The sequence below is a fragment of the Sphingomonas zeicaulis genome, assembly GCF_050433225.1.
Classification (GTDB): Bacteria; Pseudomonadota; Alphaproteobacteria; order Sphingomonadales; family Sphingomonadaceae; genus Sphingomonas_D; species Sphingomonas_D zeicaulis.
In genome coordinates, this window is the sequence record NZ_JBNPXQ010000003.1 from 171,778 (window position 1) to 287,120 (window position 115,343).

The following is a 115,343-nucleotide window of genomic DNA, read 5'->3' on the forward strand; positions in this document are numbered from 1 at the left end:
ACGGATGCAGCGCCAGGTGCGCGTGCAGCCGGACGGCACCTTCGCCTTCCCGCTGGCGGGCACGATCAAGGCGGTCGGCCGCAACGTGACCGACATCGCCGCCGACATCCGCGAGCGGATCGCGGTCAATTACCGCTCGACCGCCCCCGACGTGACGGTTTCGGTGCGCGACGCCACCGGCATGCGCTTCTTCGTGGTTGGCAAGGTTCGCACCCCGGGCAGCTTCACCAGCGGCTCGTCGGTCAACATCCTGCAGGCACTCAGCATGGCGGGCGGCGCCGCCGAATTCGCCGACATCAGCAACGCGGTGATCCTGCGCCAGACGCCGTCTGGCCAGATCGTGGAGCCGGTGAAACTCAATACCGTCCTGAAAGGAGGCCGGGCACTCAAGGCCGGCAGCCTCAACCGGCCCCTGCCGATGCTGATGAGCGGTGATGTCCTTGTCATTCCGTGATCGCCCGCCCGTCAGCCGGCTACTCTTCGGAGCGATCGCCGCACCTGCGGCGATCTTCGCGCCCAAATGCCTGGCGCAGACCGAAGTCCGGCTCGAGGCGGACGCCAATGTCCTCTATTCGGACAACCCTTTTCTGAGCACCGAAAAGAATACGGACACCGCCGCCGCCGAGATCGTCGCGCGGCCGGAGGTGGAGGTGCAACTGGGGCCGGGCACGACCATCGAGGTCGGCGGCCGCGCCGGTTTTCGCCAATATTCCAGGCGCTACGGCAATTTCGTGACCGGGCGCGGCGATGCGACCTTCCGGCATCGCGACAGCGAATATCTGACCTTGATGACCAATATCGGCTATTCGCGCGAGCTCGCCGCGGACGTTCTCACCGACAGTATCGATGCCGCGGTCGACACCCGGCAGATCCGCGAAGCCTATGGCGCGCGTACGTCGGTAGAATATAACCCCAATGCGCGCTGGCAGTTCGTGACCGACGGGGGCTGGCAGAAGACCCGTTATCCCGGATCAACCCTGCTCCAGGCGACCAACGCCTATGATGTCGGCCTCACAGCCAGCCGGCGGGTGAGCGAGTTGATGACCGTCGGCTTACGCGGCGAATTCACATCCAGCCGGATCGCCAATGGCGGCAAGACCGAAGCCAAGTCGATCGGCGTGACGGTCGCCCGCCGGCTGAACGCCAACTGGCGCGCGGACGCGACTGCGGGCATCGAATGGGCGAGCCTGGGCGGCCTGCCGGGCATTCCGAACAACAACCAGAACGACCGCTCCCGCTTCAGCGGCAGCGTGAACCTCTGCTACGATCCGCGCCGCATGACCTTGTGCCTGACCGGCGCGATCCGCAGCGAGGTGAGCGGCCTCGGTGGCCTCCAGCGCGAAACCGCGGTGGGTGCGACACTGGCGGTGCCGACCAGCACGCGCGGCCGGGTGACCGCCAGCGCCGATTATCGCCGCGCGCAACTGCCGGGCTTCGGCGATACCGACGTGCTGCGCGGTTCCGCGGCTTACGAACATCGTGTGACCGAGACGCTCTCCGTCCGCGCCGGGGCCGACTACCTGCAGCGCACGCGCGCGGATGGCGACCGGGTGGGCGCGGTGGTGCTGCAGATCGGCGTGACTTACCGGGGACGAGACAGATGAGCGCACAACCGAACGCCGACGGCTTTGGCATCTATCCGCGCGAGATTCTCGCCATCCTGTTCCGCCGCCGTTACTGGCTGGTGCTGCCGGTGGTGGTCGGCCTGCTCGGCGCGATCGGCGCGATCCTGATGCAGAAGCCGATGTACAAGTCGCAGGCGACGCTGCTGATCGATTCGGCGCAGATCGTGCTGGGGCCGGGCACCACCCCGCTCAGCAGCATCGCCAACGAACGCATCGCCAAGATCCGCCAGCAGGTCGTCAGCCGCGACAGCCTGAGCGCGCTGATCCGCGAAAACGGGCTCTATCCCAAGGAGCGCGGCGCGATGGAGTTCGAGAATGTGCTGGCGATCGCGCGCAACGCGATAGGCGTCGAACTCGTCGGCGCGAACCAGAACAACAATAATGGCAGCACGATCGCCTTCACCCTCTCCTTCACCTATTCGGACGCCGGGAAGGCCCGCGCGGTGACCGAGCGGCTGACCAAGCAGTTCCTGGTGGAAGACAAGCGCTTCCGCACGCAGCAGGCCGAAGGCACCGCGACCTTCCTCGGCCGCCGCGCGGAGGAGTTGCGGCGCCAACTGGGCGAGCTGGAGGAAAAGCGCCGCGGCGTCGAGGCGCGCTATGCCGGCGCGCTGCCCAGCCATATCGCGCTCAGCGCGCAATCCGGTGCCGCGCTGCGCGCCGAGGTTTCGCGCATCGACGCGGAATCGCAGGGGCTGGTGCAGCAGAACAGCATGCTGGCCGCCACGGTCGAAAGCAATCGGCAAGCGCCGCTTCCCGGCCAGGAAGCGGTGCGCCGCGCCGAGGAGCGGCTGAACCAGCTGGAATCGGTCTATTCGGACGACTATCCGGAAGTGATCGCCGCACGCGCCGCGCTGGCGCGCGAACAGGCCGCGGCGCGCCGGGCGCAATCCGACACGCGCGGCAGCGTGCTCGAGGCGGAAATCGCCGCCGGCCGCTCGCGCATCGGCATGCTCGCCAATCGGCGCAGCGAACTGGTCGCCGCGATCGCCGACCTCGACCACCGCTCCGCACAAGCGCCGCAGGCCGCCTACGAACTGAACATGATCGAGCGCGAATATGACAACATCAAGCGCCAGTACGAGGCGCTGCGCGAGAAGCAGCTCGATGCGCAGGTCGCCGCCAATCTCCAGTCGGAGGACAAGGGCGAGCGCTTCTCGGTCGTGGACGAGCCCAGCATGCCGCACGAGTCGATGGGCACCAAGCCGATGATCCTGCTGTTGATGGGCGTGTTCGCGGGCGGCGGTGCCGGCGTGGCGCTGGTGCTCGGCTTCGAACTGCTGCGCGGCACAATCCATGGCGAGGAGACGCTGACCAAGCTCCTCAAGGCACCGCCGCTGGGGGTGGTGCCGGTTACACGGCAGCCGAGCGTGCTGCCCTGGTTCTTCGGGCGCAACAAGACCGGACGGGCAACAGTGCTTGCCGGCATGATGGGAGGAAAACGCTATGCAGGCTGAGATCGACGCCGCTGCGGTCGTACGGCTCAACCGGGCAAACGAGGACGCACCCGTTATGCCGGATTACAGCCCCGACCGGGAGCTTCTGGCCGCCAACCTCGTCGTCGGCTTCGAACCGATGAACGAACGGGTCCATCCCTTCTTCAACATGCGCTCGCAGCTGCTGCGCGCGGTCCATTCGTCCGGCAAGCGGGTGTTCGGCGTCACCTCGGTGCAGCCGGGCAATGGCAAGACGCATATCTCGATCAACCTCGCCGCGGCGCTGAGCCGCATCTATCCGACGATCCTGATCGAGCTCGACCTGCGCCGCCCCTCGGTGGGCAACCGGCTGGGCCTGCCGCAACTGCAGCCGGGCATGGACGATTATCTGATGGGCAATGTGCCGTGGCGCGAGACCTGCCTGCGCATCCACGGCTTCGACCTTACCGTGTCACGCGTGCGCGATCCGCGCGACAATGCCGAGGAATTGCTGGCATCGCAGCGCCTGCCCGATCTGATCGAGTCTCTGCGTGGCATCGAGGGCAGCCCGGTGATCATCGTCGATACCCCGCCCGCGCTGGTGAACGACGATCTCATGCTGATCTCCCGGGTGGTCGACGGCGTGCTGATGGTCGTCCAGGAAGCGCGCACACCCAAGCGCGCGCTGCTCGACGCGATCAATTCGCTCAACGCGACGCCGATCATCGGATCGGTGCTCAACATGTCGATCTCCAGCCCACAACAGCGTCACGACTATGGCTATTATTATATGCCGCCCGAGCGCAGCGGCACCCGCTGATCTTCACTCCGGAACAGCGCTGGCCGGCCTAGCCGGCCACGCGGATTGGACGACGATGACCGACATTGATCCCCGTTCCTGCTCCGCCGTGAAGCACGGTTCGATCCTTGCGCCTTCGATCAAGGGGGAAAAACCATGAAGACGCCCTCGGAACGATCCATCTGGCTCAGGAACCTACCGGCGCGCACCATGCTCAAACTGCTCAACCAGCCCCGTGTCCGCACCTCGCTCGGCGATCGTTACGAGCGTGCGCTCGAACAGCATCGCAGCGTGTTGCCGCGCCTTAGCGGCATCGATGCGGAGATCGTCGCCGCGCTCGACCGCGACGGCGTGTTCATCACCACGGTCGATGCGCTCGGCCTGACGGACAGCGGCACGATCGTGGGGACCGCGGCGATGCTTGCCGAACAATTCGCCCCCGAGGCGCGATCCCGCGCGGCGGGCGGCGAGGTGTTCACCATCGTGCCGCCCGAGCGGATCGTGAACAACCCTGCGATCTATTTCTGGGGGCTGCACGACCGGCTGCTCGACATCGCCGAATCCTATATCGGGCTGCCGCCCGCCTATGACGGCGTGGCGATCAACTATACCGTCGCCGACGGGCGCGAGATCTCGACGCGCAAATGGCATCGCGACTGGGAAGACCGGCGGATGCTGAAGGTCGCTGTCTATGTCCATGACGTCGACGAGGGCGGCGGCCCGTTCCAGATGATCCGCCGGCACGATACGCTGCAGAACGACACTGACGGCTTCGATTATGGCCTGGCCGACGATGCCGAGCTCGAGCGGCGGCTGGGCGCCGGCTTCACGCGCGATATCGTGAGCTGCACGGGGAAGGCCGGCACGGTGATCTTCACCGACACCGCGCGCTTCTTCCATCGCGGCAAGCCCGCGATCGAGCGCGACCGTGCGGCGATCTTCTACAGCTATTTCGCCAGCCGACCGCGCCACCCCTTCCTGTGCGAGCGCACCGGGATGACACGGGGCGACATCGCCCGGCTGGCCCATGCCCTGCCCCACCGCCAGCGCGACGCCGCGCTGTGGCGGCGGCGGCTGTCGACCGCGCTGCGGATCATCCCGCCGGCGACGCTGTAGGGGCAGGAACCGCGGCGCGGCTCGGGGGGTCGCGCCGCGGCTGTTCGTCAGGTGCGGCCCTAATATGTTCTCCCCGGCGCGCAGCGTCTGGGAGGGGCGAGATGGTGACGATCGTGCCCCCGGCACGATCTTGGTTGCCGGGGGCAATCCAACCCCACTCGCCATTTGCACAGCAAATGGTGGAGGGGTCGGCGCCGAATTTTCTGATTATACTATGTCGGGCGGTGGGCTCCGAGCCCGCCCCTCCGCCACCGGCTTCACCGGCGGTCCTCCGACCCGAGCGAAGCTCGAGGAGGAAATTATGCCCTATCCCCTCAAACGAACGGCCGGAACAGCTCCGCCAGATGCTCGGCGTTGTGATCGGGATCGTGCATCTCGCGCACGCGGGCGCGGCCGATCTCACCCATCTTGCGCAGTTGCGCAGGGGTAGCGTCCAGCGCGGCGCCAAGCGCGTCGGCCAGCGCCTCGATCGAGCCCGAGGGTATCAGCCAGCCATTCTGCGCGTCGACCAATTCCGGCACGCCCGCGATCGCGGTGGCGATCACCGGACGGCCGACCGCCAGCGCTTCCATCAGCACCACCGGCAGCCCTTCGGCGAAGCTCGGCAGCACGAAGGCGCGGGCGTTGAGCACCTCGCGCCGGACATCCTCCGAACCGCGCCAGCCGAGCAGGCGCACGCGCTGCTGCAACCCCAGGCGCACGATCTGCGCCTCGATGTCGCTGCGGCCCTCGCCATCGCCGATCACGTCTATGGTGAAATCGCGCCGCTCCGCCAGCCGTGCCGCGGCCTCGATCAGCAGCGGCAGCCCCTTCTGCGCGCTCAGCCGCGCGACACAGACCAGCCGCGAACCGGCGAAGGCGGCGCCATCATCGACCTCGGTATTCAAAAAATGCGGCGCCACCGCGCAGCGCACGACCTCGATCCGTTCCCAGTGCCGAGGGTGCGACCAGCGCATGAGCTGCCCGCGGCCGAAGCTCGAAACGCCGGCGACGAACGCGGCGTCGGCGATCTTGCCCGGCAGGTCGAGCGAGACCGGCGAATCGAACTCGTCGGGCCCGTGAGCGGTGAAGCTGTAGGTGATCGGCGTCATCCGCGCCGCCAGCCGCGCGACGGCCACCGGGTTGGTGCCGAAATGGGCGTGAACGTGGCGCACGCGGTTGCGCTCCAGCCAGTCGGCGAGCAGCGCCGCTTCAGCAAAATAAGCGAGCGAACGGATCATGCCGCGGCTCCGATCGACGCCGAGCGCGTTGCGCAGCGCCGCAAAGGTCGCCCCCGGCCGCGCGAAAAAGCGTGCCATCACCGCAGATGCGAGCTGGCGGCCATTGCCCTCCAGCAGCACGGTGGTGCGCCGTTCCTCCGCGCGATCCTCGGCATCGCTGAACCGGTCCGGCGACTTGCGGATCGTGAAGCGATCCACCGTCAGCCCCTGCCGTTCCAGCGCCGCGATCTCGGTGCGGATGAAGCTGTGGCTGACCTTGGGATAGACGTTGACCAGATAGGCCACGCGCTCCGTCTGCCGGTCGAATCCGCGCGCGATGTTCGGCCCCGCGCCACGGCTTTCGGGGTTGCCCGAAAGCGGCTCACCGGCCGCGCCGACATAGCTGAAGACTTTTGGCTTCATCTTTCCCCCGCCTCTCGCCACCGATTATGGCGGAGCGCGGGCGATCGAGGCATTCCAACTTTTCCCAAGCCAAACTTCCTTGCCAACTTACCGGTCTACATCAGCCGGATGCGCCCCGCCCTTCGCACATGCGATGGTGCAGCATCTTTGGAGGGGGCGGATGAACCTTGTTCTTGTCGTGCTGCTGCTGTGGCTTCTGCCATCGCTGATGTTCATCGTCGCAGCACTGGTTGCGGTGCCGTGCAAGCGCGCCGCCCGGTCGCTGTCGCGGCTGGCCCGGCGACGGACGAATGGTCTCGCGCATGCCGCCGGGAACTGACCATGCCGATGCCCTTCCGGTCGCCGGGCGCGACGCACTGTTCGGTGCGTGGCCGCCCCAAAAATGGGTGCAGCCGTTGATCAGTTTCCAGCCAGGTATGGACAGGCTGCGCCGGCTGTTGGGCCGGCCGGTGCAGGATATCGCCGCGAAGGCAGTCGACCAGTGGACCGTTGCGCGTGGCAGCCGCGTCGAGATCAAGCCCGCCAAGGTGCTGCCGGGCCAGCTCGACCGCATCCGCGGCACCGAATTCGGCTCGATCGACGAAGTGATCCGCGACTTTTCAGGCGGGTTCGATTCGATCCAGGGCGCGACCACGGCCTATCGCCTCGAAAACATCATGCTGATGGATGGCGTGCTCTATTCGGGTGATGCGGCGCGGCATCTGCGCAAGCGCAACAGCCGGCTGCCCTTCCGCCGCAAGCCGAAGGACGAGATCCGCGCGACCATGTATGAAAGCTGGACCGGCAATCGCTGGTTCGGCAACTGGCTGGCCGAGGATACACTGACCTATCGGCTCGCGGAATCCGAAGGCCTGCCCTTCACTACCAACCGCACCATCGGCCACATGACCGCCTATGAGCAGCGGCTCGACATGACGCCGACGCGGATGCTGGAGGTGCGTTTCGCCGACCTCATCATCTTCGAGGATTTTGCCCACAACGAGCATAAGCGCCAGCGCGCGATCGATTTCCGCCGCCGCATGGTCGGCCAGAATGTGAGACGCCATCCCGGCGTTTTCCTGCTTCGCGGCAATGCCGGCGACCGCCGCGTGCTGACCAATGAGCGCGAGATCGCCGAGACGCTGGAGGCGAAGCGCGGCTTCACCGTCCTCGATCCGCTGCGCGTTGACGTCGAGGAGATCGTACGCGTCTGCGGCGGCGCCGATGTGGTGGTGGGCACCGAGGGCAGCCATCTCGTCCACGGGCTGATGCTGATGCCGCAGGATGCCATGGCGCTGGTGATCCAGCCGCCGGCGCGCGCGGTATCGGTCCTCAAGATGTTCACGGACCGTCAGGGTCAGGATTTTTCGCTGGTCGTCGGAGAGGGAAGCAATGAAGCCTTCAGCGCAGATGTCGGAGAGATCGAGCGTACCCTCGATCTCGCCTGAGGCGCCGCGCGCGCACTCGGGCATCGGCGCGGCATGGGCGACCATGCGCGACGACTATCGGCGGCACGGATCCTCGATCACCAACGGCGCCTTCGTGTCGCTGTGCGTCTACCGGTTCGGCCACTGGGGCATCCAGCGGCGCAATCCGGTGGCGCGCGGCCTGGCGCGCAAGGCTTACGGCTTTGCCAACCTGTTCGTCGCCAACCTCACGAAGATCTGGATCCCGCCGAAGGTGACGATCGGCGAGGATTTCCACATCGTGAACAACGAAGGATCGCTCTCGATCCATCCGGACACGGTTATCGGCGACCGGCTGGGCGTGATGCACAACGTCACGATCGGCACCAACATGCGCGACGGCGCGCCGGTGATCGGCGACGATGTGTTCATCGGGGTCAATTCGACGGTGCTGGGCAAGATCCGCATCGGCGATCGCGTGAAGATCGCGGCCAACACCGCGGTCACCTCCAACGTGCCGTCCGACTCGATCGTCGTCGGCTCACCCGCCAAGATCTATCCGCGACTGGGGCCCCTTAGATGAACCCGCTTGCCACCACGCTTCACGAACTGTTCGCCGACAACCTTCAGCACCGCGCGGACAAGATCTTCCTGATCGATGCCGATCGCGAGGCGAGCTATGCCGAGGTCGCGACCGAGGTCGACCGCGTCGCCGCACATCTCGCCGCGATCGGCCTCCAGCCCGGGGACCGCGTCGTCGTGCAGGTGCGCAAGGGCGTGCGCGAGGTGGCGGCGATGCTGGGCGTCGCGAAGATCGGCGCGGTGGTCGTCAACATCAACACGGTGTGGACGATCGACCAGATCCAGTTCGTCGCGGAAGATTGCGGCGCCCGCGCGCTGATCGTGGAACCCGCGATGGCGCGCGCGCTAACCGCCGCCGCGATCGACAGCGCCACCCCGCTGCCGCCGCTGCTCGTGACCGGCAATGGCGGCGACGTGGCGGGTGCGCAGGCGTGGGATACCCTCTTACACCCCCTTAACACCCCCGTAACACCCCGCCTGGACACCGATCTGGCGGCCATCATCTATACATCGGGGTCGACCGGCAAACCCAAGGGGGTGATGCTCAGCCATCGCAACATCCTGGCCGGCGCGCGCTCGGTCGCCCGCTATCTGCAGCTGGGCGAGAGCGATCGGCTGCTGAGCGTGCTGCCCTACAGCTTCGACTATGGCTTCAACCAGCTCACCACGATGATGCTGGTCGGCGGCACCGTCGTCCACCAGCCAGTGACGCTCGCCACCGAGGTCGCGCGGGCGCTGCAGAAGCATCGCATCACCGGCTTCGCCGCTGTGCCGCCGCTGTGGATCCAGCTCGCGCGGCTGCTCGAAGCGTCGCCGATGGACTTCCCGGACCTGCGCTACGTGACCAATTCGGGCGGCAAGATCCCGCAGAGCGTGCTGGAGCGGATGCCGGAGCTGTTCCCCGGCACCGAGATCGTGCTGATGTATGGCCTCACCGAAGCGTTCCGCTCGACCTATCTGGAGCCGCACCGCTTCCGCGCCAAGATGGGCTCGATCGGCCGCGCCATTCCGGGTTCGGAGATCTATGTGATCAAGGCCGGCGTCGGCATCGCCGGCCCCGGCGAACAGGGCGAGCTGGTCCATCGCGGCCCGCTGGTCAGCCTCGGCTATTGGAACCGGCCCGAGGCGACCGCCGAGAAGATCCGCCCCTGCCCCGAACTCGCCGCGCTGATCGGTGACGAGCCGGTGGTCTACAGCGGCGATGTCGTCCGCGTCGACGCGGATGGCGACCTGTGGTTCGTCAGCCGCAACGATGCGCTGATCAAGGCGAGCGGCTTCCGCATCAGCCCGGAAGAGGTGGAGGATCTCGTCCACCGCAGCGCGCTCGCCGCCGATGTCGTCGCGTTCGGCGTGGCCGACGATGTGTTGGGCCAGTGCGTCCACATCGCCGTCACCCTGCTGCCCGGCGCCACCAGCGAGGCGCTGATGGCGCACTGCCGCCAGATGATGCCGGCCTATATGATCCCCCGCCAGATCCACGTCTGGGGCGACGCGATGCCGCGCACCGCGAGCGGCAAGCTCGCCCGGCCCGACGTCGTCCGCCGCTGCGCCTCCGCGCCGGCCGCCATCCAACTCTGATCCTCATTTCCAAGGAGCAATTCCATGGCACTCACCGAAGCCCTGCTGATCCAGAACATCCGCGAATTTTCCGGTTTCGACGGCGAACCGACGATCGACACCCCGCTCTTTTCCTCCGGTGCGCTCGACTCGGTGGCGATGCTCGACCTGATTGCGTTCATCGAAAAGGCGACGGGCATCGAGATCCGCGCCGACGAGGTGACGCTCGACAATTTCGACACCGCCGAGCGCATCCTGCGCTTCGCGGGGGAGCGGGTGGCGTGATTTCCGCCTGGACGGACCAGTGGCTGCACGTTGCGGCTGACCGCTTCGGCACGCCCGCGTTCGTCTATTTCACGGACCTGATCGCCGAGCGCATCAACCAGATCGACGCCGCGTTCGGCGGCCGCTTCGCACTGAGCTTCGCGGTCAAGAGCAACCCCAATCCAGCGCTGCTCGCATGGCTGCACGGCCGCATCGACCATCTCGACATCTCCTCGGTCGGCGAGATGCGGCTGGGTATGCAGGCCGGCTGGGACGCCGCGCAGATGAGCTTCACCGGCCCCGGCAAGCGCGAATTCGAGATCGAGGAGGCCGTCCGCGCCGGCGTCGGCAACCTCGTGGTCGAATCGGTGCGCGAGGCGAGGCTGGCGGATGCGCTCGCGCGCCGCGAGGGCCGCGTCCAGCCGATCGTCGTGCGCATCGCGCCGGCGAGCGTGCCCAAGGGCTTCGGCGACCAGATGGCCGGGCGCCCGAGCGCGTTCGGCATCGACATCGAGGATGCCGAACCCGCGCTTGCCGAGATGCTCGCGCTGCCCGGCCTGCGGCTGACCGGACTGCACATCTATTCGGGCACGCAATGCCTGCGCTCGGACCCGATCGTGGAGAATTACCGCGGTTTCCTGACGATCTTCCGTGACCTGTGCGGCCGGTTCGACATCACCCCCGAGACCTTGATCTTCGGATCGGGGCTGGGCGTGCCCTATCATGACCAGGACGTGCCGCTGGACCTCAGCGCGATCGCCAACGGCATCATCCCCGAGCTCGACGGCTTCCGCGGCGAGACGCGCTTCGGCGAGGCGGTGTTGATGCTGGAACTGGGCCGCTATCTGGTCGCCGAGGCCGGCTATTTCCTGACCCGCGTCATTTCGATCAAGGAGTCGCGCGGCAGCCGCATCGCGATCTGCGACGGCGGCATGAACAATCATCTGCCCGCGTCCGGCCATTTCGGCATGGTGATCCGCCGCAACTATTCGATGCACAAGCTGGGCGGCGGCGAGCCGGCGGGCAAGGTCGACCTCGTCGGCCCGTTGTGCACCTCGATCGATCGCCTCGCCTCCGGCATCGAACTGCCCGAGATCGCGGAGGGCGACATCATCGCCGTCCACAACAGCGGCGCCTATGGCCTTACCGCCAGCCCGATTCATTTCATCAGCCATGCGCCGCCGGTGGAGCTGATGGTCTCCGGCAACGCGATCAACGACATCTCGCGTGATCTCAACGCCCTGCCGCCGCCGGCCGACGAGGCGGGCACGATACGGCGCCGGGCCTGATCGCGCAGACCGGCACACGGGGAGACCCGCCATGCTCGATCCGATGTCCACATTGGCCCATGCGCCCAGAGCGGACGGTACCGGCACCGCGCGCGGGCGCCCGCTGAGCAAGGCGCATCGCCGCGTGCAGCTCTATCTGCTGCTCGCGGCGATCGACCTGCTTGCGCTGCTGATCGGCTATGCCGCCGCCGCCGATGTCCGGCTGGCGCCGCACAAGGCGACGCAGCTCGCCTCGGTGCTGGTCGTGCTGGCGCCGATGTATCTCGCGATCAGCTTCCAGCTTGGCGGCTACAGCATCCGCGCGCTGGGTCGCTGGACGCGCGGCGTGCGTTCGGCGCTGACCGCGCTCGCGCTCGCCGCGCTGGCGATCGTCGCGATCGCCTTCGCCTGGAAGGTCGGCGCGGATTATTCGCGCCTGTTCTTCGGCCTGGGCACCGGCATCGCCGGCGTGCTGATCGTCGGAGGCCGCTACATGGTCGCGTGCTACGGCCATCGCACGCTGCCGCATGGACCGCTGGAGGTGGTGGTGCTCAGCGACCGGCCGGATGCGGCCACCGACCGGCGCCATCGCCGCATCGACCTGCGCGCGTTCAAGGTCGCCGCCGACCTCAACTGCCCCGACTCGCTCGACCGGCTGGGTCGCGCGATCAGCCATGCCGACCGTGTCGTCATCGATTGCGCGCCGGCCGCACGGCAACGCTGGGTGACCGCGCTCAAGGGCTCGGGCATCGACATCGAAATCCTGATGCCCGAGTTCGAGGCGCTGGGCGTGCTCGACATCGGCGAGCAGGACGGGCGGATGACCGCCTGCGTGGCGCGCGGCCAGCTTTCGTTGCGCGCGCGGACGGTTAAGCGCGCGTTCGACGTGGCGGCGGTGGTGTGGCTCGCGCCGCTGCTGATCGCGGCGCTCCTGATCGTCTCGCTGCTGATCAAGCTGGACGATGGCGGCCCGATCTTCTTCGTCCAGCGCCGCATCGGCCGCGGCAACCGCTTCTTCGACGTCTACAAGTTCCGCACAATGCGCGTTGCGACGTTGGACGCGGCCGGCGCGCAGTCCGCCAGCCGCGACGACGCCCGCGTCACCCGCATCGGCGCGTTCCTGCGCCGCACCAGCATCGACGAGCTGCCACAATTGCTCAACGTGCTGATGGGCAGCATGAGCATCGTCGGTCCGCGCCCGCACGCGCTGGGATCGACCGCGGAGGATGCGCTGTTCTGGGCGGTCGACCCGCGCTACTGGCTGCGCCACGCCACCAAGCCCGGCCTCACCGGCCTCGCACAGGTCCGCGGGTTTCGCGGCGCCACCGACAGCCGCGCCGCCTTGATCGGCCGCATCCAGGCCGACCTAGAATATCTTTCCGGCTGGACGCTGTGGCGCGACATGCGGATCCTGCTGGCGACAGTGAAGGTGGTGGCGCACCCGAACGCGTATTGAGGGAATCAAACGCCCCTCCCCTGAAGGGGCGGGGCTGAAATCCTCTACCGCCCCCGCAACGCCGCCACCGCGGCACGCGTCGGCGTGGTCAGGCGCTCCGGCAGTGCGTCGAGCGCGAACCAGTCCATGCCGTCATGCTTGGTCGGCTCCAGGTTGACGGGCTCGCCGATGAAGTTTGTTACCAGATAGACCGGCGCCACCCAGTGGGTACCCGCCGCCTCATCGATCTGGTCGACGAAGCAGAGCAGGTCGACGGGCGCGATCGCGATGCCGAGTTCCTCGGCGATCTCGCGGCGGGTGGCCGCCGCTGCGGACTCGAACAGGTCGATCTTGCCGCCGGGCAGACCCCATGCGCCCGCTTCTGGCTCCTTCATGCGGCGAACGAGCAGGATGCGGCCGTCGACGACGATCGCGGCGCCGCATCCGGCGCGGGGTTCGGATTGTATCATCGGCGCTCCTGACGATTGAAGGCGTGCGGCGCCTGCCATGATCGGCGGCCCTTTGTCGACCATCAGGATGGTCGCCCATCCGCATAGCCCCCTCGCTCGTTTGGGCTCCGGAAAATTCCCCCACGAATTCCCGTCTGTTTTCCGACGATACCAACGCCCCTGCCTCTCGCGCACGGTTCGCAGCCTGAGAGGGAGCGCATCATGATCTGCCCGGCCTGCCGACAGTTGCATGTGCCGCCGCCGGATATGCCGGCAGCGGGTGCCGCGCCCATGCGCGCGTGACCGAAGCCGCCCTGCCGATCGCCGTCGAGGCCGATGGACCGTTGCCCGTGGCCCTGCCGTTGTGGCGGCGCTGGGCGCGGGCGCGGCTGACGCGGCTGGCCTGTTCGGTGCTGGCGGTTGCCGGCGCCTTCCTGTTCGCGATGGGCGCCACCCGGCTCGATCCAACCGCGCCGCCACCGCCGATCCCGGCGCGGATGCTGCGCGCGCTGCCGCAGCCCGGCCTGCCGCCGATGTCCGACACGGGCCCCGAAATCCCCTATGACGCGGCATCCAACACCGCGCGCAAGATAAACGCGCAGACCGCGTTCGTGCCGGGTGCGCTGGTGCTTGCGCCGCCCTTCGTGTTCGCGGGCAACACGCTCGATCGCCAGCGTGCGATCGACTGCCTCGCGGTCGCGGCCTTCTATGAGGCCGGCACCGGGGTGTCGGACCAGCGCGCCGTGATGCAGGTGGTACTCAACCGCGCCCGCCATCCGATCTACCCGGCAAGCGTCTGCGGCGTCGTCTTCCAGGGCTCCGAACGCAACACCGGGTGCCAGTTCACCTTCACCTGCGACGGCGCGATGTATCGCCGCCGCCCCTCCCCGCTTGCCTGGGCGCAGGCGCAGCAGGTGGCGACGCAGATGCTTTCCGGATCGACCGATCCGGTGGTCGGCATGGCCACGCACTATCACACCGACTGGGTGCATCCTGCGTGGAGCGCGCAGCTCGACAAGGTCGCCGCGGTCCGCACGCATCTGTTCTTCCGGATGCGTGGCGCCGCGGGAGAATTGCGATCATTCCGCGCGAGTTCGAGCGGCGTCGAGCCAAGGATCACACGGCTTGAACTGCTGTCAGCGGCTCACCGCCCCGATGCACCCGCGGGCGTGCCGCAACTGGTCGCCGCTCCCCTGGAAGACCGGGAGACGCCGGCGCCCACCATCGCGCGCCCGCAGCCCGACCGCATTCTCGCCGGCGCGATCGAGCGGATCCCCGATCGGGCGAGCGCGCCCGATCCGGACATCTTCCTGGTCGCGCTCGATCCCGGCGCCAGTGCGGACAGCTTCATGGCGATGGCGGAGGCGCGCTGCGGCCGCCGCAGCCATTGCCGCTTCCTCGGCTGGACCGATGCGGGGCGCAAACCCAGCCAGTTCCCCATACCCGGCGCGTCGATCGACGCGATGTCGTTCAGTTTCATCCGCCAGGGCAAAGGCGAGCCCTCCCGCGCACGATGGAACTGCGCCCAATTCCCGAGAAAGGACGAGAGCCAATGCCTCAGCCGCGGCTCCTGACCCGCTGCGCCGCACGTGCGCGCCCCGCAACCCCGTTCGACAGGATGGATGACTGACATGCTCGTTCCGATCCAACGCGACCGCCGTTCCGCCGTGCTGGTCACCGGCGGCGCCGGCTATATCGGCAGCCACGCGGTGCTTGCCCTGATCGATGCCGGCCATGAGGTCGTCATCGTCGACAATCTCAGCAGCGGTTTTCGCTGGGCGGTGCATCCCGACGCGACGTTCTATCAGGGTGACGTCGCGGACAGCGAACTGCTCGGGCGGATCTTCCGCGATCATCGCATCGCCGCGGTGCTGCACTTCGCGGGATCGCTGATCGTCTCGGAATCGGTCGGAAATCCGCTCAAGTATTATCACAACAATTCGGAGACGAGCCGGCTGCTGCTCTCCGCAATGATCGACGGCGGCGTGCGCAACATTGTCTTCTCGTCGACCGCGGCGGTCTATGGCGACGGGCAGCACGGACTGGTCGAGGAGACCTCCCCCGCCCAGCCCATCAACCCCTATGGCATGTCCAAGCTGCTGACCGAGGCGATGATCCGCGACACCGCGCGCGCGCACGGCATGGATTATTGCATATTGCGCTATTTCAACGTCGCCGGTGCCGACCCTGACATGCGCTCCGGCCAGTCGACGGTGGGCGCGACGCACCTGATCAAGGTTGCGGTGGAAGCGGCGCTCGGCCACCGATCGCACGTCGCGGTGTTCGGCAGCGATTTCCCGACGCGCGACGGCACCGGCATCCGCGACTATATCCATGTTTCGGATCTGGCCGATGCGCATGTGCTGGCGCTCGACCATCTGCTCAACCATGACGGCGCCGCGCTGACGCTCAACTGCGGCTATGGCACCGGCTATTCGGTGAGCGAGGTGCTCGACGCGGTCGACCGCGTTTCCGGCATCCGCGTGCCCCGCCGCATGGAGCCGCGCCGCAGCGGCGATCCCGCATCACTGGTCGCCTCCAACTTCCGCATCCGCGAGGCGCTGGGTTGGCTGCCGCGCCATGATTGTCTCGATGCGATCGTGCAGCACGCGCTGGCATGGGAGCATGCGATGGAGGCGCGCAAGGTGGGGTGAAGGTTGCGGTGAGGATCGGCCTCTAGAAGCTCACCGTCTTGATCCGCGCGGTAACATCTTCGACGCCGCTCCACGACCACACTTCATCCCTGAGCATGAAGCGCCAGCTTTTCGTCCAATCCTGATAGGTCGCTTTCTCCAGCACCAATGCGTGCGGAATGATGGCCGCGCGAGAAATGGAATAGTCTTCAGCAAACAGTATCGCCGCGAGATAATCGAAGCCGCCACTGGGCAAATCGCGAAGCGCGCCAAGCTGGCGAGACTGATTATACTGCGTGCTGCGACGCCCCTTGATCTGGTAGAGCTTGCCATTCGAACAGGCCGCATCCGCGCTGCGCGCATTCTTTCCGGCAGGCGACCAGTCGAAGGCGCGACAGAAAAGATACTCGGCCAGATCACCCACAGGGTTGTTTGCACTGCGAACGATCCCTCGTGCCCGCAACTCCTCACTGATGCCGGCGTGGAGGCGTAGCAACTCCGATGCCGAAAGTGTCGCGAAGTCCATCCCCAGTTCCTGCTCCGTCCGTGCCTTGGACCAAATTCTGCAATCTGCGGCCACGCTCCCCCTCCCCGTTCGTCCCGAGTGTAGTCGAGGGACGGGGAGACCCGCGCGACATCTTCAAACGGCCTTCGTGTGACTGGTCCCTCGACTACGCTCGGGACGAACGGTGGACAAAGAACATGTCCTCCCGCAGCGCGCAAGCGGCGCCAGATCGTGCCCCAAAAACGCGAACAAAGGGTGGACAAGCCGTCGCGCTTCGCGTTTATTCGTTTCGGCAAGCGCTGACCAGGCGCGGTGGGAGTCGATGCGATGGGTCTGTTTCCGAAGATTCAACGTCCGTGCCCCTATAAGGGACCGCTTTCCGATATTCTGGCCGCCGACGACATCTGCCGGCTGTGCGATCGCGAAGTGCATGACCTGACCGCGATGACCGATGGCGAGCGCAAGGCGTTTCTCGGCGCGTGCGCGGGTGAAGTCTGCGTGCGCTATTCCATTCCGAGCCGTGCGGCGCTTGCGGCGCTCGCCGCGGGTGCCGCGATGTTGGCGACGCCGGCGATGGCGCAGGAGGCGCCGGCCGAGCCCGACCTGATGCTGATGGATTTCGCCGTCGGCGGCATGCGCGCGCCGCAGCAGGCGGAATGGGTGGACGAAACCGGGATCGCGGGCCCCGAACTGCCCGTCGTCTATGAGGATGATGCGGCGCCGGCAGTGACGGCCGCAGCAGTGACGAGCGCGGCAGCGACGACCGCCGCGGTCAGCGCGAAGCCCGCGACCTGACTTCCGCCATCGACTGCCACAGCAGCACGCCGGCAAGCTGATTGGCGGCAGTCACCGAGCGCGCATCGCCTTCCCCGACGGTGAGCGCAATGTGGCTTGCGTCGAAGCCGCCCACCGACATGTCAAAGCTGCGCCACGCGCCATCCGCATAGGCCAGGGTCCAACTGTGCGGTACGAAGGCGTTGGTCACGCCGTGATAGCGTTGCGGAGTGTAGACCAGCCCATTGGCTACCAACGCGGGAATTCCCGCGGCGCGCGCCAATGTCGCCAGCACGGCGGCATCCTCGGTGCAGTCGCCCGAGCGCCGCTGCCACGCTTCCAGCGCCGACACGTGGCCGGCGAAATCCTCGACCGCGAGCCGGGCGCGGGCACGCACTGCAAGTGCGGCGATCTTGTTTCGATCATTCATCCGCCGGCCGGCGATGTCGCGCGCGGCAGCGCGGAACACCGCGTCATCCGCCTGCAGCCATGCCGAGGGGCGCGTCCAGCGCGCCAGATCATCGGGTGCGGTCGACAGGCCGGGGCCGCAATCGGCGCAAATGTCGACCTGGACGCCGTCGGTCGCCGCCGCGGTTCGCTGGTCACCGGTCTGCGGCAGATCGAAGCGCAGCGCGTCCCCGAAGCCGAAGCGATAGCGGATGCGGCCGGCGAGCGCCGCGCGGCCGAGGCGATAGGGGGCGGCGATGCTCTCATGCGGGATCGTGCGTTTCGGCGACAGCGCGGCATCGGGCACGGGCGTGGCGACGCGCCGGATCGTCACCCGGCTGCCGAACATCGGCTGCGTCACCGCCTGCAACTGTCCGGCGGCATCGAGATCGATCAGCGCGATCGACCGCAATGACTCACCATCGAACCCCTTGCGGACGACCTGCCGGGCATCGGCGCCCCCGGCGGGGGAGAAAGTAACGCGTTCCACCACGAGCGCCACCGGATCGAATCGCTCGAACGCGCGCCCTTCGCCAGCGATCGGGCCATCCTCGAAACGGATGCCGGACGGCAGATTGATCACGAAATGCTGGCGGCTGCGCGCGCCGGTGCGCGTCACCACCGCCTTGACCATCGTCGCGCCGGGCTCGATTTGGATCGACGTGGAGACGCCGCCCTGTTCGATGCGGTAGGATCGCGTCTGCCCGTCCGCATCCTCATCCCGCTCGATCCGCGTCGTCATCCGCGTCGGCGGATGCCCGTCCACGGTGAAGGCCAGTTCGCGCGCAACGATGTGACGAACGCCGCGCGCGAGCGTGACGTCATAATCATGTTGCCGGCCGATGAGCTGGCCATCCGCGGCGTGAATCGCGAACCAGGCGGTCGTGTGCTCGGGCTCGGCCGCGACACCGACCGGCACAGATAGGGCGAGTGCGGCCGCCGACCGTCCGATCCCGTCGATCCGCATGCGTGTCGCTCAGCCCAGCAAGGCCGTGACGCGCGACGCCAGCGTGTCCATCGCGAAGGGCTTGGTGATCAGCGCCATGTCCGTGCCCAGTTGCTGGCCGGTGATGACGGCGCTTTCGGCATAGCCGGTGATGAACACCACCTTCAGCCCGGGCAGCAGCACGCGCGCGCGGTCGGCGAGCTGGCGGCCGTTCATGCCGCCGGGGAGGCCGACATCGGTGACGAGCAGGTCGATGCGTGCGCCGCCTTCGAGGATCGCCAGCGCCGAACTGCCGTCGCCCGCCTCGAGCACCGCGTGGCCCAGTTCACCGACCACCTCAGCCGCGAGCATCCGGACCGTCGGTTCATCATCGACGACGAGGATCGTCCGCCCGCTCGCGCCGTGCGGCTCGACGATGCCGGCGGTGCTCGGCAGCGTCGCATCCTCGGGCGCGCCGAGATGGCGGGGCAGATAGATGCACATCGTCGTGCCCTGACCGAGCTCGGTATAGATCCGCACCTGCCCGCCGGACTGGCGCGCGAAACCGTAGATCATCGAGAGGCCGAGCCCGGTGCCCTCCCCGATCGGCTTGGTGGTGAAGAAGGGATCAAAGGCGCGTTCCGCCACCTCCTCGGTCATGCCGGTGCCGGTATCGGTGACGCACAGCGAGACATATTGGCCCGCCACCAGCCCGCGTTCGCGCCCGGCGCGGTCGTCCAGCCATTTGTTGGCGGTCTCGATGGTGATGCGGCCGCCATCGGGCATCGCGTCGCGGGCGTTGATGCACAGGTTGAGCAGCGCGTTTTCGAGCTGGTTGGGATCGACCATCGTCGTCCACAGCCCCGCCTGCCCCACCGTTTCCACGATGATGCCGGGGCCGGCGGTGCGGCGGATGAGTTCCTCGATGCCGGCGACCAGCCGGTTGACGTCGGTCGGCCGCGGATCGAGCGTCTGGCGGCGTGAGAAGGCGAGCAGCCGGTGGGTCAGCGCCGCCGCGCGCCGCACCGCGCCCTGCGCCGCGGTGGCATAGCGTTCGAGATCGCCGACCCGGCCTTGGCCGATGCGCAACTGCATCATTTCGAGCGCGCCCGAAATTCCAGCGAGGAGATTGTTGAAATCATGCGCGAGGCCGCCGGTGAGCTGGCCGACCGCCTCCATCTTCTGCGCCTGGCGCAACGCATCCTCTACGCGGCCGAGATCGGCGGCGGTCGTCGCGACCTCTGCCTCCAACCCGACATTCTGTTCGCGCAATTGCCGTTCGAGCGACTTCTGCACCGACATGTCGAGCATCGCGCCAACCATCCGCGTGGCAGCACCCGCCGCGTCGCGGATCACATAGCCGCGGTCCAGCACATCGGCGTAGCGGCCATCGGCGCAGCGGAAACGATATTCGTCGGTCCACACCGTTTCCCTGCCGTCGATCACGCCATGGATGCTTTCATAGACGCGGTCGCGATCGTCGGGGTGGATGTGATCGAGCCACCATCTGCCGGTCGGCTCCACCAGTTCCGGGCGATGGCCATAAGCGCGTTCGAGTGCCGCGTTCCAAAGAACGATGCCGCTGCGGAAATCCCAATCCCACACGGCATCATTGGTGGCCTTGCCGGCCATGCGCAGCCGTTCCTCGGTCTCCGCCAGCAGCGCATCGGCGCGGCGCCGTTCGCTGACATCCTGCACGGTGCCGATCAGCCGGGTGGGAAGCGCGCCTTCAAAGAAGGCCAGGCCGTGCGCCTCAATATGGCGCTCGACCCCGTCCTCGATCCCGATCGTGCGATATTCGATGTCGTAACGGTGATTGCCGCGGGGATCGAGCGATTCGGTCACTGCGCGATCGGCGCGATCGCGATCTTCGGGATGAAGCCCGGCGAGGAAAGAGCCCTGATAGCTGATCCGCGCATCGGGGCTGAGCCCGAACAGCGCCTTGCAGCGCGTATCCCAGCGCAGCGTGCCTTCCTGCGGGCGATAATCGAACCGGCCGAGCTGCGCAGCGCGCGCCGCAAGCTCCAGTTCCTCACGGCTTTCCTCCAGCGCACGCTCGGTCTTTCGGCGCTGGGTGAGATCGGTGAACAGGATCGCGACGTGGTTGAGCGCGGGATCGTCGACGCGATAGGCGTGGACCATGTACCAGCGATCGCCGAGCGCGTGCGCCGGCAGTTCGAAACGTGCCGGCACGCCACTTTTCGCCACCGCGCCATAGGCATCGAACCAGTGCTGTTCATGGTCGGGCGCAATCTCGCGCATCCAGCGGCCGGCGGCGTTCTGGATGCCGGTGTAGGTCGGGAAGGCGTCGTTGACCTCCAGGAAGCGATAGTCGAGCGGCTCGCCGCGTTCACCGAACGCCACCTCGACCACGCAGAAGCCGGCATCGAGCGAATTGAACAAGGTGCGGTAACGCAGTTCGCTGGCCTTGAGCGCGGCTTCCGCGCGGGCGCGATCGACCGCCTCCGCGGTGCGCAGCGCGACATCCTCCGTGCGGGCGATCTCCGCCTCGGTCCAGTGGCGCGCATCGGCGTGGACGAACAGCACCGACGACAGTTTCTCTTCGCGCAGGAAGGGGCAGACGATCAGCGCGCCCGCGCCGATCGATGCCCAGGCCTTGATGAAGGGCGCGGTGCGCGGATCGGCGGCGCAATCATCGACCACGCTGGTGTTGCCGGCGCGCAATTCCTGCATCAGCGCGGTGCCGAACTGCTCGATCTTCAGCACCACGCCTGCCATGCTCGGCGCGCCGAGCGCCGCCCAATCTCGCTCGATACAGACGGTTTGGCCGTCCGGTGCGATCTCAGCATAGCCGCAGCGGGTGACCCCGGTCGATTCGCCCAGCATGCGCGATGCCATGGCCATGATCGCCTGGGGATCGTCCAGCCCGCGCAGCCGCTCCACCAGATCGAGCTGAAAGCTCTGGCGGGCGAGCAGCTCGTCTCGGTCAAGGGCATGCGAACGGGGCATGGCACGACCATCGGCGAAGCGCCCGGGCTTGTCGAGCGCCGCATGCGCCAACGCTGAATCGGGCTGACCGGGATTTGCCCGCTTCATTCGCCGCGCGGGGTGGCGGGCTCTGGTGGCTCCGCGGGCCAGTCATCGGCTGCGATCGTCGGTAGCGCCTCAAAACGATTATGGGCGATGTCGAGGGTCAGCTCCGCCTTGCCCAGGCGAGCCGCGCTCGCATCCAAGGCGCGAAACTCCTGGTCGATACCGGCAACACCGCCCGTTGCTACGACGAAGTAGCGAACACGGCCGTCCTCGCAGGCGATCATCGCGTCAACCACGTTGCCGATCTTCTGCCCCTCGTCGGTCATCAGCGGAAGGCCGGCGAGCCCGGCGGCATTGTACAGGCCGGATTGCGGGGAGGTCTCGCTCTTTTCCGCCGCCGCCTCGGCCCCCTCCTCATACGCGCGCTGGCGGCCCAGCCAGCGCCAGATGCCGACCATGTTGACCAGGGTCAGGAAGATGTTGGTCGCAAGCAGATTGGTCTGGCCCGACGTGAGCCCCACCGTCGACCAGCCGATAGACCCGACCGTGAAGACGACGAATCCCCACCCCGTGACCCGTGCGCCGAGATTGGCCGCAGTCATCATCGCGGCGATCATCGTCGCGGCCGGCGCGATCCAGCCGGCTATTGTTGCGATCATGCGAACGCTTCCTCCCTGTTGGTTGAGAGGCAACGTCCGATATGCGGGGAAGTGCCCGTTATTTCTCCGCGGGCGCCTCGTTGGAGAACCAGCGTTCGGGCGCCGCGCGACCGTCCGTCGCCAGGGTCAGCGGATCGTAGAGCCGGCCGCCTTTCATCACCGCGCTGATGCGCTGGGTGTTGGCGATGTCGGCGCGGGGGTCCGCATCGAGGACGACCATGTCGGCGAATTTTCCGGGCACGATGCTGCCGACATCGTCGGCATGGCCGACGATCGTGGCGCCGTCGATCGTCGCGGCGCGCAGCACCTCCATCGGGGTGGCGCCGCCGCTGGCGAAGGCCTGCATCTCCCAATGCATGCCGAGCCCCGGCATCTCGCCATGGCTGCCCATGCCGACGAGACCGCCGGCGCGCTGCAGCGTCGCAGCGTCGGCGGCAAACTGGGCGTAGGACTGGGATTCGCGCGGCAGCCAGCGCCGGTTGCGCAGTTTTTCGGTCATCACCGCGGGCGGCATCCATCGCCTGAGCTTCGGATCGTCCTGCGGGCGCTTCTCGATGATGTAATCGAACAGAGCCGGGCCGCCGCCATAGAGCACCGACAAGGTCGGCGTGTAGGCGATGCGGCTTTCCGCCATCAGCCGGATCACGTCGCTGCGCAGCGGGGTGATCGGCAGGTTATGCTCATTGCCGGCGAAACCGTCGATCGCGTGGGTGAGGCCGAGGACGAGGTCGCTCGCGCCCTCGGTGGTGGGCATCATCCCCAGTTCCTGCGCCGCCTGGATGGTGAACTGCCGCTGGGCGCGATCGCCGACCATATAGGCCTTGATGTTGCGCGTGCGATAATGGTCGCGATAGCGGCTGAGCACGTCCAGCGCATCCGCCTTGCCGTGGATCTCGCTGTTGACGAACACGCCCGGCCCTGTCGACCAAGCGCGCGGCCCCGGCATCACGCCGGCATCGATCATGTCCTGATAGGTGAAGATATCGGTGGTGAAGGGCTGCACCTCGAGCGCGGAGGTGACGCCGAAGGCGAGGTCGGCCGCGAATTCCCAATAGCTGCGGTCATGAATGCCGCGGCGAATACCGAAGAAATGCGCGTGGGTGTCGATGAAGCCCGGCACGATGAAGCGGCCGCGGACATCCTGCACTTTCGCGCCGGCGGGCACCGGCACCGCGCCGGCGCGTCCGACCGCGACGATGCGATCACCGCTGACCACGACATCGGCGTCGGCGATCGCCTCCTCGCCTTCCATCGGCAGCACCGTCGCGCCGCGCAGCACGATGCTGCCCTCAGGCACGTCGCGCGGCACGGAAACGGTGAGCGCGGTGGTGGCGGCTCCCGCCTCCGCACCGGCAGCCGCGCGGGCGGCGGCGACGCGGCGGAAACTGTCCCCCACCGACCAGGTGATGCCGGCGCCATCGGGCGACCAGTTGAAGAAGTCGGCACCGACTCGCGTCAGCTTCGCGCGGGCGACGCCCGGCACGCTGAGGTTGAGCGTCGCCGGCTTGCCCGCAGTCCGCGCGGGCATGTCGAGCAGATAGAGTTGCGACGCCGCCCTAGCGAGAATGCGACGCCCGTCCGGACTGACCCGCGCATCCTCCACCGACAGCGGCACGCCGACATATTGACCCATCGCGCGGGAGACGATGCCGACCTCGTCAGTGATCGCGCCGCCCTCGGCCGCGACCGACTTCAGCACGCCCTGCCCGTAAAACCAGATGCGGCCATCCCGCGTCAGATGCGGCGAGCGCATCCCCACCGCGTGCGCGACCGGCATCGGCACACCGCCGGCGACGGGCAGCGCGAGCAGATCGGTGACGCGCTCATTGGCGATCTCGGCGAGCGCACGGAGCCGGTCATGATGCGCGGAGCGCAGCACATAGAGGCGCTTGCCGTCCGCCGCGAACAGCGGCTCGCTGTAGAAGCCCGGCGCGCTGGTCAGCCGGCGGGGCGTGCCGCCGGCAGCGGGCATGGTCCACAGCGCACCGCCATCCTTCGCTGTCCAGCTCACGAAGGCGATGCTGCGGCCATCGGGCGACCAGGTGGGCTGGAACGCGTCCGCCGCGACCAGCCGGCGCGGCGTGCCGCCGCCCGCCGCCTGCACATAGAGGCCGCCGAGCGCGGTGAAGGCGATCTGCCGGCCATCGGGCGAGAGGCGCGGCGCCTGCGCGACGCGGACCCTGACCGGGCCGGTCTCCTCGCGCTGGCGCACGCGGGTGTTGGCGGCGAGCGGCAGGCTGACCGGCGCGGTGAACGGCACCTTGGTGCGCCGGCCGCTGGCAACGTCGATGCGGACGATGCCGCCATCGACGCCGGCGATGATCGCCTTGTCATCCGGCGTGAAGACGAAGCGCGGCAGCAGATCGTCATAATAGCCGCTTTCCTGCCCGTCGCGGTCGACCGGCCAGGCGAGCCAGCGATCCTCGCCAGTTTCCAGATCGCGCAGGCGCAGCCCGGCGCGCTTGCCGTTGCGGCTGCCATAAGCGAGCCAGCGCCCGTCATGCGACAGCGCCGGGCGGAACGCGCCGCCGCCGCCCACCGGCACCACCGTTTCCTCGACATCTGTGGCGAGATCCCGCCGCGCGATGCGCCAATTGGGCGCGTCGTTAGGCGACCAGGTGGTGCCGAACTTGGTGGCGTAATAGGCGTAGCGGCCATCGCGCGAGATCAGTGCGCCCATCGCGTTGATGCGATGGTCCCAATCCTCATTGCCGCTGGGCTGCGCCTTGACGACGGTGACGCCGGCACCGCCGGCCACCGGGAACTTCATCAGCTCGAACGCGAGCACCGAATGCACTGCGCGCGAGACGTAAAGGCTTTCGCCATCGGGCGACCAGGCGGGCGCGGCGTAGAGCGCCAGCGACTGATCCTGCGAGACCTGGTGCAATCCGGTGCCGTCGATATTGGCGACCCAGAGGTTGGTGACGCCCGAACGATCGGAGATGAACGCGAAGCTTTTGCCATCCGGCGAGATCACCGGATTGCGTTCGAACGCCATGCCGGTGAGCAGCGGCCGCGCGGTGCCGCCCGTCGCGTCGAGCGCGTAGATATCGCCTAGCAGGTCGAACAGGATCGTGCGCCCGTCGGGCGAAAGATCCAGCATCATCCACGTCGCCTCTTCGGCGTTGAACGCCAAGGTGCGGGCGGGGGCGAGCGGCAGCGCTGCCCCGTCTTCCGCATGGGCGATACCGACGAGCGCGAATGCGGGCAGCATCGCGCCGAGCAACCGGCGGAACGGCGTGTTCATCAACATCCCCAACAGGCAGACAAGGGCGCCCGCGCACCATCGGCGCGCGGGCGAAGGCCGCTCAGAGCGACCAGTCGAGCCGGAGACCGATCGTGCGCGGACGAACGATCGAGCCAGCCGGCGTCACCTGCGACGTGAACGGCGCGTTGAGAATGCCATACTCGTCGAAGATGTTGTTGGCGAACGCGAGGATGCGGAACTTCTCCATCAGCGTGACCGAGGCGCGCAGATCGAAGATGTTGAAATTGCCACGCGTCGCATCATTGCCGAATGCGACCGGCGCCGACGACAGGTAACGATGCGCGATCTCGATCGTGGGCTTGCCGGAAACATCGGCAAGATCGAGCTTCACATTGTTGGCGATCGACCATTTGGACGTGCCCGGCAGGCGCGTGCCCGAGGCGTAGCCGCCACCCACCGCGAACGTATCGGGGAGGAAATCGGTCAGCTGCGCGTCCTGATAGGTCAGGTTGGTCGAGACCGACAGATAGGGCAGCGGCTCGACCGTGGTCGAGAATTCGACGCCCGACACATTGGCGCTGCCGGCGTTGGAGACATAGGAATAAAAGCTCGGTGCTGGGCCGAACAGGCGGGCCTGGATATCCTTCCAGTCGATCGTGAACACCGTCGCATCGACATACATGCGGTTCTCGAACAGCGAGAATTTCACGCCGGCTTCGTAATTGTCGACCGTGTCGCTGTCATAGGCGGCGGGAATGGTCGGCAGCAGCCCGGCATTGGGGTTGATGCCGCCCACGCGATAGCCGCGCGAATAAGTCATATACGCCATCAACGTGTCGGTGGGCCGCGCGGTGATCGTCACCTTCGGGGTGAAGCCATCCTCGCTCTCGCTGACGGTGCCGCCGCTATCGGTGGGCGTGTAGCCGCCCGGATAGCCGCCGAGCGCGCCGGCCTGGTTGAGCACCGCGCCCTTGTAGCTGTTCCAGAAATAGCGCCCGCCGAAGCTGATCTCGAATTCGTCGACCGGGCGGACGGCGAGTTCGCCGAAGATGCCGAAATCCTCGTTCACCGTATCCGAAAGATAGCCGTAGAGCCGATCGCCCGGGGTGAGCTGCGCGCCGGTATAGCCGCCGAACAGGCCCGGATTGGCATCGATGAAATCGGCGGCGCCGGCCTGGAAGATCTGATCATAGCTGGTCTTCTTGGCGCGCATGTAGCTGGTGCCGATCAGCCAGCGGAATATGCCGGTATCGTTCGATGCCAGCCGCGCCTCGGCACTCTTGATGTTGGCGTGCGCATCACCCAGCGAATAGGCCGCCTCGTCGCCCGTCGTCACGCCGGTGACATAGGCATAAGGATAGGAGAAGATGGTGGTGTTGTTCTTCTCGACAATCGAGCCAAGCGCAGTGAGCGTGGCGAAGCCGAGATCCTGATCGACGCGCAGCGAATTGAGCCAGAAATCGGTTTCCTGCGGCTCGGCGCGCGGCGTGTTGCGAATATAGGGATTGTCGAGATCGAGATAGGTCTGATCGTCGAGCTTCGTTTCCTGATAGGTCGAGATATAGGTGATCTTCGAGCCTTCGGCCGGCGTGAACACCACCGACCCGCGCAGCCCGCGCGTGCGGAAATCGTTGGCACCGTCGATGCCGGTGCCGGGATTGTCGAGATAGCCGGCATCGACGCGCTGCAGAGCCATCACGCGGACCGCCAGCTTGTCCGCGATGATCGGCACGTTGATCATCGCCTTGGCGGCATAGTTGACCTCGCCGTCGGCATTCTTGGTGTAGCCGACGAGGCCCTGCGCCGCCGCGTCGAACTTCGTCGGATCGGCCGTCTTGACGATATAGTTGACGAGGCCGCCGAGCGTGGAGGAGCCGAACAGCGTGCCCTGCGGGCCGCGCAGCACCTCGACGCGTTCGATGTCGAAGGTATCGACATCGGGAATACCGATCGGGAAGCCGGGCTCCACCAGCGGGATATCGTTCAGATAATAGCCGACCGTGGTCTGGCCCTGTTCGTGATAGGTGGTCGCGGCGATGCCGCGGATGACGACTTCCGAAATACCCGGCTGATAATCGTTGAACACCACACCCGGCAGGCGGACGATATAGTCCGAGAGGCTGTTGGCGTTGGCGGCGGCGAGATCCTCGCCGGTCACCGCGCTCATCGCGAGCGGGGTCTGGCGGATGCTTTCCTCACGCTTGGTCGCGGTGACGATGATGTCACCGTCGCCTTCAGCCGGTGCCTGCGCATAGGCGGTGCCGGCAATGCCCCCGATGGCGAGCGCGAGCACGGATGCGCGCGCCGCCTTCATCATGCTGGTCCTGATCATCTGTATTTCCCTTTCCACCCTGAAAGCCGCCGCGTTTTTCGCGTGCTGACCCGAAAAAGTCCGTTTCCTGCGGTTTATTCCTGTCAGCCGGTCGCGCCGTGCCGCTCCTTGCCGTCCACCACGGTGCGCAGCACCTTCGCCCCGGCGATCCCGGCCGGATCGTCGCGGAGCAGATCGCGGTCGAGCACCGCAAAGTCGGCGATGTTGCCGGGCCTGAGCGTGCCCAGCCGATCGTCCTGGAAGCCGGCATAGGCATTTTCGGCGGTATAAGCGTGAAGCGCCTGGGCCGCGGTGACCCGCTGTTCGGGCAACCAGCCGCCGGGGTTGGCGCCGTCGATCGTCTGGCGCAGCACCGCCGCCGCCACGCCGCTCAGCGGATCGATCGGCGCCACCGGCCAGTCCGACCCGAAGGTCACGTGCGCGCCGCTGTCGATCAGCGACTTGAACGCATAGGTGCCGTTGAGGCGCTTCTCGCCGATCCGCTTCACCGCCCAGCGGCCGTCGTCGATCGCATGATAGGGCTGGACGGAGGCGATCACGCCCTGCCGCTTGAAGCGCGGGATATCGGCCGGATCGAGATGCTGGGCATGTTCGATGCGGAAACGGCGGTCGCGCGCGCCGTTGGCGGCGGCGACGCGCTGGTAGATGTCGAGCAGGTCGGCATTGGCGGCGTCACCGATCGCATGGGTCGTCACGTGCAGGTCGGCGGCGTCGGCACCCTTGATCCATGCCTCGATCTTGTCGAGCGGATCGAGCGCGATGCCGTGACTGTCCGGCGCGTCCGTATAGGGCTGGCGGAACAGGGCGGTGCGGGATCCAAGCGAGCCATCGACCAGCCCCTTCATTGCGCCCCAACGCACCCAGTCGTCGCCTCGGCCCTCGGCCTTGACGAGTGCCGCCATGCGTTCCCAATCCTTGAGGGGCACGAAGGAATAGAACCGCATCGGAAGCTGTTTGGACGTGCCGCGCAGACGGCGCAGCGCATCCTGCGTGGTCCAGTCGAGTTCGGTGATGTGCACCTGGGTCACGCCGCGCGACAACGCATAGGCGGTACCGGCAGCGAGCGTCTTTTCGATCTCCGCCGCGGTCGGCGCGGTGATGACGCGCTCGACCAGTTCCTTGGCGGTATCCTTGACGATGCCGGTCGGCTCACCCTTGGCATCGCGAACGATGACGCCGCCTGCCGGATCGGGCGTGTCCCGCGTGATGCCGGCCAGCTTCAGCGCCATGCTGTTGCAGAGATACATGTGGAGATCGAGACGCGCGACGGCGACCGGCGTATTCGGCGTAACCGCATCGATCCAGTCGCGCCGCGGCAATTCGCCGCCCCACAATTGCTCATCCCAATGGCCGCCTTCCAGCCATTTGCCCGGCGGCATCTTCGCTGCCGCCTCGGCGATGCGGCGGGTGAATTCGGCCGGGGTGGCGGCATCGCGCAGGCTGGGCTGCGCGAGCATCGCCGAGCCGCGCAGGAAATGGGTGTGATTGTCGATGAAGCCCGGCATCACAAAGGCGCCGCCGAGATCGACGACGCGGGTCTTGCGGCCGATGCCGGCGCGCACCGCGGCATCGCCCAGCGCGGCGATGCGGTTGCCGCTGATCGCGATCGCATCGCTCGGCGGCGTCGCGGCGCCGGTCCACACCCGCGCATTGACATAGACGGTGTCGAATTTCGCATCCGCCGCCCAGCCGGCGCGAGCAACCAGCAATGCGGTGCCGGCACCCAGCAGCGAGCGGCGGGAAAGCATCGTCATCGTCATGCCAGCGACTCCTGCGTGGTGGTCGGCACAGGCAGTCGATCTGCATTCATCCGGCGCATCCAATCCGATAATTCAGTGCCGTCCGTGCCGGCGATCAGTTCGGCCGCGACCTCGGCGGTTTCGTCCTGTCCCAGCTTGAACCGTGCGTCGATCGCACGCACGTGCGCACGGAAAGCGATGATCCGCGGCAGCAATTGCGCCATTCGCTCACCGGCATCGGCAATCGTCCAGGGGTTCGGCTGAGAGGCTTCCATCGTATCGGTGAGTTGTTCGACCGAAGACAGCGTTTCATCCTCGATGAACTCGACCTCGACGGCGATCATCGCCACTGCGAAATTCCAGGTCGGCACCCACCGCGGCTTCGATACCAGCGCGGGCGAGATATAGGCATGGGGGCCCGAGAAGAGCAGCACGGCATTAGGGTTGGCCTGCAACGCGGCCACCTGCGCATTACGCCGGGAGCAGTGGCCGAGCAGCGAGACGAGACGCCCCTCCGCATCGGTTTCGGCGAGCATCGGCAGCGGCGTGGCATCGAAGCCGGCGCTGCCATGGTTGACCAGCCAGGCGAGCGGATGCTCGGCGATCAGCTTGAGAAGGTCGGCGGTGGATCCGGAGGAAAATTGCATTTCGCGAAGGTTTCGCAACGCTGACCCCATCGAAACATCCAGAATCGCAAAACCGATGGGTCCAGCAAAGTCAGGGCGCGGCCGTGTCGCGCAGGCCACAGATCGCGGCGGCGAGATCGACCTCGTCGAGGCTGGCAAAACCAAGCCGCAATCCGCGCTCCGCCTCGGGCCGGACCATATAGCTGTGCGAGGGGGCGAAGCTGAGGCCGAGCGCGGGGGCGCGGCGCTCGATCCGGTCGAGCGCGGCATGGTCGCGAAAGGCCAGCCACAGCGCGACGCCGCCTTGTGGCAATGCCATGTCTACCATGTCCCCGAACGCGTCGCTTACCGCCTGCGCGGCGGCATCGCGACGGCCGGCGTAGATCTGTGTCGCCTTGCGCGCGTGGCGGCGCACCTCGCCGCTGTCGATCAGTTCGGCGGCGGCATCCTCCGTCAAGGTATTCCCCATGCCGTCGATCAGCGACACCTCATAGGCGAGCGCGTCGATCACCCGCGCGGGCGCCGCGACATAGCCGATGCGCAGCGCCGGCAGCAGCAGCTTGGAAAGCGAGCCGACGTAAAGGACATGTTCGGGCGCATAGCTGGCCATCGGCAGCAGCGGTTGCGATCCGAAGCGGAATTCATGGTCATAATCATCCTCGATGATCGCGAAGCCGAACTGGCGTGCGAGTTCGAGGAGGCGCAGCCGCCGCTCGGGCCGGAGCGAGACGGTGGTGGGGAACTGGTGGTGTGGGGTGAGGAAGATAGCGGCGACGCGGTGCTGGCGGCACTGGCGCTCGACATCCTCGACATCGAGTCCCTCTGCATCGAGCCGCACCGGCACCACCTGGGACCCGCAGGCGCGGAAGGCGGCGACCGCCGGCTCGTAGGTCAGTTCCTCGACCAGCGCGACCGCGCCCGGTCGGGTGAGGATACGCGCAGCTAGGAAGATGCCCTGCTGGCTGCCGCGGGTGATCAGGATGTTCTCGGGCCCCACCATCAGCCCGCGCTGCCCCTGTAGCATCGTCGCGACGCTCTGGCGCAGCAGCGGCGATCCACGCGGATCGCGATAAAGCAGCCGGTTCTCGCGCGAGGCCTTGAGCGCCGCCGAGCGATAGGCGCGCGCGACGAGTTCGGCGGGAAAGATCGATCCGTCCGGCGCGCCTTCGTCCAGCTTCAGCCAGCGCCCGGCCGGGACAGCGATCGGCCGATCGGGCGCACGCCGGAAAGGATAGGCGATCAGCCGCTCGGGCGCGAACGCGGTGGGCAGGCCGGAGCCCTGCTCGGGCTCCGCCTCGGGCAGCGAGGCCGAGACGATCGTGCCGCGGCGGCCGAGCGATTCCAGCCAGCCTTGCGCCACCAGTTCGTCATAGGCGGTGACGATGGTCTTGCGGTTGACCCCAAGCGCGGTAGCCAGCTCGCGGGTACCGGGAAGATAGGTGCCGGGCGGGAGACGGCCGCGCTGGATCTCGTGGATCAGCGCGTGGACGATCTGCATGTAGAGCGGAGTATCGCCGTCAGGCTGAAGACGTTGGGCGAGAACGGTTTTCCAGGGGCGGAGCATGGGGGGTCTTTCTGTCCTCGTCTCGCCCCCTTCCCGCTTTTCCCGGGCAAGGGGGGCTCGGGCGAGGCCGAGAGCCGAGACCGGCTCGGCGCGGGGCCCGAAGCCTCCGTCTCGGCTCCGCTCGATAGCCTCCTCGACTTCGCTTGGGCGACAGCAGGGTGGGGTGGGCAAGACGGAGCGTCCTGGCCCCGTCTACCACTCTTTAGCTATACGACAAGGGAGCCAGTTGCACTTTCACCCAGCTTGCTCCCTCGCCGATCGCCCGCATCGCGATCGGCGCGGTCGCCATCGCTTCCAGGAAGCTGTGCGTCGCCCCCGGATAGACGCTCATCCGGTGTTCCACGCCTGCCACCGTGAGCCGCTCGGCGAGCGCAAAGCTTTGTTCCGCGAGTAGATCTCGCCCGGCCACGATCAGCAGCGCTGGCGGTACATCCTTCATGTCGGCGAGCAATGGGCACACATAAGGATCGCTGCGATCGGCATCGTCGCGCAGATAATTAGTGTAGAACCAATCCATCTCGGCGCGGTTGAGCACCGCATTCGGCCCGCCCAGTTCCGCCTCGGCCGCGTCGGACGAGCGATCCGAATAGGTGCCGTAGTTGAGCAGCATCGCCCGCGGCTTTGGCCCGTCGGCGCCATCGCGCAGCCGCAGGCTGGCGGCGAGCGCGAGGTTGGCACCGGCGGAATCGCCACCGATCGCCAGTCGGGTGGCGTCGATCCCCAGCGCCCCCGCCTTCGCCGCCAGCCAGCGCAGCACCATCAGCACCGCGTCCAGCGCGACCGGATAGCGCGCCTCTGGCGACAGTGGATAATCGACGCCGACCACCGCGAAGCCGCCCGCTGCAGCATATTCGCGCATCAACCGGTCATGCGTGTCGATGCTGAACAATGTGAAGCCGCCGCCATGGAGATAGACCAAGGCCGGCAGCACGGCGTCTTCGGTAGGACGATGGATGCGCACACGGAAGCGATGATCGCCAATTTCCAGCCGATGTTCGTCAGTGCGCGCCATGGCAGGTCCGCCGGCGCGCAGCGGCGCACGAACGATCTCGGCTACCGCGCGGGCGCGGGCGATGCTGAGTCCGTCGAGCGGCGGATGCTCGCGCCAGCGATTGGTCAGCCGGCGGTTGAAGGCGGCGAGATCGGGGTCGATGGGATCGCTCATCAGGCGTGCGGCCAGGTCCAAATCAGGATGTTTGCGAACAGCACCAGCGCTGCGCCGAGCATCAGCAGCGGCTGCTTGCGATCGCCACCCCGACGGAACAGCGCAATCGCGCCGATGACGAGCGCGAGGACCGCGAGCATGGCGATGGCGGTGACGATATTGAAGAGGTCACGACTGGGCATATCCTGCTTAGACGCGTGTTCGTCCCCTCACTGCAAGTCCTTAAGGGGCGGCATCACCCCTGCAACACCCGTGCATATGCTGTCGCGTCCACATTTCCGCCGGACAGGATCACCAAGGTCCGCGCGCCCAGCTTTACCTTGCCCGCGAGCACCGCCGCGAGCGCCACCGCGCCGCCGGGTTCGACCACGACGCGCAGGTGGCGGAAGGTGTGGCGCTGGGCGGCGGCGACTTCGGCCTCGCTCACCGCCACGCCGCGCGCGCCGCGGGCCTTGAGCACATCGAAGGTCAGCGGCGAGACGCGCGTCGTCTGCAGCGCATCGCAGGCGGTGGTTGGCGGGTTGGGGCCGACCGGGACGATCTCCCCCAGTTCCAGCGAGCGGCCCATATCGTCCCATCCTTCGGGTTCGGCGACGATGATCTCCGCTTCCGGCACCGCGAGCGCGATGCCGGCGGAAAGGCCGCCGCCGCCGCAGGGGATGATGATGCGGTCGGGCGGCGCCAGCCCCAGCGCCGCCATCTGGCGCACCGCGTCCAGCCCGGCACTGCCCTGCCCCTCGATCACCCAGGGATCGTCGAAGCTCGGCACCAGCACCGCGCCGCGCTCCGCGGCGAGCGCCGCCGCGATCGCCTCACGGCTTTCGGTGGCGCGATCATAGCGAATCACCTCCGCCCCCAGCGCCAGCGTCGATTCGAGTTTCGCCGCCGGCGCGTCCGCCGGCATGACGATGGTGGCGGCGATGCCCAGCCGACGCGCCGCCCAGGCGACGCCCTGCGCGTGATTTCCCGACGAAAAGGCGACGACGCCCGCCGCCTTTTCCGCATCGGTCATGTCACTCAGCCGATGCCATGCACCACGCAGCTTGAAAGCCCCCATCGGCTGGAGCGATTCGGCCTTGCAGAGCAGCCGTTCATCGAAAAAAGGCAGCGACAGAAGCGGTGTGGACGGCACGACTTTATCAAGATTTTCCAGAGCCTTGACCACCCCTTCAAGCTGCGGCCGACGTGACTTATCCACAGGCATGTCTCCGAATTGAAACATCTCAACGAGCAGCCGCTTTACATGGGGGGGCGTGCTGAATATATCGCCCCCTCCCGCTGCCCCATGGGACTTCCACCGCAAGGCAGCACGTTTCGTGAACTACCCACTGGAGGTCCCTTGAGTTGCACAAGCATCATAGCGCGCTGGGGCTAGCTGCAGCCCTTCGTCCGGTCCAGCCGGTCACGCTCGTTCGCCCGCACGCCGCTCGCCGTGCCGCCCGTTTCTTCGCGGAGAAGTTCCCGGGTACGGCCATGTATGCGGTGAAGGCGAACCCCTCGCCCGAACTGATCACGCTCCTTTGGGAAAGCGGGATCACGCATTTCGACGTCGCGTCGATCGCCGAGGTCCGCCTCGCCGCGAAGGCCGCGCCGGGTGCCACCCTGTGCTTCATGCACCCGGTGAAGGCCGAGGAAGCGATTGCGGAAGCCTATTTCGAACATGGCGTTCGCACCTTCTCGCTCGACACGATCGAGGAGTTGGAGAAGATCGTCCGTGCGACCCGCGGAGCGGAAGACCTCACGCTGTGCGTGCGGCTGCGGGTGTCGTCGGAGCATTCGAAGCTCAGCCTCGCCTCGAAGTTCGGCGCTGCGCCGGGTGAGACCAAGGATCTGCTGATCGCCGTCCGCCAGGTCGCCGATGCGCTGGGCATCTGCTTCCATGTCGGCAGCCAGGCGATGACGCCGGACGCCTATGCCCAGGCGATGGAGCGGGTGCGCGCCGCGATCGTCGAGGCCGGCGTCACCGTCGACGTTGTCGATGTCGGTGGCGGCTTCCCGTCGAGCTATCCGGGCATGGAGCCCCCGCCGCTGGAGCGTTATTTCGAGACGATCCATCGCGCGTTCGAGAGCCTGCCGGTCAGCTATTCGGCCGAACTGTGGTGTGAGCCGGGCCGTGCGCTGTGCGCCGAGTACAGCTCCCTCGTGGTGCGCGTCGAGCGTCGCCGCGGCGATGAGCTGTACATCAACGACGGCGCCTATGGCGCGCTGTTCGATGCGGCGCATGTCGGCTGGCGTTTCCCGGTGGTGCTGCTGCGCGAGCCGGAATCGAACGCCAAGATGGTGCCGTTCAGCTTCTACGGCCCCACCTGCGACGATCTCGATCACATGACGGGCCCGTTCCTGCTGCCCGCCGACGTTCGCGCCGGCGACTATATCGAGATCGGCATGCTCGGCGCCTATGGCTGCGCGATGCGCACCGGCTTCAACGGCTTCGGCGAGGCGCCGGCCCATGAAGTCACCGACGAGCCGATGGTCTCGCTCTATGTCGAGCTGGACGAGCCGGCGGCCCGCCCGTCGAACGTCGTCACGCTGTAACCTTCGTCCTACAGACCGCTCTCTTCCTCCCCTCCCGCCTTGCGGGAGGGGTTGGGGGAGGGCATGTTTTTCCGCCTGACCTACTGGCCCCAACGGGCCCTCCCCTAGCCCCTCCCGCCCGAGCGGAAGGGGAACATTGCTGCTGGAGATCCGAATGACCGAAGCCATCAACGACACGCGCAAGGCCGAGCTACTCTCGACCGTCGTCGAGCATGTCGACATCACCAAGTTCGACGCACGCCCGATCATCGATGCCATGGGCAAGATGAGCTTCACCAGCCGCGACCTCGCGCGTGCGACCGGCATCTACAACCAGATGCTGAACGATCCGGACTGCTCGATCTTCCTCGTCATCGCCGGTTCGACCTCGGCGGGCGGCTGCATGGATCTCTATGCGGAGCTGCTGCGCTCCAACATGATCGACGGCGTGGTCGCCACCGGCGCGTCGATCGTCGACATGGATTTCTTCGAGGGCCTCGGCCACAAGCATTATCAGGCGCTCGAAGTGCCCGACGACAACACGCTGCGCTCGCTCTACATCGACCGCATCTACGACACCTATATCGACGAAGAGCAGCTTCAGGACTGCGACCACACGATCGGCAAGATCGCCGACTCGCTGGAGCCCAAGGCCTATTCGAGCCGCGCCTTCATCCGCGAGATGGGCAAGTATCTCGCCGAGCATGGCAAGAAGGAGAACAGCCTCGTCAAGCTCGCCTATGAGCATGACGTGCCGATCTTCTGCCCGGCATTCGTCGACAGCTCGGCGGGTTTCGGTCTCGTCAAGCATCAGGTCGAGCGCGCCAAGGAAGGCAAGCCCTACATGGTGCTCGACGCCATCGCCGACTTCCGCGAACTGACCGACATCAAGATCAAGGCGGGCACCACCGGCCTGCTGATGATCGGTGGCGGCGTGCCTAAGAACTTCATCCAGGACACCGTGGTGTGCGCCGAGATTCTCGGCCACGAGGATGTCGAGATGCACAAATATGCGGTGCAGATCACGGTCGCCGATGTGCGCGACGGCGCCTGCTCCTCCTCGACGCTGAAGGAAGCGGCGAGCTGGGGCAAGGTCGACACCACGCTGGAGCAGATGGTGTTCGCCGAAGCCGGTTCGGTGATGCCGCTGCTGGCGTCGGACGCCTATCACCGCGGCGCTTGGAAGAACCGCACCAAGCGTGCGTGGGGTGCGATCTTCGACTGATCCAACGGCCCGTTTCGATGTACGGCCCTCTCCTGCCAAGCAGGAGAGGGCTTTTTTGTGCGCGGCTCGCTTGGCCGCTCTATTTGTCGGAGTATAAGTGCCCCCCTCACCAGGAGGGGGTACCTATGCCGCAGATCGACCGTCGCAGCCTTCTCGTCGCCGGTTCGGCCGGTCTCGTTGCCGCCGCGGCGCCGGCATACGCGGCGACCAGGACCAGCGCGACGCCCCTCGCCCCGCGGCCGCCGATGGGCTGGAACAGCTGGAACAGCTTCGCGACCACCATCACCGAGGATCAGGCGCGCGAGACCGCGCGGATCATGGCGGCGAAGCTGCTGCCGGCGGGCTATGACATCTTCACCGTGGACATCCAGTGGTACGAGCCCGAAGCGCGAGGTTACGACTATAATCGGGAGCCGCAGCCGGCGATGGACGCCAATGGCCGGCTGATCCCCGCGCCCAAACGCTTCCCGTCATCCCTGGGCGGCAAGGGCTTCGCGCCGCTCGCCGCCGAGGTCCATGCGCTCGGGCTGAAGTTCGGCATCCATGTGATGCGCGGCATCCCGCGCGCGGCGGTGAAGCGCAACCTGCCGATCCTCGGCACGCCGTATCGCGCCGCCGACGTCGCCGACACGTCCAGCATCTGTTCGTGGAACCCGGACATGTATGGCGTCGACATGGCGAAGCCCGGCGCGCAGGCCTATTATGACAGCCTGTTCCGGCTTTATGCGTCGTGGGGCGTCGATTTCGTCAAGATGGACGATATGAGCCGCCCCTATGATGCCCATGCCGCCGAGATCGAGGCGGCGGCGCAGGCGATCGCCGCCAGCGGCCGACCGATGATGCTCAGCCTCTCGCCCGGCGAGACGCCGGTGGTGCGCGCCGATCATGTTGCGCACCATGCCCAGATGTGGCGGATCAGCGACGATTTCTGGGACGATTGGGCGATGCTGGAGGCGCAGTTCACCCGGCTGGAGAATTGGAACCCGCACCGCGCGCCCGGCCGCTGGCCCGACGCCGACATGTTGCCGCTCGGCCGTCTGCGCATGGGCGAGAGCGACACCCGCTTCACGCCCGACGAGCAGCGCACGCTTATGACGTTGTGGTCGATCGCGCGGTCACCGCTGATCATGGGCGGCGATCTGCGCCATCTCGACTCGCCGACATTGGCGCTGCTGACCAACCGCGAGGTGCTGGCGGTGAACCAGGCGAGCATGGGCAACCAGCCGCATTTCGTGGAGGACGGCACGCGGGTCTGGTCGGCGCGGCCGGAGAGCGGCGGCGGCCTCTATGTCGCTTTGTTCAACACGGGCAAGAGCGCGAAGCCGGTCGGTGTGCCGCTGGCGATGCTGGGGCTGTCGGGGACGGTGAAGGTGCGGGATCTGTGGGCCGGCGCCGCGGATGGCGATGCAACGGGCCGGCTGGTGCGGACGCTGCCGGCGCATGGCGCGGGGTTGTATAGGCTGGGTTGAGACCAGCGCTTTTTTCTCCCCGACGTTTCGCGCCGGGGAAGATATCAAGCCTGCCCCAGCCGGGCCTCCACCAGATCAAGCGGCATCGCGCCGCCGCCCAGCACCACGCCGTGGAACCGTTTCAGGCTGAAACCACGCTTGGCCTTCGCCTTTTCGCGAAGGTCCAGCAATCGCAACTGGCCGAGCTTGTAGCCCAGCGCCTGCCCCGGCCAGGCCATGTAGCGCTCGATCTCGGCGGTCACTTCGCTGTCGGCGGAACCGGTGGTGTCGCGCATGTAATCGATCGCCTGCAACCGGCTCCAGCGCTTGTGGTGCATGCCGGTATCGACCACCAGCCGCACCGCGCGGAACAGTTCGTCCTGCAGGCGGCCGAGATCGCCCAGCGGATCCTTCGCATAGGCGCCCAGTTCCGCCATCAGCCGCTCGCAATAGAGCGCCCAGCCTTCCTGATAGGCGTTGAAGCTGGCGATACGGATCATCAGCGGCGCCTCGGGCAGCGCGGTGGCGATCGAGCCCTGGGTGTGGTGGCCGGGCACGCCTTCATGATAGCTGAGCGTCGGCAGGCTGAAGCGCGGCACCGCGCGCATGTCCCGCAGGTTGATCCAGTAGGTGCCGGGGCGTGAGCCATCGAGCGACGGCCCGTCATAATAGCCGCCCGGCGCGCCTTCCTGCGAGGCGACCGGCACCCGCTTCACCACCAGATGCTGGGCCGGGATCAGGTCCGCCGGCAGCAGATCCGGATAGCGCGCCTCCGCGGCGGAAACGAGCCCGCGGACATAGTCGAGCAGTTCGTCACGCCCGGCGTCGCTGTCGGCGAACTGGTTGGCGGGATCGTTGGCGAGCGCATCCATCCGCGCGCCGACGCTGCCCTTGGTCAGCCCGCGGGCGCGCAGCAGCGCCTCCATCTCGGCGGAGATGCGCGCGACCTCGTCGAGCCCGAGCCTGTGGACCTCCTCGGGCGGCAGCGGCGTATCGCCGAGCGCGCGGACATTGGCGGCGTAGAGCGCGGCGCCTTCGGGCTGCGCCCACAGCCCGTCCTCCTCGCGCGCCGTCACCAGCATCGCCGAGATCTGGGCGCGCAGCTTGGCGATCGCCGGCCGTGCGCGGCGGCGCAGCGCGGTGGTCGCGCGGCGGATCGCGGTGCGGCGCATTTCCATGGACAGGCCGGCCTCACCGATGCGCTGCGTGAAGCTGCGGATCAGCACATGGTCCTCCGCCTTGCCCGCAAGGAAGGCATCGAGCACCGGCAAGGTCCGCGTCAGCAGCGCGCGCGGCGGCCGGCAGCCCGCCGCCTCGTCCGCCTTCAACTTCTCGACGACGCCGGCGAAGCCGCCCTCGAACCCGTCGAGCTTGGTGATCCACGCATCGACCGCGCGCGGCGTCGCGACCGACTGCTGCGAGGCGAGCATGTTGACCGTGTCGATATGCGGCCCCGCCACCTGCGTGACGAGATAGGGCACATGGCCGGAAAAATTGAACGGGTTGGTGCGGCCATAGGCAATGCCCGCGCTGCGCACGCCATTTTCCAGGATCGCGCCAGCCACCGCCAGCCGCGTCGCGGTGAGCGGGTCGGCGGCGACGCGGATCGTCGCGAGCCGGTTGGCGCCGTTGCGCAGCGCATTGCGCCATGCCGCCTCGCCCGCGGGCGAATAATCGTCCATCCGCCGCGCCGCCGGGCCACCGTCCATCGCCGTCGGTGTGCCGTTGTAGGTCGCGGTCTCGGGGATGTGCGCGAGCAACTCATCGGTCAGCGGGTCGAGCGGACCGACCGTGGGTGGAGGCAAGGTGCGGGGAGGCTTCGGCTTGGATTTTGGCCGCGTCGCCGCCAGGCCGGGGGCGGATGTCGCCGCAACAGCGAGGCCGGCTATAGTCTGGCGGCGGGTAAACAGGCGCATCGCGTCCCTTTCGATTGTCGGCTCCTTCGTGACATCCGGCGACTTTGCGGGCAACAGGCTGTGCCATGATCGAACTCGATTATGAGGGCGCCGTCGCCCGCCTCACCCTGGACCGCGCTGGCAGCCGCAACGCGCTTGGCCTCGCCGACTGGGCTGCGCTGGCGGAGGCAGCCGCCGGGCTGGCGACCGCGCCGGCGCGCGTGCTCCTGATCCGATCGGCGGTGCCCGGCACCTTCTGCGCGGGATCGGACCTCAAGCAGCTCGCCACATTGCATGACGACGAAGCCGCCCGTGCGCCCTTCCGCCGGGCGATGCGCGCCGCGCTGGACGGCATCGCCGACCTGCCGATGCCGACGATCGCGCTGGTTGAGGGCGGGGCGTTTGGTGCGGGCGTCGCGCTGGCGATGGCGTGCGACATGCGCATCGCCTCCCCCACCGCGCGCTTTGCGATCCCGCCCGCGCGGTTCGGCATCCTCTATCCGGCCATCGACGTGAACCGGTTGACCGAACTGGTCGGCGCGGCGCAGGCGATGCTGCTGCTGACCAGCGGCAGCGCGATCGGCGCCGAGGAGGCGGCACGGATCGGGCTGGTCGAGCGCGTCGCGGCGGATGCCGCGACCGCCGCCGACCAACTCGCGCAGGCGATCGCCGCCAATGCGCCCTCCAGCGTGAAGCTGCTCAAGCGCATGGTGACCGACTTCTACCCGTTCATCGAAGCGGATGGCGATGTGTCGCTGGGCGACCGGCTGTTCGACAACGCCTTCGGCAGCCCCGAGTGCGGCGAGGGCATGGCGGCGCTGGCGGAGAAGCGCTCGCCGGAGTTCCCGGGATGAGCCCGCGCATCGTCGAGGGCGACGCCGGCATCCTGATCATCGGCGATCATGCCTCGGCGCATGTCCCGGAGGATGTGGTGCTTGGCATCGATTCGGCGCTGCTGAATCAGCATGTCGCGATCGACATCGGCGTCGCACCGGTCGCCGAGGCGCTGTGCGCGACACTGGGCTGCGCGGCGGTGCTCGCGACGGTCTCCCGCCTCGTCATCGACCTCAACCGCGAGGAAGATGCGCCGGGGCTGATCCCGATCACGAGCGATGGTCACGCCATCCCCGGCAATGCGCTGGATCATGACGGCCGCGAGAGCCGGGTGGCGCGCTTCTGGCGGCCCTATCATGACGCGGTGGCGGAGCGGATCGCGACGACGCGCCCTGCCCTGCTCGTCTCGCTGCACAGCTTCACGCCGCAACTCGCCAGCCGACCCGAGGAGGCGCGGCCGTGGCATGTCGGGATCCTCTACAACGAGGATGACCGCGCCGCGCGGATCGCGATCCCGGTGCTGGAGGCGGCTGGCCTCACCATCGGCGACCAGCTTCCCTATTCGGGTAAATTGCTCAACGCGACGATGAACCGGCACGGCGAAGGCAGCGGCACGCCCTATCTGGGCATCGAGATGCGGCAGGATCTGGTGGGCGATGCCGCCGGCGTGGCGCGCATGGCCGGACTGCTCGCGCCGGCGATCCTCGCAGCGCGGGACGCTCTGGCGTGAGCGCATGGGACGCCGGGCGCCCGATCCTGACGGCGGGTGAGACGCGCGCGGCAGAACAGGTGCTGTTCGATGGCGGCATGAGCGTGGAGGCGCTGATGGCGCGCGCCGGCGCCGCGCTCGCCGAACTGGTCTGGCGCCATGCCGGCCCGGTCGACACGCTGATCGTTTGCGGCCCCGGCAACAATGGCGGTGACGGCTATGTCGCCGCCGCGCTGCTCCGCCAGTTGGGCATGAACGTCCGCGTCGCCACGCTCGCCGAACCGCGCACCGATGCCGCGCGCCAAGCCCGTGACGGCTGGGGCGGCGCGCTCGAGGCATTTGCCGATGCCGCGCCGGCGACGGTGCTGGTCGACGCGCTGTTCGGCACCGGCCTTACCCGCGGGCTCGATGCGGCGGTCGCGGCGAAGCTTGCGGCGCTGGCGGCTGCGGCTACGGTAACCATCGCGGTCGACCTGCCCAGCGGTGTCGCCACCGATGATGGCGCGGTGCTGACCGATGGGTTGCCCCGGTTCGACCTCACATTGGCGCTGGGCGCGCTCAAGCCCGCGCATCGCCTGCGCCCGGCGGCGGACCATATCGGCCGCGTCGTCGTCGGCGAGATCGGCATCCCGACCGACGCCGCGCGCCTGCGCGAACTTGCGCGGCCGCGGCTGGCGGCGCCGACCGCCGGCGACCATAAATATAGCCGCGGCATGGTCGCGGTCGCGGGTGGCGCGATGCCGGGCGCGGCGCTGCTCGCCGCCACCGCCGCGCAGCGCGCCGGTGCCGGCTATGTCTCGCTATCCAACGGCGCCGGCGGCGGGCCGATGGCGCTGGTGCATCGTCCGCTCGACGCGTTGATCGAGGACAGGCGGGTCGGTGCGCTGGTGGTCGGGCCGGGGCTTGGCCGCGATGGCGCCGCCCGCGAGATCGTCGCGGCGGCGCTGGGCAGCGGGCGACCGCTGATCGTCGATGCCGATGCGCTGGTGCTGCTCGGCCAGCCGGGGTTGAAGCGCCTCGCCGCGCTCGATGCGCCCGCGATCCTCACCCCGCATGAGGGCGAGTTCGCCAGACTCTTCCCCGGCATCGCCGGCGACCGGCTCAGCCGCGCGCGCGCCGGCGCCGCGGCGTCGGGCGCGGTGCTGCTGCTGAAGGGCAGCGACAGCATCGTCGCGCATCCCGATGGCCGCGCGGTGATCGCGCCCGCCGCGCCGGCATGGCTTGCCAGCGCGGGTACGGGTGACGTACTGGCCGGCACGATCGCGGCGATGCGCGCGCGCGGGCTCGATGCGTTCGATGCCGCCTGCGCCGGGCTATGGCTGCATGGTGAAGCGGCGCGGATCGCCGGACCCGCGCTGATCGCCGACGATCTCGCCGCGGCGCTGCCGCGCGCATTGGAGCAATGTTTGTGAGTGTGATTCTTCGCGTCGCCGCCCGCGGCGATGGCGTTACCGCCGATGGCCGTTTCTTCGCGCTCGCCGCCCCCGGCGACAGCATCGGCGACGATGGCAGCATCATCCCCGGCCCGCACCATGCCGAGCCGCCCTGCCGCCACTTCCCCACCTGCGGCGGCTGCCAGCTCCAGCATCTCGACGATGCCAGCTATGCCGAGTTCCTGACCGACCGGGTGGCCGTGGCGCTTTCCGGCCAGCAACTCGAGTCGCCGATCCTGCCGCCGCACATCTCGCCGCCGTTCAGCCGCCGCCGCGCTTCGCTGCGCGCGGAACGGCGCGGACGCAGCGTGCTGCTGGGCTTCAACGAGGGGCGCAGCCACCGCATCGTCGACGTCGCCGAATGCCATGTGTTGCGGCCCGAACTGTTCGCGCTGGTCGCGCCGCTGCGCAAGCTGCTCGCCGGCCTGCTGCCCGACCGGCGCGGCGGCGAGGTGCGGATGACAATGGCGGATCAGGGAGTCGACCTGCTGATCGAGGGCATCGAAGCCGCGACGCTGGACACGACCGAGGCGCTGACCGCATTCGCTAGCGCGCATGAGCTCGCCCGCCTCGCGATCGACGACGGCTATGGCCCGCAGACGCGGTGGGAACCAGAGCCCGTGACGACAACCTTGGGTGGCGTGCCCGTGCCGCTGCCCCCCGCTGCCTTCCTGCAGGCGACCGAGGATGGCGAGGCCGCGTTGGCCGCCGCCGTTCGCGCAGGCATCGGTGACGCGACGGTCGTCGCCGACCTGTTCGCCGGGCTCGGCACCTTTGCGCTTGCGCTGGCCGAAGGCCGTCGCGTCTACGCCGCGGAGGCGGCGCGGGATGCGGTGCTCTCGCTCAAGGCTGCCGGTGCGCGGGCGCAGCTTCAGCTCTTTGCCGACCACCGCGACCTCTACCGCCGCCCGCTCGACGAAAAGGAATGCGCACGCTTCGAGGCGGTGGTGCTCGATCCGCCGCGCAGCGGCGCGGAGGCGCAGATGCCTGCGCTCGCCAAGGCGGGCCCGCCGCGCATCGCTTATGCATCCTGCAACCCCGCCACCTTCGCGCGCGACGCGAAGGTGCTGGTCACCGGCGGATATCGGTTGGAGCAGGTGATGCCGGTCGGCCAGTTCCGCTGGTCGACGCATGCGGAACTGGTGGGACATTTTGTAAGGTGAAAATGTCGTGGCGAGCGCTGCGTGAGCGGATCCCCGGTGATGGACTGGATACCGCTCGCCGCCGGATCGCCACTCTGATCGGGGCGGTGCTGCTCGCGCTTGCCGCCTTGCTGTTCGCCAAGGCGGGCGACGGCGCACAGCGGCTGTTCGCATCGCTCGTCGGCCGCTTCCCCTATGCGCCGCTGCTGGTGACGCCGCTGGTGTTCGCCGGCGTCGTCTGGATCACCCGCCGGTTCGCGCCCGAAGCAAAGGGATCGGGGATCCCGCAGGTGATCGCCGCGGGGCGCGCGCCGGGCACGGGCTGGTCCAACGCCCTCGTCTCGGTCCGCGTCGCGATCGCGAAGTTCCTGCTGACCGTGGCGATGCTCGCGTCGGGGGCGTCGGTCGGCCGCGAGGGGCCGACCGTGCAGATCAGCGCCGCGCTGATGGTGGGCGTCCATCGCCTGCTGCGCGTGCCGATCGGCGCGGGCGTGCTGATCGCGGGCGGCGCGGCGGGCGTCGCGGCGGCGTTCAACACGCCGCTCGCGGGCGTCGCCTTCGCGATCGAGGAGCTTGCCGCCGCCTATGAGCAGAAAGTGGCGGTGCTGGTGATGGGCGCTGTGATGATCGCCGGCCTCACCAGCCTGGGGATCGCCGGCGACTATATCTATTTCGGCGCGATGCGCGACACGATGAAGCTGCACAACCTGCTGCTCGCGGCGCCGCTTGCGGGTATCGTCGGCGGGTTGCTCGGCGGATTGTTCACCCGCGCAGTGCTGGCGTTCGGGCAGAGCGCCGCGCCCGCGATCGCGGCAATTCGCGCGCGACCGATCGCGTTCGCCGCGGGCTGTGGCCTCGTCGTCGCAGTGCTGGGCGTGGTCACCGGCGGCGCGACCTGGGGCACCGGCTACGAGACCACGCGCCATCTGGTCGAGGGCCATGGCGGCCTCGCCTGGTTCGCCCCGGCGAAGCTGGTCGCGGCGCTGGCGACGACGTTGAGCGGCGCGCCGGGCGGCATCTTCGCGCCGTCGCTGGCGGTGGGCGCGGGTGTGGGCGAGGTTCTGACGGAATTCTTCCCCCAGTCCCCCACCGGCGCACTCGTGCTGCTCGGCATGGTCGGCTATTTCACCGGCGTCGTCCGCGCGCCCTTCACCGCGATCATCATCGTCAGCGAGACGACCGCGAGCCGCGGCATGATCATGCCCTTCTTCCTGACCGCCCTGATCGCCGACGCGGTCAGCGGCCTCGTCTGCCGCGAGCGGCTGTACCACGGCCTCTCGCGGGCATTTCTGGCGACGGCGCCGGCGGATCTGAGAAAAGAATGATATGCAGTCAGATGCATCGACTGCGCATCTCGATCCGGTTTAACAGCCAGCAGAATGACAACTGGGTACAACGAACATGTCGCCCCGCCGCGCGCTCGCAGTGTCCGCCTACTCGACTTCGACCATCGTGGATCGATCGACATATGCAGCGAACTGCGTGCCGTCGGCGATTTCGGCGCTTCGGCCGGTAAAGCCGGGGCTCAGCAAGGCCATACCTACTACTGCACCCGCAGTAACACTGCCCTTGTCCGCCGATTGCCCGATAAGTCGAACGGTACGGCCGCGCACACGCACATAAAGCGGCGCGAGCGTGAGCCGGCCCGACATACCCATCGCACCTTTCGCGCGCGCATCGACGACTTGCCCCATGGCTTCGGTTCCCCGAGGTATGAGGATTCGATCGCCGAGTTTGACGTCTTCAACCGTACGGAGGGCAACCATGTCGCCTTTCACGTTGGTCTTGCTCGACAAGGGCTTCGTCGTTTCGAGACGGATCAATGTACCGGATGAGACCATGACCTCTTCCGCAAGCGCGGGCGCACAGGTCATTGTAAACATGATCGAGAGGCCAATTCGTAGCGACATCGGCATGCTCAGCGGCTGCCGCTGACCGGTACCGCCGCCACGGGCTGTGGCGAGGGTGCAAGTGCAGGCGCGCTCACGCGAACGATTGGCGCCGCGACAGTATCGAGCCAAACATCTTCGGCTACGAAGCCGCTCAGCAATTCACCTGCCTTGATCTTCGCATTGTTGCCCCGGTGGAACAGGCCGGCGACGCCTGTAAACAATACGGCCATGCCGGCCGAACCTGCGCCGGTCCCCTTCGCGCTCATTTCGCCTTCAAGGGGAATCTCGGCATTGCCCAACTGTATGTGCAACAGTTTAGCTGACATCCGACCCGACTTGCCCAACCCGCCAGAATCGGTTGCCGACATGACGACACCAAATGCCGGCGTTCCTACCGGCACAACCGTCTTGCCGTCGATCACGATCGGTTCGTTGACTCGCAGGCGAAAACGGGCACCCGGCTTAGCGTCCGCCGTGCTGACCTCGCTGACGGCCATCAGGACTACAGGCGTGTCGCGCCGCATAAGCAGCGCCGGAGCAGGTATCGGCGCGATAGCGGACGCCTCGACGGGCGGCGTGGGAACGACCGCAGTCGCGACATCCTGCGCAACGAGTGCACACGGCGCCGCGCTGACCGAAGAAGCGGCAACGATGGCTGCCATCAACCTGATTTTCATAAGCCCCCCAATCACACCCCGCCCTCTTCTTGCCAGATTAGATTAAGAAAGCAATAATCGCCGTCGAAGATTAGGCCCCATTGACACGTCTGGAATTTTTGGCAGAAGGCGCGAGGGATATTTGGGGGAATATGCATCATGAAGCTTCTTAAATACGTGGTTGCCGGTGCGCTGCTGGCTACGCTTCCGACTCAGTTCGTCGCTGCAAAAAAAGAAGAAAAGAAGTATGTCGTCGTCAATGAAGACGTCGGCGTGCCCGTTTTTCCCTATGATATTACGGATCGCCCCTACACCGTGGTCGGCGAAGTGAAGGCAGGCGTTCGCAAGGCGACTGTATTCAGCAAGGAAGCATCGCAGGGCAAGGTCTATCGCGAACTGTGGGAGCGCGCAGAAAAGCTGGGCGCTGATGCGGTGATCAACGCGAAATATGGCGACTCCCACGTCAGCGCTTTCAGCTGGGGAAAGACGAACGCCACGGGAACCGCGATCAAGTTCACAACTGCGCCCGCCGCTACGGCGCAGCGGTAAGCTCAACTTCGACGCTCGAATCGTTCACGACATTGGCCATGCTGTCATCGGACGTCCTATGACAGCATGGCCGCGCTCTGCGTCGGCGAGCTCGGCCATATCGCAGCATTGGAACGCCCGTAGCGTTTAGCCCTTTACCTGGCGAAGTGCTTCAGCGACGGCACGAGCAATGGCCTTTAAACGCTAACGCCACTCGGCGGAACTGAGGCATGGCCCCTCCCTTGAGGGCGCCATGCCTTCCGCCGTTCAGAACTTTGCGCGCACGCCGGCGTAGATGCGGCGGCCATAGGTTTCGATGATGTTGCGCCGGTAGATGCTGTTGGCGTTTTCCACGCGCTGTGCGTGGAACAGGTTCACGCCTTCCAGGAACAGCGCGATGCGATCGGTGAGGTTGACGCTCGACGACGCATCCCACTGGCCGAAAGCCTCGCCGATCGCAGGGTTGTTGCCGCGATCGAGCGCGGCGATCAGGTAGCGGGACCGCCAGTTGTAGGAGAGGCGGACAGAGAAGGTGTCGTCCTCATAATAGCCCGAGACGTTGACGCTGTGGCGCGACAGGCCGGGGAAGCTCAGCGCCTCACCGGTGAAATAATCCTTCTGATCGTAGCCCTTGTCCTTCGAATAGGTGTAGTTCGCGAGCATGCCGAAATTCTTAAGCAGGCCGGGCAGGAAGGTGAAGGCGAACTGGCTGCCGAGTTCGAGACCGTTGATCTGCACCTTCGAGGTGCCGTTGATCGGCCGGCTGACGGTGTAGACCACGCCGTTGATCGTCTCCGGCGCGGTCGTCCGGTCGACGAAGGAGCTTATGTCCTTGCGGAAGAAGGTCGCGGACACATAGTTGGTGCTGCTGATGTACCACTCCGCGCCGATGTCATATTGCGCCGCGCGATAGGGTTCGAGTTCGGGGTTGCCGCGCGATCCCGAGAAGCCGACATTGTCGAGCGTGAAGCGGGGTGCGAGATCAGCGGGCGAGGGCCGCGCGATCACCTCGGTCGCGGTGCCGCGCAGGATCACCTTGTCCGGCACGATCGCGGCGCGCAGGTTCAGGCTCGGCAGGAACTCGGTATATTCGCCCTTCGAGGAGAAGGGATCGATCCGGCCCGGTGCGGCGGGCGACGTCGGCGTCGCGGCGGTCGGCCCCACGACGATGAAGCCGCGGGTGCTCGTGCGCGTGTTCACCACGCGCGCGCCGACCACGCCGGTGATCTCGATCCCGGCCGGCTTGAGCGCGAAATTGGCCGAGGCGTAACCGGCGAGATTCTTCTCGTCGACGCCCCATGTGTCCGCCGGGTTCACATTGACGAAGGGATCGGGAATGCCGGCGGCGTCGGCCACGGCATTGCCGAGGTTCAGCCAGCGCGAGATCCCGTCGAAACCGAGATTGCCGGTGTGGAAGAAGTTGTGATCGCCAAGGTCGGCGCGGCCGACGATATCCTGGATCTGCTGGAGGATCGCCGCGTTCGACGCGGTCGACTGCACGACCGCCACGCTCGCCCCCGGCCGGTCCGCCGTATTGTAGTTGGCGTTGGTGATGTTGCCGAGACCTGGCGTCGCGGCGACATAGCCATTGTAGGTGCGGGTGCCGTCGAACAAGCGACTGGTGACCTTCAGATCGCGCTTCTGCGCCCCGAACTTCACCGAATCCAGCCAGCTTCCGACATCCCATTCGGCGTTGAGCGTGTAATTCTTCTCGACCTGGATGTTGTAGCGCGGGCGGCGCAGGATCGAGAATTGGGTGATCCCGGCGGTTTCGGTGACGTCGAGGCCGGGCGTGATGATGTTGGGCGCATGTTGCGAACCCGAATAGTCGACAATGACCGCCGACAGCGTCTGCGCGGTCGCTGACGTGTTGATCTCATTGTTGTAGGCGCGGGCACGCGTATAGGCGGCGCGGCCCAGCAGCTTGAACCGCTCGGTGACGTTCCAGTCCAGCCCGGCCTGCAGGCTGTATTGCTGGCGGTCGATCGATCCCAGGATATTGCGATAATTGACGTTGAGACCGCCCGGCCGCGCGACGCCATTGTCGAACTCGACATAGCTGACGGTCTGATCCTCACCCAATTCGGTGTTGGCGATATCGACGCCGCCATTGGTGATCGCCTGGACGGTGCCGAGCGCGAGGAATTGCGAATTCAGCGTCTGCTTGCCGCGCGTGTAGGTGCCTTCGACGAAGGCGCGTATGCTGTCGGACGGGCGCCATTCGACGATCGCGTTGGCGGCATAGCGCTCGGTGAGGTCGCGGTTGATCACGTAGCGCGGGATATCAGGGAAAAAGTCGCCGAAGCCATTCCCATCGAGATCGACGCAGCGCGCCTGGTTGCGGCCGTTCAGACAGTTTTGCGCGGTCGGCGTGGCGGGCTGCACCGCCTCGATTTGGCGCCAGCCGGTGGTGCGCGCCTGATCGTACCACAGGCTGCGCTTCTCATAGGTGGCGGAGAGCAGCACGCCGATCGTGTCGTCGGCGAACAATTTGCTGCCGATCAGCGCGAACTTCGGATCGAAGCGATGCGCGACATCGGTGTAGACAACCTGCGCCGACCCGGCGAGATAGCCATTCTCCGCGCCGCGATCGAACGGCCGGCGGGTAATGATGCGCACGGTGCCGCCGAGACCGCCCTCGGTCATGTCGGCAGTAGCCGATTTCACGACCTCCAGCCGGCTGACGAACTCGGCGGGGATGTCCCGGAACTCGACGGAGCGGCTGGCGACGCCGGCGCCGGTGCCCAGTGCCGTCTGGCCGTTGATCTCGACCCGGTTCAGCGCGGGATCCGCGCCGCGGATCGAGACGCCCGATCCCTCGCCGCCCGCACGGGTAATCTGCACACCGGTGACGCGCTGGAGCGCCTCGCCGACATTCTTGTCGGGAAACTTGCCGATATCCTCCGCAGAGATCGCATCGAGCACCTGGGCGGAATCGCGCTTGGCGTTCAGCGCGTCGGCGAGGCTTTGCCGGATGCCGGTGACGACGATGTCATCGACTTTCTCGTTGGAGACCTCGGACGAGGTACCGCTGCCAGGTTGCTGGGCCGGCGCAGGCGCATCGCTCTGCGGCGCCTGCGCGGATGCGGCGGATGCCCACAGCAGCGCCACGCTAAGCGCTGCAGGGGATGCGCCATGGCGCGTGATCGCCAACTTCGCGAAATTCATTGCCTTATCCTCCCTTTGGCATGTCGATCGTTCGGCGCGACGCTCGAGCAGCCGCGCCGAGCAGCCCGACAGGGCAAAGGCATGGCTCATCGCCCGGCGCTGCCCAGTCAAAGCGGCAACCGAAGCTGAAACGGCAAATGATCGGCGCAGCGTGTCAGCCAGACAGACAGGATCGGCGCGGCGCTTTATTGCCACGTGGCCAAGTCAGCCTGCGATTTCACCTTGTCTCGCGCGCCTGTTCCGGCCGCTCATCCTCCTCACATCCCCACGCCATCATGGGCGCATTATCTTATGCCTTGATCTAGGCATGACAGCGGAGGATTCGCAATAGTTGATTTGCCAATCCATGATGTGGGACAAAACGAGCCGAACGCCGGTGCGCCGCAGCGCATGCGACCCTGCCGCCCGCGGCGGCTGAGCACTGGCCCAAGAATATTTGCGGGTGGCTGTCGATTTCGCCCTGCCCCGTTCGTCGTTTCCCTGTCAGGCCGGTACGGCCGGCTCAACCAAGGAGACAGTCCATGCGTGTGATGGTGTTCGTGAAAGCGACCGAAGACAGCGAGAAGGGTTTCGAGCGCACACCCGAGACCGACGCCATGATGGAGGCGATGGGCCGGTTCAACGACGAACTGCGCGCGGCCGGCGTGCTGCTGATGGCGGACGGCCTAAAGCCTACGTCCGATGCCAAGCGCGTCGCCTTCGATGGCCCCGGCCGCTCAGTGATCGACGGCCCGTTTGCCGAGGCGCGCGAGCAGGTCGCCGGCTTCTGGCTGTGGGAGGTCAAGGATATGGACGAGGCGGTGGCCTGGGTGAAACGCTGCCCCAATCCGATGGCGGGGCCCAGCGAGATCGAAATCCGGCCGATCTACGAACTGGCCGACCTGCCGTGACCGCAGTGAAAAAGGGGGCGGCCGCACAGCGCAGCCGCCCCCTCGATCATCGTCGGTCCGCGATCAGAAGCGGAAGCCGACACCAGCCGCGACGTGGCGACGCTGCAGGTTGATGCCATAGAACTTGCCATAATCGGCATAGTTGATCTCGGCGAAGCCGTAGAACTTCTCACCGAAGTTCACGTCGGTGCCGATCGCACCCTGCACGCCGCCCTTGCTGGCGCTCGCGCTGAGGGAGCCGGCGTTCACCTTGAACCTGATGCTGGCATAGCCGAGCTTGCCATAGACCAGGACGTTCGGCGAAACGGCATAGCCGACGCGCAGGCCGGTACCGAGATTACCCTCTTCCTTCAGGCAGTCGCGGCCGTCGCACAGTTCGACGCTGGAGAATTCATAGGTGGCATACGGGCCGGCGACGACACGGTCGCCAAGCTTGAAATCGACGCCGGCTTCGCCGCCATAGGAAACCGCGCTGCCGATCTTGTAGACGTCGCCATCCTCGCTGACGGTCGGCGTTTCATAACCGAGGCGCGCTTCGATCCGGATGCCGTCGAAATTGTCCGCGCTGACTTCCTGCGCGCACGCGACACCGGGGACGCTCGCCAAAGCGGCGGCGCCAAGCAGATAGATCTTCATGTAATCCCCCAAATAGAACCTGATGTTCAGGTGTCCGGCCAAGACAGACCCCAATTGAGGCCGAACGAGCGCGCCGATAAGGGAGAGACCGGACGTCGTCCAGCCCCTTTTCACATGAAATTCAATCCGATATGCGGCATGTTGGCAAGGCATGGAATGCGTCGCATTTGTGCTTACCGCCCATAGATCGTCGGAAGATGATCAAAGTGCCGCCGCCCGGTGTCACGTGCCCCGCTGGAGCGCCGCCGCGAATTGCGCCGGACTCGGCGTTTCCGCGAAGCTGGGCGCATCGCCGATGTCCAGCCAGAGCTGCTTGCGACGCGTCCAGATATGGGCGACCGGTATGATCTCATCGCTCCGGTCGAGCGTGCCGGAGCGGAGGATCAGCATGCCGGGCACCGCATCGTTGCGGTTGGCGATCCGCGTCATGCAGGCAGGACACGCGATTTGGGTGGAAACCATCGCTTCGTCTGAGTCGATCCCAAAATCTACGGTCGTGCCCGACAGGATCACCAGGGATTCGGGCAGCAGCGCATGCAGGGCGAACGCGCTGCCGCTCCACGTCTGACAGTCGAGGCAATGGCAGGCATAGCTGGGCGGCAGCGCTTCCAACTCAACGGTGTAGCGCAGCTTGCCGCAACGGCATCCTCCGACAACAGGCATGACATCCTTCCAGAAACCAGGTGTCCGATCCATAGACGCCGCAGGCGGCGGCGCAAAGCGCGCCAGGACTGCGTCAGCAGCCGCAAGGCTCGGTGAACAGACCGGCCGTCTCTCTGCAGGAGCCGCCATTACCCCTCAGCCGAGGGTGACGTAGATCTCCGCCAGAAGCATCCAGTCGGCACCGATGCAACGCCATTTCGCAGAATAGATGCCGCAGGCCAGCCGCTCTCCATTGCCGGCACTTACCCCCTCCCATCGGCCCTGTTCGAGGGCGATCGGCTCGATCGGCGAGGCGGTGATTGTTTCCGGCGTGCGGACATAGATGGTGCGCGCAACGGCTGCGAATTCGCGTTTCCATGCCAGGAGCTGCGCCTTGCGGCCGGCGAGCACCGCACTGTCGGTGCCGGTGACGAGGATCGCATGCGGCGCGAGCAGCGGACCGATAGCGGCAAGGTCTGCGTCGAGAAGGGCGCGGTTGAATGCGGCGCGACGCAGACGAATGGCGATGTCGGGCGAAGAGGCGGTCATTCCACAGCCTTGGCGGGTGGGGCCGCTTTGCGCAATGGCGCGCGACACGCGCGGAACGGCAATGGCGCAGGTACGTTGGGCGATCGCAAACCGTGGGGTCATCGATGAAGCCGCTCCTTGCTGCCCTTGTTTCGCTCACGCTGATCCCCGCCCCGGCGCTTGCGCAGGAGGCTGCACAGAAACCGACGCGCGACCTGTGCAGTGACCGTCCGGGGCTCAACACCTCCCCCTGCACCGTCGACCCTGGCCGGCTGCAGGCGGAAATCGGCCTTGCCAGCTGGACCCTCGTCCGCCAGCCCGACGAACGCAGCGACGAGATCGAGGCGGGCGATATCCTGCTGCGCTACGGTCTCGGCGCGACCACCGAACTCAGGCTCGGCTGGACCGCCTTCGGCCATATGCGGACGCAAGACCGCTCGAGCGGTGCGATCGAGCGATCATCCGGGACCGGCGACGTGACGATCGGCCTCAAGCAGAACCTGCGTCATCCCGCAGAGACGACGCCGGGGCTTGCCATCGCGCTGCTGCCGTTCGTCACGTTGCCAACAGGGAGCGACGGCGTCGGCGCGGGCACGTGGGGCGCAGGGCTGGTCGTGCCGGCCAGTTTCACGCTCAACGATACGCTCTCCGTCGAACTTTCTCCCGAAGTCGACGCCGCTGCTGACGAGGACGGTTCCGGACGCCATCTCGCCTATGGGACCGCCGTCGGCCTCGGCGTGAGCCTGACCGACGCGATAACTCTGACGCCGGAGGTCCAGATCCTTGCCGATCGCGATCCGTCCGCGCATGCGACGATGGCGAGCGCCGCCCTCTCCCTCGCCGCTCAGCCCGCCGACATGACGCAGATCGACGTCCAGGCGGTGGCGGGAATCGACCATGACGCGCCGGACATCGCGCTGTCGTTCGGGTTCACCCGCAAATTCTAGCTCGCGCCTTGATCTGCTGACGTTTTCGTAGCCCGGCGTCGTCATCGTAGGTCAGATATGCTCAAGGCGTCCTTACCGGCTTGACGCCGCGGCCGCACGCCGCGCCATGATTGCGGTGCGGTACACGGGCACCCATATTGCCATTATGGCGATTCAGATCCGCACCACGCTCGAAGAGCCCGATACCGGGCAGAGCTTCATTCCCCACCGCCCGCCGCGCCCCGAAAAAACCGAGGGCGGCAAGCCGTTCAAGCTGGTGTCGGACTATGAGCCATCCGGTGACCAGCCGACAGCGATCGCCGAATTGGTCGGACAGGCGCAGCAGGGCGAGCGCGACCAGGTGCTACTGGGCGTCACCGGATCGGGCAAGACCTTCACCATGGCGAAGGTGATCCAGACGTTGCAGCGCCCAGCGCTGGTGCTGGCGCCCAACAAGATCCTCGCGGCGCAGCTCTATGGCGAGTTCAAGAGCTTCTTCCCCGAGAATGCGGTCGAATATTTCGTCAGCTATTATGATTATTACCAGCCCGAGGCCTATGTGCCGCGGTCCGACACCTACATCGAGAAGGAAAGCTCGGTGAACGAGGCGATCGACCGCATGCGCCACTCGGCGACGCGCTCACTGCTGGAGCGGGACGACGTGCTGATCGTCGCCTCGGTCTCCTGCCTCTACGGCATCGGATCGGTCGAGACCTATTCGGCGATGATCTTCGACCTCAAGAAGGGCCAGACCGTCGACCAGCGCGAGATCGTCCGAAAGCTGGTGGCGCTGCAATACAAGCGCAACGACGCCGCCTTCACCCGCGGCACCTTCCGCGTGCGCGGCGACAGCCTCGAGATCTTCCCGTCGCACTATGAGGATACGGCGTGGCGCGTCGCCTTCTTCGGCGACGATATCGAGGAGATCGTCGAGTTCGATCCGCTGACCGGCAAGAAGGTCGCGAGCCTCGACTATGTCCGCGTGTTCGCCAACAGCCACTATGTGACGCCGGGACCGACGCTGAAGCAGGCGATGGAGGCGATCCGCTTCGAGCTGACCGAGCGGCTGAAGGAGCTGCATGCGGAAGGGCGGCTGCTGGAGGCGCAGCGGCTGGAGCAGCGTACCAATTTCGACCTGGAGATGATCGCGGCAACGGGCAGTTGCGCGGGCATCGAGAATTACAGCCGCTTCCTCACCGGCCGGCTTCCGGGGGAGCCGCCCCCTACCCTGTTCGAATATCTGCCGGAAAACGCGCTGCTGTTCGTCGACGAGAGTCACCAGACGATCGGGCAGGTCAACGGCATGGCGCGGGGCGACCATCGCCGCAAGATCACGCTGGCCGAATATGGATTCCGTCTGCCGAGCTGCATCGACAACCGCCCGCTGCGCTTCAACGAGTGGGACGCGATGCGCCCGCAGACCGTCTATGTCTCGGCGACGCCGGGCGATTGGGAGATGGAACAGACCGGCGGCGTCTTCGCCGAGCAGGTGATCCGCCCGACCGGCCTGATCGACCCGCCGGTGGAGATCCGCCCGGTTGAGAGCCAGGTCGACGACCTGATCCACGAGGCGCGCGAGACCGCCGCCAAAGGTTATCGCACCTTGGTGACGACGCTCACCAAGCGGATGGCGGAGGATCTGACCGAATATCTGCACGAGGCCGGCCTCAAGGTCCGCTACATGCACTCGGACACCGAGACGCTGGAGCGCATCGAGCTGATCCGCGACCTGCGCATGGGCGTTTACGACATCCTCGTTGGCATCAACCTGCTGCGCGAGGGGCTCGACATCCCGGAATGCGGGCTGGTCGCGATCCTCGACGCCGACAAGGAAGGCTTCCTGCGTTCGGAGACGTCACTGATCCAGACGATCGGTCGCGCCGCGCGCAACGTCGACGGACGGGTGATCCTCTATGCCGATCGCATCACCGGCAGCATGGAACGCGCGATGCGCGAGACCGAGCGGCGGCGCGAGAAGCAGGAAGCGTATAACGCCGAACATGGCATTACCCCGCAGACGATCAAGCGCAACATCGCCGACGTGATCAGCCATTTGTCGTCGCGCGACCAGGTGACGGTGGAGATCGACGAGGAACGCCCGCACATGGTGGGCCACAATCTGCGCAGCTATATCGAGGAACTCGAGAAGAAGATGCGCAAGGCTGCGGCCGACCTGGAGTTCGAAGAAGCCGGTCGCTTGCGCGATGAAATCCGTTCGCTGGAAGCGGAGGAACTCGGGTTGCCCGAGGCCGAGCGCAAGGCGCCGATCATGGGCCGCAGCAACGAGGGCAAGCCGGGCACACGCAAGACGCGGTTCGGCAAGACGCAGCGCAAGTTCGGGGGCGGCAGCCGAAGATAGGCTATGCCGCCTTGCCGGCCATCAGCCTGCCCCGCGCAGCACCGCGCGATCCTCGTCGTCCAGTTCCACCGGTTCGCCCGCACGGATCAGTTCGGCGAAGCCTTCGTTCGGCGTCATCACCGTCAAGGTGTAGAGCTTGGTGCTGCCGGTATTCTCCACGACATGCTCGGCGCCCGGCCGCAGCAGCAGCGCATCGCCCTTGGCGAGCGGCAACGCCTTGCCCTGGCAGTGGGCGATGCCCTCGCCGTGGAGCACATAGAAGAATTCATGCGCCACGCTGTGGCTGTTGGGCGGGGTCTTGCCGCCGACGGTGAAGATCTCGACCACGCAGATATTGGCGAAACCCTCGGTCTCGGGATCGAACAGCAGCGCGAAATAATTGGTGTCGGCGGGCGCGATGCGGAAGGCGGAAACCTCGGTCGCACGCGCGAGCAGGGCGGCGGGCAGCGTCATGGCGTACTCCTGATCGCATCGAGCGGATAGGCACTGATCTCGGCGAGCAAGGTGGCCAGACGTTGCGCGGCGAACGCGACCGCCACCGCGCCCTTGTCGGCGGTGGCAGGGCGCGGATCGCCGACCGCGCCGGATGGGTTCACATCCTGCGTCATCCAGCCCATGCCGACGCCCCCTTCCAGCCGCAGCACCTGATGATCGCGCTCGATCACGACGCCGACCGAGGGGAAATTCTCCATCTTCCCCGCCTTCACCACCTCGGGTCGGAGGTGCATCATCATCGAGGTTTCGATGTCGCCGGCATGGATGCCGTAAATCTCCTCGTCACGATCGAACAGACCTTCGGGCAACCCCAGCGCATAGCTGCTCGCCGCGACCGCGAGGATCGCGTGGCGCACGCGCAGGTCACGCACCACGACATCAACGAGCTGCGGCTGGCCGCCATGCGAGTTGAAGAGCAGCAGCTTGCGAAAGCCGGTGCGGACGACGCTGTCCGCCACGTCGGTCCACATCGCGATCAGGGTCGCTGCCCCGATGGAGAGCGTCCCGGGATAGGCGCCATGTTCGTTGCTCTTGCCGACGGGGAGCTGCGGCAGCAGATAGACGGGCACATCGTCGGCCACCAGCGGCGCCGCCGCGGCGATGATGCCGGCGTTGAGATCGGAGTCCACGGAAACCGGCAGATGCGGCCCATGTTGCTCGATCGCAGCCACCGGCATCACCGCGACCGCTCGGGCGGTATCGATGTCGCGGAAATCCTGCCAGCCAAGGTCTCGCCAATGATGCAGCATCAGCCCGCCCCGATCGCTGCCGTCAGCGCCGCGCCGGTGGTGACCAGCCCGAAGCATTGACGGATGTTGTAGAGCGTCGCCTGCGTGCAGAAGTCCGGCGAGGTGGTCGCCGCGCAATCTTCCAGCAGCACGCAATCATAGCCGAGAAAATTCGCGTCCTGCAGCGTGCACATCACGCACTGGTCGAGGTTGACGCCGGCGAACAGCAATGTCGTGACGCCGAGGTTGCGCAAGATGCTGTCCAGCGGCGTGTCCCAAAAGCCGGACATGCGATATTTGTCGACGCGGATGTCGCCCGCGACCGGCGCCAGTTCGTCGACCACCGCCGCCGCCCAGCTTCCCGCCTGCAGCACCTGTGCGCCATTGGAGGGCAAGGGCGCGCCGAGGCCGACGCCTTCCCCGTTCGGATCATAGACGCCGAGCAAGGCCGGGCTGATGTTGAGCAGGTCCGGCCGGTTGCCCCAGTTGAGCCACAGCACCGGCACGTCGGCGCCGCGCAGCGCGGGCAAGGTGGCGAGAAGTGGCGCGATCGGTGCGCGTGCAGGCGAGACATCGACACCGATCGAGGCCAGCCAGCCGTCCGGGTGGCAAAAGTCGTTCTGCATGTCGATCACGAGGATCGCGGTGCGCGCGAGATCGATGGTCAGCGCGCGAGGCTCGGCTGGGATATCGACGATGCGCGGCGCGATCATCGGGCGGACGAGGTCGACGCGTTCGGGCGAGACCTGCCAGCGATTGTGGCGCGTGGCGCCAAGCGGTTTCATGATTGTGCTTCCTTCCGCCGCGGCCGCGGCGTGACCAGAGTCGCCAGGAACACCAGCGCCGGCACGCAGCCGAAGAGCTGGAAGGCGAGCGCGAAGGATCCGGTCGCATCCCGGATGGCGCCACCGGCGAGCGAATTGAACGAGGAGATCGCGACCAAGGTGCAGATGATCGAGAACAGTTCGAGATTATGCTTCTTGCCGAAATATTCGAGCAGCAGCAGCGTTGAAGAGAGCGCGGTCAGCCCCACGCCGACGCCGGTCAGCACGGCATAGATCAGCAGCAGCGCCGGCGTCGTCGCGATCGACAGCGTCCAGACGCCGATCGTCGTGCAGGCCAGGCCGAACAGCAGCAGCAGCTTGCGGTTGACCACCTCGCCGATCGCGCCGCCCAGCAGCCGCGCCCCCACCTGCACCGCGGCTTCGAGGCTGAGCATGCCCGCCGCCACCGCCGGGGTGATGGCAAGCTGGGTAAGATGCGCCACCGACATGCTGGCGACGCAGCTCAGCACCAGCAACTGCGCCAGATAGGCGCCGAAGATCAGCCAGAATTGCGGTGCGCGCAGCGCCTCTCGGACCTCCCAGCCCTCTTCGGCGGCCGTCGCGGGCTTGGCGGCGGCGGCCTGAGCATGGGTATCGCTGCCCCGGCCCACGATCAAAGTGCAGAGCAGCCCGACAACCACGATGCAGGCGGCGAGCACCATCCACACCATCCGCCAATTGCCGTCGAAGCCGGACATGATGCTGAGCACGATCCACGGCCCCGCGACGCCGCCCAGCGAGCCTGAGGTGAAATAAATGCCGAACACCAGCGAGCGCCGGCTGAACATCGCCGAGAGCACATGCGTGCCCGGGATCAGCGCGAGCATCTGATAGCCGATGCCGCACAGGATCGTGCCGGCGAAGAAGGGCGCCAGCCCCTGCGCGCGGCTGAGGCAGAGCAGCCCGCCCGCCAGCACCACCGTACCGAGCAGCAGCGGCGCGCGCACGCCGAAGCGGCGGATCAGCCGCGCCGGCACGAAGGAGGATGCCGCGCAGGAAACGCCGAGCAAGGTGAAGCCCAGCCCCGCCTGCGTCCAGCTCCAGCCCAGTTCGGTGACCATCGACGGCAAGGTGACGCCGAGCGCCGAGAAGGTCGCGGCGAAGCCGAAGAAGAACAGCGCGCTGAACGAGAAGAGAACCGCGATCGCCCAGCGCCCGAGATGCGTCGTCCCCGCGGCATCGGGTGCCGCGGTCAGCCGGGCGGCCCAGCCGCCGGCGCTGCGCGTCGCGATACTCATGCCGCGAGCCCGCCCTGCCCGCTGATCCACAGCCGGTAGACGAGGCGCTCATAGCGTTTGTCGTCATATTCAGTGGCGCGGTGCATCGTGTAGCGGTTGTTCCAGACGAGGATGTCGCCCGCTTCCCATTTGTGGCGGTAGACGAAGCGATCCTGCGTGGCATGCGCGATTAGATCCCGCACGCGCTGGCGGCCGGCCTCGGGCTCTTCGCCGAGGATTTCCTTGGTCGATCCGCTGCTGAGATAGAAATTGCGGCTGCCGTCCGGCCGGGTCAGCACCAACGGGTGGACGACGTCCGGCGCGCGCTCGGCCTGTTCCGCGGTCACCACCGATCGCGCCTGCGGATCGAGCTGGCCGATCAGATAGACGAAGCTGTGCAGCACCTGCTTGTCCGCGATCGCCGCACGCTCCGCCTCGGGTAGCGCCTCAAAGGCGGCGCGCATGTCGGCCAGCAAGGTGTCGGCGCCTTCGGGCGGGGTTTCCAGCGCGTAGAGCACGGTCGTGTCGAGCGGCTCGCGCAGATAGGAGCCGTCGGTGTGCCAGCCCATGCCGTCGCGATGGACGCCGATACGCTTGCCATCCACTTCCTTGTTGGAAAGGATGTAGATCGTTGGATAGCCGGGCAAGGTGAACTGCTCGCGGGTATGATCCTCGAGCGGACCGAGCGCGGCGCCGAAGCGGGTGAGCTGGTCCGGCGTGAGGGACTGGCCGCGGATCACCATCACGCTGCCTGCGCGATAGAGCGCCGCGATCTCGTCCAGTTCGGCGTCACTCGCGGTCGCGAGGTCGAGGCCGGAAACCTCGGCGCCGAAGCCGTCGCCGATCGGCGTGACCTTGAAGCGCGTCTCGGTGGCTGTGTCGGACATGGTTCAACCCTTGCTGGCGGAGGTGATCGGCGTGACGGTGGCGCCGGCGCGCGTGCGGCGCAACGCGGGCGGCTTGGGGCCATCGCCGCGGACTTCGGTTTCGCCATGCTCGCGCAGCAGCTTGAGCAGGCGGCGGCGGACGATCAGGCCGGGATGGTCGGAGATCATCGATCCTTCCTCGCCCGTGCTCGCGTCGAGCGGCGCATCGAAATCGGTCGATTCCAGAATCTCGCGATCCTCCTCGATCACCGCCGCATCCCACGCCACCAGCTCGGCGGTGGAGCAATCCTCCTCGCGGTCGTTGCGGTAGAGGATCTGCGCGATGTGGATGCTCTTGTCGTCGATCGGCGTCGCGCAATTGAAGATGATGTGGCGCATGCCGGTGGGATATTCGATGTCGAGCCGCCGGCAGAAGGGCAGGTACCAGCGGTTGCGCAGGCGGCGCTCCACCATCGGCGCGTCGGTGCCGGTCACCCGGTGCGATTCCGGCGGGTTGCGGATTTCCACCGTCGCATCCGCCTCGAACCCGAAATCGGTTTCGTTGAGCTGGTATTTCTTGGGAACCGGCTGCTCCACCTGCCCGAACGTGCCCTTGTGAACGAACGAGAAATGGGCGTTGTCGAAAGAGTTTTCCATGAACCGCAGCGGCGCGGTCTGCCAGCTCTCGTTGAACTGGTGGATGCGGCGATACTCCGGCAGATCATCCTCGACGATCGTCGGAATGTCGGAGATCGGCTCACCCAGGCAGACCCACGCATAGCCGTAGCGGGCGACGCAGCGATAGGCGTCGACGCCGAATTCGGGCAGCGGCTTGTCCGCCGCGAATTGCGGGATGCGGGTCAGCTTGCCGCCGCGATCATAGGTCCAGCCATGATAGCCGCAGACGATATTGCCCTTGTCGCACCAACCCTTGGAGAGCTTCGCGGTGCGATGGCAGCAGCGGTCGCGCAGCGCGGCGGGCTCGCCCTCGGCATCGAGGAACAACACGATATCCTCGCCCATCAGCCGGAACGGCCGCGGGCCATCGGCGAGAGCGCTCAGCGGGTGCGTCGCATACCAGAAATTGCGCAGCACCGGCTGCTTGGTCGTCAACATTCACTTTTCCCCTGTTGGGCCGGCTCTGCCCCTAAGCGGGACTGGCAGAGCCGGCCCGAGCAAGTCTTCAGAAGCGGTAGGAAACGGTGCCGAACACCTGACGCGGATTGACATATTCGACGCTGGTGGTGAGCGCCCCGTACGGATCGGTGAACAGCGAGTTCACGCCATTCCTGTCGAACAGGTTCTGCGCCGAGACCGAGAAGGTGAAGGCGCTGTCGTGCGGGGCATATTGCACCGACGCGTTGAACAGCGTGTAGGCCGGTACCTTGTCGAGCGGACCGCCATCGAAGATGCGCGAGTTGAAGCTGCCGCGATAGACCACCTCGCCCCGCAAGGTGAGCTGCCCGGCCCCGACATCGGCATCATAGGTGGTCGAGAAATTGCCCTGCACGCCGGGCAGCTTCGCGACCTTGTTGCCGTTGGTGTTCTGCAGATTGTTCTGCACCGCCGCGATGATCGACGGGTTATAGCCATAGCCCGTCACATAGGGCTGCGGCAGGCCGAGCGCGATCGCCTGGGCGCGGCGGATGGCCAACGCGCCCTGGCTGTCCATCGTGAAGAAGTCGCCCTTGAACTCGCCCTTGGCGAGCGACAGCATGCCGTCGAACCGCAGGCCGTCCATCGGCAGTATCGAGGCTTCGAACTCGGCGCCGTAAATCTCCGCGTGCGGGATGTTCCAGCTACCGCCCGAATTCACCCGCGGGTCCTCCGCGGTGAACTGATAATCGTCATACCAGTAATAGAAGCCCGAGGCGTTCAGCCGCACCTTGCGATCGAAGAACTCGTTCTTGGTGCCGATCTCGATCGCGTCGACCATTTCCTTCTTGTAGGATTGCGGCACCTGCACCGAACCCTGGTTGAAGTTGACGCCGCTCGGCTTGTAGCCGCGCGAGAGCGTCGCATAGACCATGTTGGAGGGCGTGATCTGATAGTCGATGCCGAGCTTGCCGGTGAAGGCGTCGCTGGTCACCCGGCGCGGCGCGGCCGGGCCGAACTGGTTGAAGAAGTTGACCGGCTGGCCGGTCGTCTTGTCCCAGCTATAGCGCAGGCCCGCGGTGAGCGAGAGCGCGTCGGTGGCGTGGTAGGTCGCCTGGCCATAGCCGGCCACGGAGGTGTGCTGATAGGGGCTGTAGGTCGCGAAGACAATCGGCATGCCCTGATAGGTCAGCGCCGGACCGCTGCCGAGCGACAGATAATCCTTCAGCGCGCGCTGGCGCAGGAAGAAGCCGCCGACCGTCCAATCGAGCGGGCCGCCGGCCTGCGAGGCGAGCGACACTTCCTGGGTGAACGCCTTGCTGCGATCGTTCCAGCGCACGGTGTGGACGTAGAAGCTGCCGGCGAGGCGATCGGTGTCGGCGGTCTGCTCCTTCAGCATATATTGATAGGCGGTGACCGACTTCAGCGTCGCGAAATCGCCGATGTCATAGGACAGCGACAGATCGACCATCCGCGTCTTCAGTTCGAAGGTGCTCGGATAATCCTGGTTGACGGTGCGCGCGCCCGGCGTGGTATCGAGCACATTCTTCTGCAGCGCGCCGTTGCGATCGGTGTCGAAGGTCTGCGCGGAGAGGATCGCGGTGAAATCGCTGCTCGGCTGCCACAGCAGCGAGCCGCGCAGGCCGAGATTGTTGGCATCGTCCAGATCATATCCGGAGCGATTGGCCACGCCGATCGACTTGCCGTAGCCGTCATGGCGCAGATATTGCGCGCTGACCCGTGCCGCCATCGTATCCGAGATCGGGATGTTCAGCCCGGCGCGCGCCTTGGCATAATTATAATTTCCATAGCTCAGCGCAACGTCGCCGCTCGTTTCGCCGATCACCGGCTTCTTCGTGATCACGTTGATCGCGCCGCCGGTCGAGGTCTGGCCGAACACGGTGCCCTGCGGCCCGCGCAGCACCTCGACACGCTCGACGTCGAGCAGATCCTGCGCCAGCGCCATGACGTGCGCGACGTAGACGCCGTTGATGTGGAAGGCGACGCCCGGCTGCGAATTCGGGTTGGCGGAGGTCTCATAGCCGATGCCGCGGATCGAGATGATGCGCGCGCTGCCTTCGCTCTTGGAGATGCTGAGGCCGGGCACGATGCCGTTGAGATCGTTGAGTTCGTTGGCGTTGCGGCGCTGCAGTTCGTCATTGCCGACGACGGTGATCGACAGCGGCGCGCGTTGCAGCGTGGTTTCACGCTTTTCACCGACGACGACGATGTCGTTGAGCCCCTCATCGCCTTCAGCGGCGGGTGCGCGCGCCGCGGCGTCTGCCCCGGCGGACTGCGCCGATGCCACCCCCGGCATGAGCGCGATCAAGGACGCGCCGCCGAACAGCAGCGCGGATTTGTATATGTTTTTGACCATCATAAAGTGACCCCAATGTGAATTGCGGTTCACTCCCCCAGCACGTGCCGACTTGTTTCTTCGGCTCTTTTTCGTCGTCGCCAAGCCCACAGAATGACTGGCCCGATGGCTGATCGTGACCTGTCGCTCGACTCCGACAGCGCTGACTAGACCATAGGACACCGGTGCCCCAAAGAACTGTTTTGCTCTCACACCGATGCCTTTAAGGCCTCACTCGACGCGGTGTCGATCCGACGCCGCAAATGAGGATCGACGCATGCTGCACGCGCGCCTGCTGCGCTATATCGACGAGGTCGCCCGCAGGGGCTCGATCCGCAAGGCGGCGACGCATCTCAACATCGCCTCCACCGCGATCAACCGCCAGATCATCGCCTATGAGGAGGAACTGGGCACCCAGATCTTCGAGCGGCTGCCGCGCAGCGTGCGGCCGACCGCTGCGGGCGAGGTGCTGCTCCAGCATATCCGCAACACGCTGAAGGAACATGATCGCGCGCAGGCGGAGATCGCCGCGCTGCAAGGGCTGCGCGGCGGCAGCGTGGCGATCGCCACCTTCGAAAATCTCGCGGCAAACCTGATGCCGCAGGTGTCGCAGGCGTTCCGGCGCAGCCATCCGCGCATCCAGGTCAATGTGTTCAGCGTGTTCCGCCAGCAGCTTCCGCAGGGGCTGGCGAGCGGCGAATATGATCTTGCGCTCGGCTACAACATTTCCTCGACGCCGGGCTCCTCGGTGCTGCACGAGTTCGAGACGCGGCTGGGCGCGGTGGTCTCCCCCGATCACCCCCTTGCCGCCGAGCCCGCCGTGCGGCTGAGCGATTGCACCACCTATCCGATCATCGTCGGCAACGAGACGATGAGCATCTATGGCATCATCCATGACGCCTTCGCGCAGGCCAATCTGATCTTCCGCCCCCAGATCGTCTCCAACTCGGTGAGCTTCATGAAGCATCTCGCGCGGCGGCAGGAGGGCGTGACCTTCATGACCCCGGTCGACATCGCCGAAGAGGCGGCGCGCGGCGAGCTGGTCTATGTGCCGATCCGCGACCGCGTGGTGCGGCCGCAGCCGCTGAGCCTGATCTACCGCAAGAACGGTACGCTCAATTCCGCGGTCAGCCGGCTGGCGGAAGAGATACGCGTCGAGCTGCGGGCGCAGCTCGCATGAACGGCGATGCCGCCCCCGCAACGCGCAAGCGCGACGCCGAACGCACCCGTGCCGCACTGTTCAGGGTGGCGACGCGCGAGTTCGGGACGCACGGCTTCGCTGGTGCCCGGATCGAACGGATCGTCGCCGGCGCTGGTTGCAACATCCGGATGATCTACCATCATTTCGGCAGCAAGGCGGCGCTCTACCAGGCGGTCGTCGAGGGCGCCTATGCCGACCTCCGCGCGGAGGAGGCGAAGCTCGACCTCGACCTCGACGATCCCTTCGGCTGCCTCGACACGCTGCTGCGCTTCACCATGCGCTATTTCGCCAGCCACCCGCATCTCGAAGGGCTGATCCGATCCGAAAACGACACGCGCGCCCGCGTCGTCGGCACCTCCCACGCGATCCGCGCGTCGAGCGATCGGCTGAAAGAGCGGCTGGAAACGATCGTCGCCGCCGGCGAGGCGAAGGGACTGTTTCGCCCGGGCATCGATCCGCTGCAGCTCTATGTCACCATCACCGCGCTCAGCCGCTTCCACCTCGCCAACGGCTATTCGCTGTCGGCGGTGCTGGACGTCGACCTACGCAGCACCGAATGGCGGCGCGGCTGGGCCGATTATGCGGCGGAACTCGTGCGGCGCTATGTCGCGGTTACGGGATAGGTGCGACCGTTCGGCGTCACCCGATCCTCGCCGCAATCACTCCCTTCGCCTCAAGTTCTGCCGCAAGCGCCATCAGCATCCGGTCCCTGCCCGGCGCCGCGATCAGTTGCACGCCCAAGGGCATTCCCGGCACGTCGGCGAGCGGCGCCGCCACCACGGGCAGGCCGATATAGCTGATCGGCTGGGTGTAGAGCCCCAGATTGGCGCGCGCCGGGGCGGGCTTGCCGTCGATCGGGATTACTGGATCGTCGATCAGCGGCGCAGGGCCATAGACCACCGGCGCGATCAGCACGTCGTGCTGCGCGAAGGCGGCGGCGGCGTGGCCGCGGAAGATGGCGCGGAACGCCTTCGCATCGTCATAGGCGGCGCGGGGCAGCGCGGCGCCGGCGATCAGCCGGTCACGCGTCGCCGCGTCGAATTCCAGCGCGCGGGTGCGCAGTTCGGGCAGATGGAACTGGCCGCCCTCATAGCCTGTCATCAGGAACGCCGCCGAGCGCGCCTGCGCGACCTGCGGCAGTTCCACCGTCTCCAGACCGCCCAGCGCCGCCGCCAAGCGATCGAGCGCCGCGCTCATCTCAGGCGCGAGGTTGCGCCGGAACCAGCCGCCCAGCATCGCGATCCGTGCGGGCGCCGCGGGCAGTTCGCCATCGCCGCGCAGCACCGCGTCCACCACGGCGAGATCCGCCGCCGACGCCGCGAATGGGCCGATATCGTCGAGGCTGTCGACGAACGGATAGGCGCCCGCCATCGGCAGCGAGCCATGGCTGGGTTTCAGGCCATAGATGCCGCACAGGCTGGCCGGGATGCGGATCGAGCCGTTGGTGTCCGACCCCAAGGTGAACGGCAGCATGCCCGACGCCACCGCCGCCGCCGAACCGCCAGACGAGCCGCCGGCGAAGCGCGCGGGATCGTGCGGGTTGCGGGTGATGCCCCAATGCGCATTGTCCGTGACGAAGCCATAGGCATATTCGTCCATGTTGAGCGTGGCGACGAGCACCGCGCCGGCCGCCGACAGCCGTCGGATCGCCTCCGCATCCTCGGTCGCGGGCGGCGCATCCCGCCGCATCCCGGCACCGGCGGTGGTCGGCAGGCCGATCACGTCGAACAGGTCCTTCACGCCATAAGGCACGCCGGCGAGCGGCCCCGGATCGATGCCGGCTGCGACCTTCTCGTCCACCCCGCGCGCTTCCACGATCGCACGCTCGGCGAGCAGCCGCGTCGCGGCGTTGATGCCGTCATTGCGCGCCTCGATGCGCTTGAGCGCCTCACCCGCGATATCGACTGCGCGCATCTGCCGGCCGCGGACGGCGGCGGCAATCTTCAGAACCCCGGTCACGCGCCGCGCGCCTCGCGCAGCACCGCCCAATGATTGGCCAGCAGTCGCGCATTCATCGCCACGCCGGGCACGCAGTCGGCCGGCATCTCCATCGCGAGCGTTTCGGCGACCGTAGCCGCCACCGCTTCATCGGTCTCCGGCAGCGCGGGCGGGTCGGAAGGCGGAGAAGCGGTCATGATGGCCTCGATCAATAGGTAATAATTTTCTTAATAACGCGAAGATTTCGCTCGGCCAAGCGCGCTTGTTCGCCTTCCGCCGCGCGCGTAGGGCAAGCGTAGTTCTTCCATGCCAAAACGGGTGAAACGACGATGTACATGGGTCTGGTTCAGGGTGTGGCGCGCGTCGCGAGGGCTGAAACGCTGCCGGGCAGAATCGCGCTGACCCTGGAGTTCCCCGATCCGCTGACCGACAATCTCGTGCTGGGTGCCAGCGTGTCGATCGAGGGCGTCTGCCTGTCAGTGACCAGCATCGACGGCAACCGCATCGGCTTCGACGCGACCAAGGGCACGCTGGAGAAGACCAATCTCGGCACGCTGAGCCGCGACCGCGTCAACATCGAACGCTCGGCGAAGATGGGCGACGAGATCGGGGGCCACATCGTCGCCGGCCATGTTTCCGGCACCGCCGAGATCGTCGGCATCGACACGACCTCGGACGAGCATATGTGGATCAAGTTCCGCGTGCCGATGCCCTGGGCGAAATATGTGTTCGTCCACGGCTTCCTCGCGGTGAACGGCTGCAGCCTGACCGTGGCGGAGCAGGAGGGCGACGTGTTCACCGTCAACCTGATCCCCGAGACGATCCGCCAGACTACCTTCGGCCTCTATCGCGTGGGCGACCAGGTGAATTTCGAGGTGGAACACCAGACGGTGGTGCTGGTGGAAACGATCGAACGGACGATGACCGCGGCGGCGGAGCGGCTGTTTCCGAAGGTTGGCTGACCTCAGGCCTTCGCCCGCGCCGTCCGGCTGCGTATCAACACCGCAAGCATCGACACCGCCGTCACCGTCGCCACCGCACGGAAGGCGCCGTGGCGGCCGAGCAGTTCGCTGATCGGCTCGATCACCAGCGGGTTGAGGAAGTCGCCAAGGAAGATCGCCGAATAGAACATCGCGATCGCGCGATCGCGAACCGAAGGAGCCGCCACAGCGGTCAATGTCGTGATCATGTGCGGCAGGAACAGCCCGGCGGCGAGCCCGGCAATCAGGCAGCCAAGCGACGCGACGGCGACACCCTGCGAGAAGCCCAACGTCGCCAAGCCAACGGTCCAAAGCGCGAAGACCAGCGCGAAGCAGGCGCGCGAGTTCAGCCGGCGGCGAACCGTGCCATAGCTGAACCCGCCGATCGCCGCGCCGACCGGTGCGAGCACCGCCACGCGGGCCACGCGCGAGGGCGCGGAAATGCCGATCTCGCCGAGCAGGAACGACAATTGCGTGTTGGTCATCATCAGCACGATGCCGAAGCCGACGATTGCGGCATAGAAGGGCCACAGCGCGGCGAGCCCCTGCCCGGCTACGCGTTCGGCCGATACGACTGGCGCCATCACCGGACGTCGCCCGGCGAGTGCCATGACCAGCAGCAGCCATCCGATCAGATAGACCGCGAAGGGCAGTCGCCAGCCCCCCAACATGCCCAGTTCGCCACCGATCAATATGCCGAGAATCCCCCCGATGGACCCCAGCGCGCCCTTGATGCCGATCAGCCGCGCGCGCGGTTCGGGCGGATAGAGCGCGGCGATCAGCGCGGTCGAGGCGATACCGATGAACGAGGCGGCGATGCCGAGCAGGAAGCGTGCCGCGAGCATCAACGTGGAGCCATCGCTCCACAGCCCCGCGGAGCCGGTGAGGCCGTAGAGCGCGAAGCCGGCGACCAGCAGCCGCCACGCGCCGACCAGACGGATCGCCGCGGCGCTGAGGAAGCCGCCGGCGATGAGGCCGAGCGCGGGCGCGGTCATCACCGCCTGCGACAGCGCGGCGCCGCCGCTCCCGAAGTGCGCGGCGAGCAGCGGCAGCACCGGGATCAGCACGACGAGGGTCAGCGCGGTCGTCGCCGATCCGCTCATCAGCGCGAACAGCAGCAGCCGGTCCCGCAGCATCAGGCGCTTCCCAGGATCAGCCCGCTGGTCGGCACGCCGGTACCGGCGGTGACCAGCACCGGCCCATTGCCCGGCACCTGGTTGACCGAGGTGCCGCGCACCTGCCGCACCCCCTCGGCAATGCCGTTCATGCCGTGGATATAGGCCTCGCCCAGCTGCCCGCCATTGGTGTTGACCGGCAGCCGCCCGCCGATCTCGATCCCCTCATCCTTGATGAAATGGCGCGCGCGGCCGGGCGGCGCGAAACCGAACGCCTCGATCTGCGGCAGCACGAACGGCGAGAAATGATCGTAGAGCGTGGCGGTGCGGATATCACCCGGCCCGACCCCAGCCTGCGCATAGAGCTGCGCCGCGACCAGATCCATTTCGGGCAGGCGCGAGATATCGGCGCGGTAATAGCTGGTCATCATCTGCTGGTCATCGGCGGCGCCCTGCGCGGCGGCCCGGATGATCGCAGGCGGCTGGCGCAGCTTCGCCGCGCGGGCGGCGCTCGTCACCACCAGCGCGACGGCACCATCGGATTCCTGGCAGCAATCGAGCAGATGCAGCGGCTCGACGATCCAGCGTGAGGCCTGATGCTCGTCGAGCGTGATCGGCTGGCCGTGGAACCAGGCCGCCGGGTTGGTCGCCGCGTGGCGCCGGCAGGCGACCGAGACCCGCCCGAAATCCTCCGATGTGGCGCCCGTCTCGTGCATGTAGCGCTGCGCCGCCATCGCCACCCAGGATGCGGGCGACACCAGCCCGAAAGGCACATAATAGCCGTAATGCGCGGACTCCGCATTGGGCACGGGCGGCGGCGTGTAGCCGCTGCCGAAGCGATATTGCGACCGCTCGTTCATCGCGCGGTAGCAGACGACCACCTCGGCGACACCCGTCGCCACCGCCATCGCCGCCTGCATCACCGGCGCGCAGGCGCCGCCGCCGCCATAATGGATGCGGCTGAAGAATTTGAGTTGGCGGCCACCGATGTTGCGGAAGACCTCGATCTCCGGGTTGTTGTCCATCGTGTAGGTCGAAAGGCCGTCGACCTCCTCGCGGTCTATGCCCGCGTCCGCCAACGCCGCGGCGATCGCCTCGACCGCCAGACGCAGTTCGGACCGGCCGCTGTTCTTGGAAAATTCGGTGGCGCCGATGCCGACGATCGCGGCCTGCCCGGAAAGCGGACCCGTCATGCCGTCTCTCCCCGATCGAGTGTGATTGTGGCGGTGACATGCTCGCCAATCGCGTTGCGGCCGCTGACCGCGACCTCGACCCGGCTGCCCTCGACGCGCGCGACATTGCCGTTCAGCCGCATCGTGTCGCCGACGAAGTTCGGCGCGCCCAGCCGGATCTCGACCGCCGCAATTCGAGCGTTCGTGCCGCACCAGTCGGAGACGTAGCGCTGGACGAAACCGTTGGTGGTCAGGATGTTCATGAAGATGTCCGGCACGCCGGTCGCCTGCGCGGCGGCCTTGTCATGATGGACATTCTCGAAATCATTGGTGGCGATGGCACCGGCGACGATCGCCGAGGCGGTGATCGGCACCACCAGTTCGGGCAGCGCCTGCCCCACGGTCACGTCCTTCATGCGAGCGGCTCCGTCTGTCCGGTGGCGACTGCGGCGCCGATGGCGGCAAGCATCGGGCCGGCGCCGCCCAGCGCCTCGCCGATCTGCGTGGCGGTCAGGAAATAGCGATGGATGGGATAAGTGATGTCGGCTCCAATACCGCCGTGCAGATGCTGCGCAGCATGGGTGACGCGGTGTCCGCCGAGCGCCGCCCAATATTTGGCGGTGGCGATATCGGCGGGGCGGGCATCGCCCTGATCGATCTGCCACGCCGCGAGCAGCGCGGTCGATCGCATCGCCTCGACATCGATGAAGGCGTCGGCGGCGCGCTGCTGCACCGCCTGCATCGACCCCAGCGGCTTGCCGAACTGGATGCGGTTGCTGGAATAATCCGCTGTCCGCCGCAATGCTTCGGCGGCGACACCCACCTGCCGCAGCGCCAGCGCAACCTGCGCGCGCTGGACCAGTTCGGAGACGACCGCCCCCTCCCCCACCCGCGCATCGCCGGCCACCACCGCGCGATCGAGCGTGACCAGCGCCTGCGGCTCGCCACTGGTCGAACGCTGCGGCGCGATGGTGATGCCGGGGCCAGACGGATCGACGAGGAACAAGCCCGGCCCGTCCGCCGTGGTCGCGGTGACCAACAATGCCTCGGCCTCCGCACCATAGGGCACTGCATATTTGACACCGGACAGCCGCCAGCCATTGCCGTCCGCTTCGGCGAGCGTGGTGGGCCGTGCCGGATCGACACCGCCGGCTTCCTCGATCGCCACGGCGACGAGCGTCTCACCGGCAAGGATGCGCGGCAGCCAGCCGGATTGCGTGGCGCCACCGTGCGCGTCCAGCGCCCAGGCGGCCAGCGCGACCGTCGCGGTCAAGGGTACCGGCGCCAATGTCCGCCCCTGTTCCTCCAGCAGCAGACCAAGCTCGATCATGCCGAGCCCGAGCCCCCCGCCCGCTTCGGACAGGGCAATGCCGAGCAGCCCGGCCTCGGCCAAGGTCTGCCACAGCGCCTTGTCATAGGGCTGGCCGCTGTCGGCGAAGGCGCGGATCGCGTCGTCGCTGCAGGCGTCGTCGAAGATGCGCGCGGCCAGATCGCGCAAGCTGCGCTGGTCGTCATTCAGGTTGAAATCCATCGGGCGCCTCCTTCAGGCCAGCCGGAAGGCGGGGAGGACATAGCCGGGCTCGACCTCGACGAAGTCCGCGACCACGGCGCGCCCGATCGCGACATCCTCCGGCGGGGCATCGAGCATGTTGGCGACAATGCGCACACCCTCCTCAAGCTCGACGAGCACGATCGGCAGCGGATAATCGAACCCCGGCAGGCGCGGCTGGTGCATGATGACGAAGCTGTGGATCGTACCGCGCCCGCTCGCCTCGACGATGTCGAAGTCGAGGCTGCCGGTCTTCGGATCCATCGGCCCCGGCGGATGGCGCAGGCGGCCATTCCACGACTGGAACAGCAGTTTGCGTTCGTTCAGGCCATTCCAGAAGAAGGCGTTGTCATGCGTGATCGCCGGGCGCGGATGTGGGAAGGCCGGCGCCTGATCGGCGGGCGCCGGCGCTTTCGGCTGCGCGAGATTGGGTTTGAACTTCAGCACCCGGAAGGTCATCCGCCCTACCGGCTCGTCACCCACCGAGAAGGCGAATTCGAGCGTGACGAAATGACCGATGCCGAGGCCGGTGCGCTTCTCGTCCGACACGTCGGCGACGATCGGCGTGGAGGTCACGACATCGCCCGGCCGCAGATAGCGCTGATACTCCTGCCGCACATTGGTCGCGACGACGCCGGTATAGCCGGCATCGTCGAACAGCGAGAGCACCGCCATGCCGTCCTCGGCGGTGCGCCCGCCGGGGCGGTAGGGCGCCATCGCCCACACGTCGAGCATGGCCGGCGGAGCGACGATGCCGGGATGGCCGGCGGCGCGTGCGGCATCCTCGTCGAGATAGATCGGGTTGGTCTCGCCCATTGCCTCGCACCAGCGGCGGATCATCGGCAGGTTCACCGCATCGCGCGCGGTGGCGGGTCGGGTGGCGGGCTTGCCGATCCAGCCGCGCGCTTCATCGAGCAGCGCCGACATCAGCGCGCGCCCCGCGGCATGCCGAGGCCGACCTGCGCGACCATGTCGCGCAGCACCTCCGCCGTGCCGCCGCCGAACGTGTTGATCTGGCATTTGCGATATTCGCGCTCGATCCGCCCGCGCAGCACCGCGCCGGGCGAGCCGTCGCGGATGAGGCCGGCCGGCCCCAGCACGTCGAGCAGCAGCCGCATCACCTTGATCATCCCCTCCGTACCGAACACCTTAAGCCCCGAGGCGAGGTCGGCACGGGTGGAGCCCGTCGCCACCTCCGCCGCCACCCGGTTGCCCATCACCCCGATCGCGCGCAGCAGCGCATAGGCCTCGCCCAGCGCCGCCTGCACCCACGGCACATCGAGCAGCCGGCCGGCGCCGGACGGCGTCTCGCGCGCCCATTCCACTACCTGATCGAAGCAGCCATTGCCGGCATAGGTCAGCGCGGCGAGGCCGATGCGCTCATGATTGAGCTGCTCGGCGATCAGCCGCCAGCCGCCGTTGACCGCGCCGATCACCATGTCTGCAGGCACGCGGACATCCTCGTAATAGGTCACGTTGGTACGGAACCCGCCCACCGTCCAGATCGGCGAAACCGAGAAACCGGGCAGCTTCGTGTCCATCATCAGGATGGTGATGCCCTTGTGCGGTGGCGCGTCTGGATCGGTGCGGACCGCGAGGAAGATGTAGTCGGCGCCCTCCGCGCCACTGGTGAAGATCTTCTGGCCGTTGACGACATAGTCGTCGCCATCGCGCACGGCGCGCGTCTTGAGGCTGGCGAGGTCGGTACCCGCACCCGGCTCCGAATAGCCGATCGCGAAGATCAGCTCGCCGGTGGCAATGCGCGGCAATATGTCCTGCTTCTGCTTCTCGGTGCCCAGCCGCATCAGCGCCGGGCCGACGGTATTGACGGTGACGAAGGGGAACGGTGCCTCGGCAAGCACCAGTTCCTCGAGGAGGATCTTCTGCGTCAACGGATCGAGCCCGCGGCCGCCATAGCCGGCGGGCCAGCCGGGGGTGAGCCAACCGTCCTGCCCCATCTTGCGGATCACCGCGCGATAGGTGTCGCCGGACTCGGCATCGACCGTGGCGGCGCGGACCTCCGGCGTCATGATCGCATCAAGATAGGCGCGGAATTCGGCGCGGAGCGCCTTTTGCGCGGGGGTGAAATCGACGTGCATGAGGAACTCCTAGCCCCTCCCCTGCAGGGGAGGGGTTGGGGTGGGGAATGAGAGGGCGCTGGATCTGGAGAATAGGTGCCGGGTGAACAGGCCCCACCCCAACCCCTCCCCTGAAGGGGAGGGGCTCATGAGCTTGGCGCCTCGAACGGCGCGATGCCGAGGCGCGTCAGCACCGACTCATCCAGCGGCACATAAGCCCCCGCCTCCGGGTCGGCGACGAACAGCGGATCGCCATCGCAGCGCGCCGGATCATAGCCTTCGCGCTGCAGCTCGATCTTGCGCAGCTTGAACGTCGTCGTCATGTCGGCGCTCGCGGTCAGGCGAACGAACAGCGGCACCGCATAAGGTGCGAGATGCGCGATTGCGAAGGCGTGGAACGCGGCGCCATCGAAGCTGCCGCCCTCGTCATAGGTCAGCGCGGCCATGCCCGCGCGCCCCTCCGCCCCCGGCACCGCGACGCCATAGACATTGACGACCGACGGCCCGGCGAAGCCGGACAGCACCGTCTCGACCTCCTGGGTCGAGACATTCTCGCTCTTCCAGCGGAAGGTGTCACCGACGCGGTCGACGAAGAAGAAATAATCATCCTCGTCGAAGCGCACGAGATCGCCCGAGCGGAACCAGCGGTCGCCGGGCTTGAACAGGTCTCGCATCAGCTTGGCTTCGGTCGCCTCCGCCGAGGTATAGCCTTCGAAGAAGCCGCCGACGCCGGTGCCGTCGAGCACCTCCGCCACCAGTTCGCCCACCTCGTGCGGCCCCGCCTCAACGAAGCTGCCATCGGCAGCGCGGACATGCTCGCCCTTGCCCACATCCCATTTCAGCACGCGGATGTTGGTCGCCTGCGGATAGGGCAGCCGGCCGACCGATCCCGGCCGCCCATCGACATTGGTAATGCCGTAATTGGCCTCGGTCGATCCCAGCCCCTCGATGATGTTGGATACGCCGAAGCGCCCGGTGAAGGCGGCCCACAGGTCCGGCTTCAGCCCGGCACCACTCATCACCCGCAGGCTGTGGTCGCGATCATCGGGCGACGGCGGCGTCGCCATCAGATAGCGGACGATCTCGCCGATATAATAGACCGCGGTGATGCGGTGCCGGCGGACGTCCGCCCAGAAGCCCGATCGACTGAACTTGCGGCGCAGCACGAAAGGCCGCCCGGCCGCCAGCGCGACAGAGGGCACCACCATCCCACCGGCGCCGTGATAGAGCGGCAGCACGCAATAGTGGACGTCGTCCGCGCCGAACTGCATCAGCCCGGTCATCATCTCGCCGGCGTTGAGGAAGCGCATGTGGCTCATGCGCGCCGCCTTGGGCAGCCCGGTCGTGCCCGAGGTGAAGATGAGATAGAGCGGATCGGCCATCACCACGCCACGCCGCCAACCGCGGGGCGGGTTTTCGGCTGAGGCGGCGTTCATTGCCGCATCGAAATCGCGCCAGCCATGGTCGCTGCGGTCGGCGCCGGTTTCGGATTGCTCGAAGATCAGGTCGGGAAGCGCTGCGGGATCGACACTCGCGATGGTCGCTGCGAGTTCGGATCCCACGATCAGCGCCTTCGCTTCGACCTGACGCAACGCATGGCCGAGTACCTGGCCGGTCGCGCTGGTGTTGAGCAGCGCGGTGACGATCCCGGCCTTGGCCAGCCCCAGCCAGATCATCACGAATTCGGGCCGGTTGAGCATCAGCAGCGCGACGACATCGCCCTTCACCAGCCCCACCTCATGCGCGGCATGGGCGACGCGGTTGGCGCGCGCATTCATCGCGGCGAAGTTGATCGCCTGATCCTCGAACAGGATGAAAAGCGTGTCGGCGGCGTCGACCGCGCGCTCTTCCAGCCTGTCGGCGGTGGTATAGGCCATGTCGCGCGCGAAGCCGGCGACGCGCTGATAGCCGCGCATCAGCCGGCGCATCGATTCCTCGCGCGAGGGGACGATGAAGCCGTTCATGCCGCCTCCACCGCGCGGCGATCGATGAAGGCGATCAACGCCGCCAGGAACGCGTCATTGTCGTCGCCTGCCACCATGTGGTGGGCACCGGCGATCGGCACGACCTCCGCATCGGGCAGCAGCGCGCGGAACCGCGCCGCGCCTTCCGCCGAGACGATCTCGCTGGCGGTGCCGTGCACCAGCAGCAACGGCTGTTCCACCGCGCGCGCCGCGGCGGACAGGCGATGGTTGATCGCGTCCATATCCCACCCGCCCTGCGGCCGGACGAAATTGGGATCCCAATGCCAGTACCAGCGCCCGTCATGGCGGTGGCGCAGGTTACGTGACAGGCCGTCGAGGCGTTCGGGCCTTGGCCGGTGCGGCAGATAATCGGCGATCGCATCCGCCGCCTGATCGAGCGTATCGAAACCGCCGAGCGTGCCGCGCATGAAGCCGACGACCTGATCGCCGCCTCGTTTCTCCATCCACGGCACGATGTCGACGAGCACGATCGCGGCGGCCGGCGCCTGCGGCGCCTCCCCGACCGCGAGCAGGCTTGCGAGGCCGCCGAGCGACGCGCCGACCAGCACCGGCGGCGTCGCAAACTCCGCGATCACGCCGCGAAGATCATCGGCGAAGCGATCGAGCGTGTAGCTGCCGTCCTGCGACCAGCCGCTGTCACCATGTCCGCGCTGGTCCAGCGCGACCGCGCGATAGCCGCGTGCACCCAGCGCCGCGACGGCATTGCGCCATGCGCCGCGCGTCTGCCCACCGCCGTGCAGCATCAGCACCGGCATGCCATCCTCCGGCCCGGCCGCGTCCGCGATCAAGGGTATGCCGTCGCTCGCTTCGTAGGTGATCATCAGCCCCATGCGGCAGACGCCTTCGCGGTATCGGCGATGCGCACGCCACGAATGCCAAGATGGACCCGCGCCTCATCCGGCGTCATCGCGAACACCTCTTCATAACGCATGAAGAAGAGCGGGTCGGACTGGCGGCCGACCGCAGCCCCCCGCTCCACCGCGTCGAGCACGGTCAGCCAGGTCTGCGGATAATGGAGCACCGCGCGGGTCAGGATGCGGGTGGAGCCGAGGATCGCGAAGACGGAAAGTTCGCCGGCAAGCTCGGGGCTCAAATGGACGAAAAGGTTGGTGAGGCGCATATAATAGGGCACGACCTCACCGATGAAGTCGAACCCGCCGCCACCCAATATATGTTCGAGATCATGCTGCTGGCCGGCGCGCAGGTTGAAATATTCATAGTCGTTTTTCGGCTTGAACGGCGGCACGATATCCACCTGCAGGTCATTATCGACGAGCTGGCGATAGAAGATGTGGCCGACCGTGCCGGGTTCGTATTGCGCGAGATCGTCGCGATTGAAGCTGGAGACATATTGCTCGGCGAACCAGGCGTCGAGCGGGGGATTTATCGCGCGCTCCTCCGCGATCAGCGTGTTGATATGCTCGATATCCTGGATCTGGCGGAGCAGCAGCACGAGCTGGATCGAGTCCGAAGGCGTCGGCACGTCGGCGCCGTTTCGCCGCAGCATGTGCGTTGCCACCCAGTCGCGCAACCGCGCGTCATTGAGATATTTGGAGGAACTGATCAGCGTGCTGCTGTCGGTCGACAGCGGCACGATGCCCTTCATCAAATAGCTATAGTCGGTCATGCCAGAACCTCCGGCTGAACGGTGGCGGCGATCTGCCGCGGGACGGGTATGGGAAAGCGCATGATGAGCTGGGCCATGCCCTTGGCGGCGGGATCGAGCCCCGCGCCGGCGAGGATGCCGCCGCCCAGCGCATCGCGGACGACGAAGTTGAGCGCCGCGATGCCGGGCACGGCATAGCGATCGACCTTCGGCGGATGCCCCTCCGGCGTGAGGTGACGATACCAGTCGCCCACCTGCGCCGCGCCCATTGCCGCCGCGATCCACGGCAGCCAGTCAGGCTCGCGCGCGATGATCGCCACGTTGAACAGGTCGCCCTTGTCGCCGCTGCGCCCCCAGGCGAGCCGGATGAGATCGACCGCGATCAGGTCGGCGCCGTCCGGCGCGGCGCTCTCCAGCGCCGGCTGCGCGGGCATCGTCGAGCGCCCATCGCCCGCCGCGACGCTCCAGCTTCGCTCGCCCATTGTCACGCGCGCCTCCACCTCGTCGCGCGGGATCAGGAAAGCGAAGTTGCCGGTCAGCGGCTGGACATTGGTCGCGAGGTTGACGCCGGTGCCGACCGACATCGTCGAGATGCCCGAGGCCTGCTCGCGCGCGAACAGCCCCGCGCCTTCCACCATCGGATGATCGGCCGTGATCTTCATGACCACTTCGCGCGCATCGCGCACCCGCGCGTGAGCGCCGAAGCTCGCTTCCTCGCCGATCACGATCACCGAGCTCGCGGTGAAATCGGGCAGGTTGGCGCCGCGCAGCAGGCTGCGCGCGCGCGCGAGCAGCGCCGCGCCCTGCCGCCGCGCCTTCGCCCCCGCCGCCTCCCCGACGATCGGGGTGAGGCCGACGGTGCGCCAACCCTTGTCATGGGTGATGCTGGTCTTGAGGAAGGGCGTCGGCGGTCGCCCCCTGGCGCCGGAGACAATGACGCGATCTGGCCCGTCCGGCGCCAGCCGCACGTCGCTGAAATCGCAGGAGACGTCGGCAACGATATAGTCAGCCGGATCGCTGACCTCATACAGCAATTGCTCGGCGACGGTGCCGACCGAGACCAGCCCGCCCGTTCCCGCCGGCTTGGTGATGGTGACGCTGCCATCGGTGCGGACCTCGCCGATCGGGAAGCCGATCGTCTCCCAATCCTCGACCGCTTCCCAATCAGTAAAGGTGCCGCCGGTCACCTGCGTGCTGCATTCGAGGAGGTGGCCGGCGAGCGTGCCGGCCGCGAGCAGGTCATGATCGTCGCGGCCCCAGCCGAATTCGTGGATCAGCGGCCCCAGCACGATCGCGGAATCGACGACGCGGCCGGTGATGACGATGTCCGCCCCCGCCGCCAGCGCCTCGGCGATCGGGAAGGCACCGAGATAGGCGTTGCAGGTCAGCACCTCTTCGGGGAAGGCGGCACCGGTAAACATGTCGCGATGACCTGCCTTGCGGAGCTCTGCCACGCGGTCGATCAGGTCGTCGCCGGTGACCGCGGCAACCGTCAGCGAGAGCCCCTCGGCGGCGATGCGCGCCTCGACGGCGCGCGCGAGCCCAATCGGATCGAGTGCACCGGCATTGGCGACGATGCGGATCTTCTGCCGCGCAATCTCATGCAGATGCGGCCCGACATGGACGTTGAGGAAATCGGGCGGATAGCAGCTTGGCGTCGGCGATCGGCGGGCGCGGCCGAACATGCCCATGCTCGCTTCGGCCAGATAGTCGAAGATGAGATAGTCGAGCCCGCCGGCTGCGAGCAGTTGCGGCACACCAAGCGCGCTGTCGGCGAAATAGGCCGATCCGCCACCGATCCGCACCACGCGATCCATCCTGTTCCTCTCCCTCGCCGGCGTTGGTGCCGGTCGTCTCGATCGTCGGCATCCTATGGGCCGCCTGCCGACATGGAAGCTCGGCGGATGTTCGGATCCGCGCGCGCCTGTTTGGATCCGCGCGGACTCAGCCGACGCGCCCCTCGCTGCGGAAGCGCCCGGGGGTCGTGCCGCTGGCACGGCGGAAGGCGAGGCTGAAGCTGCTCGGGGTGCTGAAGCCGAGGTCGGCGGCGATCTGCTTCAGCGGCAACGCCGTGTCCCGCAACAAGGTCTCGGCGCGGATCAGGCGCACCTCCTCAATCCAGCGATGCACGGACCGGCCGGTGGTGTTGCGGAAGATGCGGGCGAAGTGGCTGGGGCCGATGTCGACCGCACCAGCAAGATCGGCGATGCACAGGCGCCGCCCGCCCGACGACGCGACATATTCCTCGACGCGCCTGAGCTGCCACGCCGCCAGCCGTCCGCGTTCGTCCGGCACCCGCGGGGCCACGCGCAGGAAATAGCGTGCGAGATCGATCGTCATCGCGGCGGCCAGCGCATCGACCAGCAGGTCGGACGCGAAGCCGGGCGCCAGCGCTTCCGCTGCCATCCGTTCCAGACCACTGCGAATGCGCACGTCACGCACATCGCCGCACCGCGCCAGCAGGCGCGGGTCACCACGGTCGAAGTCCGGCGGCAACAGCCCTTCCACCGTGGAGCAGACCGACAAGTGCCGGTCACCGCCTGCTCCGGTCGCGCTGATCGCCATCCCCGCAGGGACTACCATCATGCCGCCGAGAGGGAGGATGCCGCTCCGCCCGTCCGCACCCCGATAGATGCCGGCAGCGCCCTGCGGCAGGTTGCGGCACAGCGCGATCACATCTTGCCGTGGCCGGCCGGTGTCTCGCGACGGCGTATCGTAGCGATAGGTGTAGACGTGGATGCGCGTGCGATCGGTGCGCAGTTCGGCGTTGGTTTGCGCCCGTCTCATCCTCTACTCCTTCATCCCGTCTGAAGCGGGCGATCCCGGCTGCGGCCGAGTCGGTCTGGCGGATCATTCCTAGCATATTGCGTAGCTGATCCGCTTGTCACGCTACGCAAAATTCAACGCAAGGCGCTAGCCAAAAAGCCCCTCGGCACCGACACATGTGCAGTCTTGCGTATTGTTATGCAATTTTCTCTACGCGTTATCGTTGACGATAACAGTATCAGAGCGCTATGCGTCGCATCAACAGCATAACCACCCGCAAAAAGCGGGGTCGACCAGCAAGGGGAGGATCGATGTCGCATATGAAGACCCGTCTGGCGGCGCATGCCGCCGTTGTCGCGCTCGCCGCGGGGGCGAACAGCGCAGATGCCCAGACCGCACCTGCCGACCCGGCGGCGGAGGCGGCACCGCTTTCCGATCAGGGCATCCAGGATATCGTCGTCACCGCGCGCCGCCAGTCGGAGTCGCTGCAAAAGACGCCGATCTCGATCACCGCGCTGGACAGCGTCGCATTGGAAAAGATCAACGTCCAGTCGGTCGAGAAGGTCGCGCAGATCGCGCCCAATCTCGTGATCAGCCAGCAATCCTCTTCGCTCTCCGCCACGTCGATCAACATCCGCGGCATCGGCCAGACCGATCCGTCGCTGGGGCTCGATACCGCCGTCGGCATCTATCTTGATGGCGTCTATGTCGCGCGCTCCGCCGGCTCGATCTTCGATCTCGTCGACCTCGAACGGATCGAAGTGCTGCGCGGTCCGCAGGGCACCTTGTTCGGCCGCAACACCACCGGTGGCGCGATCCAGCTCGTCTCGCGCAAGCCCGCGGACAAGTTCGGCTTTCTCGTGAAGGGCGGCTACGGCACGCGCGACAATTGGTATGGTCGCGTCCGCGTCGATTCCGGCGAATGGGGCGACACCGGCATTTCGGTTTCGGGCAGCTATCTCCATCGCCAGCGCGACGGCTATTTCAACAATGCGCTGACGCCCGACAGCAAGGATCCGGGTTCCCTCAACGTCGATGCGTTCGCAGTGGGGATCCGCGGCGACTGGGGCGATTTCCAACTCAGCTACGGTTTCGATTTCGACGATCGGACCGGTGCGCCCGGCTTCTTCCAGACCGTAGCGCTGAGCGCCGATGCCCGTACGTATTACAGCCGCTCTCCCAATTATGGCGGCCCGCCGCTGCAGTTCGTCGGCCCTGACACGCGGCTCTTTTCGGGGCTGCAGCAGCCGGGCGGACCCGGCGACACCTTCACGTCCCACACGCGCAGCCAGGGCCAGAACCTGACCTTGTCCTATGATTTCTCGGATGCGCTGACGCTGAAGTCGATCACCGGCTATCGCAAGCTGCTGCTGGAAAACGTGCTGGGGCTCAGCGGCCAGGGCGATCTGCAGGGGCTGGTGCTGGATTTCACCTCGCCGACATTGACCTCGGTCGGTTCGGTCACGCCCTATAATGGCTATAACAGCCCGCAGCGGCAAAAGCAGTTCTCGCAGGAGGTGCAGGCGCTCGGCAAGGTCGGTGACTTCAACTATGTGCTCGGCGCCTATTACTTCCGCGAGCGCGTTTCGGAGCGGAACAACCAGTCGCTCACCCTCGTCCTTTCTCCGTTCGCACTGCCCTTCCTCGGCTTTCCAACCGGGGTGCAGGATGCGTTGGTCGCGCAGGGCATCGACCTGATCGGCCTCAACCTCAACCCGGTCGCCGCCTATTCGCAGGTTTCCAAATCCTATGCTGCATTCGGCCAGGTGAGCTGGAAGCCGCAGGCGCTGGACGAACGCTTCGAACTGACCGGAGGCATCCGCTATACCGAGGACAAGAAGAGCATCTTCCTGCAGAACACCGCCAATGGCGTGTCTTCGGTCGTCGGGCCGCCGCGCGGCAATGTGAAGTATACCAACACCTCGTTCCTCGGCTCCGTGAGCTATCAGATCACCCCGACCGCGCTAGTCTATGCGAAGGTCTCGACCGGTTATAAATCGGGCGGCTTCAATCCGCGCGCGGATACGCTGAACATGTTCGATCCGGAGAAGCTGACCTCTTACGAGGCCGGCACCAAGCTCGACCTGTTCGATCGCCACCTGCGCATCAACGCGGCCTTCTTCTACAGCAAATATGACGATCTGCAGGTGCCGCAGTTCGCTGCCGGCACCGGCGGCGCCTCGACCCTGCTGGTCAATGCCGGCAGCGCCGACTTCAAGGGGGTAGAACTGGAGGTCACCGCGGTGCCCACCCGCGGGCTGACGCTGTCGGGCTCGCTCGGCTACACCGATCCGAACTACAAGAGCTTCCTGTTCCGCAATCCCAACACCAACGAGATCACCGACGTCGCCGATACGGCGCGCTTCCCGAACGTCGCCAAGTTCAATTCCAACGTCGCCGTCGAATATGTGTTTCCGCCGATGGACGTCGGCACGCTTTCGGCGCGCGCTTCCTATGCCTATCGAAGCCACGTCTACTTCTATCCCAATGACGAGGTGAACCCGTTCCAGCAGGATGTGGATTCGCCCGCGACCAACACTGTCGACGCCCGCATCGCGCTCAGCGACATCCCGATCGGCGGGCGGGCCAAGGCGGAAATCGCGGTACTTGGCGAAAATCTGCTCAACGAGGATCAGGTGCTCTACGGCATCGATTTCGGCTCGCTCGGCTTCGGCGGCAAATTCTACAGCGAGCCGCGCCGCGTGATGGTCGAATTCAAGCTGAACTACTGAGGGGCGGGACGATGAGCTTCGAAGGCAAGAGCGCCGTCATCACCGGCGCCGCCAGCGGCATTGGCTTGGGGCTGGCGCAGGAAGCGGCCAAGCGCGGCATCCGGCTGGTGCTTGCCGATCGCGACGCGACGGCGCTGGAGAGCGCCGCCGCAGCGCTGCCCGATGCACTGGCGGTGCCCACCGACGTGACCGATTCAGCTGCGGTGGAGCGGCTGGCGGAGATCGCGTTCGATCGGTTCGACACCGTCGACCTGCTGTTCAACAATGCCGGCATTATGGCGACCGGGCTGAGCTGGGAGATCGCACCGGCGCGGTGGGACGCCTCGATCGCGGTCAATGTGGGCGGCGTGCTCAACGGCATTCGCGCCTTCGTGCCCAGGATGCTGGAAAAGGGCGCGCCGACGCGCATCGTCAACACAGCGTCGGTGGGCGGCTTCGGTCCCAGCCCGCTGATGGCGCCCTACAGCGCGACCAAGTTCGCGGTGGTCGCGCTCACCGAAGCGCTGAAGGGCGAACTCGACATGCTGAAGGCGCCGGTCGCCGTCAGCCTGCTCGCGCCCGGCCCGGTCCGTTCGGCGATCTTCGACGACCCGTTCGGCGGCGAGATCCATCCCGCAACGAAAAGCTTCGTCGATATGCTGCGCGGCATGATCGGCCAGCACGGCATGGATCCGCAGCCCTTCGCCGAAGCAGTGTTCGACGCGATCGGCCGCGGCGAATACTGGATCGTGCCGCAACCCGAGGCGCTCGACCCGATGCTGGAGCAACGCCACAAGATGATCCTTGACCGTACCGAGCCGCGCTTCGCCTTCGTGTGAGGGACTATCCCCGGGCGAAATTTCGGAAACCTTCCGCTAATTCGGTATTGCGCAAGCCTCGAGACGGGCCGAGATTGGGCGTGCGCAAATCACTCTGCGCCGGCCGGCCGACATTCGATCGGCACACTCTTCTCATCCCGCATCGCACAATGGTCACGTGGCATATTTGCCGCACTGCGTATTGATATAGCATTTTTGCTACGCAAAGAATTGATCTTTGCGATTGTATCGCGCATGAAATGGCAAAAGCGATAATTAGCCCGCAAGAGGGAGAGGATCTATGAAACCCATGCGCGCGCTCTGCGTGTCGACGGCAGCGCTCGCCTTCGCCATGGCCAGTCAGGGATGGGCACAGACCACGCTCGAACCGGCCCCGGCACAAGCGCAACCCGAAGCACCGCCGGCCGAGGCGGCGACGCCCGGCTCTGGCCTGGAAGACATCATCGTCACCGCCGAGCGGCGCTCGGAAAACCTCCAGCGCACCCCGATCGCAATCACTGCGATGACGTCGACCGCGCTGCAGACCTCCGGCATCAACGATCTGCGCGGTGTCGTGCAGGCGGCACCCAGCCTCTATTTCGCGCCCTATCCGAGTTCGTCGACCACGCTGGTGCTGTTCATGCGCGGCCAGGGCATCGGCGATCCCAACATCATCACCAAGGATGGCGGCGTCGGCCTCTATGTCGACGGCATTTACCAATCCCGCCCCCAGGCCTCGACCTTCGACCTCGCCGATGTCGAGCGCGTCGAGGTGCTGCGCGGCCCGCAGGGCACACTCTATGGCCGCAACACCACGGGCGGAGCGGTCAACATCATCAGCAAGAAACCGAGCGGCGAGTTCGGCGTGCATGGCCTGCTCTCGGTCGGCAACCTCGACTACAAGCGCGCGCTGGTGAACCTCGACCTGCCCGAATTCGCCGGGCTGAAGGTTAAGCTGACCGGCTTATTCTCCGACCGGGACGGCTGGGCGGGCAATGCCCGCGACACCGGCAACACCCCCGCGGCGAATGATTTCCAGTCCGACCGCAAATATGCCGTGCGCGGCGCGGTGCGGTGGGAACCGACCCCGGATTTCACGCTGGACTATGCCGGCGACTATAGCGATCAGCGCACGACGCCGGTCCGCTACGTCACCGAGAACCAGTTCGCACCCTTCCTCTTCCCCGGCTACAATCCGGACCCGGAAAACAGCTATCGGCCGGTCTACCTGCCCTACAGCCATGTGAAGTCGGACGGGCAGACGCTGATCGCCGAGTGGCGCGCAAGCGACGCGCTGACCTTCCGCTCGCTCAGCGGATACCGCCACATTAAGGTCGACACCTATCAGGACTATGTCGAATCCTTCCTCGCGCCCTTCTGGGCCTATGACCGGATCTCGTCCAAGACCTACACGCAGGAGTTCCAGGCGGTCGGGAATTTCGCCGACCAGTTCAAATATGTCGTCGGTCTCTATTATTTCCGCGAGACCGCGAACCATATCCTCGCGGCCGACATCGGCACGGGTACGCCCGGCCAATTGGTGATGGTCGATCGTGATACCAGCGCCAAGTCGATCTCCAAGGCGGTGTTCGGGCAGGTGACGTGGACGCCGCTGTTCGCCGACGGCAAGTTCGATATCACCGTGGGCGGCCGCTATACGAGCGACAAACGCACTGCGGATCGCGTCCGCACCTCCAACCTGTTCATCGGCGAAACCTCGCCGCTGGTGTTCCGCGGCTTCAATGGCGACGGCATCGTCGTGCCGCTGGGATCGGTGATCGGCGAGACGCGGGTGAAGAACAACAAGTTCAACCCCGCCATCACCGTCAGCTACCGCCCATCGCAGACGACCTCGCTCTATGCCAAGGTCGTCACCGGCTACAAGGCGGGTGGCTCCAACGAAGCCTCCCCCACCTTCACCCGCACCTTCGGCCCGGAATCGGTGACCAGCTATGAGGCGGGCTTCAAGTCCGACCTGTTCGACCGCCGCGTGCGCCTGAACGTCGCGGCGTTCCTCGCCAAATATAAGGATCTGCAGCTCGATATCTCGGCGGACGCGGCGGACGCCTCGCTCTCCGACACCTTCAATGTCGGCCGCGCGACGGTGAAGGGCTTCGAGACCGACATCACGATCATCCCGGTCGAGGGGCTGACCCTGCAGGCGAGCCACGCCTACACCACCTCGAAGATCCGCAATGTCGCGGCGCCGGCCGGATCGATCTTCGATCCCGCGATCAACCCGGCCTCACCGGTCGACGTGGGCGACGACATCACCGGCTATTTCGTGCTTCCTTTCACGCCCAAGCACAGCGTCCGCCTGGCCGGTGACTGGGTGATCGCATCGATCGGCGACGGCGAACTCGCCGCGCATGTCGACTATACCTGGAAGGACAAGGTGTTCACCACCGCCGGCGACGGCCCGAGCGTGCCGGTCGGCCGCGACGCGCCGATCAACCAGAGCTATGAACTGGTCGATGCGCGGCTGAGCTACACGATCGATCGCGGCGGCGGCCGCAACATCTCGATCGCGCTGTGGGGCAAGAACGTCTTCGACAAGCGCTATCCGGGCTTCGTGATCGGTTCCGGCTCGATCATCGCGGGCTATCAGAACCAGGCGATCTCCTATGGCGATCCCGCGACCTACGGGATCGACGTCGGCTTCTCCTTCTGAAGCAGCCCAAGGCGGGCGAGCCGCGCCAGCATCGCGCGCTCGCCCGCCGCCCCCGGCGCCGCCGGTTCCAGTTCGAGTTCGGCGAGGCCGGCGAAGCCCGCTTCGCCGAGCGCCGCAAAGATCGCGTGCCAGTCCAGCGTGCCCGCGCCGGGTTCGACCCGGCCGGGCACGTCGGCGATCTGCACCATGGCGATGAGCGCACCCGCCGCCGCGATCGCCGCGACCGGATCCTCGCCGTGCAGCGCGACATGGCCGAGGTCGAGATCGATCCGCACGAACGGATGATCTGCGGCGCGCACGACGATGAGCGCATGGGACAGCCGCTCGATCAGCAGGCCCGGCGCGAAGGCGGGATGCGTCGGCTCGACGCACAAGGTGACGCCTGCGCGCCCGGCCCGATCCGCAGCGCGCGCGAGATTGCCGGCCATCGCCTGATATTGCACCGCCAAATCCATCGCCGGCAGCCGCCCGGTAACGCAGGTGACCGTCCGGCTGCCGCAGCGCGCCGCTGCCGCCAGCGTCGCATCCAGCGCATCGAGCGCGCTGCCATCGATCCACGCCGGCGAATCCCAGCGCAGCGGATCATGAACGAAGCCCCCCATTTCAAGGCCATGATCGGCGGCCGCCGCGCCGATCCGCGCCTGCACGTCGGGTGGGCGCAGCGCCAGATAATTGTCGGATACACCGGCAAAGCCGAGGTCCGCCAGCAGCGCGATCTGCTCGATCGGATCGGCCGAGCCGACGATGCCGCGCAGCAATGGCGCATCCGGCGCGCGGACGCCGAGATGCCCGGCGAGGCGCGGCGGGTTCATCGCAGACTGCCGAGGAAATCGAGCAGCGCCGCGTTGAACGCTTCAGGCTTTTCCTGCTGGACGAGATGGCCGGCGCCCTCGATCGTGACGATCCCGGCCAGCCCTGGCACCCGCCCGCGCATCCGCGCCTCCCAATCGGGGAAGAAGCCGAAGGATGGATCGGCGCTGCCATAGAGGAACAATGTCGGCACGATCACGTCATGGTCCGCCCAGGCGCGGCCGAGCGCCCAATTGGCGTCGGCGGTGCGATAGGAATTGAGCCCGCCGATCATCCGCCGCATCGGATCGGGATGGTCATAGCCGGCGACGAAGCGGGCGAACTCTGCCTCGCTGAGCCACGGCCATGGCAGCGGCGGCGCGGCGGGCAAGGCGTCGAGATAACCGGTCCCTTCGGACGGCAGGCTTTTCCACGCCCAGAGATCGCCCTCGGCGCTGAGCGCATGAAAGCTGCGGCGCAAATAATCGGCCAGCGCACCGCCCAGTTCGCGATCGGCAGGGCCGACCGTCTGGAAATAATGGAAATGGACGAAATGCTCCGCCGCCATCACCGCATAGCGTTCGGTGGGGCGGCGATCGGGTGATGCCATCTCCGGTTCCGCCGGCGCATCGGCGGGCAGCCGTTCGGCGCTGCCCAGCAGCGCGCGGCCGGCAAGATCATAATCATAGGGGATGGTCGTGACGAGGCCGCGCACCCGTTCGGGCGCACGCACCGCGAGGTTCCAGGCATATTGCGCGCCGAAATCCTGGCCGACGATCACCGCCTGTGCGGCGCGATAATGATCGAGCAGCGCGATCAGATGGGCCTGCATCCGGTCCGCCGCATAGAGCGCAGGGTCGAGAGGCCGGTCGCTGCCGCCATAGCCGAGGCTGTCGATCGCCACCGCGCGCCAGCCCGCATCGGCAAGCGGCCGCATCTGGTGCCGCCACGAATAGGCCAGCCCCGGAAAGCCATGGATCATCAGCACCAGCGGCCCCGCGCCGGCCTCCACCGCGCGCAGGCGCAAGCCGCCACCAACATCGATCATGCGCTCCGATATACCCGCATTCATCTCGCATTTCTCATAATTTATGATTATCGATTCACGCTATACGCAGTGATGACGATAGACAATGACGCAGGACGTGACGTACATGGCCTGCATGGGAGAGGCAGTGACGATGGTCCGCGATGGTGACGTCGCGGTGATCCGGATCGATGAGCCGCCAGTCAATGCGGCCACCGATGCGGTCTGCGCAGGGCTTGCGGCGGCGCTCGACGCGATCGAGGCCGATGCGGCGATCCGCGCGGCGGTGATCCTGTGCGGCGGCAAGGGCTTCGTCGCCGGCGCCGATATCAAGGCGATGGATGCAGTATCCGATGCCCCGCCCCTCCCGGATCTGATCGACCGTATCGAAACCTTCGACAAGCCGGTCCTCGCCGCGATCCATGGTCCGGCACTGGGCGGCGGACTCGAACTCGCGCTCGCCTGCCATGGCCGCATCGCCAGCGCCGATGCGCGCTTCGGCCTGCCCGAGGTGAGGCTGGGGCTGATCCCCGGCGGTGGCGGCACGCAGCGCCTGCCGCGTCTGGCCGGGATCGGCATCACCATCGATCTCGCGGTGGACGGGCGCGAGATCGACGCCGCGACCGCGCTGTCAGTCGGGCTGATCGATGCGATTGCCGAGGCGCCATTGCGCGAAGCGGCCATCGACCATGCCAGCGCCTTGGCCGGCGAGCCCCCTCGCCGCACGCGCGACCTGGCCATGCCGGCGGATGGCCATGCGCTGGTGGAGGCCGCGGCGCCCAAGGTCGCGAAGAAGGCACGCGGCCGGCGCGCGCCGCTGCTCGCGCTCGATGCGATCCGCTTCGGGCTCGACCATCCTTTCGACGAAGCGCTGGCCAACGAGAAGGCCGTCTCGATCGCCGCGCTGCGATCCGACGAATCGCGCGCGCTGCGCCACCTGTTTCTCGCCGAACGCCGCGTGCGCCGCGATGCCGCGGATGCGCCGCCGCGACCGATTGCGACGGTGGGCGTCGTCGGGCTCGGCACGATGGGCCGCGGCATCGTTCAGGCGCTCGCGGCGGCGGGCGTGGAAACCATCGCGGTCGCGCGCAGCGATGCGTCATTGGCCAAGGCGCAAGCCGCCGTCGAGAAGGCGTGGGCCAAGCTCGGCGACACGCAAAGCGCCGCGCGGGTACGCTGGTCGAGCGATCTCACCGCGCTCTCCGACGCCGATCTGGTCATCGAGTCAATCGGCGAGGCGATGGCCGACAAGGTGGACCTGTTCGCGGCGCTCGGCAGCATCGCCAAGCCCGGCGCGATCCTCGCCAGCAACACATCCTACCTCGATGTCGATGCGCTAGCAGCCGCCTCGGGCCGCGCCGCCGACGTCGCCGGGCTGCACTTCTTCAACCCGGCCAATGTCATGCGGCTGGTGGAGGTCGTCGCCGGCGCCGCGACCGCGCCGGATGTCGTCGCGACCCTGATGGGGTTCGCGCGGCAGATCGGGAAGATCGCGATCCTCAGCGGCGTGTGCGACGGCTTCGTCGTCAACCGGCTGCTCGCTAAACGATCGCGCGAGGCCTATTTCCTGCTGGAAGAAGGCGCCAGCCCCTATGCCGTCGACCGCGTCATCACCGGCTTCGGCTTTCCGATGGGGCCGTTCGCATTGGGCGATCTGGCCGGCATCGACGTGCAGCGTGCCGCACGCATCGCCCGCGCCGATCGCCTGTCTCCACGCGAACATCGCGCCGATTTCGTCGACCAGTTGTTCGCCGCCGGCCGCCTCGGCCGTCGCGCGGGCAAGGGCTGGTATGCCTATGGCGAGGACGGCAAGCCGGCGCCCGATCCCGAGATCGACGCCCTCGTTTCCGCGCACGGCGCCCGCCACGGCGTCGCGCAGCGTGCGATCGGCGAGGAGGAGATCCGCGACCGGCTGATCCTTGCGATGGTCAACGAAGGCGCAAAGCTGATTGACGAGGGCATCGTCGCGGGGCCGGACGCGATCGACATCGCGCTTGTCCACGGCATCGGCTTTCCCGCGCATCTCGGCGGCCCGATGTGGTGGGCAGACCGGCAGGGGCTGACCGGCGTCGCGACCACCGTCACCCGCTTCGCTGCCGAACAGGGCAATGAATATTGGCAACCCGCAACCGGGCTGCTCGACCGCGCGACGCAGGATCGCGGCTTTTACTGACGAGAGGAGAGGACCCATGCGTATCGACGTTCCGCCGGCCCAGGCGCACGATCCCTATGGCTTCGCCACCGAGCATCTCGCGCCGGAGATCATGAAGGCGGGCGGCACATTCAGCCACGCCGTCTATCGCCATTCCAAATTGTCGCTGCGTGAGTTCGAGGGCGCCCGTGCGCGCACCGCCGAACTCAATGGCTGTGTGATCTGCCAGCAGTTCCGGGCCGCGCGCGATCTGGGCGGCATGTTCTCGGGCACCGGCACCCGCGGCACCGTGGCGGACAATGGCCCCGCGCCCGACGAAGCCTATTATGCCGCCGTGCTCGACTGGCGCACCTCGCCGCTGTTCAGCGATCGTGAACGCCTCGCCATCGAATTCGCCGAGCGCTTCGGCACCGAACCAAAGGCACTGGCCGAGGACGAGGATTTCTGGGCGAAGGCGCGCGCTGCCTTTTCCGACGCCGAGATCGCAGATCTGGCCAATTCGGTCGCCTGCTGGGTCGGGCTCGGCCGCGTGGCGCATGTGCTCGGCTTCGACGAGGTGTGCCTGCCGTTTACGGCTGAGGCGGCGGAGTAGACCAACTCCGAGCCTGTCCCCTCGCCCCTCGACTGCGCTCGGGACGAACGGAGGATGTGAGCCTCTCCGTTCGTCCCGAGCGCAGTCGAGGGACGGAGTCGCGTGGCGAAACTCAAAGCTCGCCCACAAACTCCACCATCAGCCGGCTCACCTCCGCCGCCCGCTCCAACTGGATCAAATGCCCCGCTTTGGGCAGCATCTCCACCCGGCGCACATCGCTGTAATGGCGGGGGATCGCGCCGATCGGATCCTCGCCGTGCCAGGCTTCCAGGTCGACGTCATTCTCGCTGCCGATGAAGAAGAAGGGCCGATCGCTCGGCCGGTCGCGCCACGCGGCGCGCTGCTGCCAGCGCAAGTCCATCGCGCGGTACCAGTTGAGCCCGCCGGTGAAGCCCGATCGGCTATAGTCCGACAGCGCCCATTCGAATTCCCATTCCTCCAGCCAAGCCCAGGGCAAGGGCGGCGCTTCCGGCAGCGCGTCGAGATAGGCCGTGCCCGGCGGATGCTTCCACACGTCGAGATAGTGATAATCGCCCGACAGCGCGTAGAGCACGCGCTGCAGGAAGGCGCGCGGAGCCGCGTTCAGCGCGGCATCCGCCGGGCCGACGGGCCGGAAATAATCGATGTGAACGAAATGCTCCTTCGCCCATTCCGCGGCCTCGGCGAGCGGCGCCTTGTCCGGCGTGTCGGGGTAGAAGGGATTTTCCAGCCCGATCGCCGCGCGCACGCGCTGAGGATGGAGATAGGCGAGGTCGTAGATCGCGAACACGCCGAAATCGAGGCCCGCGAACACCGCCTGGTCGATCCCGAGATGATCGAGCAGCCCCACGAGATCGCCGGTAATGTGCGGCACGTCGTAGAGCCGATGATCGGCGGGCGCCTCGGTCTGCCCCATGCCGCGCAGGTCGGGCGCGATCGCGCGCCAGCCGGCGGCGGCGAGTGCGGCCATCTGGTGCCGCCAACTCAGCCAGATGTGCGGAAAGCCATGTGCCAGCACGATTGCCGGCCCCTGCCCCTGCTCCACCCAATGCATCGCAATGCCATTGATGACGGCGCGGTGGTGCGTCCAATCGGCCATAGGATCATGCCTCTCCCTCCATGGCGCGCGCGACGATCTCCGCCGCCGCGTCGCGCAACGCCGCCACCGCCGGTTCGATCGCGAGATCGCTGCGGTGGACGACCCAAAGATCGGCGCCGGCCGCGCCCGGCGCAGCCTCCGCCATCCGTTCCAGCATCGGATCGCGATCGCCGATCGCCGACCACAGCCACGCGCTGCCGAGCCCCGCGCGGACCGCCTCATGCATGGCACGCAGCCCATCGACCTCGACCTCCGCGCGCCCCTCGACCGCCTGGTTGAGGCGAGCCCAGGGCTGCGGATTGGCGAGCATCATCGCATGGCCCCACACGATCGCGCGCTGCGGATCGCTGCCGCGCCGACGATAGCGCGCCTGCGCGAACCCGGCGACCTTCGCGCCATCCAGATCGCGCGGCTTGGTCCGCGCGACGGCGAAGCCGATGTCGGCATGACGCTGGTTGACCGCAGCGATCGCATCGCGCGCGCCGACGAGTTCGATCGATACCGCCGGGTGGCGATCAAGGAACCGCGTCATCGCCGGCAGCAGCCATCCCGCGATTCCGGCGGTGCCGGCGATGCGCACCGGGCCGGTCAGGCGTTCGCCCTCCGGCGCGAGATCGCGGTCGAGCCGCGCCATCGCCCGCTCCATTGCGGCGGCCGCGCGCAGCACGGCGCGGCCGGCTTCGGTCGGACGATAGCCGGTCGTCGTCTGTTCCCACAGCGAACGGCCGGTCGCGCGTTCGAGACGCGCGAAGCGGCGGCCCACGGTGGTCCGGTCCATGTCGAGCTTGCGCGCGGCGGTGCTGTAATCGCCCGCGCGTACCGCACTCTGGAACACACGGACATCGTCCCACTCGATCGCCATGGCGTGCATTCTTGCACAGTCGGAGTGCGGCTTCCACCCCGCGCTTCCATGATATGATGCGCACAAACAAGGCGCCTGGCGCCGATACGAACAGCCTTTGATATGGAGAGCGAGAGATGGCGCAGACCGCCGACTACCGACTGGGGCCCAACACCTTCGCGCGCGGCTGGCACATGATCGCCGATGCCTCGACCTTGGGCAAGGATCCGCTGCCGGTGCGCTTCTTTGCCACGGACATGGTGCTATATCGCGGCGAAAGCGGCACGCCGCACCTCGTCGATGCCTATTGCCCCCATATGGGCGCGCATCTCGGCCGCAACGAAACCAGCTATATCGTCCGCGATAATGAGCGGATCGAGGGCGAGTCGATCCGCTGCCCGTTCCACGGCTGGCGTTTCGGGCCGGACGGCCGCTGCAACCAGATCCCCTATTCGGACCAGAAGCCGCCGGCGGCCGCGCGCATCCGCACCTGGCCGGTGGTCGAACGCGCCGGCATCATCTGGATGTGGCACGACATGGAGGGCAATGAGCCCGATCATGAACTGCCGCCGTTCGAGGCGTGGGACAATCCCAACTGGGTGCGCTGGGCGATCGACGATCTCGGCGAACTGCCGCAGCATCCGATCGAGGTGGTCGACAACATGACCGACTTCGCCCACTTCGTGCCGATCCACGGATCGCGCGACATCGAATATTTCTACAACGAGTTCGACGATCATGTGCAGTGGCAGATGTTCGGCGCGGGCCACCGCACCTTGGTGCAGGAAGGCGAAGGTCTGCTCGAACTCGACACCTGGTATACCGGGCCGTCGATCCTGCAATCATCGATGCGCGGCAGTTTCCCCACGCATATGCTGATTGCCCACACCCCCGTTGAGGACGGCAAGATCCATGTGTGGCACGCGCTGATGGTCGACATGGGCCGCCCCGCCACCGAGGAGGATGTGCCGATGGCGCGCGCCTACCAGCAGGCGAGCCGCGAAGCCTTCGCGCAGGATTTCGAGATCTGGGCGAACAAGCGCGCCTGCTTCTCGCCGCTGATGGTCCGCGGTGACGGCCCCACCGACAAGTGCCGGATCTGGTACCGCCAGTTCTACAACCCGATCGACAAGGCCCCCGAATTCCAGAAGCGCGTCAACGGCCGGCATACGGTGGTCGACAAGCGCGGTGCGGCGAAGCAGGTGGCGTAAGGACTGGGGCCTGGCTTCAGCCTTCTCCGTTCTTCTCGATCGACATCGAACGGCAACGAGACGGTATATCGCAGGACGCGGGAGAATGCCGTCATAGCTTCATGCGACGGCCTGCGCGCAGGCCGTCCCCCATGGAAGCAGAATCCGTCAAACAAAGGTTAAACAGACATCGTCGCGATGAGACTTCGCCTGCACTCAGGCGTAACCTGTCTGAACCGATCGGCGGAGTGTTGCCTTGTTGCAGACGGAGTTGAACGACGCACTCGATGCGAAGCCAGCCGACACGGTGCTGCACGATCTGCTGGGCATGTTGAAGGCAGCGCAATATCAATTCGTGACGCCGACCCCGGCAAGCCACGCCCGGGTGCTTGCACGCGCGCCGCACCGGGTAGCGTCAGACTTGCGGGATGTGTTCGGCTGGAGCCTGCCATTCGCGCCTGATTTGCTCGACGCCACATTGCTGCGCCGGCTGGACGACATCGGCATGGTCGAGCCGGCGGGGCCACATTTGCGCAGCCTTGTTCGGGTGTCGTCGCTGGGACCGGACCTTTTCCTTCATTCCGCCTATCCCACGAACGACAAGGATGCGGTGTTCTTCGGCCCTGACAGTTACCGCTTCGCCCGGCTAATCCGTCAGGAACTGGCCCGCTGCCCCAAGCCCATGGGAGCCAAATTGGTCGATGTCGGTGCTGGAGCCGGGGTCGGCGCCATCGTTGCAAGCCATTGCTGCCCACAACTCGACATCCTGATGACAGACATCAATCCGTTTGCGCTGCGGTTGGCGCGCGTCAATGCCCAGGCGGCCGGCGTCCGCGCCACGATCCGCCACGCGGACGAGCCTGCCGCAAAGGATGGCCTGTGGGACATCGTGGTCGCCAACCCGCCTTTCATCATCGATGATGAAGGGCGCGATTACCGCAATGGCGGATCGGCACATGGTTCGGCAGTGGCCTTGGAGATGGCGCGCGGGGCTCTGGAGCAACTCGCGACGGGCGGACGCCTGATCCTATACACCGGGAGCGCGATCGCGGAGGGCGGCCGCGACATGTTCAGGCAGCGGCTGATCGCGCTTGCAGCGAGGCATGGCTGCAGGTTGTGCTACGAGGAGATGGATCCGGATGTTTTCGGGGAAGAATTGCTGCGTGCCGGCTATCGGGAGATCGAGCGCATCGCCTTGGTCAGTGCCGTCTTCACCCGAGACAGCTAAGGCCGCTTTCAACGGCTGAAACAGGATTGGCACGCTCGTCAGAGCGTCGGCCGGTCTAGTCGCAAGGGATCGATGCAAATACGGCCTCGCGCCATAGATCAAGTGCAGGAACAAGCGCTCAGGATTGTTCGATTGCGCGAACCTATGCCGACCCGATCCAAGCCAGTCATTCATAATGAAGCAGACTTAACATAAATATAGGAACATACCGATCCGCCCTTCATTATAGATATTATACGAACACCGCGAACTATTTGGGAGAGGGCCTGTTCCATGCAAATATCCGTTCGCGCGCTTTTGATTTGCGCAGCGTCAACGCTGACCCTCGGCGTCATGGGCTGCACGACGGCAACGCCATACCAGCCCATCTCATCACGGGGCGGAACGGCGGGCGGCTATTCCGATCAGCGCATCGAGGACAATCGCTATCGGGTTTCATTTGTTGGCAACACCATGACTTCGCGAGAGACTGTAGAAACCTTTCTCCTTTATCGCGCCGCGGAGCTTACGACCGCGCAGGGTTACGACTGGTTCGTCATGGCGGACCGCGATACCGAGAAGAAGAGCCGTACGACCATCGATCGCCCATTCACGGCGGGGCCCTATGGCTATTGGGGACCGAGTTGGCGCTACCGCGGCAGCGGCTTCGGGTGGCGTGGATGGGACCCGTTCTGGGGCGACCCGTTCTGGGATCGTCAGGTCGACATGCGGACAGTCGATCGGTACGAAGCGACCGCAGAGATCGTGCTGGGCCGCGGCTCGAAGCCGGCGAACGATGTACGCGCCTTCGATGCGCGCCAAATACTGGCCAATCTCGGGCCGCGTATCGTAACGCCTTCCTGACCGAGTGGCGGCCGACGCGGAATGGCAGTGCGGACGAGCAGCGGCGGCTGCGACCGGCAGCATTGATGCTTTGCTCGAACTTGGACGGTCAGGCCGCTTGGTGCTCGCCGAGCGACCGGCACAGACATCCGGCCTGACATCAAGAGAGCCGCAGCACGCTGGCTGCGCAGCGTGCGGGTGAAATGTCGCTCGAAGAGCCTCAACCCATACTAAACGCCAGCCCGCAAATACGAAAAAGGCCGGGAAGCCTGCGCTTCCCAGCCTGTTCGATCGTGGTGGGCGCGGCAGGGATTGAACCTGCGACCCCTGCGGTGTGAACACAGTGCTCTACCACTGAGCTACGCGCCCTCACCACGATGTGCTTCCAAGGCATCCCCCGGAAGCGGAAGGCGGCGCATAAGCTGTCACCGCCTGTCTGTCTACCCCTCTTTTAGCGGGGATGTGCCGCACGGCGAACCGGTAGCGGCAGGGATCAGTTGACGAGATCCTTCAGACCCTTGCCGGCCTTGAACTTCGGCTGGCTTGACGCCTTGATCGTCATCGTTTCACCCGTGCGCGGGTTGCGGCCCGTGGATGCCTTGCGCTTGGAGACCGAGAAGGTGCCAAATCCGACGAGACGAACCTCGTCGCCTTTCTTCAGTGCGCTGCCGATCGATTCGAACACCGCCTCGACCGCCTTGCTCGCATCACTCTTGCTGAGACCCGACACGTCAGCGACCGCGCCGATGAGCTCTTGCTTGTTCATGCCCCGTGAACCCCTTTGAATGAACGACCTTATTCAGGAATCAGGCTTTTCAAGCCGGCGCGCAGTAAGGAGGCTGAACGCCGGCCTGTAAAGGATAAAGCGGCCCGAAATGACCAAAATGCGTCAGTTCGAAGACGCGCGCCGCGGACCCGCAATCAATGCTTCACTGCGTCTCCATCCGTCGGCGCCGGGGCGATTCCGGCGGGCGGCAACGCCGCCATATCGTCGGCCTCGGTCCACACGATCGGGTCGAGCGGCTGGGTCAGCGCGAGGCGCAAAACCTCGTCGACATGCTTTACCGGCACGATCTTCAGCCCCTCACGAATGTTCGCGGGGATATCCGCCAGATCCTTCTCGTTTTCGAGCGGGATCAACACGGTCTCGATGCCGCCGCGGAGCGCTGCGAGCAGCTTTTCCTTCAGCCCGCCGATCGGCAGCACGCGGCCGCGCAGCGTGACCTCGCCGGTCATCGCCACCTCGCGCCGCACCGGAATGCCGGTAAGCGTCGAGACGATCGAAGTGACGATGCCAATGCCCGCCGATGGACCGTCCTTGGGCACAGCGCCTTCCGGCAGGTGGATGTGCACGTCCTTGCGAGCGAACACGCTGGGCTTGACGCCATAGCTGGGGCTGCGCGCCTTCACGAAGGAATAGGCGGCCTGCACCGATTCCTTCATCACGTCGCCCAGCTTGCCAGTGGTCGAGACGCCGCCCTTGCCGGGCACCGTCACCGATTCGATGGTCAGCAGTTCGCCGCCCACCTCGGTCCAGGCGAGGCCGGTAACGGCGCCGATCTGATGCTCTTCCTCGCCCAGGCCGTGACGGAATTTCCGGATGCCGGCGAATTCGGACAGATTGTCCGGCGTCACCGTCACGCTCTCCGTCTTACCTTCGAGGATACGGCGCAGCGCCTTGCGCGCGAGCTTCGCGATCTCGCGCTCCAGCGTGCGAACCCCGGCCTCGCGGGTGTAGAACTGGATCAGCGCGCGCAGGCCCTCGTCGGTCAGAATGAACTCGCCATCCTTCAGGCCATGCGCCTCGACCTGCTTGGGCAACAGGTGGCGCTTGGCGATCTCGACCTTCTCGTCCTCCGTGTAACCCTCCAGCCGAATGATCTCCATTCGGTCGAGCAGCGGCTGCGGCAGGTTCAGCGAGTTCGCGGTGGTAACGAACATCACATCCGACAGGTCGTAATCGACCTCCAGATAATGGTCCTGGAACTTGCTGTTCTGTTCCGGATCGAGCACTTCGAGCAGAGCCGAAGCCGGATCGCCACGAAAATCCTGGCCCAGCTTGTCGATCTCGTCGAGCAGAAACAGCGGGTTGCTGGTGCCGGCCTTCTTGAGGTTCGACACGATCTTGCCCGGCAGCGAACCGATGTAGGTCCGGCGATGCCCGCGGATCTCGGCCTCGTCGCGCACGCCGCCCAGCGACTGGCGCACGAACTCCCGTCCGCACGCCTTGGCGATGGAGCGGCCGAGCGAGGTCTTGCCGACACCCGGGGGGCCGACAAGGCACAGGATCGGCCCCTTCAGCTTGTTGGTGCGCGCCTGCACCGCGAGATATTCGACGATCCGGTCCTTGACCTTGTCGAGCGCATAATGATCCTCGTTGAGGATCGCCTCGGCCGCCGGGATGTCCTTCTTCAGCTTGGACTTCTTGCCCCAGGGCAGGCCCAGCAGCACGTCCAGATAATTGCGCACGACGGTGGCCTCGGCGGACATCGGCGCCATCGTCTTCAGCTTCTTGAGCTCGGCAGTCGCCTTAGCATGGGCTTCCTTGCTGAGCTTTAGCTTGGCGATCTTCGCAGTCAGCTCGGCGACCTCGTCGCCTTCGCCTTCCTCGCCCTCGTTGCCCAGCTCGCGCTGGATCGCCTTGAGCTGTTCGTTAAGATAATATTCGCGCTGCGTCTTTTCCATCTGGCGCTTGACGCGGCTGCGGATCTTCTTCTCGACCTGGAGCACGCCCAGTTCGCCTTCCATGAAGGCGAACACCATCTCCAGCCGCCGCGCGGGATCGCGCTCGATCAGCAGCGCCTGCTTGTCGCTGACCTTGATCGAGAGGTTGGCAGCCACCGCATCGGCCAGCCGCGCGGCGCTGTCGATCTCGCCGAGCTGGCCCGCGGTCTCCGCCGGCAGCTTCTTGTTGAGCTTAGCGTAATTCTCGAACTGGTCGACCACCGAGCGCATCAGCGCCGACGCTTCGGGGCCTTCCGCTTCCTGTTCCTCGATGATGGCAACATCGCCGGTCAGGTGTTCACCGGCGCCGTCGAGCGCCTCGAGCGTGGCGCGCTGGCGGCCTTCCACGAGCACGCGCACGGTGCCATCCGGCAGCTTCAGAAGCTGCAGTACGGTGGCGATCACGCCCATGTCATACAGGTCTTCACGGCCGGGATCGTCTTCAGACGGATCGAGCTGCGCGACCAGGAAGATCTCCTTGTTCGCCGTCATCGCGCTCTCGAGCGCGGCGACAGATTTGTCACGACCGACGAACAACGGGACGATCATCTGCGGAAACACGACGATGTCGCGCAACGGCAGAACGGGGAAACTCTGGGTCATCTGCACTCCGAACGGGCGCCCCGGAAGGCGGCGCCCCACCCACCTTATATGGTGTCGCGGCGCAATCCATCAATTCCTGCTTAAAATACCCACAAGGTGATGCGTCCATTTGCGACCCATCGCGGAGAGGATCGCGCCGCGTTATCGGATCACATAGGTAGCGACTAGGCCATTGACGCCGATTTGCAGCCCGCCACACTGCGCAAGAGGGGGAGACGGATTCCGGGAAGGCGCCGGCACATGCTGCGGCATTCGCCGCAGCAACAGGGGGAATGCGGCGATGACCGAGCAGGTTTCATTCGAAGACGCGGTAGAGCCCGGGCTGTGGAACCGCGATCTCGCGCCCACGGGGGCCGCGGAGCGCAACTGGCGCTGGTATCATTTCGCCGCGCTGTGGGTGGGCATGATCGTCGCGGTGCCGAGCTGGATGCTGGCCGCCGGGCTGATCGAACAGGGCATGTCGGCCGCCCAGGCCGCGCTCACGGTATTGCTCGGCAATGTCGTGATCCTGGTGCCGCTGCTGCTGATCGGCCATGCCGGCGCGCGCTATGGCATTCCCTATGCCGTGCTCGCCCGCGCCTCATTTGGCACGCGCGGCGCGCGGCTGCCGGCACTTGCCCGCGCGTTGGTCGCCTGCGGCTGGTACGGCATCCAGACCTGGATCGGCGGCGAGGCGCTGCTGACCTTGCTCGGCATCTTCGTCGGCGCCGACCTGAAGGGCGCGCCGCTGCCCTTCCTCGATATCGGCATCGGCCAGTTGCTCGCCTTCCTTGCCTTCTGGGCGCTGCAGCTCTTCTTCGTCACCAAAGGGCTGACGACGATCCGCCGGCTTGAGACCTGGACCGCGCCGTTCAAAATCCTGATCTGCACCGCGCTGGTCTGGTGGGCGGTGGACGCCGCCGGCGGGCTGGGGCCGATCTTCGCCGCGCCCTCCCAATTCGCGGAAGGCGGCCCCCGCGCCGGCCAGTTTTGGCTGGTGTTCTGGCCGTCGCTCACCGCGATGATCGGCTTCTGGGGCACGCTGGCGCTCAACATCCCCGACTTCACACGCTTCGCGCACACCCAGCGCGACCAGATGATCGGCCAGGCGATCGGCCTGCCGCCGACGATGGGGCTGATCGCGCTCGCCAGCGTCATCACAACCTCCGCCACCGTCGTCATCTATGGCAGCGCGGTGTGGGATCCGGTCGAACTGTCCGGCCGGCTTGCCGGGCCGTTCGTGCTGCTGGGGCTGATCGTGATCAGCATCGACACGATCTCCTGCAACATCGCCGCCAACCTCGTCTGCTCCGCCTATGATTTCTCGTCGCTAGCGCCGGCGCGCATCTCCTACCGGATCGGCGGCTTCATCACCGCGGCGATCGGCGTGCTGATCATGCCGTGGAAGCTGCTTGCGACGACCGGCGGCTATATCTTCGTCTGGCTCACCGGTTATGGCGCACTGCTCGGGCCGATCGCCGGCATCCTCATCGCCGATTACTGGCTGGTGCGGCGCGGGCGACTGGCGGTGGAGGAACTGTATCGCGGCACCGGCCGCTACGCCTATCGCGGCGGCTGGAACCGCGCGGCGATCATCGCCTTCGCAATCTGCGTGCTGCCCAACCTGCCGGGCTTCCTCGCCACCGCGATGCCGGGCAGGTTCGGCTGGATCGGCGGGCTGTGGACGACGATCTACGCCTATGCCTGGTTCACCGGGCTGCTGCTGGCGATGCTGAGCTATACCGCGCTGATGCGGCGCGCTGCATGAGCGAAGGCAGGGGCATCATGCCCCTGCTCCGCCCGTCCTCAGAACTCCACCTTGGCGCCGATGCGCAGACCCCACAGCGAGAAGCGTGCCTGATTGTCCACCGCCGGGTTGGAGAAGCCCGAATAGCGATATTGCGCGCACGGATTGCCGTTGCCGGGCACGCAGGCCACGTTCACCACCTGCGTGAGATAGGGGAAGGCCACCTGCCGCAGCGCGCCCCAATCCCTGTCGATCAGGTTCAGCACATTCTCGATGTCGGCGAACAGCTTGAAGCGGGCGCCGCGGACCAGCGGCACCGGCACCTCCTGGTCGACATGGACGTCGATCTTGAACCAGTTGGGCGCGCGCTGGCTGTTCTTGGGCAGGATCGAGCCGCGATATTTCTCAAGCCCATTGGCGGCGATGAAGGCATCCAGCGCCGCCTTGGTGCCCGGTGCGTCATAGGTCACCAGCGGATCGTTGGTCTGCGGCACATAGAGCAGGTAGCGATTGGCGCTGCCCGCGGTGCCGAACACCGAACTGTGCCCGGCGAGCAATGTCGGATCGTTCATCGTCAGGCTGTAGGGAATGCCCGAGCGCAGTTCGCCGAACAGGCTGAAGCGCGTCTTGTAGTCGCCGAAAAAGGCCCGGTCGAAATCGACGTAGAACTTCCAGCTGTTGCGGATCTCGTAGATCGAGGTGCCATAGGCCGCGACATTGGGATCGACCATCGCGTTCTGGCCATAGGTGCCGGACGCGGTGGTACCGTTCATCGAGCTGACGTCGGTCACATCCTGGAACGTGAAGCTGCCGCCGACCGAGAGGCCCCAGTCCCACGCCTTGTCGATGCGCGCGACCGCGACCAGGGAGTGGCCCTTGTCGACATTGGTCAGGAACAGATCGGTATTGGCCCCCGCCGTGGTCGAGGCATAACGCGGCCGCCCGTCGGGCGTCGTGCCGATCTGGCGGAGGCGCAGGTCATAATAGATCGGCGCATTGTTGACGAAGCCGTAATAGACGTCGCCGCCGACATTCCAGCCGCCGCCCAGGAAGCGCGTGTCGGGCGCATAATCGACCGACAGGCTGGTCTTCCAGGTCGACTGCATCTTGAAGTCCGGATCCATCGCATTGACGTTCGCCAGCGCGAGCGATCCGGTGTTGTTGGCAAGATAGTCGGTGACCAGCCCGTTGAAATTGCGGCCGTCGACATTGTTCAGCGCCGCGTCGCAGATCGCCGCGGTCGGCAAGGTGCAGCTACCGTCGAGGTTGCGGTTGATCGTGATCGAATTGCCGAACACGCCCGCGACAGAGAAGCTGTTGCCGAGGAACACGTCCGGTGACCCGCCACCGAACAGGCCGATGCCGCCGCGCACGCGCAGCTCGGGCGTCGGCGTCCAGGTGAAGGAGGCGCGCGGCTGCACGATCAGCTTGCCGCTGATCACATGGGTGTTGGCGAAGCCGTAACGCTCGAGGAAGAAGCGGTTGAGCGGCGGCCCCTCATTCATGTCATAGGTGTCGGCGCGCACGCCGATCGTCGCGCTGAAATCGGCGCTGGGATCCCAACTTGCCTGCGCGCCGAACGTGTATTGATCATATTTGAAGCTGGCGAGCACGTCGTTGAGGTCGCCGGTGATCGATCCGGCCAGGGTCAGCGTGCTGGCGCGGCGGTTCTGCAGGTCCGCGACGGAGTCGAAATAATAGGTGCCGAGCGCGTTCTGGGTGAAGGCGTTGGCCACGTCGAGATGGCTCCACGCCGCGGTCAGCTTCGCGGAGATATCGCCATATTCCCAGCGCACCGCGACATCCGCGCCATATTGCTTGGTGCGCACGAAGTTGAAGTGGCGGAACCGATCGGGCCCGAAGAACAGCCGCGACGCGGCCGGGCCGGCGGCGCTGCCCACCGAGCAGGCGACGGCATTGGTGTTGGGCAGCCCGTTCTGCTGCGTGGTCGAGGATGGATCGAGGCAGACCGAGAATTCGCTGAACGGGAATTCGCCGAAGGGCACGGGCATCAGATCATATTTGCGGTAATTGCCGCGGATCTCGGTGTGGAAATTGTCCGACCAGTCCGAATTCAACTGGGTGACGAAGGAGTCGACCGTTTCCGGACGCAGATAATTGTTTGAACTCAGCGTCAGCGCCGGCGAGCCGACATTGGTGGAGGAGAAGCCCGAAACCGCGCCGACCGTGCCTTCATTGTGGATATAGGTCATTGACAGGCGATGGCCGTCGACAACGTTCCAGTCGATCTTGGCGGTATATTTCTCGTCGGTCTCCTTGGTGGAGGCGAAGACGCCGCCAGTGTCATAATCATAGACCGAATTGGCGATCGAACTGATATTGTCGATCTGCGCCTGGGTGAGATTGGGCACCACATTGGCGAAGCCGCCGACGCCGATCGAGGTCGGCTGCGATTCCTCCAGCCGCTCATAGGAGAAGGCGAAGAACAGTTTGTCCTTGATGATCGGGCCCGAGAGGAAGGCGCCCCAATTCTTGCTGTCGAAATCCAGCCGGACACGGCCGGAGGGGTTGGTGAGGCCGGGCTTGGTGCGGCTGCCGGTCAGATTGTCGTCCGTATAGGTGAAGAAGGCGGATCCGGTGAATTTGTTGCCGCCGGAGCGCAGCACGAGGTTGATCGCGCCGCCCTGGAAGTCGCCCTCGGTGATGTCATAGGGCGCGATCTTGACCGAAAGCTGCTCGATCGCGTCGAGCGGCACCGGCCCGCGCGCGGTGGGCAGGCCGCCGACATTGAGGCCGAAATTGTCGGAAAAGCGCAGGCCGTCGACCGAGAATTTGTTGAGGCGGGCGTTCTGGCCGGCGATCATCACTCCACGGCTCTGACCCGGGTCGATCGTCGCGAAAGGATCGCGGCGGACGATGTCGCGGATATCGCGCGCCACCGAGGCGACGCCCTCGATCTTCTCGCGGTCGAGCACCGTCGACGGCCCCGGCGAAATCTCGGTCGCGCCGCTCGAGGAGGCGGTGACGACGATGTCTCCGCCCGAATTGTCGAGCGCGATCGGCAGGCGCAGCGGCTGGCCGGCGACCAGCGAAATGTCGGTGACCTGCGTTTCGGCATAGCCGTCGGCGACGACGGTGACGGTGAACGGCCCGCCGATGCGCAGGCCGGATGCGGCGAAGCTGCCGTCGCTGCCCGTCGTCACCTTCGAGGTCGTGCCCGACGGCACGTGCGTGACGCTGACGGCGGCTCCGGCCACCGGAGCGCCGTCGGCGGTGACGACGCCGCGGATCGAGGATGTCGTTTCCTGGGCATAAGCGGGCGCCGCAATCGCGGACGCCGTGGCGATGATGGCGGTGGTAAGAAGCAGATTGCGCATGAAAGACCCCCTTTGTTGCGCTTGTGCTATTTGCCCGGCCGGCTTTCCGACGTGCCGGGCACTGTTCCCCTGTATCTGTGCCAATCCTTGTCGATCGCCTCGACCACCGGCATGCCGATGAGGAAGGCGGTATCGAGCGACGCCTGCAGCGCCGAAAGCCCGCTGGATTCGGCAACGAGGCTTTCGGCGGCGCCGATACCGGGCGGCGGCGCCGAATAATTGCTGCCGGTACGCAGCACGAGCAGGCGTTCGGGGTCGACGCGGCCGAGGCGCCCGGCCATCGCCAGCGCGCCGGCGACGCCCGTATCCTCCATCGCCGTCATCGCGAAACGCTCGCCGCCATCGGTCCAGTAGCTGACCCATTTGTCGACATGCGTGTTGAGCAGCGTGCCGTGCCAGAAGGTCTGGCCGCTCGCCTCGGCGCCCTTCAGCACGAAGGGCGGCTTCTGCGCCGCGGGCTGATGGCGATAGGCGGCGCGGATCTCGCGCAGCGCCGGCGTATCCGGAATGCGGATGCCGCTGGTCAGCGCGAAGGCCCAGTCGCGCAGCCCCTTGTTCAGCGGGAAAAGATTGTAGCGCGTGTCGCCGCGCGGCGCCTCATAGGGCGTCTTGCGATCGCGCGGGAACATGCCCGTCGTCCAGCCGGCAGGGGCCTCGCGCGCGTCGACCGCATAGCCATAATCGGTGTCGACGACATCGCCGATCCACGCCGCCGATCCGACCGATGCCACCTCCGGATTGACCCCGGCGATCGCGGCGACCAGCCAATAGGCGTGGCTGAGATCGAAGCGCGGATCGAGTGCCAGTGCCATCGTCGAGGCGGCGGCGCGATTGGTGCCGATGCCGGTCGACAGCAGCAGCGCCTTGCGCGCGGGATCGTAGCGCAGGTGGCGGAACCCCGCCGGGAAGGGCAGCACCTCGGGCATCACCGCCGCCCAGGCCTGATATTCGCCGGCGCGATCGCCGACATCCTCGCCGATCTCGAACGCGGTGACGATGACGGTGCGGATCTCGATCGGCGCCGCCGCCGGCGCGGTTGCCGCGGCGCGACCTTCCATGCCCGCGGACGCAGTCTGCGCCCGCGCCGGGATCACCGGCCCGCACGCCATCAGCGCGCAGCCCACGGCACCAACCAAAAGCTTCAATCCGGCCTCCGCCCTGTCGTGAGGCCTCTCCCATCCCCCTTGTTGCCCCCGGGGGTTGATGCAGACGCTAACACAATGGAAACAACCCGCAAGCCCCGCCATTGCTGGTTCGTTCGGGGTTGCGATCCGCCTCGCCATCCCCATTATGCCGCGGCGCATGACGCAATGGCGCGGCGCAACATCCAGGGGGAATGATGATGAAGACGATGCGCCGTGCCGCGCTCTGGCTGACGATGATCTGCGGGCTGGCGACCGCACCCGCCAACGCCGCGAGCGAGGCGCTGGACACGACGCCGCGCACCGCGATCATCTCCGCCTTCGCGCCCGAATGGGCCTCGCTGATCGGCCTGATCGAGCAGCCCGTGCAACGCGAAATCAATGGCGTTGCGATCGTGACCGGCACCATGGCGGGCAAGCCGGTGGTGCTGATGGAAAGCGGCGTTTCCATGGTCAACGCGGCGATGAACGCGCAGATGCTGATCGATCGCTTCACGGTCAGCCGGATCGTCTTTTCGGGCATCGCGGGCGGTGCCGATCCGGCACTGGCGGTGGGCGATGTCGCGGTGCCCGCATCATGGTCGCAGAATCTGGAGGTGGTGATGGCGCGTGAGACCGCCAGCGGCTTCCTGCTGCCGCCCGGCGCGCAGGCGAGCAAGCGCGCGCCATTCGGCATGATGTTTCCGCGCGGCATTCGAATGGGCAGCGATCCCACCCGCCACGAAGCCTTCGCTGCCGACGCCGCGCTGGTCGCGCTCGCCACCCGCATCGCCCAAGCCGTCACGCTGAAGCGCTGCATCGAGGCGCCGGCCACGCGCTGCCTGCCGGGCACGCCGCGCATCGTGGTGGGCGGCACCGGCGTCAGCAGCCCAGCCTTCGTCGATAACGCCGCCTACCGCAGCTATCTGCACAAGAGTTATGATGCGCGCGTGATCGACATGGAAACCGCGGCGGTCGCGCAGGTCGCGCACGCCAACCGAATCCCCTTCATCGGCTTTCGCAGCCTGTCAGACCTCGCCGGCGGCGATGCCGGGCCCAACAGCATGACGATTTTCATGTCGCTCGCGGCGGAAAACAGCGCGTCGGTCGTCCGCGCCTTCATTGCCGCATTGCCCAGCGAAACCCAGGAAACACGTTGAAAAGGCGCAAACGCCGCCCTGCCAAAATTGGTTCCCGTTCATCTGGGAGCAAAGTTTACACGCAGTGAGTGCAGTTCCTGCATTCAGGATCGATCAGTGCGCATTTGCCACTGAGAGCGCTATCAGCCACATAGAGCAGGCCTTTCAGGCATCCTCTCCTATAAACTTTCAAGGCCGGCCCCTCGGGGCTGGCCATTTTTTTTTCAGCGCACCTGCACCAGTGCGCCGCCGCCCTTACGCGAGGCGAAGATCGTGCGGCGGCCGGTGAACCGCTCGACGATATAGGCGGCGGTCAAGCTGTGCTGGCTCGGCTTCACCGTGGTGAACACGCCCTCCCCCGCCAGCGCGAACGGCAGCAGCAACTGGTCCGCCAGATAGGGTCCGGCAAAGGCATCCGTTCGCAGGTAGCCCGCCATCCGGTGTGCTGCGGTCTTCGCGAGCGATTCGGCGGACAGCCCCAGCTTCCCGAAGCCGGTGACGATCTCGGTCGCCTGTTCGAAGCGGGCCTCCAGCATCAGCGCGTTGCCCGGCCCCTGCTCCTCGGGAAGCTGGCGGACGGCGAACGCCGCCTCCGGCCAGTCGAGCAGCGGCCGCGCCGCGCGCAATTCGCGTTCGGCGATGCCGTGCGGCAGCCCCGCGAACAGGGCGGTCGCCGATACCGCAACCAGCGCGCCGCGATCGACGCACTCGACCGCGCGCAGCCGCGCCGGCACGATCTCAACCTCCACCACGCCACCACCGCGCGGGTAGAAGCCGTGGCGGACGAGCCGCACGCCGACGCGCGCGCCCATCCGCTTGAGCACCGGCAGGAAGCAGCGCTCGATGAAGTCGAACGGCGGCGCGGCCATATTGTGCGTGCCGCCCTCCAGCACCAGCCGCGACGGCGCGTCGGCCGCGAGCAGCGGCATCAGCACGGTCTGCAGCACCAGCCCGGTGCTGCCGGCGCTGCCCACCGCGAAGCGATAGTCACCGCCGCGGATCGCGCCCGGCCGGAATTCGATCTCGGTCGAGCCGAGTTCGAGGCCGTCGCAGCTCGCATTGCCGATCGTGCAGGCGGCGGTCACCGCCATCAGATGCTGGCGCATTAGCCCCGGCTTCTCGCGCTTGCCGCGGATGTTGGTGATCCGGAAGGGCTGGCCGGTGATGAGCGAAAGCGCGCACGCATTGCGCAGCATCTGACCGCCGCCCTCACCCTCGGACCCGTCGATCATAATCATTATTTTTCTCTCTGCCCTCATCCCTCGGCAAGGGAAGTCAGGGTAAGGGGGCGGCGCAGCCGCCCCCTTATCTCCACGGCCGCTTGCTCGACCGTGAAACGGGGCGGCATGCCCCCGGCATGCCGCTTTTTCCCGTTTCACCCCTTCACGCACACTACCTGCTTGAGCGTATGGACGATCTCCACGAGATCGGCCTGCGCCGCCATGACCGCCTCGATCGGCTTGTACGCCTTCGGCGTCTCGTCGATCACGCTGTCGTCCTTGCGGCACTCCACCCCCTCGGTGTCGGCGATATGCTCGGCGAGCGTCACCAGCTTCTTGGCCTGGGTGCGGGACATCACGCGCCCCGCGCCATGGCTGCAGCTGTCGAACGCCTCGGCATTGCCGAGCCCGCGCACGATGAACGACTTGGCGCCCATCGAACCCGGGATGATGCCCAGCACGCCCTTGGCCGCGCGCACTGCGCCCTTGCGGGTCACGAGCACATTCTCGCCGAAATGGTTTTCCCGCGTCACATAATTGTGATGGCAGTTGACCGCTTCCAGTTCGGCCTCGAACGGCTGCGCGATCTGGCCGCGCAGCGCCCGGATCACATTGACCATCATCATCCGGCGGTTCAGCGCCGCATAGTCCTGCGCCCAGCCGACCGCCTCGACATACTCGTCGAAATGATCGGTCCCTTCCGGGAAATAGGCGAGGTCCTGATCCGGCAGGTTGATGAACCACTTGCGCATGTCCTGCTTCGCCAGCTCGATGAAGTAGCTGCCGATCGCATTGCCCACGCCGCGGGAACCCGAATGCAGCATCACCCATACGCGCTGCTCCTGATCCAGGCACAGCTCGATGAAGTGGTTGCCGGTACCGAGCGTGCCGAGATGCACGAGGTTGTTCGTGTTCTTCAGTCGCGGATGCTTCGCCACGATCTGGCCGAAGCGCGCCGCGAGCGTCGCCCACGCCTCGACCACCGCCGTCGGCGGATCGCCCCATGAGCCGGTGTCGCGCTTGCCGCGTCCCACCGAGCGCCCGTGCGGCACCGCCCGCTCGATCGCCGAGCGGATGCCCTCCAGATTGTCCGGCAGGTCGCTGGCGACGAGCGAGGTGCGCGCCGCCATCATGCCGCAGCCGATGTCGACACCCACCGCCGCCGGGATCACCGCGCCCTTGGTCGGGATCACCGAGCCCACGGTCGCGCCGATACCGACATGCACATCCGGCATCGCCGCGACATGCTTGAACACGAACGGCATCGCCGCCGCGCGCGAAAGCTGCTCACGCGCCTTGTCGTCGACCGGCACGCCGCGCGTCCACATCTTCACCGGCACGCCGCCGGTGGCGTGCTGCACTTCATAGGTCTGGGTCATCACGACCTCCTTCGATCCGGTGCCGGCGACAAGGGTTTGGCGGGACATCCCGGCCGAAACCGGGAGAAGGATTCGAACCTTCTGGCTACCGTGTAGTCCCGCCAGCATTCGCCGGCTGTTGTTGTTGCGTCGTCATGGCGACGAGGATTTCGACGGACGCCTACCCGCTCTATCCGCTGAGCTACGGGCCGATTGGCCGGCCCGGCGGGATTCGAACCCGCGACCTGGGGATACCGAGTCCATGTAGTCCGTCAGGCATTCGCCATGACTCTATTCTTTCTTCTCCCCTTCCGCTTGCGGGAGGGGTCGGGGGAGGGCCTGTCCCGAGACGGCACTGAGACTGGACAGGCCCTCCCCTAACCCCTCCCGCAAACGGGAGGGGGACTGGGCCTTGGCGACGAGGAATGATGAGACATAGGCGTCCTTAAGCTACGTTCCAGCGACGGGATTTGAACCCGCATCTCCCGGTTTCCCGGGCGCTTTTCTCTCCGGACTTTCTCTGGTGGATGTAGTCCCATCGGCATTCGCCATGCCGTGTTCTTTCTTCTCCCCTCCCGCTTGCGGGAGGGGCCGGGGGAGGGCTTGTCCCGAGACAGCACGAGGCCCGGACAGGCCCTACCCTAACCCCTCCCGCAAGCGGGAGGGGGATTGGGCCGTGGCGACGAGAATGGATGGGACAGCGGACCTTTCGGCCCATCGGTTTCAATGATGTAGTCCCACCCGCATTCGCCACGGCCTTCAGTTCATTCCGTCAAACCTCCACTTGCTTGACCAGTTCGACCCAATCCCGCGTCTCGCCACTGGCGAAGCGTGCGATCGTGTCGAACACCGCGTCGGAGAAGCCCCCGACGTTGAGGATGTCCACCCGGCCCGAGGCCTGCGTGGTGCCATAGGGCTGGACGTCGACGCAGACGAGCTTGGCCTGGCGGTTGCGCCGCTTGAGCGCGTCCCACTCGGTCATCGTCGCCGTGGCGCCGGAGCGGCCCTTGCCCGCATCGACCCAGGACGCGTTGTCCGAGACGATCACGACCAGGTCCACCGCCGCCCGCTCCGCGTTGAGCATCGCCAGCGGTGCCGACACCGTGGTGCCGCCGCCACCGACCGCCGCCAGCCGCGCCGCATTGACCGCGACCCGCGCATGCGGATCGAGATCGAGCGGCACCACCCGCGTTTCGAACGGCATCACCCGTGCCTGCCGGTTGGTGCGCAGCATCGCCGCCGCGACCAGGGCCGCGATATCGATGCAACGAACCTTGGACGACGCGCCCTTGCGGAAGCCGGTAACCGGCGACTGCATCGAGCCCGACACGTCCGGGCAGATCACGATGTTGCCCTCGACCCGCGGCACGGCCTTCAGCGCCTTCTCAAGCGCCGCCTCGAGCGCGCCCTGCACACGCAGCGGCACCCGATCGTCGACCTGGCCCAGCGCCACCATCAACTGGTAGGGCAGCGGGCGAACCCGGGCGATCGCCTCCGCATCGGCAAGCCGCGCGGCAACGAGATCGACCGTTCCCTCCACGTCGAACGCGCCGTTGCGCGCCAGCGTGTTGAGGTTCATCCGCAGCGCCTGCCAGCCCATCGTGCCGGCAAGCTCGGACCATTGCTCCGCAGTCAGCGGAAAGGCGGTCAGCCATTCGAACGGCACCGGCGGCAACGGGCCCGAGGAATCCTGCTTCCAGGCCTCGAACGCCGCGATCTCCGCCGGCAGCGCGGCAACATCATAGGGCTTGCCGATCAGCCAGCCATAGAAGGCCCGCCGCGCCGCATCCGCGGGCTTGGGGTGAACCATGCGAACGATGTCCGCGAGGCTCGGATCCTTGCCCGTCGCCGCCGCCATCAGGCTGCGCATCGACGCCTGTTCCAGCCACTGCTGGACCAGCCGCTTGGGCCGCGTGCCGAGCGACGAGCGCCCGACCTGGCCGGACCGCATGATCTGCACGAAGCTGCGCAGCATGCGGCCATTGTCGATGACGCGGCCGAACACGCGCACCGCGAGATCGGGCTCGGCGACGGTCAGCCACGCCGCGAGCAGCGCCGGCATATCCTTCATCGCACCCGACTTGCGGGCATAGACCGCGGCCTGCGCCGCGAAGCGCGGGTCGACCGCCTTGGCGGCCGCCAGCACATCGGCCAGCTGCGCCCCGGCATCGCCATAGAAATTGTCGGCGAGGGTGCCGGTGGCGGCGAGCTGCGCGAGCTTCGCCTCCGGCTCATAGGCATAGGCCGGCGCGCCTTCATGATTGATGGCGTCCGCACGCGGCAGGAACTTCGCCACCGCCGACGCGAAAAGAGACTTGTTCGCCATTCTGCCTTCCTCCTTACAGGGCGGCCGGCGCATTCCGGCCGCCCTGTTTCCGTTTCCGCTGCCGGCCACAGCGCCGACGCCAACAGCATCGCAGGAGGCGTGCCAACTGCCGGGGTGAGGACAAGAATATTTTATAACTTATTGAATTTACATGATTTTATTATTCAACGACCGTGACGCCGGTCGACGCGGCTCTCCGAGCGGACGGCAAATTTCCTATCGATAACGATAGGAATTTATCCTAAACGATAAGAATGAAACCCGTCACCGTCATCGGATTCCTCGGCTCCACCCTCGATGCCGCCAAGTTCGGCCCGTCACGCTGGAACCGCTGGCGGCCGTCGGTGGGCATCGCCATGCATGAGGATCTGCGCGTCGATCGCTTCCTGCTGCTCCATGGCGAGCAGCATCGCCGCCTTGCCGAGCTGGTGGCGGATGATGTGCGCTCGGTCTCGCCCGAGACGACCGTGGAACCCCGCCAACTCGACTTCACCGACGCGTGGGATTTCGAGGAGGTCTATGGCAAGCTGCTCGACTTCGCGCGCGCCGAGCCCTTCGATCCGGAGGCCGAGGATTATCTGATCCACATCACCACCGGCACGCACGTCGCGCAGATCTGCCTCTTCCTGCTGACCGAGGCGCGCTACCTGCCCGGCCGGCTGCTGCAGACCCAGCCCAACCGCGGCGGTGGCGGCGCCGCCAGCCCGGCGGGCCGCTGGACGGCGATCGACCTCGACCTTTCGCGCTATGACAGCATCGCGACGCGCTTCGCGATGGCCTCCGCGGAAAGCCAGTCCTTCCTCAAATCGGGGATCGACACGCGCAACGCCGGCTTCAACCGGATGATCGACGAGATCGAGCAGGTCGCGCTGCGCTCGCGCGCGCCGGTGCTGCTGATGGGGCCGACGGGGGCGGGCAAAAGCCAGCTCGCGCGCCGGATCTACGAACTCAAGCGGCTGAAGCATCAGGTCGCGGGGCCCTTCGTCGAGGTCAATTGCGCGACCTTGAAGGGCGACGGCGCGATGTCGGCGCTGTTCGGCCACCGCAAGGGCGCGTTCACCGGCGCGGTCGCCGACCGCCCCGGCCTGCTGCGCGCCGCCGACACCGGCATGCTGTTCCTCGACGAGATCGGCGAACTCGGGCTGGACGAGCAGGCGATGATCCTGCGCGCGATCGAGGACAAGCGCTTCCTGCCGGTGGGCGCCGACAAGGAGGCCGCGTCCGACTTCCTGCTCATCGCCGGCACCAACCGCGATCTCGGCCAGGCGGTGGCGGCGGGCGGGTTCCGCGACGATCTCTATGCGCGGCTCAACCTGTGGACCTTCAGCCTGCCCGGCCTTGCCGAGCGGCGCGAGGATATCGAGCCCAATCTCGATTATGAGCTTGATCGCTTCGCCGAGCGCGAGGGCAATCGTGTGTCGTTCAACAAGGAAGCGCGCAGCCGCTACCTCGCCTTCGCGACCAGCGGCGAGGCGCGCTGGCCCGGCAATTTCCGCGACCTGATGGCAAGCGTCACGCGCATGGCGACCTTGTCCCCCGGCGGACGGATCGACGTGGAGTGCGTGGATCTGGAGATCGGCCGGCTGCGTCGGCTCTGGTCGGCGGAGAGCGGCGATGACGGCCTCGCCGCGCTGCTCCCCGCCGACGCGCTTGCCGAGATCGACCCGTTCGACCGCGTCCAGCTCGCCTATGTCATCACCGTCTGCCGCCAGTCCCGCTCGCTGTCGGAGGCCGGCCGCACGCTGTTCAGCGCCTCGCTCGCCCGGCGCAGTTCGGCGAACGATGCGGACCGGCTGCGCAAATATCTGGTGCGCTTCGGGCTGGGCTGGGCGGACGTGGCGGGGTGAAGCCCGTCCGGGCGATCGGGCATTTTCTACGCGATCCAAACGCCGTTGGGCGCTTGTCCGTCTCGAAAGTCGCTGGCCTAACGGGGCACATCCGCCCCATGTCAGACCCCAATCCGCTCTGGTCCACCATCGTCGACTGGCTCGGCATGCAGGGCCCGGTCACGCTCTCGCTCTATTCCTGCGGGCTCGTCACCCTCGTCTTCATGGCGTCGAAGGCGCTCGCCGGCTAGATTTCGAGCTGCGATCCCAGCTCGATCACGCGGTTGATCGGCAGGCCGAAGAAGGCCATCGGGCTTTCCGCGTTCTGCACCATCCAGGCGAACAATTTCTCGCGCCACAGCGCCATGCCCGGCCGTTCGGAGGGGATCACCGTCTGGCGGCTGAGGAAATAGCTGGTTTCCATCGCGGCGAACTTGCCGCCGCAATCCTTCACCGTTTCCAGGCTGCGCGGGATGTTGACCTCCTGCATGAAGCCGTGGCGGATGACCATGCGGTAGAAGCCTTCGCCGGCGTCGATCTTCTCGACCATGCCCGCCTTGCCGACATAGGGCACGCCTTCCGTCTTCACCGTCAGGATCACGACGCGTTCGTGGAGTACCTTGTTGTGCTTCACATTGTGGAGCAGCGAGGGCGGCACGCCGTCCGTGGTGGAGGACAGGAAGATCGCGGTGCCCGGCACGCGCTCCAGCGACTTGCCGGTGGAGCGGATGAACAGGTCGAGGTCCATCGCCCCTTCCTGCATATAGACGCGCATGATCTGCCGCCCGCGCGCCCAGGTGGTGAGCAGGGTGAAGACGATCGCGGCGACCAGCAGCGGGAACCAGCCACCATCAGGGATCTTGGTGACATTGGAGGCGAAATAGGCGCCGTCGATCAGCACGAACGCCGCTGTCGCGATGCCGGCGAACGCGGGGTGCCAGCGCCACACCGCGAAGGCCAGGATACCGAACATGCAGGATGTGATCAGCATCGTGCCGGTGACGGCGATGCCATAGGCCGCCGCCAGGTCCCCCGAATTGCCGAACCCCATCACCAGCAGCATGACGAAGATCATCAGCCCCCAGTTGACCAGCGGGATATAGATCTGGCCGGCGGCATCCGCGCTGGTGTGGGTGATCCTAAGGCGAGGCAGATAGCCGAGCTGCATCGCCTGCTGGGTGACCGAATAGGCGCCGGTGATCACCGCCTGGCTCGCGATCACCGTCGCCAAGGTCGCGAGCACGACCAGCGGCAGCCGCGCCCATTCGGGTGCCATCAGGAAGAAGGGGTTGGCGGCAGCGGTGGGCGTGCTCAGCAGCAGCGCGCCCTGCCCCATATAGTTGAGCAACAGGCACGGAAACGCGACGTAGAGCCATGCGGCGCTGATCGCGCGGCGGCCGAAATGGCCCATATCGGCATAGAGCGCCTCCGCGCCGGTCACCGCCAGCACCACCGATCCCAGCGCGAGGAACCCCAGTTTCGGGTCGATCAGGAAGAAGTTGATCGCCCACCACGGATTGACGATGCCCAGGATTTCCGGGTGCTGGACGATGTTGGCG

94 protein-coding genes, 1 tRNA gene and 1 pseudogene (2 of these 96 only partly in view) are annotated in these 115,343 nt (G+C 66.6%); 42 read left to right on the top strand and 54 right to left on the bottom strand.

The window, feature by feature from the left end:
• The 5 genes from FHS96_RS13550 to FHS96_RS13570 form a co-directional block, all read left to right on the top strand.
• Window positions 1–454, top strand: partial view of a polysaccharide biosynthesis/export family protein gene (locus FHS96_RS13550; protein ID WP_429592187.1) — the 3' portion only. The gene continues 209 nt to the left of window position 1, outside the view; 454 of the gene's 663 nt are visible here — the last part of the coding sequence; its start codon lies off the left edge, out of view; its stop codon occupies window positions 452–454.
• Complete coding sequence (locus tag FHS96_RS13555; RefSeq protein ID WP_429592189.1) at window positions 435–1,604, top strand: hypothetical protein; 1,170 nt, start codon at window positions 435–437, stop codon at window positions 1,602–1,604. Before FHS96_RS13550 ends, FHS96_RS13555 begins: the two co-directional genes overlap by 20 nt.
• On the top strand, window positions 1,601–3,082 hold the full coding sequence (locus tag FHS96_RS13560) for a GumC family protein (RefSeq protein WP_429592192.1): 1,482 nt from the start codon (window positions 1,601–1,603) through the stop codon (window positions 3,080–3,082). The genes FHS96_RS13555 and FHS96_RS13560 overlap by 4 nt, the downstream gene beginning before the upstream one ends.
• The gene (locus FHS96_RS13565; protein WP_429592195.1) at window positions 3,072–3,860 is read left to right on the top strand and encodes a CpsD/CapB family tyrosine-protein kinase; all 789 of its coding nucleotides are present in this window, start codon (window positions 3,072–3,074) and stop codon (window positions 3,858–3,860) included. The genes FHS96_RS13560 and FHS96_RS13565 overlap by 11 nt, the downstream gene beginning before the upstream one ends.
• A 135-nt stretch (window positions 3,861–3,995) precedes the next feature.
• On the top strand, window positions 3,996–4,955 hold the full coding sequence (locus FHS96_RS13570) for a phytanoyl-CoA dioxygenase family protein (RefSeq protein WP_429592198.1): 960 nt from the start codon (window positions 3,996–3,998) through the stop codon (window positions 4,953–4,955).
• 314 nt (window positions 4,956–5,269) lie between these two features.
• On the opposite strand, the gene FHS96_RS13575 is transcribed toward FHS96_RS13570, so the two are convergent.
• The gene (locus tag FHS96_RS13575; RefSeq protein ID WP_429592201.1) at window positions 5,270–6,577 is read right to left on the bottom strand and encodes a glycosyltransferase; all 1,308 of its coding nucleotides are present in this window, start codon (window positions 6,575–6,577) and stop codon (window positions 5,270–5,272) included.
• A gap of 160 nt (window positions 6,578–6,737) precedes the next feature.
• On the opposite strand from FHS96_RS13575, the gene FHS96_RS13580 reads away from it, so the two are divergent.
• From FHS96_RS13580 to FHS96_RS13610, 7 genes are read left to right on the top strand one after another with little or no spacing between them, the layout of a single operon-like run.
• Window positions 6,738–6,896, top strand: coding sequence for a hypothetical protein (locus FHS96_RS13580; protein ID WP_429592204.1), 159 nt, complete (start codon window positions 6,738–6,740; stop codon window positions 6,894–6,896).
• The gene (locus tag FHS96_RS13585) at window positions 6,880–8,004 is read left to right on the top strand and encodes a glycosyltransferase family 61 protein (protein ID WP_429592207.1); all 1,125 of its coding nucleotides are present in this window, start codon (window positions 6,880–6,882) and stop codon (window positions 8,002–8,004) included. Before FHS96_RS13580 ends, FHS96_RS13585 begins: the two co-directional genes overlap by 17 nt.
• The gene (locus FHS96_RS13590; protein WP_429592210.1) at window positions 7,967–8,545 is read left to right on the top strand and encodes a serine O-acetyltransferase; all 579 of its coding nucleotides are present in this window, start codon (window positions 7,967–7,969) and stop codon (window positions 8,543–8,545) included. Before FHS96_RS13585 ends, FHS96_RS13590 begins: the two co-directional genes overlap by 38 nt.
• Window positions 8,542–10,122: an AMP-binding protein gene (locus FHS96_RS13595; protein ID WP_429592213.1), complete on the top strand. Its 1,581-nt coding sequence runs from the start codon at window positions 8,542–8,544 to the stop codon at window positions 10,120–10,122. The genes FHS96_RS13590 and FHS96_RS13595 overlap by 4 nt, the downstream gene beginning before the upstream one ends.
• 24 nt (window positions 10,123–10,146) lie before the next feature.
• Window positions 10,147–10,386: an acyl carrier protein gene (locus FHS96_RS13600; protein WP_025293218.1), complete on the top strand. Its 240-nt coding sequence runs from the start codon at window positions 10,147–10,149 to the stop codon at window positions 10,384–10,386.
• A complete protein-coding gene (locus FHS96_RS13605; RefSeq protein ID WP_429592216.1) occupies window positions 10,383–11,654 on the top strand; it encodes a type III PLP-dependent enzyme in 1,272 nt (423 codons plus the stop codon). Before FHS96_RS13600 ends, FHS96_RS13605 begins: the two co-directional genes overlap by 4 nt.
• Before the next feature lie 31 nt (window positions 11,655–11,685).
• Complete coding sequence (locus FHS96_RS13610; RefSeq protein ID WP_429592219.1) at window positions 11,686–13,089, top strand: exopolysaccharide biosynthesis polyprenyl glycosylphosphotransferase; 1,404 nt, start codon at window positions 11,686–11,688, stop codon at window positions 13,087–13,089.
• Between the two features lie 44 nt (window positions 13,090–13,133).
• Here FHS96_RS13610 and FHS96_RS13615 read toward each other — a convergent pair whose 3' ends face one another.
• Window positions 13,134–13,538: an NUDIX hydrolase gene (locus FHS96_RS13615; protein WP_429592222.1), complete on the bottom strand. Its 405-nt coding sequence runs from the start codon at window positions 13,536–13,538 to the stop codon at window positions 13,134–13,136.
• A 278-nt stretch (window positions 13,539–13,816) separates the two neighbouring features.
• Between FHS96_RS13615 and FHS96_RS13620 the strand changes: the two genes are divergently transcribed.
• Both FHS96_RS13620 and galE read left to right on the top strand, forming a co-directional pair.
• On the top strand, window positions 13,817–15,091 hold the full coding sequence (locus tag FHS96_RS13620; RefSeq protein ID WP_429592225.1) for a cell wall hydrolase: 1,275 nt from the start codon (window positions 13,817–13,819) through the stop codon (window positions 15,089–15,091).
• Window positions 15,092–15,148: 57 nt separating this feature from the next.
• Window positions 15,149–16,171, top strand: coding sequence for a UDP-glucose 4-epimerase GalE (gene galE, locus FHS96_RS13625; protein WP_429592227.1), 1,023 nt, complete (start codon window positions 15,149–15,151; stop codon window positions 16,169–16,171).
• 22 nt (window positions 16,172–16,193) lie between these two features.
• On the opposite strand, the gene FHS96_RS13630 is transcribed toward galE, so the two are convergent.
• Complete coding sequence (locus tag FHS96_RS13630) at window positions 16,194–16,676, bottom strand: hypothetical protein (protein ID WP_429592230.1); 483 nt, start codon at window positions 16,674–16,676, stop codon at window positions 16,194–16,196.
• Window positions 16,677–16,982: 306 nt separating this feature from the next.
• Between FHS96_RS13630 and FHS96_RS13635 the strand changes: the two genes are divergently transcribed.
• Entirely contained in the window at window positions 16,983–17,450 is a 468-nt protein-coding gene (locus tag FHS96_RS13635; protein WP_429592233.1) for a hypothetical protein, read from the top strand.
• Here FHS96_RS13635 and FHS96_RS13640 read toward each other — a convergent pair.
• The 11 genes from FHS96_RS13640 to FHS96_RS13690 all read right to left on the bottom strand — a co-directional run bounded on the left by FHS96_RS13640 (window position 17,428) and on the right by FHS96_RS13690 (window position 34,292).
• The gene (locus FHS96_RS13640) at window positions 17,428–18,843 is read right to left on the bottom strand and encodes a transglutaminase-like domain-containing protein (RefSeq protein WP_429592236.1); all 1,416 of its coding nucleotides are present in this window, start codon (window positions 18,841–18,843) and stop codon (window positions 17,428–17,430) included. The genes FHS96_RS13635 and FHS96_RS13640 overlap by 23 nt on opposite strands.
• A gap of 9 nt (window positions 18,844–18,852) precedes the next feature.
• Window positions 18,853–21,771, bottom strand: a complete 2,919-nt coding sequence (locus FHS96_RS13645) for a PAS domain-containing protein (protein ID WP_429592239.1) — start codon at window positions 21,769–21,771, stop codon at window positions 18,853–18,855.
• An 83-nt stretch (window positions 21,772–21,854) separates the two neighbouring features.
• A complete protein-coding gene (locus tag FHS96_RS13650) occupies window positions 21,855–22,412 on the bottom strand; it encodes a PRC-barrel domain-containing protein (RefSeq protein WP_429592242.1) in 558 nt (185 codons plus the stop codon).
• A 100-nt stretch (window positions 22,413–22,512) separates the two neighbouring features.
• Window positions 22,513–25,701 carry an amidohydrolase family protein gene (locus FHS96_RS13655; protein WP_429592246.1) on the bottom strand — a complete coding sequence of 1,063 codons (3,189 nt, stop codon included), beginning with the start codon at window positions 25,699–25,701 and terminating at the stop codon, window positions 22,513–22,515.
• Between the two features lie 61 nt (window positions 25,702–25,762).
• Entirely contained in the window at window positions 25,763–27,994 is a 2,232-nt protein-coding gene (locus tag FHS96_RS13660; protein WP_429592249.1) for a TonB-dependent receptor, read from the bottom strand.
• A gap of 83 nt (window positions 27,995–28,077) precedes the next feature.
• Window positions 28,078–29,754 carry an amidohydrolase gene (locus FHS96_RS13665; RefSeq protein WP_429592252.1) on the bottom strand — a complete coding sequence of 559 codons (1,677 nt, stop codon included), beginning with the start codon at window positions 29,752–29,754 and terminating at the stop codon, window positions 28,078–28,080.
• Window positions 29,751–30,380, bottom strand: coding sequence for an FMN-binding negative transcriptional regulator (locus FHS96_RS13670; protein WP_429592255.1), 630 nt, complete (start codon window positions 30,378–30,380; stop codon window positions 29,751–29,753). Before FHS96_RS13670 ends, FHS96_RS13665 begins: the two co-directional genes overlap by 4 nt.
• Before the next feature lie 70 nt (window positions 30,381–30,450).
• Window positions 30,451–31,923 carry a MocR-like pyridoxine biosynthesis transcription factor PdxR gene (gene pdxR / locus FHS96_RS13675; protein ID WP_429592258.1) on the bottom strand — a complete coding sequence of 491 codons (1,473 nt, stop codon included), beginning with the start codon at window positions 31,921–31,923 and terminating at the stop codon, window positions 30,451–30,453.
• A 202-nt stretch (window positions 31,924–32,125) separates the two neighbouring features.
• Entirely contained in the window at window positions 32,126–33,088 is a 963-nt protein-coding gene (locus tag FHS96_RS13680; protein ID WP_429592261.1) for an alpha/beta hydrolase, read from the bottom strand.
• Window positions 33,088–33,270: a hypothetical protein gene (locus FHS96_RS13685; RefSeq protein ID WP_429592264.1), complete on the bottom strand. Its 183-nt coding sequence runs from the start codon at window positions 33,268–33,270 to the stop codon at window positions 33,088–33,090. Before FHS96_RS13685 ends, FHS96_RS13680 begins: the two co-directional genes overlap by 1 nt.
• 53 nt (window positions 33,271–33,323) lie before the next feature.
• A complete protein-coding gene (locus FHS96_RS13690) occupies window positions 33,324–34,292 on the bottom strand; it encodes a threonine ammonia-lyase (protein ID WP_429592266.1) in 969 nt (322 codons plus the stop codon).
• Window positions 34,293–34,432: 140 nt separating this feature from the next.
• Between FHS96_RS13690 and FHS96_RS13695 the strand changes: the two genes are divergently transcribed.
• From FHS96_RS13695 to FHS96_RS13705, 3 genes are all read left to right on the top strand, one after another.
• Window positions 34,433–35,623 (top strand): type III PLP-dependent enzyme, encoded by a 1,191-nt coding sequence (locus FHS96_RS13695; protein WP_429592269.1) that lies wholly within the window; start codon window positions 34,433–34,435, stop codon window positions 35,621–35,623.
• Between the two features lie 154 nt (window positions 35,624–35,777).
• Window positions 35,778–36,827: a 1,9-bis(guanidino)-5-aza-nonane synthase gene (locus FHS96_RS13700; protein ID WP_429592272.1), complete on the top strand. Its 1,050-nt coding sequence runs from the start codon at window positions 35,778–35,780 to the stop codon at window positions 36,825–36,827.
• A 125-nt stretch (window positions 36,828–36,952) separates the two neighbouring features.
• Window positions 36,953–38,296 (top strand): glycoside hydrolase family 27 protein, encoded by a 1,344-nt coding sequence (locus FHS96_RS13705; protein ID WP_429592274.1) that lies wholly within the window; start codon window positions 36,953–36,955, stop codon window positions 38,294–38,296.
• 44 nt (window positions 38,297–38,340) lie between these two features.
• Here FHS96_RS13705 and FHS96_RS13710 read toward each other — a convergent pair whose 3' ends face one another.
• On the bottom strand, window positions 38,341–40,191 hold the full coding sequence (locus FHS96_RS13710; RefSeq protein WP_429592277.1) for a DUF885 domain-containing protein: 1,851 nt from the start codon (window positions 40,189–40,191) through the stop codon (window positions 38,341–38,343).
• Between the two features lie 65 nt (window positions 40,192–40,256).
• Here FHS96_RS13710 and FHS96_RS13715 point away from each other — a divergent pair, with 65 nt between their 5' ends.
• From FHS96_RS13715 to FHS96_RS13735, 5 genes are read left to right on the top strand one after another with little or no spacing between them, the layout of a single operon-like run.
• Entirely contained in the window at window positions 40,257–41,024 is a 768-nt protein-coding gene (locus tag FHS96_RS13715; RefSeq protein ID WP_429592280.1) for an enoyl-CoA hydratase/isomerase family protein, read from the top strand.
• Entirely contained in the window at window positions 41,021–41,734 is a 714-nt protein-coding gene (locus FHS96_RS13720; protein WP_429592282.1) for an N-formylglutamate amidohydrolase, read from the top strand. The genes FHS96_RS13715 and FHS96_RS13720 overlap by 4 nt, the downstream gene beginning before the upstream one ends.
• A complete protein-coding gene (locus FHS96_RS13725; RefSeq protein WP_429592285.1) occupies window positions 41,731–43,125 on the top strand; it encodes an NAD(P)H-hydrate dehydratase in 1,395 nt (464 codons plus the stop codon). Before FHS96_RS13720 ends, FHS96_RS13725 begins: the two co-directional genes overlap by 4 nt.
• The gene (locus FHS96_RS13730; protein ID WP_429592288.1) at window positions 43,116–44,309 is read left to right on the top strand and encodes a class I SAM-dependent RNA methyltransferase; all 1,194 of its coding nucleotides are present in this window, start codon (window positions 43,116–43,118) and stop codon (window positions 44,307–44,309) included. Before FHS96_RS13725 ends, FHS96_RS13730 begins: the two co-directional genes overlap by 10 nt.
• A 2-nt stretch (window positions 44,310–44,311) precedes the next feature.
• Window positions 44,312–45,613, top strand: a complete 1,302-nt coding sequence (locus tag FHS96_RS13735) for a chloride channel protein (RefSeq protein WP_429592290.1) — start codon at window positions 44,312–44,314, stop codon at window positions 45,611–45,613.
• 108 nt (window positions 45,614–45,721) lie between these two features.
• On the opposite strand, the gene FHS96_RS13740 is transcribed toward FHS96_RS13735, so the two are convergent.
• Together FHS96_RS13740 and FHS96_RS13745 are read right to left on the bottom strand one after the other, a co-directional pair.
• Window positions 45,722–46,204, bottom strand: coding sequence for a hypothetical protein (locus tag FHS96_RS13740; RefSeq protein ID WP_429592293.1), 483 nt, complete (start codon window positions 46,202–46,204; stop codon window positions 45,722–45,724).
• A 2-nt stretch (window positions 46,205–46,206) separates the two neighbouring features.
• A complete protein-coding gene (locus tag FHS96_RS13745) occupies window positions 46,207–46,842 on the bottom strand; it encodes a hypothetical protein (RefSeq protein ID WP_429592296.1) in 636 nt (211 codons plus the stop codon).
• Window positions 46,843–46,995: 153 nt separating this feature from the next.
• Here FHS96_RS13745 and FHS96_RS13750 point away from each other — a divergent pair, with 153 nt between their 5' ends.
• Window positions 46,996–47,385, top strand: a complete 390-nt coding sequence (locus tag FHS96_RS13750) for a heavy metal-binding domain-containing protein (RefSeq protein WP_429592299.1) — start codon at window positions 46,996–46,998, stop codon at window positions 47,383–47,385.
• A 246-nt stretch (window positions 47,386–47,631) separates the two neighbouring features.
• Here the strand turns inward: FHS96_RS13750 and FHS96_RS13755 are convergent, their stop codons facing one another.
• Entirely contained in the window at window positions 47,632–50,532 is a 2,901-nt protein-coding gene (locus FHS96_RS13755; protein ID WP_429592302.1) for a TonB-dependent receptor, read from the bottom strand.
• Between the two features lie 521 nt (window positions 50,533–51,053).
• On the opposite strand from FHS96_RS13755, the gene FHS96_RS13760 reads away from it, so the two are divergent.
• On the top strand, window positions 51,054–51,422 hold the full coding sequence (locus FHS96_RS13760) for a YciI family protein (RefSeq protein WP_429592304.1): 369 nt from the start codon (window positions 51,054–51,056) through the stop codon (window positions 51,420–51,422).
• 63 nt (window positions 51,423–51,485) lie between these two features.
• Here the strand turns inward: FHS96_RS13760 and FHS96_RS13765 are convergent, their stop codons facing one another.
• From FHS96_RS13765 to FHS96_RS13775, 3 genes are all read right to left on the bottom strand, one after another.
• Window positions 51,486–52,058 (bottom strand): outer membrane beta-barrel protein, encoded by a 573-nt coding sequence (locus FHS96_RS13765; protein WP_429592307.1) that lies wholly within the window; start codon window positions 52,056–52,058, stop codon window positions 51,486–51,488.
• 222 nt (window positions 52,059–52,280) lie between these two features.
• Window positions 52,281–52,721, bottom strand: coding sequence for a GFA family protein (locus FHS96_RS13770; protein ID WP_429592310.1), 441 nt, complete (start codon window positions 52,719–52,721; stop codon window positions 52,281–52,283).
• Window positions 52,722–52,856: 135 nt separating this feature from the next.
• A complete protein-coding gene (locus FHS96_RS13775) occupies window positions 52,857–53,249 on the bottom strand; it encodes a nuclear transport factor 2 family protein (protein WP_429593062.1) in 393 nt (130 codons plus the stop codon).
• A gap of 104 nt (window positions 53,250–53,353) precedes the next feature.
• On the opposite strand from FHS96_RS13775, the gene FHS96_RS13780 reads away from it, so the two are divergent.
• On the top strand, window positions 53,354–54,175 hold the full coding sequence (locus FHS96_RS13780; RefSeq protein WP_429592312.1) for a transporter: 822 nt from the start codon (window positions 53,354–53,356) through the stop codon (window positions 54,173–54,175).
• Window positions 54,176–54,320: 145 nt separating this feature from the next.
• The gene (gene uvrB, locus FHS96_RS13785) at window positions 54,321–56,513 is read left to right on the top strand and encodes an excinuclease ABC subunit UvrB (protein WP_429592315.1); all 2,193 of its coding nucleotides are present in this window, start codon (window positions 54,321–54,323) and stop codon (window positions 56,511–56,513) included.
• Between the two features lie 21 nt (window positions 56,514–56,534).
• Here the strand turns inward: uvrB and FHS96_RS13790 are convergent, their stop codons facing one another.
• The 7 genes from FHS96_RS13790 to FHS96_RS13820 all read right to left on the bottom strand — a co-directional run bounded on the left by FHS96_RS13790 (window position 56,535) and on the right by FHS96_RS13820 (window position 64,115).
• The gene (locus FHS96_RS13790; protein WP_429592318.1) at window positions 56,535–56,966 is read right to left on the bottom strand and encodes a cupin domain-containing protein; all 432 of its coding nucleotides are present in this window, start codon (window positions 56,964–56,966) and stop codon (window positions 56,535–56,537) included.
• On the bottom strand, window positions 56,963–57,757 hold the full coding sequence (locus FHS96_RS13795) for a creatininase family protein (RefSeq protein ID WP_429592321.1): 795 nt from the start codon (window positions 57,755–57,757) through the stop codon (window positions 56,963–56,965). The genes FHS96_RS13790 and FHS96_RS13795 overlap by 4 nt, the downstream gene beginning before the upstream one ends.
• On the bottom strand, window positions 57,757–58,521 hold the full coding sequence (locus FHS96_RS13800) for a cysteine hydrolase family protein (RefSeq protein ID WP_429592324.1): 765 nt from the start codon (window positions 58,519–58,521) through the stop codon (window positions 57,757–57,759). Before FHS96_RS13800 ends, FHS96_RS13795 begins: the two co-directional genes overlap by 1 nt.
• Window positions 58,518–59,798, bottom strand: a complete 1,281-nt coding sequence (locus tag FHS96_RS13805) for an MFS transporter (RefSeq protein WP_429592327.1) — start codon at window positions 59,796–59,798, stop codon at window positions 58,518–58,520. Before FHS96_RS13805 ends, FHS96_RS13800 begins: the two co-directional genes overlap by 4 nt.
• A complete protein-coding gene (locus tag FHS96_RS13810; protein WP_429592329.1) occupies window positions 59,795–60,664 on the bottom strand; it encodes a TauD/TfdA dioxygenase family protein in 870 nt (289 codons plus the stop codon). Before FHS96_RS13810 ends, FHS96_RS13805 begins: the two co-directional genes overlap by 4 nt.
• Window positions 60,665–60,667: 3 nt before the next feature.
• On the bottom strand, window positions 60,668–61,759 hold the full coding sequence (locus FHS96_RS13815) for a Rieske 2Fe-2S domain-containing protein (protein WP_429592332.1): 1,092 nt from the start codon (window positions 61,757–61,759) through the stop codon (window positions 60,668–60,670).
• A gap of 67 nt (window positions 61,760–61,826) precedes the next feature.
• The gene (locus FHS96_RS13820) at window positions 61,827–64,115 is read right to left on the bottom strand and encodes a TonB-dependent receptor (RefSeq protein WP_429592335.1); all 2,289 of its coding nucleotides are present in this window, start codon (window positions 64,113–64,115) and stop codon (window positions 61,827–61,829) included.
• 256 nt (window positions 64,116–64,371) lie between these two features.
• On the opposite strand from FHS96_RS13820, the gene FHS96_RS13825 reads away from it, so the two are divergent.
• Entirely contained in the window at window positions 64,372–65,274 is a 903-nt protein-coding gene (locus FHS96_RS13825) for a LysR family transcriptional regulator (protein ID WP_429592338.1), read from the top strand.
• On the top strand, window positions 65,271–65,918 hold the full coding sequence (locus tag FHS96_RS13830) for a TetR/AcrR family transcriptional regulator (protein ID WP_429592341.1): 648 nt from the start codon (window positions 65,271–65,273) through the stop codon (window positions 65,916–65,918). Before FHS96_RS13825 ends, FHS96_RS13830 begins: the two co-directional genes overlap by 4 nt.
• Window positions 65,919–65,934: 16 nt before the next feature.
• On the opposite strand, the gene FHS96_RS13835 is transcribed toward FHS96_RS13830, so the two are convergent.
• Window positions 65,935–67,254 carry an AtzE family amidohydrolase gene (locus FHS96_RS13835; protein WP_429592344.1) on the bottom strand — a complete coding sequence of 440 codons (1,320 nt, stop codon included), beginning with the start codon at window positions 67,252–67,254 and terminating at the stop codon, window positions 65,935–65,937.
• The gene (locus FHS96_RS13840) at window positions 67,251–67,430 is read right to left on the bottom strand and encodes a hypothetical protein (protein ID WP_429592346.1); all 180 of its coding nucleotides are present in this window, start codon (window positions 67,428–67,430) and stop codon (window positions 67,251–67,253) included. The genes FHS96_RS13835 and FHS96_RS13840 overlap by 4 nt, the downstream gene beginning before the upstream one ends.
• A gap of 138 nt (window positions 67,431–67,568) precedes the next feature.
• On the opposite strand from FHS96_RS13840, the gene FHS96_RS13845 reads away from it, so the two are divergent.
• Complete coding sequence (locus FHS96_RS13845; protein ID WP_429592348.1) at window positions 67,569–68,195, top strand: riboflavin synthase subunit alpha; 627 nt, start codon at window positions 67,569–67,571, stop codon at window positions 68,193–68,195.
• Between the two features lie 2 nt (window positions 68,196–68,197).
• On the opposite strand, the gene FHS96_RS13850 is transcribed toward FHS96_RS13845, so the two are convergent.
• The 11 genes from FHS96_RS13850 to FHS96_RS13900 form a co-directional block, all read right to left on the bottom strand.
• On the bottom strand, window positions 68,198–69,349 hold the full coding sequence (locus FHS96_RS13850; RefSeq protein WP_429592351.1) for an MFS transporter: 1,152 nt from the start codon (window positions 69,347–69,349) through the stop codon (window positions 68,198–68,200).
• Window positions 69,349–70,521 carry a lipid-transfer protein gene (locus FHS96_RS13855; protein WP_429592354.1) on the bottom strand — a complete coding sequence of 391 codons (1,173 nt, stop codon included), beginning with the start codon at window positions 70,519–70,521 and terminating at the stop codon, window positions 69,349–69,351. Before FHS96_RS13855 ends, FHS96_RS13850 begins: the two co-directional genes overlap by 1 nt.
• Window positions 70,518–70,916 (bottom strand): MaoC/PaaZ C-terminal domain-containing protein, encoded by a 399-nt coding sequence (locus FHS96_RS13860; protein WP_429592357.1) that lies wholly within the window; start codon window positions 70,914–70,916, stop codon window positions 70,518–70,520. The genes FHS96_RS13855 and FHS96_RS13860 overlap by 4 nt, the downstream gene beginning before the upstream one ends.
• Entirely contained in the window at window positions 70,913–72,031 is a 1,119-nt protein-coding gene (locus FHS96_RS13865) for an acyl-CoA dehydrogenase family protein (RefSeq protein WP_429592360.1), read from the bottom strand. Before FHS96_RS13865 ends, FHS96_RS13860 begins: the two co-directional genes overlap by 4 nt.
• A 12-nt stretch (window positions 72,032–72,043) precedes the next feature.
• Window positions 72,044–72,976: a bifunctional MaoC family dehydratase N-terminal/OB-fold nucleic acid binding domain-containing protein gene (locus FHS96_RS13870; RefSeq protein WP_429592363.1), complete on the bottom strand. Its 933-nt coding sequence runs from the start codon at window positions 72,974–72,976 to the stop codon at window positions 72,044–72,046.
• Entirely contained in the window at window positions 72,976–74,148 is a 1,173-nt protein-coding gene (locus tag FHS96_RS13875) for an acyl-CoA dehydrogenase family protein (protein ID WP_429592367.1), read from the bottom strand. Before FHS96_RS13875 ends, FHS96_RS13870 begins: the two co-directional genes overlap by 1 nt.
• Before the next feature lie 125 nt (window positions 74,149–74,273).
• Window positions 74,274–76,091: a long-chain-acyl-CoA synthetase gene (locus FHS96_RS13880; RefSeq protein WP_429592369.1), complete on the bottom strand. Its 1,818-nt coding sequence runs from the start codon at window positions 76,089–76,091 to the stop codon at window positions 74,274–74,276.
• Window positions 76,088–76,942: an alpha/beta fold hydrolase gene (locus tag FHS96_RS13885; RefSeq protein WP_429592372.1), complete on the bottom strand. Its 855-nt coding sequence runs from the start codon at window positions 76,940–76,942 to the stop codon at window positions 76,088–76,090. The genes FHS96_RS13880 and FHS96_RS13885 overlap by 4 nt, the downstream gene beginning before the upstream one ends.
• Window positions 76,933–77,739, bottom strand: coding sequence for a Coq4 family protein (locus FHS96_RS13890; RefSeq protein WP_429592375.1), 807 nt, complete (start codon window positions 77,737–77,739; stop codon window positions 76,933–76,935). The genes FHS96_RS13885 and FHS96_RS13890 overlap by 10 nt, the downstream gene beginning before the upstream one ends.
• Complete coding sequence (locus FHS96_RS13895) at window positions 77,736–79,535, bottom strand: acyclic terpene utilization AtuA family protein (protein ID WP_429592378.1); 1,800 nt, start codon at window positions 79,533–79,535, stop codon at window positions 77,736–77,738. Before FHS96_RS13895 ends, FHS96_RS13890 begins: the two co-directional genes overlap by 4 nt.
• A 127-nt stretch (window positions 79,536–79,662) precedes the next feature.
• On the bottom strand, window positions 79,663–80,505 hold the full coding sequence (locus tag FHS96_RS13900) for a helix-turn-helix transcriptional regulator (RefSeq protein ID WP_429592381.1): 843 nt from the start codon (window positions 80,503–80,505) through the stop codon (window positions 79,663–79,665).
• A 299-nt stretch (window positions 80,506–80,804) separates the two neighbouring features.
• On the opposite strand from FHS96_RS13900, the gene FHS96_RS13905 reads away from it, so the two are divergent.
• From FHS96_RS13905 to FHS96_RS13915, 3 genes are all read left to right on the top strand, one after another.
• On the top strand, window positions 80,805–83,216 hold the full coding sequence (locus FHS96_RS13905) for a TonB-dependent receptor (RefSeq protein ID WP_429592384.1): 2,412 nt from the start codon (window positions 80,805–80,807) through the stop codon (window positions 83,214–83,216).
• Between the two features lie 11 nt (window positions 83,217–83,227).
• Window positions 83,228–84,034, top strand: coding sequence for an SDR family NAD(P)-dependent oxidoreductase (locus tag FHS96_RS13910; RefSeq protein WP_429592387.1), 807 nt, complete (start codon window positions 83,228–83,230; stop codon window positions 84,032–84,034).
• A 280-nt stretch (window positions 84,035–84,314) separates the two neighbouring features.
• Complete coding sequence (locus FHS96_RS13915; RefSeq protein ID WP_429592390.1) at window positions 84,315–86,684, top strand: TonB-dependent receptor; 2,370 nt, start codon at window positions 84,315–84,317, stop codon at window positions 86,682–86,684.
• Here FHS96_RS13915 and FHS96_RS13920 read toward each other — a convergent pair.
• Window positions 86,654–87,496, bottom strand: coding sequence for a TIM barrel protein (locus FHS96_RS13920; protein WP_429592393.1), 843 nt, complete (start codon window positions 87,494–87,496; stop codon window positions 86,654–86,656). The genes FHS96_RS13915 and FHS96_RS13920 overlap by 31 nt on opposite strands.
• Window positions 87,493–88,521: an alpha/beta fold hydrolase gene (locus FHS96_RS13925; RefSeq protein ID WP_429592396.1), complete on the bottom strand. Its 1,029-nt coding sequence runs from the start codon at window positions 88,519–88,521 to the stop codon at window positions 87,493–87,495. Before FHS96_RS13925 ends, FHS96_RS13920 begins: the two co-directional genes overlap by 4 nt.
• 85 nt (window positions 88,522–88,606) lie before the next feature.
• Here FHS96_RS13925 and FHS96_RS13930 point away from each other — a divergent pair, with 85 nt between their 5' ends.
• Together FHS96_RS13930 and FHS96_RS13935 are read left to right on the top strand one after the other, a co-directional pair.
• Window positions 88,607–90,673: a 3-hydroxyacyl-CoA dehydrogenase NAD-binding domain-containing protein gene (locus tag FHS96_RS13930; RefSeq protein WP_429592399.1), complete on the top strand. Its 2,067-nt coding sequence runs from the start codon at window positions 88,607–88,609 to the stop codon at window positions 90,671–90,673.
• Between the two features lie 16 nt (window positions 90,674–90,689).
• Window positions 90,690–91,244 (top strand): carboxymuconolactone decarboxylase family protein, encoded by a 555-nt coding sequence (locus FHS96_RS13935; RefSeq protein ID WP_429592402.1) that lies wholly within the window; start codon window positions 90,690–90,692, stop codon window positions 91,242–91,244.
• Window positions 91,245–91,356: 112 nt separating this feature from the next.
• On the opposite strand, the gene FHS96_RS13940 is transcribed toward FHS96_RS13935, so the two are convergent.
• Window positions 91,357–92,322 (bottom strand): alpha/beta hydrolase, encoded by a 966-nt coding sequence (locus tag FHS96_RS13940; RefSeq protein ID WP_429592404.1) that lies wholly within the window; start codon window positions 92,320–92,322, stop codon window positions 91,357–91,359.
• Window positions 92,323–92,326: 4 nt separating this feature from the next.
• Window positions 92,327–93,184: a LysR family transcriptional regulator gene (locus FHS96_RS13945; protein ID WP_429592406.1), complete on the bottom strand. Its 858-nt coding sequence runs from the start codon at window positions 93,182–93,184 to the stop codon at window positions 92,327–92,329.
• A gap of 116 nt (window positions 93,185–93,300) precedes the next feature.
• On the opposite strand from FHS96_RS13945, the gene FHS96_RS13950 reads away from it, so the two are divergent.
• From FHS96_RS13950 to FHS96_RS13960, 3 genes are all read left to right on the top strand, one after another.
• Entirely contained in the window at window positions 93,301–94,374 is a 1,074-nt protein-coding gene (locus FHS96_RS13950; protein ID WP_429592409.1) for a 3-ketosteroid-9-alpha-monooxygenase, oxygenase component, read from the top strand.
• A 238-nt stretch (window positions 94,375–94,612) separates the two neighbouring features.
• Window positions 94,613–95,581 (top strand): methyltransferase, encoded by a 969-nt coding sequence (locus tag FHS96_RS13955; protein ID WP_429592412.1) that lies wholly within the window; start codon window positions 94,613–94,615, stop codon window positions 95,579–95,581.
• A gap of 273 nt (window positions 95,582–95,854) precedes the next feature.
• The gene (locus FHS96_RS13960) at window positions 95,855–96,424 is read left to right on the top strand and encodes a CC0125/CC1285 family lipoprotein (protein ID WP_429592415.1); all 570 of its coding nucleotides are present in this window, start codon (window positions 95,855–95,857) and stop codon (window positions 96,422–96,424) included.
• A gap of 273 nt (window positions 96,425–96,697) precedes the next feature.
• On the opposite strand, the gene FHS96_RS13965 is transcribed toward FHS96_RS13960, so the two are convergent.
• From FHS96_RS13965 to lon, 3 genes are all read right to left on the bottom strand, one after another.
• A tRNA-Val gene (locus FHS96_RS13965) sits at window positions 96,698–96,772 on the bottom strand.
• 124 nt (window positions 96,773–96,896) lie between these two features.
• Complete coding sequence (locus FHS96_RS13970) at window positions 96,897–97,169, bottom strand: HU family DNA-binding protein (RefSeq protein ID WP_025293339.1); 273 nt, start codon at window positions 97,167–97,169, stop codon at window positions 96,897–96,899.
• A 155-nt stretch (window positions 97,170–97,324) separates the two neighbouring features.
• Complete coding sequence (lon, locus tag FHS96_RS13975) at window positions 97,325–99,730, bottom strand: endopeptidase La (protein ID WP_429592418.1); 2,406 nt, start codon at window positions 99,728–99,730, stop codon at window positions 97,325–97,327.
• A 280-nt stretch (window positions 99,731–100,010) separates the two neighbouring features.
• Between lon and FHS96_RS13980 the strand changes: the two genes are divergently transcribed.
• Window positions 100,011–101,477 carry an NCS1 family nucleobase:cation symporter-1 gene (locus FHS96_RS13980; protein ID WP_429592421.1) on the top strand — a complete coding sequence of 489 codons (1,467 nt, stop codon included), beginning with the start codon at window positions 100,011–100,013 and terminating at the stop codon, window positions 101,475–101,477.
• 38 nt (window positions 101,478–101,515) lie between these two features.
• Here the strand turns inward: FHS96_RS13980 and FHS96_RS13985 are convergent, their stop codons facing one another.
• The gene (locus FHS96_RS13985; protein ID WP_429592424.1) at window positions 101,516–104,794 is read right to left on the bottom strand and encodes a TonB-dependent receptor; all 3,279 of its coding nucleotides are present in this window, start codon (window positions 104,792–104,794) and stop codon (window positions 101,516–101,518) included.
• Between the two features lie 26 nt (window positions 104,795–104,820).
• Complete coding sequence (locus tag FHS96_RS13990) at window positions 104,821–105,939, bottom strand: purine nucleoside permease (protein ID WP_429592427.1); 1,119 nt, start codon at window positions 105,937–105,939, stop codon at window positions 104,821–104,823.
• A 197-nt stretch (window positions 105,940–106,136) separates the two neighbouring features.
• Here FHS96_RS13990 and FHS96_RS13995 point away from each other — a divergent pair, with 197 nt between their 5' ends.
• Complete coding sequence (locus FHS96_RS13995) at window positions 106,137–107,075, top strand: 5'-methylthioadenosine/S-adenosylhomocysteine nucleosidase (RefSeq protein WP_429592430.1); 939 nt, start codon at window positions 106,137–106,139, stop codon at window positions 107,073–107,075.
• 203 nt (window positions 107,076–107,278) lie between these two features.
• Here FHS96_RS13995 and rtcA read toward each other — a convergent pair whose 3' ends face one another.
• From rtcA to FHS96_RS14010, 3 genes are all read right to left on the bottom strand, one after another.
• Window positions 107,279–108,292, bottom strand: coding sequence for an RNA 3'-terminal phosphate cyclase (rtcA, locus tag FHS96_RS14000; protein ID WP_429592433.1), 1,014 nt, complete (start codon window positions 108,290–108,292; stop codon window positions 107,279–107,281).
• 137 nt (window positions 108,293–108,429) lie between these two features.
• On the bottom strand, window positions 108,430–109,653 hold the full coding sequence (locus tag FHS96_RS14005; protein ID WP_429592435.1) for an RtcB family protein: 1,224 nt from the start codon (window positions 109,651–109,653) through the stop codon (window positions 108,430–108,432).
• Window positions 109,654–110,404: 751 nt separating this feature from the next.
• On the bottom strand, window positions 110,405–111,958 hold the full coding sequence (locus FHS96_RS14010) for a vWA domain-containing protein (protein ID WP_429592438.1): 1,554 nt from the start codon (window positions 111,956–111,958) through the stop codon (window positions 110,405–110,407).
• 254 nt (window positions 111,959–112,212) lie between these two features.
• Here FHS96_RS14010 and rtcR point away from each other — a divergent pair.
• Together rtcR and FHS96_RS14020 are read left to right on the top strand one after the other, a co-directional pair.
• Window positions 112,213–113,736, top strand: a pseudogene (gene rtcR / locus FHS96_RS14015) (RNA repair transcriptional activator RtcR); the annotation flags it as partial.
• A gap of 167 nt (window positions 113,737–113,903) precedes the next feature.
• Window positions 113,904–114,035: a hypothetical protein gene (locus FHS96_RS14020; protein ID WP_429592440.1), complete on the top strand. Its 132-nt coding sequence runs from the start codon at window positions 113,904–113,906 to the stop codon at window positions 114,033–114,035.
• On the opposite strand, the gene FHS96_RS14025 is transcribed toward FHS96_RS14020, so the two are convergent.
• Window positions 114,032–115,343, bottom strand: partial view of a potassium transporter Kup gene (locus FHS96_RS14025; protein WP_429592443.1) — the 3' portion only. 581 nt of this gene lie beyond the right edge of the window; 1,312 of the gene's 1,893 nt are visible here — the last part of the coding sequence; the start codon falls outside the window, past its right edge; the stop codon is at window positions 114,032–114,034. The two genes, FHS96_RS14020 and FHS96_RS14025, sit on opposite strands and share 4 nt — an antisense overlap.

Excerpts from the sequence above, each read along its gene's own strand:
- FHS96_RS13885 (WP_429592372.1), bottom strand. The coding sequence starts at position 76,942 with ATGGGGCTGATGATCACCTACGAAGCGAGCGACGGCATACCCTTGATC.
- FHS96_RS13710 (WP_429592277.1), bottom strand. The coding sequence starts at position 40,191 with ATGCGCCTGTTTACCCGCCGCCAGACTATAGCCGGCCTCGCTGTTGCG.
- FHS96_RS13935 (WP_429592402.1), top strand. The coding sequence starts at position 90,690 with ATGCGTATCGACGTTCCGCCGGCCCAGGCGCACGATCCCTATGGCTTC.
- FHS96_RS13920 (WP_429592393.1), bottom strand. The coding sequence starts at position 87,496 with ATGAACCCGCCGCGCCTCGCCGGGCATCTCGGCGTCCGCGCGCCGGAT.
- FHS96_RS13940 (WP_429592404.1), bottom strand. The coding sequence starts at position 92,322 with ATGGCCGATTGGACGCACCACCGCGCCGTCATCAATGGCATTGCGATG.
- FHS96_RS13580 (WP_429592204.1), top strand. The coding sequence starts at position 6,738 with ATGAACCTTGTTCTTGTCGTGCTGCTGCTGTGGCTTCTGCCATCGCTG.
- FHS96_RS13770 (WP_429592310.1), bottom strand. The coding sequence starts at position 52,721 with ATGCCTGTTGTCGGAGGATGCCGTTGCGGCAAGCTGCGCTACACCGTT.
- FHS96_RS13560 (WP_429592192.1), top strand. The coding sequence starts at position 1,601 with ATGAGCGCACAACCGAACGCCGACGGCTTTGGCATCTATCCGCGCGAG.
- FHS96_RS13840 (WP_429592346.1), bottom strand. The coding sequence starts at position 67,430 with ATGACCGCTTCTCCGCCTTCCGACCCGCCCGCGCTGCCGGAGACCGAT.
- FHS96_RS13565 (WP_429592195.1), top strand. The coding sequence starts at position 3,072 with ATGCAGGCTGAGATCGACGCCGCTGCGGTCGTACGGCTCAACCGGGCA.
- FHS96_RS13690 (WP_429592266.1), bottom strand. The coding sequence starts at position 34,292 with ATGCCTGTGGATAAGTCACGTCGGCCGCAGCTTGAAGGGGTGGTCAAG.
- FHS96_RS13655 (WP_429592246.1), bottom strand. The coding sequence starts at position 25,701 with ATGAACACGCCGTTCCGCCGGTTGCTCGGCGCGATGCTGCCCGCATTC.
- FHS96_RS13740 (WP_429592293.1), bottom strand. The coding sequence starts at position 46,204 with ATGCCGATGTCGCTACGAATTGGCCTCTCGATCATGTTTACAATGACC.
- FHS96_RS13945 (WP_429592406.1), bottom strand. The coding sequence starts at position 93,184 with ATGGCGATCGAGTGGGACGATGTCCGTGTGTTCCAGAGTGCGGTACGC.
- FHS96_RS13765 (WP_429592307.1), bottom strand. The coding sequence starts at position 52,058 with ATGAAGATCTATCTGCTTGGCGCCGCCGCTTTGGCGAGCGTCCCCGGT.
- rtcA (WP_429592433.1), bottom strand. The coding sequence starts at position 108,292 with ATGATTATGATCGACGGGTCCGAGGGTGAGGGCGGCGGTCAGATGCTG.
- FHS96_RS13860 (WP_429592357.1), bottom strand. The coding sequence starts at position 70,916 with ATGAAGGACGTGACCGTGGGGCAGGCGCTGCCCGAACTGGTGGTGCCG.
- FHS96_RS13905 (WP_429592384.1), top strand. The coding sequence starts at position 80,805 with ATGAAGACCCGTCTGGCGGCGCATGCCGCCGTTGTCGCGCTCGCCGCG.
- FHS96_RS13570 (WP_429592198.1), top strand. The coding sequence starts at position 3,996 with ATGAAGACGCCCTCGGAACGATCCATCTGGCTCAGGAACCTACCGGCG.
- FHS96_RS13715 (WP_429592280.1), top strand. The coding sequence starts at position 40,257 with ATGATCGAACTCGATTATGAGGGCGCCGTCGCCCGCCTCACCCTGGAC.
- FHS96_RS13925 (WP_429592396.1), bottom strand. The coding sequence starts at position 88,521 with ATGATCGATGTTGGTGGCGGCTTGCGCCTGCGCGCGGTGGAGGCCGGC.
- FHS96_RS13585 (WP_429592207.1), top strand. The coding sequence starts at position 6,880 with ATGCCGCCGGGAACTGACCATGCCGATGCCCTTCCGGTCGCCGGGCGC.
- FHS96_RS14010 (WP_429592438.1), bottom strand. The coding sequence starts at position 111,958 with ATGGCGAACAAGTCTCTTTTCGCGTCGGCGGTGGCGAAGTTCCTGCCG.
- FHS96_RS13865 (WP_429592360.1), bottom strand. The coding sequence starts at position 72,031 with ATGGATTTCAACCTGAATGACGACCAGCGCAGCTTGCGCGATCTGGCC.
- FHS96_RS13900 (WP_429592381.1), bottom strand. The coding sequence starts at position 80,505 with ATGAGACGGGCGCAAACCAACGCCGAACTGCGCACCGATCGCACGCGC.
- FHS96_RS13595 (WP_429592213.1), top strand. The coding sequence starts at position 8,542 with ATGAACCCGCTTGCCACCACGCTTCACGAACTGTTCGCCGACAACCTT.
- FHS96_RS13995 (WP_429592430.1), top strand. The coding sequence starts at position 106,137 with ATGAAGACGATGCGCCGTGCCGCGCTCTGGCTGACGATGATCTGCGGG.
- FHS96_RS13850 (WP_429592351.1), bottom strand. The coding sequence starts at position 69,349 with ATGCTGCGGGACCGGCTGCTGCTGTTCGCGCTGATGAGCGGATCGGCG.
- FHS96_RS13645 (WP_429592239.1), bottom strand. The coding sequence starts at position 21,771 with ATGCCCCGTTCGCATGCCCTTGACCGAGACGAGCTGCTCGCCCGCCAG.
- FHS96_RS13775 (WP_429593062.1), bottom strand. The coding sequence starts at position 53,249 with ATGACCGCCTCTTCGCCCGACATCGCCATTCGTCTGCGTCGCGCCGCA.
- FHS96_RS13555 (WP_429592189.1), top strand. The coding sequence starts at position 435 with ATGTCCTTGTCATTCCGTGATCGCCCGCCCGTCAGCCGGCTACTCTTC.
- FHS96_RS13670 (WP_429592255.1), bottom strand. The coding sequence starts at position 30,380 with ATGCAATTTTCCTCCGGATCCACCGCCGACCTTCTCAAGCTGATCGCC.
- FHS96_RS13720 (WP_429592282.1), top strand. The coding sequence starts at position 41,021 with ATGAGCCCGCGCATCGTCGAGGGCGACGCCGGCATCCTGATCATCGGC.
- uvrB (WP_429592315.1), top strand. The coding sequence starts at position 54,321 with ATGGCGATTCAGATCCGCACCACGCTCGAAGAGCCCGATACCGGGCAG.
- FHS96_RS13700 (WP_429592272.1), top strand. The coding sequence starts at position 35,778 with ATGACCGAAGCCATCAACGACACGCGCAAGGCCGAGCTACTCTCGACC.
- FHS96_RS13845 (WP_429592348.1), top strand. The coding sequence starts at position 67,569 with ATGGGTCTGGTTCAGGGTGTGGCGCGCGTCGCGAGGGCTGAAACGCTG.
- FHS96_RS13930 (WP_429592399.1), top strand. The coding sequence starts at position 88,607 with ATGACGCAGGACGTGACGTACATGGCCTGCATGGGAGAGGCAGTGACG.
- FHS96_RS13790 (WP_429592318.1), bottom strand. The coding sequence starts at position 56,966 with ATGACGCTGCCCGCCGCCCTGCTCGCGCGTGCGACCGAGGTTTCCGCC.
- FHS96_RS13875 (WP_429592367.1), bottom strand. The coding sequence starts at position 74,148 with ATGCACGTCGATTTCACCCCCGCGCAAAAGGCGCTCCGCGCCGAATTC.
- FHS96_RS13660 (WP_429592249.1), bottom strand. The coding sequence starts at position 27,994 with ATGATCAGGACCAGCATGATGAAGGCGGCGCGCGCATCCGTGCTCGCG.
- FHS96_RS13745 (WP_429592296.1), bottom strand. The coding sequence starts at position 46,842 with ATGGCAGCCATCGTTGCCGCTTCTTCGGTCAGCGCGGCGCCGTGTGCA.
- FHS96_RS13735 (WP_429592290.1), top strand. The coding sequence starts at position 44,312 with ATGTCGTGGCGAGCGCTGCGTGAGCGGATCCCCGGTGATGGACTGGAT.
- FHS96_RS13685 (WP_429592264.1), bottom strand. The coding sequence starts at position 33,270 with ATGCCCAGTCGTGACCTCTTCAATATCGTCACCGCCATCGCCATGCTC.
- lon (WP_429592418.1), bottom strand. The coding sequence starts at position 99,730 with ATGACCCAGAGTTTCCCCGTTCTGCCGTTGCGCGACATCGTCGTGTTT.
- FHS96_RS13800 (WP_429592324.1), bottom strand. The coding sequence starts at position 58,521 with ATGAAACCGCTTGGCGCCACGCGCCACAATCGCTGGCAGGTCTCGCCC.
- FHS96_RS13575 (WP_429592201.1), bottom strand. The coding sequence starts at position 6,577 with ATGAAGCCAAAAGTCTTCAGCTATGTCGGCGCGGCCGGTGAGCCGCTT.
- FHS96_RS13915 (WP_429592390.1), top strand. The coding sequence starts at position 84,315 with ATGAAACCCATGCGCGCGCTCTGCGTGTCGACGGCAGCGCTCGCCTTC.
- FHS96_RS13910 (WP_429592387.1), top strand. The coding sequence starts at position 83,228 with ATGAGCTTCGAAGGCAAGAGCGCCGTCATCACCGGCGCCGCCAGCGGC.
- FHS96_RS13615 (WP_429592222.1), bottom strand. The coding sequence starts at position 13,538 with ATGATACAATCCGAACCCCGCGCCGGATGCGGCGCCGCGATCGTCGTC.
- FHS96_RS13705 (WP_429592274.1), top strand. The coding sequence starts at position 36,953 with ATGCCGCAGATCGACCGTCGCAGCCTTCTCGTCGCCGGTTCGGCCGGT.
- galE (WP_429592227.1), top strand. The coding sequence starts at position 15,149 with ATGCTCGTTCCGATCCAACGCGACCGCCGTTCCGCCGTGCTGGTCACC.
- FHS96_RS13950 (WP_429592409.1), top strand. The coding sequence starts at position 93,301 with ATGGCGCAGACCGCCGACTACCGACTGGGGCCCAACACCTTCGCGCGC.
- FHS96_RS13960 (WP_429592415.1), top strand. The coding sequence starts at position 95,855 with ATGCAAATATCCGTTCGCGCGCTTTTGATTTGCGCAGCGTCAACGCTG.
- FHS96_RS13760 (WP_429592304.1), top strand. The coding sequence starts at position 51,054 with ATGCGTGTGATGGTGTTCGTGAAAGCGACCGAAGACAGCGAGAAGGGT.
- FHS96_RS13795 (WP_429592321.1), bottom strand. The coding sequence starts at position 57,757 with ATGCTGCATCATTGGCGAGACCTTGGCTGGCAGGATTTCCGCGACATC.
- FHS96_RS13815 (WP_429592332.1), bottom strand. The coding sequence starts at position 61,759 with ATGTTGACGACCAAGCAGCCGGTGCTGCGCAATTTCTGGTATGCGACG.
- FHS96_RS13830 (WP_429592341.1), top strand. The coding sequence starts at position 65,271 with ATGAACGGCGATGCCGCCCCCGCAACGCGCAAGCGCGACGCCGAACGC.
- FHS96_RS13610 (WP_429592219.1), top strand. The coding sequence starts at position 11,686 with ATGCTCGATCCGATGTCCACATTGGCCCATGCGCCCAGAGCGGACGGT.
- FHS96_RS13985 (WP_429592424.1), bottom strand. The coding sequence starts at position 104,794 with ATGCGCAATCTGCTTCTTACCACCGCCATCATCGCCACGGCGTCCGCG.
- FHS96_RS13680 (WP_429592261.1), bottom strand. The coding sequence starts at position 33,088 with ATGAGCGATCCCATCGACCCCGATCTCGCCGCCTTCAACCGCCGGCTG.
- FHS96_RS13630 (WP_429592230.1), bottom strand. The coding sequence starts at position 16,676 with ATGGACTTCGCGACACTTTCGGCATCGGAGTTGCTACGCCTCCACGCC.
- FHS96_RS13730 (WP_429592288.1), top strand. The coding sequence starts at position 43,116 with ATGTTTGTGAGTGTGATTCTTCGCGTCGCCGCCCGCGGCGATGGCGTT.
- FHS96_RS13810 (WP_429592329.1), bottom strand. The coding sequence starts at position 60,664 with ATGTCCGACACAGCCACCGAGACGCGCTTCAAGGTCACGCCGATCGGC.
- FHS96_RS13665 (WP_429592252.1), bottom strand. The coding sequence starts at position 29,754 with ATGACGATGACGATGCTTTCCCGCCGCTCGCTGCTGGGTGCCGGCACC.
- FHS96_RS13805 (WP_429592327.1), bottom strand. The coding sequence starts at position 59,798 with ATGAGTATCGCGACGCGCAGCGCCGGCGGCTGGGCCGCCCGGCTGACC.
- FHS96_RS13880 (WP_429592369.1), bottom strand. The coding sequence starts at position 76,091 with ATGAACGGCTTCATCGTCCCCTCGCGCGAGGAATCGATGCGCCGGCTG.
- FHS96_RS13825 (WP_429592338.1), top strand. The coding sequence starts at position 64,372 with ATGCTGCACGCGCGCCTGCTGCGCTATATCGACGAGGTCGCCCGCAGG.
- FHS96_RS13855 (WP_429592354.1), bottom strand. The coding sequence starts at position 70,521 with ATGACGGGTCCGCTTTCCGGGCAGGCCGCGATCGTCGGCATCGGCGCC.
- FHS96_RS13980 (WP_429592421.1), top strand. The coding sequence starts at position 100,011 with ATGACCGAGCAGGTTTCATTCGAAGACGCGGTAGAGCCCGGGCTGTGG.
- FHS96_RS13640 (WP_429592236.1), bottom strand. The coding sequence starts at position 18,843 with ATGCGGATCGACGGGATCGGACGGTCGGCGGCCGCACTCGCCCTATCT.
- FHS96_RS13895 (WP_429592378.1), bottom strand. The coding sequence starts at position 79,535 with ATGGATCGCGTGGTGCGGATCGGTGGCGGATCGGCCTATTTCGCCGAC.
- FHS96_RS13755 (WP_429592302.1), bottom strand. The coding sequence starts at position 50,532 with ATGAATTTCGCGAAGTTGGCGATCACGCGCCATGGCGCATCCCCTGCA.
- FHS96_RS13600 (WP_025293218.1), top strand. The coding sequence starts at position 10,147 with ATGGCACTCACCGAAGCCCTGCTGATCCAGAACATCCGCGAATTTTCC.
- FHS96_RS13590 (WP_429592210.1), top strand. The coding sequence starts at position 7,967 with ATGTCGGAGAGATCGAGCGTACCCTCGATCTCGCCTGAGGCGCCGCGC.
- FHS96_RS13870 (WP_429592363.1), bottom strand. The coding sequence starts at position 72,976 with ATGTCGGCGCTGCTCGATGAAGCGCGCGGCTGGATCGGCAAGCCCGCC.
- FHS96_RS13635 (WP_429592233.1), top strand. The coding sequence starts at position 16,983 with ATGGGTCTGTTTCCGAAGATTCAACGTCCGTGCCCCTATAAGGGACCG.
- FHS96_RS13820 (WP_429592335.1), bottom strand. The coding sequence starts at position 64,115 with ATGGTCAAAAACATATACAAATCCGCGCTGCTGTTCGGCGGCGCGTCC.
- FHS96_RS14005 (WP_429592435.1), bottom strand. The coding sequence starts at position 109,653 with ATGACCCAGACCTATGAAGTGCAGCACGCCACCGGCGGCGTGCCGGTG.
- FHS96_RS13780 (WP_429592312.1), top strand. The coding sequence starts at position 53,354 with ATGAAGCCGCTCCTTGCTGCCCTTGTTTCGCTCACGCTGATCCCCGCC.
- FHS96_RS13970 (WP_025293339.1), bottom strand. The coding sequence starts at position 97,169 with ATGAACAAGCAAGAGCTCATCGGCGCGGTCGCTGACGTGTCGGGTCTC.
- FHS96_RS13890 (WP_429592375.1), bottom strand. The coding sequence starts at position 77,739 with ATGACCGACTATAGCTATTTGATGAAGGGCATCGTGCCGCTGTCGACC.
- pdxR (WP_429592258.1), bottom strand. The coding sequence starts at position 31,923 with ATGCTCCGCCCCTGGAAAACCGTTCTCGCCCAACGTCTTCAGCCTGAC.
- FHS96_RS13650 (WP_429592242.1), bottom strand. The coding sequence starts at position 22,412 with ATGATCGCCGCGATGATGACTGCGGCCAATCTCGGCGCACGGGTCACG.
- FHS96_RS14020 (WP_429592440.1), top strand. The coding sequence starts at position 113,904 with ATGTCAGACCCCAATCCGCTCTGGTCCACCATCGTCGACTGGCTCGGC.
- FHS96_RS13750 (WP_429592299.1), top strand. The coding sequence starts at position 46,996 with ATGAAGCTTCTTAAATACGTGGTTGCCGGTGCGCTGCTGGCTACGCTT.